The 111,848-nt window shown below is 68.9% G+C and carries 108 protein-coding genes, 2 tRNA genes and 2 pseudogenes (2 of these 112 cut by a window edge); 34 read left to right on the top strand and 78 right to left on the bottom strand.

The features are described 5' to 3' along the window. From cysD to ACQW02_RS26010, 4 genes and pseudogenes are all read right to left on the bottom strand, one after another. Positions 1-707 carry the 5' portion of a sulfate adenylyltransferase subunit CysD gene (gene cysD, locus ACQW02_RS26025; RefSeq protein ID WP_431285971.1) on the bottom strand. 88 nt of this gene lie to the left of the window's left edge, so the window shows 707 of its 795 coding nt (coding positions 1-707); its start codon is at positions 705-707; the stop codon falls past the left edge of the window. Between the two features lie 96 nt (positions 708-803). Then, positions 804-1,349, bottom strand: a pseudogene (locus ACQW02_RS26020) (phosphoadenylyl-sulfate reductase); the annotation flags it as partial. 56 nt (positions 1,350-1,405) lie between these two features. Next, positions 1,406-1,576: a hypothetical protein gene (locus ACQW02_RS26015; RefSeq protein ID WP_431282822.1), complete on the bottom strand. Its 171-nt coding sequence runs from the start codon at positions 1,574-1,576 to the stop codon at positions 1,406-1,408. Between the two features lie 342 nt (positions 1,577-1,918). Continuing rightward, positions 1,919-2,077: a hypothetical protein gene (locus tag ACQW02_RS26010; protein WP_431282821.1), complete on the bottom strand. Its 159-nt coding sequence runs from the start codon at positions 2,075-2,077 to the stop codon at positions 1,919-1,921. A 397-nt stretch (positions 2,078-2,474) separates the two neighbouring features. On the opposite strand from ACQW02_RS26010, the gene ACQW02_RS26005 reads away from it, so the two are divergent. Both ACQW02_RS26005 and ACQW02_RS26000 read left to right on the top strand, forming a co-directional pair. Continuing rightward, complete coding sequence (locus ACQW02_RS26005; RefSeq protein ID WP_431282820.1) at positions 2,475-2,690, top strand: hypothetical protein; 216 nt, start codon at positions 2,475-2,477, stop codon at positions 2,688-2,690. After that, positions 2,687-3,355, top strand: coding sequence for a lytic transglycosylase domain-containing protein (locus ACQW02_RS26000; protein WP_431282819.1), 669 nt, complete (start codon positions 2,687-2,689; stop codon positions 3,353-3,355). The genes ACQW02_RS26005 and ACQW02_RS26000 overlap by 4 nt, the downstream gene beginning before the upstream one ends. A gap of 71 nt (positions 3,356-3,426) precedes the next feature. Here the strand turns inward: ACQW02_RS26000 and ACQW02_RS25995 are convergent, their stop codons facing one another. The 7 genes from ACQW02_RS25995 to ACQW02_RS25965 form a co-directional block, all read right to left on the bottom strand. Continuing rightward, positions 3,427-4,146 (bottom strand): MlaA family lipoprotein, encoded by a 720-nt coding sequence (locus ACQW02_RS25995; protein ID WP_431282818.1) that lies wholly within the window; start codon positions 4,144-4,146, stop codon positions 3,427-3,429. A gap of 197 nt (positions 4,147-4,343) precedes the next feature. After that, entirely contained in the window at positions 4,344-6,398 is a 2,055-nt protein-coding gene (locus ACQW02_RS25990; RefSeq protein ID WP_431282817.1) for a hypothetical protein, read from the bottom strand. Next, positions 6,395-7,621 carry a glycosyltransferase family 4 protein gene (locus tag ACQW02_RS25985; RefSeq protein ID WP_431282816.1) on the bottom strand — a complete coding sequence of 409 codons (1,227 nt, stop codon included), beginning with the start codon at positions 7,619-7,621 and terminating at the stop codon, positions 6,395-6,397. The genes ACQW02_RS25990 and ACQW02_RS25985 overlap by 4 nt, the downstream gene beginning before the upstream one ends. 40 nt (positions 7,622-7,661) lie before the next feature. Continuing rightward, positions 7,662-10,499, bottom strand: a complete 2,838-nt coding sequence (gene prsT / locus ACQW02_RS25980; protein WP_431282815.1) for an XrtA/PEP-CTERM system TPR-repeat protein PrsT — start codon at positions 10,497-10,499, stop codon at positions 7,662-7,664. Between the two features lie 13 nt (positions 10,500-10,512). Next, positions 10,513-11,919 (bottom strand): PEP-CTERM-box response regulator transcription factor, encoded by a 1,407-nt coding sequence (gene prsR / locus ACQW02_RS25975; protein ID WP_431282814.1) that lies wholly within the window; start codon positions 11,917-11,919, stop codon positions 10,513-10,515. Continuing rightward, positions 11,916-13,967, bottom strand: a complete 2,052-nt coding sequence (prsK, locus tag ACQW02_RS25970; RefSeq protein WP_431282813.1) for an XrtA/PEP-CTERM system histidine kinase PrsK — start codon at positions 13,965-13,967, stop codon at positions 11,916-11,918. Before prsK ends, prsR begins: the two co-directional genes overlap by 4 nt. A 25-nt stretch (positions 13,968-13,992) precedes the next feature. Further along, positions 13,993-15,099: an exopolysaccharide biosynthesis polyprenyl glycosylphosphotransferase gene (locus ACQW02_RS25965; protein ID WP_431282812.1), complete on the bottom strand. Its 1,107-nt coding sequence runs from the start codon at positions 15,097-15,099 to the stop codon at positions 13,993-13,995. A 618-nt stretch (positions 15,100-15,717) separates the two neighbouring features. On the opposite strand from ACQW02_RS25965, the gene ACQW02_RS25960 reads away from it, so the two are divergent. The 9 genes from ACQW02_RS25960 to xrtA are packed head-to-tail and all read left to right on the top strand — an operon-like array spanning position 15,718 to position 26,128. Continuing rightward, positions 15,718-16,338 (top strand): XrtA/PEP-CTERM system exopolysaccharide export protein, encoded by a 621-nt coding sequence (locus ACQW02_RS25960; protein WP_431282811.1) that lies wholly within the window; start codon positions 15,718-15,720, stop codon positions 16,336-16,338. A 3-nt stretch (positions 16,339-16,341) separates the two neighbouring features. Continuing rightward, positions 16,342-17,853 carry an XrtA system polysaccharide chain length determinant gene (locus tag ACQW02_RS25955; protein ID WP_431282810.1) on the top strand — a complete coding sequence of 504 codons (1,512 nt, stop codon included), beginning with the start codon at positions 16,342-16,344 and terminating at the stop codon, positions 17,851-17,853. Continuing rightward, a complete protein-coding gene (locus ACQW02_RS25950; protein ID WP_431282809.1) occupies positions 17,850-18,767 on the top strand; it encodes a hypothetical protein in 918 nt (305 codons plus the stop codon). Before ACQW02_RS25955 ends, ACQW02_RS25950 begins: the two co-directional genes overlap by 4 nt. Next, positions 18,757-20,505 (top strand): TIGR03016 family PEP-CTERM system-associated outer membrane protein, encoded by a 1,749-nt coding sequence (locus tag ACQW02_RS25945; RefSeq protein WP_431282808.1) that lies wholly within the window; start codon positions 18,757-18,759, stop codon positions 20,503-20,505. Before ACQW02_RS25950 ends, ACQW02_RS25945 begins: the two co-directional genes overlap by 11 nt. Positions 20,506-20,507: 2 nt before the next feature. Further along, positions 20,508-21,464, top strand: coding sequence for an AAA family ATPase (locus ACQW02_RS25940; protein WP_431282807.1), 957 nt, complete (start codon positions 20,508-20,510; stop codon positions 21,462-21,464). Next, on the top strand, positions 21,464-22,345 hold the full coding sequence (locus tag ACQW02_RS25935; RefSeq protein ID WP_431282806.1) for an XrtA system polysaccharide deacetylase: 882 nt from the start codon (positions 21,464-21,466) through the stop codon (positions 22,343-22,345). Before ACQW02_RS25940 ends, ACQW02_RS25935 begins: the two co-directional genes overlap by 1 nt. Next, positions 22,346-23,380, top strand: a complete 1,035-nt coding sequence (locus tag ACQW02_RS25930) for a FemAB family XrtA/PEP-CTERM system-associated protein (RefSeq protein ID WP_431282805.1) — start codon at positions 22,346-22,348, stop codon at positions 23,378-23,380. A gap of 4 nt (positions 23,381-23,384) precedes the next feature. Continuing rightward, entirely contained in the window at positions 23,385-24,632 is a 1,248-nt protein-coding gene (locus ACQW02_RS25925; protein ID WP_431282804.1) for a TIGR03087 family PEP-CTERM/XrtA system glycosyltransferase, read from the top strand. After that, the gene (xrtA, locus tag ACQW02_RS25920) at positions 24,629-26,128 is read left to right on the top strand and encodes an exosortase A (protein ID WP_431282803.1); all 1,500 of its coding nucleotides are present in this window, start codon (positions 24,629-24,631) and stop codon (positions 26,126-26,128) included. The genes ACQW02_RS25925 and xrtA overlap by 4 nt, the downstream gene beginning before the upstream one ends. Positions 26,129-26,377: 249 nt before the next feature. On the opposite strand, the gene ACQW02_RS25915 is transcribed toward xrtA, so the two are convergent. Beyond that, entirely contained in the window at positions 26,378-27,049 is a 672-nt protein-coding gene (locus ACQW02_RS25915; protein WP_431282802.1) for a helix-turn-helix domain-containing protein, read from the bottom strand. Between the two features lie 12 nt (positions 27,050-27,061). On the opposite strand from ACQW02_RS25915, the gene ACQW02_RS25910 reads away from it, so the two are divergent. Next, positions 27,062-27,304 carry a hypothetical protein gene (locus ACQW02_RS25910; RefSeq protein WP_431282801.1) on the top strand — a complete coding sequence of 81 codons (243 nt, stop codon included), beginning with the start codon at positions 27,062-27,064 and terminating at the stop codon, positions 27,302-27,304. Positions 27,305-27,453: 149 nt separating this feature from the next. Here the strand turns inward: ACQW02_RS25910 and ACQW02_RS25905 are convergent, their stop codons facing one another. The 5 genes from ACQW02_RS25905 to ACQW02_RS25885 all read right to left on the bottom strand — a co-directional run bounded on the left by ACQW02_RS25905 (position 27,454) and on the right by ACQW02_RS25885 (position 39,130). Further along, on the bottom strand, positions 27,454-27,816 hold the full coding sequence (locus ACQW02_RS25905) for a response regulator (RefSeq protein ID WP_431282800.1): 363 nt from the start codon (positions 27,814-27,816) through the stop codon (positions 27,454-27,456). 29 nt (positions 27,817-27,845) lie between these two features. Beyond that, a complete protein-coding gene (locus ACQW02_RS25900; RefSeq protein ID WP_431282799.1) occupies positions 27,846-30,755 on the bottom strand; it encodes a sensor histidine kinase in 2,910 nt (969 codons plus the stop codon). 252 nt (positions 30,756-31,007) lie between these two features. Continuing rightward, positions 31,008-33,719: a carbohydrate-binding domain-containing protein gene (locus tag ACQW02_RS25895; RefSeq protein WP_431282798.1), complete on the bottom strand. Its 2,712-nt coding sequence runs from the start codon at positions 33,717-33,719 to the stop codon at positions 31,008-31,010. A gap of 904 nt (positions 33,720-34,623) precedes the next feature. Beyond that, positions 34,624-37,800 carry an efflux RND transporter permease subunit gene (locus tag ACQW02_RS25890; RefSeq protein ID WP_431282797.1) on the bottom strand — a complete coding sequence of 1,059 codons (3,177 nt, stop codon included), beginning with the start codon at positions 37,798-37,800 and terminating at the stop codon, positions 34,624-34,626. Between the two features lie 94 nt (positions 37,801-37,894). Next, positions 37,895-39,130 (bottom strand): efflux RND transporter periplasmic adaptor subunit, encoded by a 1,236-nt coding sequence (locus tag ACQW02_RS25885; protein WP_431282796.1) that lies wholly within the window; start codon positions 39,128-39,130, stop codon positions 37,895-37,897. 134 nt (positions 39,131-39,264) lie between these two features. On the opposite strand from ACQW02_RS25885, the gene ACQW02_RS25880 reads away from it, so the two are divergent. Next, complete coding sequence (locus ACQW02_RS25880) at positions 39,265-39,849, top strand: TetR/AcrR family transcriptional regulator (protein ID WP_431282795.1); 585 nt, start codon at positions 39,265-39,267, stop codon at positions 39,847-39,849. Positions 39,850-40,548: 699 nt separating this feature from the next. Here the strand turns inward: ACQW02_RS25880 and ACQW02_RS25875 are convergent. The 9 genes from ACQW02_RS25875 to ACQW02_RS25835 are packed head-to-tail and all read right to left on the bottom strand — an operon-like array spanning position 40,549 to position 49,918. Then, the gene (locus tag ACQW02_RS25875) at positions 40,549-41,526 is read right to left on the bottom strand and encodes a tripartite tricarboxylate transporter substrate binding protein (RefSeq protein WP_431282794.1); all 978 of its coding nucleotides are present in this window, start codon (positions 41,524-41,526) and stop codon (positions 40,549-40,551) included. A 30-nt stretch (positions 41,527-41,556) separates the two neighbouring features. Continuing rightward, positions 41,557-42,492 (bottom strand): tripartite tricarboxylate transporter substrate-binding protein, encoded by a 936-nt coding sequence (locus tag ACQW02_RS25870; protein ID WP_431282793.1) that lies wholly within the window; start codon positions 42,490-42,492, stop codon positions 41,557-41,559. A gap of 13 nt (positions 42,493-42,505) precedes the next feature. After that, positions 42,506-44,629 carry a molybdopterin cofactor-binding domain-containing protein gene (locus tag ACQW02_RS25865; protein WP_431282792.1) on the bottom strand — a complete coding sequence of 708 codons (2,124 nt, stop codon included), beginning with the start codon at positions 44,627-44,629 and terminating at the stop codon, positions 42,506-42,508. Positions 44,630-44,631: 2 nt separating this feature from the next. After that, positions 44,632-45,516, bottom strand: coding sequence for an amidohydrolase family protein (locus ACQW02_RS25860; RefSeq protein ID WP_431282791.1), 885 nt, complete (start codon positions 45,514-45,516; stop codon positions 44,632-44,634). Beyond that, entirely contained in the window at positions 45,513-46,487 is a 975-nt protein-coding gene (locus ACQW02_RS25855) for a Bug family tripartite tricarboxylate transporter substrate binding protein (protein ID WP_431282790.1), read from the bottom strand. The genes ACQW02_RS25860 and ACQW02_RS25855 overlap by 4 nt, the downstream gene beginning before the upstream one ends. An 11-nt stretch (positions 46,488-46,498) precedes the next feature. Further along, positions 46,499-47,665, bottom strand: a complete 1,167-nt coding sequence (locus ACQW02_RS25850) for an alpha/beta hydrolase family protein (protein WP_431282789.1) — start codon at positions 47,663-47,665, stop codon at positions 46,499-46,501. Positions 47,666-47,695: 30 nt separating this feature from the next. Continuing rightward, the gene (locus tag ACQW02_RS25845) at positions 47,696-48,025 is read right to left on the bottom strand and encodes a hypothetical protein (protein WP_431282788.1); all 330 of its coding nucleotides are present in this window, start codon (positions 48,023-48,025) and stop codon (positions 47,696-47,698) included. Positions 48,026-48,027: 2 nt separating this feature from the next. After that, positions 48,028-49,182 (bottom strand): LVIVD repeat-containing protein, encoded by a 1,155-nt coding sequence (locus ACQW02_RS25840; protein ID WP_431282787.1) that lies wholly within the window; start codon positions 49,180-49,182, stop codon positions 48,028-48,030. Continuing rightward, positions 49,175-49,918 (bottom strand): GntR family transcriptional regulator, encoded by a 744-nt coding sequence (locus ACQW02_RS25835; RefSeq protein WP_431282786.1) that lies wholly within the window; start codon positions 49,916-49,918, stop codon positions 49,175-49,177. Before ACQW02_RS25835 ends, ACQW02_RS25840 begins: the two co-directional genes overlap by 8 nt. A 175-nt stretch (positions 49,919-50,093) precedes the next feature. Between ACQW02_RS25835 and ACQW02_RS25830 the strand changes: the two genes are divergently transcribed. Both ACQW02_RS25830 and ACQW02_RS25825 read left to right on the top strand, forming a co-directional pair. Then, positions 50,094-51,092, top strand: a complete 999-nt coding sequence (locus tag ACQW02_RS25830; RefSeq protein WP_431282785.1) for a Bug family tripartite tricarboxylate transporter substrate binding protein — start codon at positions 50,094-50,096, stop codon at positions 51,090-51,092. A 512-nt stretch (positions 51,093-51,604) separates the two neighbouring features. Beyond that, complete coding sequence (locus tag ACQW02_RS25825; protein ID WP_431282784.1) at positions 51,605-52,135, top strand: hypothetical protein; 531 nt, start codon at positions 51,605-51,607, stop codon at positions 52,133-52,135. A 336-nt stretch (positions 52,136-52,471) separates the two neighbouring features. On the opposite strand, the gene ACQW02_RS25820 is transcribed toward ACQW02_RS25825, so the two are convergent. The 7 genes from ACQW02_RS25820 to gloB form a co-directional block, all read right to left on the bottom strand. Continuing rightward, positions 52,472-52,545: transfer RNA gene (locus ACQW02_RS25820), tRNA-Arg, on the bottom strand. A 43-nt stretch (positions 52,546-52,588) separates the two neighbouring features. Then, a complete protein-coding gene (locus ACQW02_RS25815; RefSeq protein WP_431282783.1) occupies positions 52,589-53,209 on the bottom strand; it encodes a Tat pathway signal protein in 621 nt (206 codons plus the stop codon). Between the two features lie 290 nt (positions 53,210-53,499). Continuing rightward, positions 53,500-54,678, bottom strand: coding sequence for an MFS transporter (locus tag ACQW02_RS25810; RefSeq protein ID WP_431282782.1), 1,179 nt, complete (start codon positions 54,676-54,678; stop codon positions 53,500-53,502). Positions 54,679-54,773: 95 nt separating this feature from the next. Then, a complete protein-coding gene (locus ACQW02_RS25805) occupies positions 54,774-55,382 on the bottom strand; it encodes a class I SAM-dependent methyltransferase (RefSeq protein ID WP_431282781.1) in 609 nt (202 codons plus the stop codon). Beyond that, positions 55,379-55,831, bottom strand: a complete 453-nt coding sequence (locus tag ACQW02_RS25800; RefSeq protein ID WP_431282780.1) for a cupin domain-containing protein — start codon at positions 55,829-55,831, stop codon at positions 55,379-55,381. Before ACQW02_RS25800 ends, ACQW02_RS25805 begins: the two co-directional genes overlap by 4 nt. A gap of 7 nt (positions 55,832-55,838) precedes the next feature. Continuing rightward, positions 55,839-56,441: a glutathione S-transferase N-terminal domain-containing protein gene (locus ACQW02_RS25795; RefSeq protein WP_431282779.1), complete on the bottom strand. Its 603-nt coding sequence runs from the start codon at positions 56,439-56,441 to the stop codon at positions 55,839-55,841. A 31-nt stretch (positions 56,442-56,472) separates the two neighbouring features. Continuing rightward, positions 56,473-57,201 carry a hydroxyacylglutathione hydrolase gene (gene gloB / locus ACQW02_RS25790; protein ID WP_431282778.1) on the bottom strand — a complete coding sequence of 243 codons (729 nt, stop codon included), beginning with the start codon at positions 57,199-57,201 and terminating at the stop codon, positions 56,473-56,475. Between the two features lie 62 nt (positions 57,202-57,263). Here gloB and ACQW02_RS25785 point away from each other — a divergent pair, with 62 nt between their 5' ends. Next, a complete protein-coding gene (locus ACQW02_RS25785) occupies positions 57,264-57,980 on the top strand; it encodes a class I SAM-dependent methyltransferase (protein ID WP_431282777.1) in 717 nt (238 codons plus the stop codon). Between the two features lie 6 nt (positions 57,981-57,986). Here the strand turns inward: ACQW02_RS25785 and ACQW02_RS25780 are convergent, their stop codons facing one another. From ACQW02_RS25780 to ACQW02_RS25770, 3 genes are all read right to left on the bottom strand, one after another. Then, positions 57,987-58,577, bottom strand: coding sequence for a LysE family translocator (locus ACQW02_RS25780; RefSeq protein WP_431282776.1), 591 nt, complete (start codon positions 58,575-58,577; stop codon positions 57,987-57,989). A 75-nt stretch (positions 58,578-58,652) separates the two neighbouring features. After that, positions 58,653-59,528 (bottom strand): dioxygenase, encoded by an 876-nt coding sequence (locus tag ACQW02_RS25775; RefSeq protein WP_431282775.1) that lies wholly within the window; start codon positions 59,526-59,528, stop codon positions 58,653-58,655. Positions 59,529-59,543: 15 nt separating this feature from the next. Further along, positions 59,544-60,506: a tripartite tricarboxylate transporter substrate binding protein gene (locus ACQW02_RS25770; RefSeq protein ID WP_431282774.1), complete on the bottom strand. Its 963-nt coding sequence runs from the start codon at positions 60,504-60,506 to the stop codon at positions 59,544-59,546. Between the two features lie 109 nt (positions 60,507-60,615). Here ACQW02_RS25770 and ACQW02_RS25765 point away from each other — a divergent pair, with 109 nt between their 5' ends. Both ACQW02_RS25765 and ACQW02_RS25760 read left to right on the top strand, forming a co-directional pair. Further along, complete coding sequence (locus ACQW02_RS25765) at positions 60,616-61,272, top strand: GntR family transcriptional regulator (RefSeq protein ID WP_431282773.1); 657 nt, start codon at positions 60,616-60,618, stop codon at positions 61,270-61,272. Between the two features lie 61 nt (positions 61,273-61,333). Continuing rightward, positions 61,334-63,055, top strand: a complete 1,722-nt coding sequence (locus tag ACQW02_RS25760) for a cation:proton antiporter (RefSeq protein WP_431282772.1) — start codon at positions 61,334-61,336, stop codon at positions 63,053-63,055. A 4-nt stretch (positions 63,056-63,059) separates the two neighbouring features. Here the strand turns inward: ACQW02_RS25760 and ACQW02_RS25755 are convergent, their stop codons facing one another. Continuing rightward, entirely contained in the window at positions 63,060-64,229 is a 1,170-nt protein-coding gene (locus ACQW02_RS25755; RefSeq protein WP_431282771.1) for a 3-hydroxybenzoate 6-monooxygenase, read from the bottom strand. Further along, positions 64,226-64,951 (bottom strand): class II aldolase/adducin family protein, encoded by a 726-nt coding sequence (locus ACQW02_RS25750; protein ID WP_431282770.1) that lies wholly within the window; start codon positions 64,949-64,951, stop codon positions 64,226-64,228. The genes ACQW02_RS25755 and ACQW02_RS25750 overlap by 4 nt, the downstream gene beginning before the upstream one ends. 91 nt (positions 64,952-65,042) lie before the next feature. Here ACQW02_RS25750 and ACQW02_RS25745 point away from each other — a divergent pair, with 91 nt between their 5' ends. Further along, positions 65,043-65,996 carry a Bug family tripartite tricarboxylate transporter substrate binding protein gene (locus tag ACQW02_RS25745; RefSeq protein WP_431282769.1) on the top strand — a complete coding sequence of 318 codons (954 nt, stop codon included), beginning with the start codon at positions 65,043-65,045 and terminating at the stop codon, positions 65,994-65,996. Between the two features lie 106 nt (positions 65,997-66,102). On the opposite strand, the gene ACQW02_RS25740 is transcribed toward ACQW02_RS25745, so the two are convergent. The 5 genes from ACQW02_RS25740 to ACQW02_RS25720 form a co-directional block, all read right to left on the bottom strand. Further along, complete coding sequence (locus ACQW02_RS25740) at positions 66,103-67,737, bottom strand: GMC family oxidoreductase (protein WP_431282768.1); 1,635 nt, start codon at positions 67,735-67,737, stop codon at positions 66,103-66,105. Positions 67,738-67,786: 49 nt separating this feature from the next. Next, positions 67,787-68,248 (bottom strand): RidA family protein, encoded by a 462-nt coding sequence (locus ACQW02_RS25735; protein ID WP_431282767.1) that lies wholly within the window; start codon positions 68,246-68,248, stop codon positions 67,787-67,789. 80 nt (positions 68,249-68,328) lie between these two features. Then, positions 68,329-69,171: an oxidoreductase gene (locus ACQW02_RS25730; RefSeq protein WP_431282766.1), complete on the bottom strand. Its 843-nt coding sequence runs from the start codon at positions 69,169-69,171 to the stop codon at positions 68,329-68,331. A gap of 19 nt (positions 69,172-69,190) precedes the next feature. Continuing rightward, positions 69,191-69,871 carry an SDR family oxidoreductase gene (locus ACQW02_RS25725; RefSeq protein WP_431282765.1) on the bottom strand — a complete coding sequence of 227 codons (681 nt, stop codon included), beginning with the start codon at positions 69,869-69,871 and terminating at the stop codon, positions 69,191-69,193. A gap of 31 nt (positions 69,872-69,902) precedes the next feature. After that, positions 69,903-70,364 (bottom strand): VOC family protein, encoded by a 462-nt coding sequence (locus tag ACQW02_RS25720; protein ID WP_431282764.1) that lies wholly within the window; start codon positions 70,362-70,364, stop codon positions 69,903-69,905. A 124-nt stretch (positions 70,365-70,488) separates the two neighbouring features. On the opposite strand from ACQW02_RS25720, the gene ACQW02_RS25715 reads away from it, so the two are divergent. Then, positions 70,489-71,373 (top strand): LysR family transcriptional regulator, encoded by an 885-nt coding sequence (locus ACQW02_RS25715; RefSeq protein ID WP_431282763.1) that lies wholly within the window; start codon positions 70,489-70,491, stop codon positions 71,371-71,373. A gap of 7 nt (positions 71,374-71,380) precedes the next feature. Here ACQW02_RS25715 and ACQW02_RS25710 read toward each other — a convergent pair whose 3' ends face one another. The 3 genes from ACQW02_RS25710 to kdsA are packed head-to-tail and all read right to left on the bottom strand — an operon-like array spanning position 71,381 to position 73,919. Then, positions 71,381-72,355, bottom strand: coding sequence for a KpsF/GutQ family sugar-phosphate isomerase (locus tag ACQW02_RS25710; RefSeq protein WP_431282762.1), 975 nt, complete (start codon positions 72,353-72,355; stop codon positions 71,381-71,383). Next, entirely contained in the window at positions 72,352-73,080 is a 729-nt protein-coding gene (locus ACQW02_RS25705; RefSeq protein WP_431282761.1) for a 3-deoxy-manno-octulosonate cytidylyltransferase, read from the bottom strand. Before ACQW02_RS25705 ends, ACQW02_RS25710 begins: the two co-directional genes overlap by 4 nt. Continuing rightward, the gene (kdsA, locus tag ACQW02_RS25700) at positions 73,077-73,919 is read right to left on the bottom strand and encodes a 3-deoxy-8-phosphooctulonate synthase (RefSeq protein ID WP_431282760.1); all 843 of its coding nucleotides are present in this window, start codon (positions 73,917-73,919) and stop codon (positions 73,077-73,079) included. Before kdsA ends, ACQW02_RS25705 begins: the two co-directional genes overlap by 4 nt. Before the next feature lie 207 nt (positions 73,920-74,126). Between kdsA and hemP the strand changes: the two genes are divergently transcribed. From hemP to ACQW02_RS25680, 4 genes are read left to right on the top strand one after another with little or no spacing between them, the layout of a single operon-like run. Next, the gene (hemP, locus tag ACQW02_RS25695) at positions 74,127-74,318 is read left to right on the top strand and encodes a hemin uptake protein HemP (RefSeq protein WP_431282759.1); all 192 of its coding nucleotides are present in this window, start codon (positions 74,127-74,129) and stop codon (positions 74,316-74,318) included. A gap of 39 nt (positions 74,319-74,357) precedes the next feature. Next, positions 74,358-74,549, top strand: coding sequence for a hypothetical protein (locus ACQW02_RS25690; protein WP_431282758.1), 192 nt, complete (start codon positions 74,358-74,360; stop codon positions 74,547-74,549). Between the two features lie 23 nt (positions 74,550-74,572). Further along, the gene (locus ACQW02_RS25685) at positions 74,573-75,595 is read left to right on the top strand and encodes a hemin-degrading factor (protein ID WP_431282757.1); all 1,023 of its coding nucleotides are present in this window, start codon (positions 74,573-74,575) and stop codon (positions 75,593-75,595) included. Between the two features lie 34 nt (positions 75,596-75,629). Continuing rightward, positions 75,630-75,944 carry a hypothetical protein gene (locus tag ACQW02_RS25680; protein WP_431282756.1) on the top strand — a complete coding sequence of 105 codons (315 nt, stop codon included), beginning with the start codon at positions 75,630-75,632 and terminating at the stop codon, positions 75,942-75,944. Positions 75,945-75,948: 4 nt separating this feature from the next. Here the strand turns inward: ACQW02_RS25680 and ACQW02_RS25675 are convergent, their stop codons facing one another. Beyond that, entirely contained in the window at positions 75,949-77,571 is a 1,623-nt protein-coding gene (locus ACQW02_RS25675) for an ABC-F family ATP-binding cassette domain-containing protein (protein ID WP_431282755.1), read from the bottom strand. Positions 77,572-77,886: 315 nt separating this feature from the next. Here ACQW02_RS25675 and ACQW02_RS25670 point away from each other — a divergent pair, with 315 nt between their 5' ends. The 3 genes from ACQW02_RS25670 to ACQW02_RS25660 all read left to right on the top strand — a co-directional run bounded on the left by ACQW02_RS25670 (position 77,887) and on the right by ACQW02_RS25660 (position 80,879). Continuing rightward, positions 77,887-80,067 carry a phage/plasmid primase, P4 family gene (locus ACQW02_RS25670; protein WP_431282754.1) on the top strand — a complete coding sequence of 727 codons (2,181 nt, stop codon included), beginning with the start codon at positions 77,887-77,889 and terminating at the stop codon, positions 80,065-80,067. After that, on the top strand, positions 80,064-80,279 hold the full coding sequence (locus tag ACQW02_RS25665; RefSeq protein ID WP_431282753.1) for a hypothetical protein: 216 nt from the start codon (positions 80,064-80,066) through the stop codon (positions 80,277-80,279). Before ACQW02_RS25670 ends, ACQW02_RS25665 begins: the two co-directional genes overlap by 4 nt. Before the next feature lie 114 nt (positions 80,280-80,393). Then, entirely contained in the window at positions 80,394-80,879 is a 486-nt protein-coding gene (locus ACQW02_RS25660) for a hypothetical protein (protein ID WP_431282752.1), read from the top strand. Between the two features lie 165 nt (positions 80,880-81,044). On the opposite strand, the gene ACQW02_RS25655 is transcribed toward ACQW02_RS25660, so the two are convergent. Together ACQW02_RS25655 and ACQW02_RS25650 are read right to left on the bottom strand one after the other, a co-directional pair. Then, on the bottom strand, positions 81,045-81,626 hold the full coding sequence (locus ACQW02_RS25655; protein ID WP_431282751.1) for a hypothetical protein: 582 nt from the start codon (positions 81,624-81,626) through the stop codon (positions 81,045-81,047). Positions 81,627-81,698: 72 nt separating this feature from the next. Beyond that, positions 81,699-81,959: an Arc family DNA-binding protein gene (locus ACQW02_RS25650; protein ID WP_431282750.1), complete on the bottom strand. Its 261-nt coding sequence runs from the start codon at positions 81,957-81,959 to the stop codon at positions 81,699-81,701. Positions 81,960-82,037: 78 nt separating this feature from the next. On the opposite strand from ACQW02_RS25650, the gene ACQW02_RS25645 reads away from it, so the two are divergent. The 7 genes and pseudogenes from ACQW02_RS25645 to ACQW02_RS25615 form a co-directional block, all read left to right on the top strand. Then, positions 82,038-82,232, top strand: coding sequence for an Arc family DNA-binding protein (locus tag ACQW02_RS25645; protein WP_431282749.1), 195 nt, complete (start codon positions 82,038-82,040; stop codon positions 82,230-82,232). A 77-nt stretch (positions 82,233-82,309) separates the two neighbouring features. Further along, the gene (locus ACQW02_RS25640; RefSeq protein WP_431282748.1) at positions 82,310-82,759 is read left to right on the top strand and encodes a hypothetical protein; all 450 of its coding nucleotides are present in this window, start codon (positions 82,310-82,312) and stop codon (positions 82,757-82,759) included. A gap of 222 nt (positions 82,760-82,981) precedes the next feature. Next, on the top strand, positions 82,982-83,632 hold the full coding sequence (locus ACQW02_RS25635) for a hypothetical protein (protein ID WP_431282747.1): 651 nt from the start codon (positions 82,982-82,984) through the stop codon (positions 83,630-83,632). Next, positions 83,625-83,927: a hypothetical protein gene (locus ACQW02_RS25630; protein WP_431282746.1), complete on the top strand. Its 303-nt coding sequence runs from the start codon at positions 83,625-83,627 to the stop codon at positions 83,925-83,927. The genes ACQW02_RS25635 and ACQW02_RS25630 overlap by 8 nt, the downstream gene beginning before the upstream one ends. Beyond that, positions 83,920-85,923, top strand: a complete 2,004-nt coding sequence (locus ACQW02_RS25625; protein ID WP_431282745.1) for a head maturation protease, ClpP-related — start codon at positions 83,920-83,922, stop codon at positions 85,921-85,923. The genes ACQW02_RS25630 and ACQW02_RS25625 overlap by 8 nt, the downstream gene beginning before the upstream one ends. 224 nt (positions 85,924-86,147) lie before the next feature. Next, positions 86,148-86,390 (top strand): helix-turn-helix transcriptional regulator, encoded by a 243-nt coding sequence (locus tag ACQW02_RS25620; protein WP_431282744.1) that lies wholly within the window; start codon positions 86,148-86,150, stop codon positions 86,388-86,390. Further along, positions 86,375-87,364: pseudogene (locus ACQW02_RS25615) on the top strand (site-specific integrase); the annotation flags it as partial. The gene ACQW02_RS25620 and the pseudogene ACQW02_RS25615, both read left to right, overlap by 16 nt. 199 nt (positions 87,365-87,563) lie before the next feature. Here ACQW02_RS25615 and ACQW02_RS25610 read toward each other — a convergent pair. The 29 genes from ACQW02_RS25610 to ACQW02_RS25470 all read right to left on the bottom strand — a co-directional run. Beyond that, positions 87,564-87,639: transfer RNA gene (locus tag ACQW02_RS25610), tRNA-Phe, on the bottom strand. An 88-nt stretch (positions 87,640-87,727) separates the two neighbouring features. After that, the gene (gene yacG, locus ACQW02_RS25605) at positions 87,728-87,910 is read right to left on the bottom strand and encodes a DNA gyrase inhibitor YacG (protein ID WP_431282743.1); all 183 of its coding nucleotides are present in this window, start codon (positions 87,908-87,910) and stop codon (positions 87,728-87,730) included. Further along, a complete protein-coding gene (locus ACQW02_RS25600; protein ID WP_431282742.1) occupies positions 87,903-89,009 on the bottom strand; it encodes a ribonuclease E/G in 1,107 nt (368 codons plus the stop codon). Before ACQW02_RS25600 ends, yacG begins: the two co-directional genes overlap by 8 nt. Beyond that, positions 89,006-89,572: a Maf family nucleotide pyrophosphatase gene (locus tag ACQW02_RS25595; RefSeq protein WP_431285970.1), complete on the bottom strand. Its 567-nt coding sequence runs from the start codon at positions 89,570-89,572 to the stop codon at positions 89,006-89,008. The genes ACQW02_RS25600 and ACQW02_RS25595 overlap by 4 nt, the downstream gene beginning before the upstream one ends. An 11-nt stretch (positions 89,573-89,583) precedes the next feature. Beyond that, entirely contained in the window at positions 89,584-89,802 is a 219-nt protein-coding gene (gene infA, locus ACQW02_RS25590; protein WP_431282741.1) for a translation initiation factor IF-1, read from the bottom strand. A gap of 139 nt (positions 89,803-89,941) precedes the next feature. Beyond that, positions 89,942-91,246 (bottom strand): histidinol dehydrogenase, encoded by a 1,305-nt coding sequence (gene hisD / locus ACQW02_RS25585; protein WP_431282740.1) that lies wholly within the window; start codon positions 91,244-91,246, stop codon positions 89,942-89,944. Next, positions 91,243-91,935, bottom strand: a complete 693-nt coding sequence (hisG, locus tag ACQW02_RS25580) for an ATP phosphoribosyltransferase (protein ID WP_431282739.1) — start codon at positions 91,933-91,935, stop codon at positions 91,243-91,245. Before hisG ends, hisD begins: the two co-directional genes overlap by 4 nt. A gap of 1 nt (position 91,936) precedes the next feature. Then, on the bottom strand, positions 91,937-93,196 hold the full coding sequence (gene murA / locus ACQW02_RS25575) for a UDP-N-acetylglucosamine 1-carboxyvinyltransferase (protein WP_431282738.1): 1,260 nt from the start codon (positions 93,194-93,196) through the stop codon (positions 91,937-91,939). Positions 93,197-93,199: 3 nt separating this feature from the next. Beyond that, positions 93,200-93,754: a dCTP deaminase gene (dcd, locus tag ACQW02_RS25570; RefSeq protein WP_431282737.1), complete on the bottom strand. Its 555-nt coding sequence runs from the start codon at positions 93,752-93,754 to the stop codon at positions 93,200-93,202. A gap of 82 nt (positions 93,755-93,836) precedes the next feature. After that, positions 93,837-94,154, bottom strand: a complete 318-nt coding sequence (locus ACQW02_RS25565) for a hypothetical protein (protein ID WP_431282736.1) — start codon at positions 94,152-94,154, stop codon at positions 93,837-93,839. Next, a complete protein-coding gene (locus ACQW02_RS25560; RefSeq protein ID WP_431282735.1) occupies positions 94,151-95,032 on the bottom strand; it encodes a DNA adenine methylase in 882 nt (293 codons plus the stop codon). The genes ACQW02_RS25565 and ACQW02_RS25560 overlap by 4 nt, the downstream gene beginning before the upstream one ends. A 141-nt stretch (positions 95,033-95,173) precedes the next feature. Further along, on the bottom strand, positions 95,174-95,920 hold the full coding sequence (locus ACQW02_RS25555; RefSeq protein ID WP_431282734.1) for a hypothetical protein: 747 nt from the start codon (positions 95,918-95,920) through the stop codon (positions 95,174-95,176). Between the two features lie 13 nt (positions 95,921-95,933). After that, positions 95,934-98,678 carry a hypothetical protein gene (locus ACQW02_RS25550; protein WP_431282733.1) on the bottom strand — a complete coding sequence of 915 codons (2,745 nt, stop codon included), beginning with the start codon at positions 98,676-98,678 and terminating at the stop codon, positions 95,934-95,936. Further along, positions 98,678-99,127, bottom strand: a complete 450-nt coding sequence (locus tag ACQW02_RS25545; RefSeq protein WP_431282732.1) for a hypothetical protein — start codon at positions 99,125-99,127, stop codon at positions 98,678-98,680. The genes ACQW02_RS25550 and ACQW02_RS25545 overlap by 1 nt, the downstream gene beginning before the upstream one ends. Before the next feature lie 2 nt (positions 99,128-99,129). Beyond that, positions 99,130-100,227, bottom strand: a complete 1,098-nt coding sequence (locus tag ACQW02_RS25540) for a hypothetical protein (protein WP_431282731.1) — start codon at positions 100,225-100,227, stop codon at positions 99,130-99,132. Between the two features lie 5 nt (positions 100,228-100,232). Further along, the gene (locus ACQW02_RS25535; RefSeq protein WP_431282730.1) at positions 100,233-100,829 is read right to left on the bottom strand and encodes a YmfQ family protein; all 597 of its coding nucleotides are present in this window, start codon (positions 100,827-100,829) and stop codon (positions 100,233-100,235) included. Next, complete coding sequence (locus tag ACQW02_RS25530) at positions 100,820-101,872, bottom strand: baseplate J/gp47 family protein (protein WP_431282729.1); 1,053 nt, start codon at positions 101,870-101,872, stop codon at positions 100,820-100,822. Before ACQW02_RS25530 ends, ACQW02_RS25535 begins: the two co-directional genes overlap by 10 nt. Further along, positions 101,872-102,309, bottom strand: a complete 438-nt coding sequence (locus ACQW02_RS25525; protein WP_431282728.1) for a phage GP46 family protein — start codon at positions 102,307-102,309, stop codon at positions 101,872-101,874. The genes ACQW02_RS25530 and ACQW02_RS25525 overlap by 1 nt, the downstream gene beginning before the upstream one ends. Further along, a complete protein-coding gene (locus ACQW02_RS25520; RefSeq protein WP_431282727.1) occupies positions 102,306-102,899 on the bottom strand; it encodes a phage baseplate assembly protein V in 594 nt (197 codons plus the stop codon). The genes ACQW02_RS25525 and ACQW02_RS25520 overlap by 4 nt, the downstream gene beginning before the upstream one ends. Then, positions 102,899-104,041, bottom strand: coding sequence for a phage baseplate assembly protein (locus ACQW02_RS25515; RefSeq protein ID WP_431282726.1), 1,143 nt, complete (start codon positions 104,039-104,041; stop codon positions 102,899-102,901). Before ACQW02_RS25515 ends, ACQW02_RS25520 begins: the two co-directional genes overlap by 1 nt. After that, complete coding sequence (locus ACQW02_RS25510; protein ID WP_431282725.1) at positions 104,031-105,368, bottom strand: DNA circularization N-terminal domain-containing protein; 1,338 nt, start codon at positions 105,366-105,368, stop codon at positions 104,031-104,033. Before ACQW02_RS25510 ends, ACQW02_RS25515 begins: the two co-directional genes overlap by 11 nt. Beyond that, positions 105,365-107,506, bottom strand: coding sequence for a hypothetical protein (locus ACQW02_RS25505; RefSeq protein ID WP_431282724.1), 2,142 nt, complete (start codon positions 107,504-107,506; stop codon positions 105,365-105,367). The genes ACQW02_RS25510 and ACQW02_RS25505 overlap by 4 nt, the downstream gene beginning before the upstream one ends. 114 nt (positions 107,507-107,620) lie before the next feature. Beyond that, complete coding sequence (locus tag ACQW02_RS25500) at positions 107,621-107,986, bottom strand: hypothetical protein (protein WP_431282723.1); 366 nt, start codon at positions 107,984-107,986, stop codon at positions 107,621-107,623. Further along, on the bottom strand, positions 107,983-108,348 hold the full coding sequence (locus ACQW02_RS25495; protein WP_431282722.1) for a phage tail tube protein: 366 nt from the start codon (positions 108,346-108,348) through the stop codon (positions 107,983-107,985). Before ACQW02_RS25495 ends, ACQW02_RS25500 begins: the two co-directional genes overlap by 4 nt. A 37-nt stretch (positions 108,349-108,385) precedes the next feature. After that, on the bottom strand, positions 108,386-109,858 hold the full coding sequence (locus ACQW02_RS25490; RefSeq protein ID WP_431282721.1) for a phage tail sheath subtilisin-like domain-containing protein: 1,473 nt from the start codon (positions 109,856-109,858) through the stop codon (positions 108,386-108,388). A gap of 7 nt (positions 109,859-109,865) precedes the next feature. Continuing rightward, positions 109,866-110,492, bottom strand: a complete 627-nt coding sequence (locus ACQW02_RS25485) for a hypothetical protein (RefSeq protein ID WP_431282720.1) — start codon at positions 110,490-110,492, stop codon at positions 109,866-109,868. Continuing rightward, the gene (locus ACQW02_RS25480; protein WP_431282719.1) at positions 110,489-110,986 is read right to left on the bottom strand and encodes an HK97 gp10 family phage protein; all 498 of its coding nucleotides are present in this window, start codon (positions 110,984-110,986) and stop codon (positions 110,489-110,491) included. The genes ACQW02_RS25485 and ACQW02_RS25480 overlap by 4 nt, the downstream gene beginning before the upstream one ends. Continuing rightward, positions 110,986-111,648, bottom strand: coding sequence for a hypothetical protein (locus tag ACQW02_RS25475; RefSeq protein ID WP_431282718.1), 663 nt, complete (start codon positions 111,646-111,648; stop codon positions 110,986-110,988). Before ACQW02_RS25475 ends, ACQW02_RS25480 begins: the two co-directional genes overlap by 1 nt. A 4-nt stretch (positions 111,649-111,652) precedes the next feature. Then, positions 111,653-111,848, bottom strand: partial view of a hypothetical protein gene (locus tag ACQW02_RS25470; RefSeq protein ID WP_431282717.1) — the end only. The gene runs 1,895 nt beyond the window's last position; the window shows 196 of its 2,091 coding nt (coding positions 1,896-2,091); the start codon falls outside the window, past its right edge — the gene reads right to left on this strand; it ends in the stop codon at positions 111,653-111,655.

The following is a 111,848-nucleotide window of genomic DNA, read 5'->3' as shown; positions in this document are numbered from 1 at the left end:
GCGCGCAATTCGGCGAGGATGGCGGTGATGTCGGCAGCGTCGCTCGCGATCGGATGGGTGATGCCGACTTCGCCAAGCGATCGGTAGCGCTGCCCGCCGCGCGCAAAATACAGCTCGCAGACGGGAATCTCCTCACGCGCGATGTAGCGCCAGACGTCCAGCTCGGTCCAACGCAGCAGCGGATGGATCCGCACATGCGACCCCGGCGGGCGGTCCAGGTTATACAGGTCCCAGAATTCCGGCGGCTGGTCGCGGAAATCCCAGGCGCCGTCATCGGCGCGTGGGCTGACGATGCGTTCCTTGGCACGGGTCGCCTGTTCGTCGCGGCGAATGCCGGCGATGACCCCGTTCAGCCCGTAGCGTAGCAGGGCGGCGCGCAGCCCCTCGGTCTTGCGCGCGGCGACGCGGCTGGAGGGCATCAGCGTCGGGTCCGTCGCCTCCAACGGCGGGCAGGCATCGGCGATGAGGTCGAGGCCCCATTCCGCCGCATAGCGGTCGCGGAACGCATAGGCCTCGGGGAACTCCAGCCCGGTATCCAGGTGCATGACCGGAAACGGCACGCGGCCCAGAAAGGCCTTTCGCGCCAGCCAGATCAGCACATTGCTGTCCTTGCCGAGCGACCAGAGCAGCGCCAGGGGGCGCACGCGGCTATAGGCCTCGCGCAGGATGTACAGGCTGTCGGCTTCCAACTGGTCGAGGTCGTCCATGGTACGGGTCTTGGCTTTCGGCAGAGGCGGTGGGGGGCGGTGGATTCCGCATTCGGTCTTGTCGGCGCCGCGCCAGCGCCCGGCGCGTGGCGCCTCGCCGGCTGCGACCGGGCTGGTACAGGGTTCGCATCCGATCGAGGCATAGCCCCGCGCGGCCAGCGGATGCGCCGGAAGGGCGTGGCGGCGGCGATAGGCCGCGACTTCCACCGCATCCCAGGCCACCAGGGGCGACACCCGCAGGCGCAGCCCGTCATGCCGGACCATGGCCAAGTCGCTGCGCGCCTGGCCATGATGCCGCTTACGGCCATCGACGATGACATCGAAGCCCGCCAGGGCGTGGTCCAGCGGCCGCACCTTGCGCAGCGCGCAGCAGGCGTCGGCGCCGGCGATCCACAGCGCGCCAAAGGGATCTTCGGCGGCGACCTCGGCCCCATCGGGGCGGATGTCGCGCACGCCGGTCAGCCCCAGGCGCCGCACCAGATCGTCGCGATGGGCCAGGGTTTCAGGAAAATGGCGCTGGGTGTCGAGGAACAGGACCGGAATCGCCGGATCCACCAGGGCCGCCAGATGCAGCAGGATCGCCGCCTCCGCCCCGAAGGAGGAGAGGATGGCCACGCGCCCGGGGTGCCGCGCCGCCAGCACCGCCAGGATGGCAGGCGGCGGCAAGGCGGCGATGTCACCAGAGAGGACCTGGGCCGTCACCACACGACCGCGACGACCAGCGCCACGTCCTGCTGCGTGCACGGCGCGGCCCCTTGCGTCGCGATCGCGGTGCCATCGCCGAGGGCGGAGGGTGGGGTCCGCTGCGGCTGTGCCGTCGTCACAGGCCGCGACGCATCCGGTGTGCGGATGCCCATCAAGGCTTTCATGCGGGTCCTCCGTCCGGCGCTGCGGCTTTCCGAGCCCCGGTCTGTCAGCGCCGTCGAATGTGCCTTTCTAAACTGTGAAACGTCAATATCACATTTTTCAGAGTCATATTTTTCGCAAAGGCGAAACGTTACGTGAAACCATGGGGCGGCGCGCCCCAGGAACGGCCCAGCAGATCGGTCCCGCTTTGCTGGCAAGCCTGCTGACCGCGTCCTGGCGGCGGCGCCACGCGCAGCGCTTGATGCACAGCTTCAGCCATCGACATTGGTCCGGCGACGCAGGAACGGCTTAACGCCAACGGGCGCCTGATCGTCGACCAGCGCCCAGTTGCTTGCGCCTGGCGACTAATGTGTCGCGCTGGCCGACTGCGCGAGCACCGCCAGCAATTCGACCAACGCGTCGCTGGCAAGCGTCAACCCATTCTGATGCGCATAGGATGCAAGCTCGTGGATGATCTCCACGGCGTCATTCGATGGGTGCAGGGGTGCCAGTCTTTGAGACATCGTCGTTCTCCGCGTTGGCTTGAGGTTCCTCTGAAGCTCTTTCGCCAACATGAAGAATGTAACCGTCGAGGGTGTCATTGAAAAATCCGGTCGCCTCTTTCATGTGCATTTAGCAAACCGGGATAACACCATGTTTTAAAAGGCTCCGCAGGACTCATCGGGCACACCGCCGGCCTCCCGATAGCTGCTTTGGAGAAGCCTTTCACGCTGCGGGTGGTGTTTTTCACGATTGGCGGGGTCGTCCGCCTATTCCAATGTGAGGATCGCCAAAGACCACGCGGAATGTTCCGATTTATTCGATGCAAAGCGCTCAATCTGCCAGTTCCAGCTTCGATGGAAGACGTGCACAAGTTCGCGGGTGGACCCCCGTTCCGCCGCATCAGACAGGGCACATCAGATGACAACCCGGGGAGGGGACACCGCGGTCCAAGAGGCCGTCCGCCGGTTGCTGGACCGCGCGCCCGCGGAGGAACGCGCCGCCCTGGCAGCGGCACTTCTCGCCTCGATCAAGCTGGTGCTCGAACGCGCACCGACGGGTGACAAGGCCGTGGAGGCGGTGCGCGTGCGGGCGATGCTGGCGGCCGCTTTCGCGCAAGCCCTGCAGCCCAGGTGAACGGGTTTGATGCGCGGCAATGGGGCCGCCTGCGATGCGCGCTCATTCTCCTGCTGCCACAGCTTCCGCTGGCGCCGCCGGCCATCGCCGCCGATCCCTGGACCGCCTGCGGCCGCGCCATTGCGGTGGCGGAGCGTGGCACCGGGGTGCCGCCCGGCCTGATGCTGGCCATCGCCCGCGTCGAAAGCGGCAGGCCCGCCCCCACGGGCGGCGTGGCGCCATGGCCCTTCGCCATCAACGCCGATGGCGGCAGCCACTTCCCCAACACCGCCGAGGCCGCGATCGCGCAGGTCACGGCGCTGCGGGCGCGCGACATCCGTTCCGTGGACGTCGGCTGCATGCAGGTGAACCTGCTGCACCACCCAGGCGCCTTCCCGGACCTGGACACGGCCTTCGATCCGACCGCCAACGTCGCCTATGCCGCGCACTTCCTGGGTGAACTGCGCGCGCGCACCGGCAATTGGGCCGAAGCCGTGGCGCAATACCATTCCGCGGTCCCCGGCCGAGGCCTGGCCTATCATTCCCGGGTCACGATCTCCCGTGTCGCCGGCGGGACTGCGTTGGGCACGCCCCGCACGCTGGCGGGGCTCTGCGCGCCCGGGCGGCAGGCGCGGGTGGTGGTGGCGCCGAATGGCCGCCCTCGCCTGCTATGCCGCGGACGTTAGCGCGTGATCGCCGAAGGGCTGAATCACGCGACAGAACAACAAGCAGGAGCGCCATGCGAACGCATCGCGGTCTATCGCGTGTCGGACTCATCCTCCTCGGCGCCGGCCATCAGCACCTGTCGATCCGTCTCGCACATCGCGGCGCGCTGCTGGCGATAGGCGCTGCGATAGACCGCGTAGGGATCGAGCGAGTCCGCCTCGACGCGCCTGACCTCGTCGTGGATCTGCGCGTAGCCGACAAACGCCTCGCTCCCCGCGAAGGCGAGAACGGGCTCCGATCCCAGCACCTCGGACAATGCCAGCGCGACACCGATCCGTGCACCGGCATCCCGCAGGCTGGACGGCCCGAGCAACGGCAGCACGAGGAACGGACCACTCGGCACACCCCAACTGCACAAGGTGTCCGCCGCGGTGAAGCGCTGGCGCGGATAGCCCATCTCGCTGGCGCGGTCATGAATACCCACGATGCCGATGGTCGAGTTGATGCCAAAGCGCGTCACCGCATTCGCAGCCAATTCAAACCGCCCGGCGAAAAGCCCGGTCACGGCGGTCATCGGCTCGGCCAGGTTGGTCATCGCATTGCCGATGCCCAGGCGCAGGCGTTCGGGCGCGACGGCGTGATAGGCCTCGACCAACGGGTTCAGGACCATGGTTTGCACGGCGCGATTGAACCCGTGGATCCAGCGGTTCGTGTCCTCGAACGGATCGTCGGCCGCCCAGGCCGGGGCGGCTTGTCCCGCGAAAAGCAACATGCCGCACAGGGCAAGGCCACGAATACGGCACGTCCACATCAGAATGACCTCGATCTACGCGCCTTGGTGCATTTTGCGGCTGGGTCGTCAGCGGACTACCCCACACAAAAAGCGCTGTCGCGCGACCGCGTCAATTATTTATTAACAACTCGGCCCGCGATCCGCATCAAGCCGAGCGATCCTGGCCGTCACCGCCCGCAGCCGGAGACGGGTGGACGACCGGGGCGGCGTCACGCCTATGCCCGGCAGCGCGCCGCGGATCCTGTGCGTGGCCGCCCACGTGGCACGATGTTCAGCAGCGGATCGCGCGCAAAATCCCGCGCGCCGATGAAGGGCGCGCCGGATGCCGCCAGCCAGGCATAGGCGCTGGCCGCATCCTGCGTGTCCAGCACGTCGGACAGCGCCGCCAGGCTCTGGATCGCCAGTTGCGCAAAATTGCCTTGCGCCTTGCTCCAGCCCGTCTCGTTCGACAGCCCTCGCGCGCGCGTGGCCGCGCCGATCTCCGCCCATTGCCGCAAGACCCGCCCGCCATCGCCGATGATCGCGATCTGGTAGGCGACCCCATCGTTGGGCGAAAAGCCGCGCGGACCCGCCTTGAAGCGCCCGACCAGGAAGCCAGACATCCATTCCAGCACCGCCCGCGCATCGGCATCGCCGCGCCGCGCCGCATTGGCCGCGGTCGAGGCGAAGTAATCCTGCTGCCACGGCACCAGCACCCCGGCTGTGCCGTATTCGCCGGGGATCCAGCCCTGCGCCTCACCCTGTTGCGAAGACCAGCCGGCCAGGTTGGCGCGCAGCCAGCCCCAGTTGCCGGCCGATGCGGCGCGCAGCCAGGGCAGCGCCGGGTCGTTGTCGGGGCTGGCCCAACCGGCATTGTCCAACTGGCGCAGCGACCAGGCACTGCCGCGCACCTGGTTGCCGCGCACCACATTCACACCCTCACCCACCCCGGTCGCGCCGGCGGCGCCGCGCGCGGTCGGGGCCGGCCACTGCGACAGCACGCACCAGCTCGCCTGGGCCTGCAGATTATCCAGCAGCGCGCGCCGCCCGGTCAGCAGGAAGGGCACGAAGCACAGGTCGGGCTGATGTGCGCAATCGGGCTCCCACCCCGTGTCCCCGGCGATGGGCTGCGCCAGCCCCCCGGGCGGGCGGCCGCCGCGCCCATCGGTCCACAGGGCCCGGAAACGGGTCGGGTCCATCCAGCCACCGCGCGCCCCGTCCCAGAAATGCCAGGGGATGCTGCCGGCGGCCTCGGCCTGGCCTTCGGCATAGGCAGCCGCCCGGGCATCGCCGGTCATCAGCCAGACCGCCTGCGCCAGGGTCGCGGGGCCGATGTCGGACCGTCCGCCCGCCTGGTACATGTTCTGCGTGATGTCGCGCGGCCCCAGCGGCGTGGCCCAGCCAGGGGCCAGCACCGTATCGCCCAGGCGACGCAGGATCGCCTCATCCACCCCGGCCGACAGGTCGTAGCGCGCGACCGCGCCGGTATCGGCCAGGTAGGTCGCATCGTGCCGTATCCGGGGCGGGGCGGGCGCCGTGCCACGCAGCCGCCCCCAGGCGGTGTACTGGTGCTGGCGGCCGATCTCGGCGCGCAGCGCATCGCCGCCATCCAGCACGAGATGCAGCGGGTAGGCGGCGGCACCGCCATTCGGCTGCATGGCGACATCATTGCGCAGCCAGGCATCCACCCACAGCGAGCCATCCGCCCGCAGCGACACATCAGCCACCAGCCGCACCGAGGCGACCCCGCCCACCGCCGCCGGCGGCAGCGCCGTGGCGATCCGTGCCTGCACCGCCAGCGGGCCGCGCTGCCACGGCCGCGCCGCCAGCGCCGCCTGGAACTGCGCCAGCAGGTCCATGCGCCAATTGCCGACCTGGATCTCCGCCCGGTGCGCCGCCAGCGCCGCGGCCACGTCCAGCACCGGCGCATCGGCTTGCGCCGCCGCTGCCAGGACCACGGTGGCGGTGGCGCGCGCGGGCAGGGCCGGGCAGGACAGCGCGATGACCGCCAGCCGTGCCGAGCCATCCGGGTGCCGGCTGTTGATGTCGACCTGCACCGGCAAGGCCGCACCACCATCGATCCGGGCCGCCAGCCCACGGCCCGACGGCAGGGCGCCAGGCCGGAACGCCTGGCCAAAGACCGCGATGCGCCCGGCCGGGGTGCCAAACCCCTCCAGCATCAGCCGCACGATGTCGCCGGGCCGTTCCACGCAGGCGATGGCCGGCGGCGATTGGGCGGCAGCCAGGCGCGGCAGGGCCAGGCCCGCCGCCAGCAGGACGCGGCGCTTCATCGCGATGCCTCGTTCAGGACCTTGCGGAACACCGCCAACTGCCCCTGCGTCGTCGCCTCCCAGCCAAACCCCTCGGCATAGGCGCGGGTCGCGGCGCGGTTCGGGGGGTTGGCCAGAAGCTGGCGCACGCCGGCGGCGATGGCCTCGGGGCTGGCATCCGGCAGCACCAGCCCGGCTTCGGGCGCACGCACCGCCTCACGGCTGCCCCAGGCGGGGCTGGCGATGGCCGGGGTGCCGCAGGCCATCGCCTCCAGCAACACATTGGCCCAGCCCTCACGGCTGGACGCCAGGATCAGCGCATCCGCCGCGCCATAATAGGTGGGCAGCGCGGCATGGGGCCTGGGACCCTCGAAGCGCACCCGGTCGGCCACCCCAAGCCGTTCGGCCAGGGCGCCCAGCGCCGCCCGGTCGGGGCCGTCGCCGACGATCAGCAGGCCATGGCCCGGCAGGGACGGCAGGGCTGCGATGATGCGGTCGTGGCCCTTGCGTTCGATCAGGTGGCCGACCGACAGCAGGGCCGGACCATCCCCCAGCCCAAGCGCCGCCCGCGTCGCGGCGCGGTCCCCGGGCGGGCGGAACGCGTCCAGGTCCACGCCGTTGCGCAGCACCGTCACCCTGGCCGCCGAAGCGCCCAGCGCCACCAGCCCGTCCTTCAGCCCCTGGCTGACCGCGATCAGCGCATCCGCATCCCGGATCGCCCGCAGGATGGCACCGCGTGCCGGCCAATGATCCGGCAACTGGCTGACATCCGACCCCCGCGCCGTCAGCACCACCGGCAGCCCGAACTCCCGGCCCAGGCGCAGCGCGACCACGCCATCCGGGTAGAGGTAATGCCCGTCGATCGCATCGAAGACGCAGCCCTCGGCCAGCAGCCGCGCCAGGGCGGGCCGCGCGGCGGCATACAGGCTGGTCGGCGTGGTCAGCAGCCCCAGGCCCGGCACCGCCAGGAAGGGCGGATGCAGCACGCGCAGCCCATGCCGGATTTCCTCGGCCGGGGTGGCGTTGCGGAAGCCGCGCCAGGGCATAGGAGTCCAGGGCACGGGCGCCAGGGTGATGCTTTCCGCCTCACCCCCGGCGACCAGGTGGCGCAGGCGGTTTTCGACGAAGACGCCGTGGTTGGGCCGCGCCGCATGGGGATACAGCGTGCTGAAGGTCAGCAGCCGGATCGGCCGCCGCACGCTGTCCCACGCCGGCGCGGCGCCGCTGTCCAGCAGCGCGCTCACGGACCGGCCCAAAAGAAGGCTGCGTCGCGCATCGGCCGGTTCAGCGGCCGGCGCGCAGGTCGGCCAGCAGCCGCTCCGCCCCCGCCCGTTCGGCGAAAGGCGTCGCGGGCGCCAGGGCCGCGCTGAGCACCGCCAGGGCCTCATCCCGCGCACCGCTGGCCTTCAGTGCGAAAGCCAGGTGATAGGCGGCATTCAGGTCGGGCTGGTTCGCCGGCTGCCCCGACACCGCCTGGCGCAGCAGCGGCACGGCCTGCTGCGCTTTGCCATCGCGCGCCAGGATCCAGCCCAGCGTATCGGCGGTGTCGGCGCTGGGGGCCAGGAAGTAGGCCCGCTCAGCCAGCGCCTGCGCCCGGCCCAGGTTCGGCGCATCGGCATTCTGGCCGACCAGCCAGGCCAGGTTGTTCAACGCCACGGCATTGTCCGGCCGGCGCGCCACGACATCGTTCAGCCGGGCCTCGGCATCCCCCATCCGCCCGGCCTCGATGTCGAGCTGCGAGAGCAGCACCTGCGCCGCGTCATCCGTCGGCTCGCGCGCCACCCAGGCGCGCAGCGCGGCGGTCGCCTCGTCCCGCTTGCCGGCGGCCATCAAGGCACGCGTCAGGCGCAGCGCGAGGATGCCCGATGGCGCTTCGGCCTGGGCCGCCGCGAAGGCACGCGCCGCTTCTTCGTGCCGGTTCACCGCCACCAGCAGGTCGCCGCGCAGCACCCGTGCCGCCGGCAGCGCCGCCTGCACCGCGGCCAGGCGGTCGGCCTGTTCAAGCCCCGCGTCCACGCCGCGCTGATCCGTCGCCAGCCGCACCAGGGCCTGTTGCAGCGATGCATCACCCGGCTGGTTCCGCAGGCCCTGCAGGATCAGCGCCTGGGCGCCGGCCATGTCGCCGGCGCGGAGCATCAACCCCGCCAGTTGCCGGCGCGCCTGGGTGGAATCGGGCATCTCGGCCAGGGCCAGGCGGGCCGCCGCCTCGGCCTCGGCCCATTCGCCGGCCGCCGCATGCGCCTCGGTACGGGCCATGCGCAGCATGGGGTTGGGGTTGTCGCGCAGCGGCGCGGTCGCCAGCAGCCGTGCGGCCGCGGCGGGGTCGCCGCTGCGCAGCAGCACGCTGGCCAGGGTCATGGCGAGCCCGACCTCACCCGGCGCGGCGGCCTGGGCCGCCTGCAGCACGGCGCGCGCCTCGGCCGCGCGGGGCGCACCCGGCTGGCTGACGTTGCCAAGCTGCGACGCGGCTTCGGCATTGGCCGGGTCCAGGCGCAGCACCTCGGCCAGCAGGCGCTCCATGTCCGGCTGGTCGCCCTCGATCCAGGCCACGCGGGCCAGGCCCAGCCGGGCCACGACCGAATTGGGATGATCGCGCAGGACGGCCTGGAAGATGGTCTTCGCCGACGCCAGCTCCATCCGCATGACCCGCAGCGTGCCATCGATCACGCCAGCGGCCTCACCCCGCCGTGCCGCCGGGTCCAGCCGGTCCAGTTCGGCAGCGGCGGTCGCCTGGTCGCCGCGGGCCATCGCGGTGAAGGCCAGCATCTCACGCGCACCGGTCCGCGCCGGGTCGCGCCGCAGCGCATCCGTGGCCGCAGCCGAGGTGCCGGCGACATCCCCCGCGGCCAGCCGTGCCGCGGCCAGGCGCGCCAGGATGGCGGCATCGTCCGGCGCCAGCGCGGCCGCCTGCTGCAGGGCCGACAGCGCCTCCGCCCGTCGCCCGGCGGCGGCATGCAGCCGGCCCAGCATGTCCAGTGCCTCGGCATCCGCGCCGCCGCGTTCGTACAGGCGGGTCAGGGCGACCAGCGCGTCGCCCGGGCGGTTCGCTTCCATCGCGAAGGTGGCGAGCATCTTCGCGCCGCGCGGATCGGCGGGAAAGCGGGCGAAATGCCGTTGCGCGGCATCCTCGGCCTGCGCTGCCTGCCCAAGCGCGCGCCGCGCCGCGGCCAGCAGCAGGTAGCCGTCGTTGAAGTTGCCGACGGCCGGCCCCATGCGTTGCAGGGCGGCATCGGCGCCGGCCCAGTCATCATTCCCAGCCAGCAGCCTGGCGCGCAGGTACAGCCCCGGTGCCATGTTCGGCACCGTGGCCAGCACGGCATCGATATCCGTCTTGGCGGCGGCGGTATCGCCCAGGGCCATCAGCGCCTCCGCCCGGCGCAGCCGCGCCGCCAGATGCCCGGGCACCAGGGCGATGGCGCGGTTGAACATCGCCACCGCCGCGGGAATGTCGCGCTGTTCATACAGGACGGCGCCCTTGCGCAGGATGGCGTCGACCGTGTCCGGCGCACGCGCCAGCACCCCGTCGATCAGGGCATCCGCCGTTGCGCGATCGCGCAGGGCGACAGCCACCTGGGCCGCCGCCAGGTCGGGTTCGGTGGCGCCAGGCGCCAGGCGCTGCGCGGTCGCCGCCGCCTCCCGCGCCGGCTCGACCTGGCCCAGGGCCAGCAGCGCGACGGCGCGGCCCGCCGCGGCCTGGCCGCCGGCGGGGGTTTCCGGCACGGGGGTCGGGAAAGCCTCCAGCAGCCCGTCGAAGCGGCCCGAGACCAGGAAGGCACGCACCAGCAGCGACGTGCCGGCAGCGGCGTCGTAGCCGCGTTCCATCGCCGCGCGCGCTTCGCGCTCCGCGGTTTCCCCGTCGCCGATCTCAAGGCTGGCGGCGGCCAGCGCCGCCCGCACCTCGGCCGAGGCCGGGTCTTCCCGCACGGCGTTGCGCCATTCGATCTGCGCCGCGCGCAGGTCACCGCGCGCCAGTGCCGCCCGCGCCCGGTCGGGGGCGGCCGCATGGGCATCGGCCATGCCAAGCCCGCCGATCAACCCCGCGAGCAACAGGGTGGTTCGCGCTGCGGGCAGCAGCCCAGTCGGCAAGGAAGGCCGCACAAAGGGCCGGCGTGTGCTGGTCATCTCGGGGCTCCCATCATTCGGGCTTCGATGGTGTCTGGTTCTGCGACCCGGCATCGGAACCGATGCGGCCAGCCGCCATGCCATGGGTATGCAGCAGCGCGTAGATCGTCGGACGGCTGATGCCGAGCAAGCGGGATGCGACCGAAAGGCTGCCATTGCTGCGCGCCAGGGCACGTTCGATGGCGGCGCGTTCGGCGCGCATGCGCGCGGATCGCAGGTCCAGGTCGGTGTCCGGCGTCGGCGACGACACGGCCAGCTCAAGATCGGCCGCGGTGATCAACGGACCGTCCGCCATCAGCGCCGCGCGCTGCATGCGGTTGCCGAGTTCACGCACATTGCCGGGCCAGGGATGGTTCATGATCGCCTGCGTCGCCGAAGGATCGAACCCACGCAACCGCCGGCCCAGATCCTGCGCATAGCGCGCGAGGAACCAGCGCGACAGCAGAAGACTGTCATCGCCGCGTTCGCGCAGCGGCGGCACGCGCACGGTCAGCGAGTTCAGCCGGTACAACAGGTCGGCACGGAACCGGCCCTCCTCGGCCTGGCTTTCCAGCGGCTGGTTGGTCGCCGAGACGACCCGCACATCGACGCGGATCGGCACCCGGCCGCCCACACGCTCGATCACCTGCTCCTGCAGGAAGCGCAGCAGCTTGGCCTGGAGCGACGGCGGCAAATCGCCGACCTCGTCGAGGAACAGCGTGCCGCCGCTGGCGGATTCGATCCGCCCCGCGACCTGTCGAACAGCCCCCGTGAAGGCGCCGCGTTCATGGCCGAACAACTCGCTTTCCAGCAAGGCTTCCGGAATGGCCGCGCAATTGATCGCGACAAAGGCCCCCTGCGAACGCGGACCCAGATCGTGCAGCGCGCGTGCCAGGGCTTCCTTGCCGGTGCCGCTTTCGCCCAGCAACAGGACGGGGACGGAGACCTGCGCCAGCCGCTCCACCGTGCGGCACAGCTTCAGCATCGTCTCGTCGGCGGTGATGATGTTGCGGATCGGACTGGCGCGCGGCATCGACGCCAGGCGCTGGTTCTCTTCCTCCAACTGGCGCAAGCGCAGCGCGCGGTCGATGATGGTGCGCAGCACCGCGACATCGACCGGCTTCTCGCAGAAATCATAGGCACCGAGGCTGATCGCCCGCAGCGTATGTTCGCGTTGACCTTGCCCGCTGACCACCACGACCGGCATGCCGGGGCACAGCACGCGCAGCGCTTCCAGGGTCGCGAAGCCCTCGCTCACGCCTTCTTCATCCGGTGGCAGGCCGAGGTCCAGCAACGTCGCCGCCGGTCGCTCCTTGGCCGCCAACAGGCGCGCCTGGGCGCTGTCGTTGGCGATCAGCACGCGGCATTCGGGAAAGGCCCAACGATACTGGGCGCAGAGCCCGGGATCGTCTTCCACGATCAACAGTTTTGGCTTGCTCATGGCTCCGCCCCCACGGCTCGGCGGCCCACGTCGTCCCGCGGGCGGATGGCCGGAAGTGTCAGTCGCATCGTCGTGCCGCGGCCTGGTGCACTGACCGCCGTCACCTCACCGCCCGCCGCGCGCAACAAGGCGCGCGCCTGCCAGGCGCCGATGCCATTGCCGTCCGGTCGCGTGGTGGCAAGCGGGCGGAACAAGGCATCGCGAATGAAATCGGCGGTCATGCCTTTGCCGCCGTCGCGTATGTCCACCACGACCTTCGGTCCATCATGGCGCAAGCAGACGTTGACCTGCTCTCCGGGGGCGGAGGCTTCCATGGCATTGTCCAGCAGATGCGTGACCGCGGCGTCAAAAGCGTCCGGCGCCATCGGGATCAGGCAGGGGGGCTGGCCGTCATCCTCGACCGCCACGGCCGGGTGGCGGCCGGCGGCCAGGCTGCGCAAGCGGGCCAGGGGTTCGATCGTGGGGGCATCGGCCGCACGATCCTCCGGGCCACGCAGGCGGGAGATCAGCGTGTCGATGCGTTCGCTGGCGGCGCCCAGCGTGATCAACATGTCGCGCTGGAAGTCGGGATCCGCGATATGCGCCGCGGCATTCGCGGAGAGCATCCGCAACTGGGCGGCCAAGGTCTTCACGTCATGCGCGACGAAGGCGAAGCGGCGGGCATAGGCTGCCAGCCGTTCCTGGTCGGTCAGCCGTTCGGCGTTACGCCGTTCGGCCAGGAACATGGCGACTTCGCGCCCCAGCGTCCGCAGCAGCGCGAAGACTTCGCCGTCCAGCACGAAGGGGGCGCGCGGGCGGGCCAGCAGCACCGCGCCCAAAAGCCCGTCCCGGTGATGCGTCAGCGGCACGATGATCCATAGTTCAGGGAAGGAGGCACGCAGATCCGCCAGCTCCCCCGGGCCAGGCTGGGCCACCCATTCGCCGGCGTGCAAGGCCGCGACCATCGCATGGTCCTCGGCCAGTTCCATCATGTCGGTCGGCCCGTTCCAGGCGCCGGCCCAGCGCAGCGCCGTGCCATCGGGGTCACGCATCAGCAGCAGCCCGGCCGGGCTGTCCGCCGCATCGGCGATGGCGCGGATGGCGCGGACATCGGCCGGCGTGTCGCTGCCATGGTCCGAAAGCGTGGCGACGCAGCGCAGCCATTCGCGGCGGTAGTCGTAGCGCGCGATGAAGAAGTGATCGACCAGCAGGCGCCGCAGCCACGACCGCGCCGAACGCGCCGTGCCGGCAACCGCGAGCGCCATGACGGCCCCCGCCGCCAGCCCGATCTGCAGCGCCTGCGCCCAGGGATCGTCGAGATGGCGCAACGCCTCGCCGACCGCCCCGACGCCGAGCAGGAAGGTCCCCGCCACCATCAAGGTGGTGCCGTGGAACACCAATTGCCGCGACACCGGCGGATCGCGCCGCGACCGCCGGTCGCGCACCGCGGCGATCGCCAGCAAGGGCGCGGCCACCGCCGTCACGATGGCGCGCGCATCGATCATCCCTGGCGAGAAGGCGCCCGACAGCGCGGCATCGGCGTAAAGCAGCAGGTCGAAGGCCGCGAGCCCGCCGAGCGCGATACAGGGCAGGATGATGTGCCAGCGCGCCGCCTCGGGCGCCACGCGGTACAGGTTCTCGGCCAGCAGCACGACCAGCAGCCCGATGCCGAGCCTGGCAAGCACGACCGGCGAACCCAGCGTCGGCAGCGTCAGCGCCGCCTCCATGCCCGGCTGGATGTTGGCCAGCGCAAGCGCGGTCACGGCGATCCCGGCCCAAGCGAAACGCCGCACCAATGGCGCGTTCGCCGCGCCCGCCACGCGCCGGTAGAGCACCAGCAGGGCCGCGAACCAGGCGGCGCTGCGCGTCACCTCCAACAGCCCCGCGACGCCATCCAGCGGCGCATCCGGCGCGAAGGCGACCGCCCCGGCCCAGACCGCCGTGATCGCCAGGGTGGCGGCCAGTAGCAGTGCCGTCCGGCTACGCCCGGCGCAGAGCACCAGCACCGCCCAGGTCGCGCAGATGGCGGCGCAGCCCGCGTGCAGGAAGGTGGAGGTGACGAAGGTCACGCGCGCCCGCCTGGCGAACGGCGGGTCACCGCGCGCCCTCCTGGAACAGCACGACCCGGACGGTGGCGACCAGGATCAGCAGGTCGAGGAAGAAGCTGCGGTTGCGAACATAATAGAGGTCATAGGCAAGCTTCATGCGCGCATCTTCGACCGAGGCGCCGTAGGGGTAGTTGACCTGCGCCCAGCCGGTGATGCCCGGCCGCACGCAGGCGCGGTCGTCGTAATGCGGGATGACGCGGCCGAGTTCGGCGACGAAGCCAGGCCGTTCCGGCCGTGGCCCGATGATCGACATGTCGCCGCGCAGCACATTCAGGATCTGCGGCAATTCGTCGATCCGCGTCAGGCGGATGAAACGGCCGACACGGGTCACGCGCGGATCCCTGCGCACCGCCCAGACCGGCACCCCGCCGCATTCCGCATCGACGGTCATGCTGCGGAACTTGAACAGGGTGAAGACGCGACCATCCTTCCCGCAGCGCTCCTGCCGGTAGAAGACGGGGCCCGGGTTGTCGAAGCGGATCGCCAGCGCCGCGACCATCGTGACCGGCAGCGTCAGCAGAATAAGCGCCAGGCCGACCGAGATATCGAAGGCCCGGCGCAGCACGGCCTGGGCCGCCCCCTCCTGCGTCCCGCGTGCCGTGCGCAGCCAGTCGCCAGGCAGCCGGTCGGTTGCCACGCGGCCAAGGCGGCATTCCAGCAGCTCGTCTTCCGTCAGCACGCGCACGCCCGCGTCCAGGCAATGCTGGCGCAGCGAGGGCGCCAGCGCCGACGGGTCGGCCGCAACCACGGCGCAGATCCGCCCGGCACGCAACCGGTCGGGTCGCAGCGCATCGGTCAGGGTCATCGCGCCGATCGGCAAATGCACGATCTCGAAGGGCTCCAGCCGCCCAGCCTCGGGTCCGGGGGGCCAGGCGTCGTCGCCGAACACCAGGATGCGTCGGCGCACCAGCCCGGCCCGCGTCGCCCCGACACAGGCAAATCGCGCGACAGTGATGGCACATAGCCAGCCCAGCAGGATCTGGCCGAGCTCGACAGTCGACGCACCCGGCGCGTCCGTCACGGGAAAGGCCCGCAGGATGACCCAGGCGATCAGTGTCAGCAGCACCGCCGCGACCGCGGCCCCCATGAACATGCGCGATGCCAGGGCGGTGCAGGACGGCTGGTACAATCCGCTCGCGGCCGAAACCAAGCCGGAGCATAATGCCAGGATCGCCGCGACCATGCCGGCCTGAACCAGATTTATTGACGTTCCCTGCGGCATCCCCCAGGCCATGATGCCGTATACTGCCAGGAAAACGGCGAATGCTTCACATATATACATGAGAAGCAGATCGGATCTTACGCTATGGCCGAACACATTTGTCATTCGACCCTCCCACGGTGTCCACCGACGCTCTCCATGGAGAGGCTTATAGAATCCGATCCGTCGAAAGAATAGGAATTATATTTATCATTCCACGAAAAAATGAAACAACGACGTTTATTAGACGACAAAATGTCGAGTATTCAAATTATCCTGCAAATTTTCATCAAAATTTGCATCACACGAGAGATCATCGCGTCGGATGTCAGATGTTTGCTTCATGATTTCGTTGATGTTTTTAGTCTGTCCGCTAATCTGACGATCAGTAGGACGCGGTAATGCTGGTGCGGTGGTGGGCAGACGAACACCAACGTGTTGGGCCGCAGAACGACATGAGGCACCCACATGGTCCGCTTCCCACAAGCAGCCGTTTCAATGATTTGTGCCGTGGCCCTGTCGGGGGCCCTGGCGGCATGCGCCGGCCCGGGCGCCACGCCTGTCGCCGCACCCGTCACGACGGCCGATCCGGTGGCGGTCGCCGACCCGGCGAATGGCGCCGCGCCGGACTATGTGTTGGGGCCTGGCGATACCGTCACCGTCTTCGTCTATCGCGCGCCGGAATTGAGCGCAGCCGACCTGCCCATCCGGCCGGATGGGCGCCTGACCCTGCCGCTGGCGCCGGATGTGGTCGCCGCGGGCGCCACGCCGACCGAACTCGCCAAGCGGATAGAGGAGCGACTGCGCGCCTATGTGATCGAACCGAACGTCACCGTCATGGTACGATCTTTCCAAGGGCCACCAGAGCGCCAGATTCGCGTCATCGGCGAAGCGGCGATGCCGATGGCCATGCCCTATCGGGAGGGGATGACCGTCATGGATGTCATGATCGGGGCACGGGGCATGACACGCTATGCAGCCGGCAACCGCGCGTCGATCATCCGGCGTGAGGGTGGGACCTCGGCCGCGATCCCCGTGCGCCTCGGCGACCTGATGCGCGGCGGTGATGTCACGCAGGATATCGCGCTGCGCCCCGGCGATACGCTCGTCATCCCGCAGGGCTGGTTCTGAGCCATGCAGCTGAATGCCCTGGTGCGGCGCTACGGCTCCGCCGGTTGGCGGCAGCGCTGGAAGGCGCTGCTGGCCGCCTGGGTCGTCTGCGTCATCGGCTGGATCGGCATCCAGTTGATTCCCAACAAATACGAATCCAGCGCGCGGATCTACGCTGACGCGGACGCCATCCTAGCCACCTTGCTGCGCGGCATCGCGGTCGAAAGCTCCCCCGCCGGCCAGGTGGAGGTGCTGCAGCGCACGCTGCTGAGCCGGCCGAACCTGGAAAAGGTCATCGACCGCACCGACCTCGAACAGCGGGTCTCGACCCCGGCGGAGCGCGACCTGCTGGTCACCCGGCTGACGCGGGACATCCGCATCACGCCGCAGACCCGCAACCTGTTCACCATCGACTACCGCGACACCCACCCCCGCGTCGCGCGCGACGTGGTGCAGACGATGCTGACGCTGTTCATGGAAGCCGCGGTCGCCACCGACCGGCAGCAGATGGCCAGCGCACGCACCTTCATCGGCCAGCAGATCGCCACCTACGAAGTCCAGTTGCGCCAGGCGGAACGTCGCCGCGCGGAATTCCAGGCACGCTACGTGGACCTGCTGCCATCCGACGCCCTGGGCGGAAATTCCAGGCTTGAACAGGCGCGGACGCGGCTCGCGCAGGTGCAGGGTGAATTGCAGGACGCCCGCATGCGCCGCGACCTGACCCAGCAGCAGATCGACGTGGCCTCGGCCCAGCCCGCGCCGGAGGTTGGCGGCGGGGGTGGCGGCGATCCACGCCTGGCCGATGCCGAACGCGCATTGCGCGATTTGCGCCTGCGCTACACCGACCAGCATCCGGAGGTCGTGGCCGCACGCGCCGCCATCGCCCGGATGCGCACCAGCGGCCCGGGCCCGGCGCCGCGCGCCGCGTCCGCCCCCCGCGCGGCCCGGCAAAACCCCGAACTTGAACAACTGCGGGTCCGGCTGGTGGATGTGCTGGCCCAGATCTCCTCGCTGGAGCGGCAGGATCGCGACGCACGCGCCGAGATCACCCGGCTCGACGCCGTCGCGCGCAGCGAGCCGGAGGTGCAGGCGCAATTCCTCAACCTGGACCGCGACTACACGGTGTTGCGCCGCAACTACGAAGAATTGCTCGCACGCCGGGAATCGATCCAGATCGCCGGGGCGGCACGGACGAATTCCGACCGGGTGAAGCTGGAAGTGATCGACCCGGCGACCATACCAAGCGCGCCCGTCGCCCCGAACCGTCCGCTGCTCGCGGCCGGCGTGCTGGTCGCGGGAATCGGTGCGGGCTTCGCGGTCGCCTTGCTGCTGGTGCGGCTGGATCGCACCTTCTACTCGGTGCATGACCTGCGCGCCCTGGGTCTGCCGGTCCTGGGCGCGGTTTCGGCGCCCAAGTCCCCGCCGCGCGTGGCACAGGGCTTTGGCTTCGCGGGCGGCGTCGCGATGCTGTTCGTGGGCTTTGGCGCGGTGCTGGCCGGCGTGCCCGGCATGCTGCTTCGACTGATGGTGGCATGAGCGCCCCGTTGAACCGCCGCACGCACCTGGTGGAGCGTGCCGCGGAGATGCTTGGCGGGCCGGGCACGCCGATGGCCGCGCCGCCGCCGGCAATCGCGCCCGAACGGGCGGCCGAACGCCCTGGCCCTGAACGCCCGGCCCCGGCCCCCGCCGCTGCGCCGGCGGCACCGCCCCCCCCGGTGATCAGCCGTGCCACGCTGGTGGAAGCCGGGCTGATCCACAGCCCGGATGGCCCGCAGCGCAGCCGCCGGTGGGAGGAGATGACGATCGTCCAGCACCAGGTCGTGCGGACGATCAAGGACGCGGCATCGGGGCTGGGCCCACGCGGGCGCATCGTCCTGGTCACCAGCGCCATGCCGAATGAAGGCAAGACCTTCACCTCGCTGAACCTGGCCGCCAGCATCGCGATCAGCAGCACGCGCCATGTCGTGCTGGTCGATGCCGACGGGCGCCTGGGCGGGATCAGCCACACCCTGGGGGTGCCCACGGAAATGGGGCTGCGGGCCCTGGCGCAGGATGTCGGCAACCGCCGGGCGGCAACGCCCTTGCCGACGGCGATCGAGCGCCTGCACATCCTGCCCTATGGCGCCTCCCTTCCGGGGCAGCCGGACCTGCCGTCGGGGGCCAGCATGGCCGCCGCGGTGCTGCGCCTGGCGGGGTCGCTGCCGGACCACATCGTGGTGCTGGACACCCCGCCCTGCCTTTCGACCAGCGAGCCGACCGCCTTGGCCGCCGTCGCCGGCCAGGTCGTGCTGGTCGTCGATGCCGAACGAACCCAGCGCAACGAGGTCGAGGCAGCCCTGGACATGATCGATGCCTGTCCCGTGCTGCAACTGCTGCTGAACCGCGTGCGGCTTACGGCGAACGACACCTTTGGCGCTTACGGCAACTATGAGGCCCCGCATGACACGTGATGCCCACGCCGTGCTGCGCATCGCGGGCCTGGGGGCGGCGCTGGGCGCAAGTTTACCGGTCATCAGTCCAACGGCCATGGCCCAGGTCCCGATGCCGACGCAGGCAACGGTGCCGGGCGGTAGCGCTGTCGCCGCACCCGCACCCGGGACGGGGACGGGGACGGGGACAGGTGGCGCGCAGGGCGGCACCGTGGGCGCCGAACCGACGATTGCGGGGGTGCGTCCCTCGGGGTTGCGGATCGGTGCGCTTGGCTTCCCCTACTCGACGGATACCCCCGCGGCGGATGACCTGGCGCGCGGCTGGCGCCTGACGCCCAGCCTCACCACCCAGGTGCTGGCCACCGACAACATCAACCTGACGGCGACGAACCGCCGCGCGGACATGGTCTTCAGCGTCACCCCCGGGCTACTGTTCGAGGTGGATACGGCGCGCCTGAAGGGCGTCGTGAACCTTTCCCCGACGTTCCAGGCCTATGGCTCCGACAGCAGCCAGAACGGCATCAACCAGAACGGCAACGGGCAGTTGCTGGCGACGGTGATCCCCGAGGCGGTGTTCGTCGACATACGCGGCGCCGCCGCCGTGCAGGCCGCGGGCGGTGGCTACGCACCCCAGGGCAATGCGGTGACGACCCGCAACGACCAGGTGCAGACAACGACCTTCCAGGTTTCGCCGTATTACGTGCATCGCTTCGGCAGCACCGCCACGGTGCAGGTTGGCTATGCATTCCAGTACGTGAAGCAGGATATCGGCGGCAACGGCTCTGGTGGGGTCACGCCGACCGGGCAGACCTTCTTCACCAACCAGGATTTCACCGGGAACGAATTCTATGCCGTCGCCCGCACGGGTGAGGATTTTGGCCGCTTCGCGATGGAAGGCCGGGTGGTCTCGACCGACTATGCGGGGACCGGGGTCTTCGACGGCGCCTATCGCCGCATCGCGACGGTCGAAACCCGCTATGCGATCACGCGTCAGGTCGCGGCCCTGGTGGAGGTCGGCTACCAATCGCTGAACTATGCCGGCACGCCGGGCTATACCATCGAGGAGCCGGTCTGGTCCGTCGGCACCCGGCTGAACCTGTCGCCGGACAGCCAGATCACCGTGAAATACGGCCATCGCGACGGTGTCGATTCGGCCTTCCTGCAGGCTGCTGTCGCCCTGGGCGGCCGCACGACGCTCTATGCGAATTATTCGGATACGCTGACGACAGCGGCGCAGACCGCGGTGGACCTGCTTTCGACGACGACACTGGATGAGCTGGGCAACCCGATCGACATCGCGACGGGCGCGCCGGTGGCGCAGCCCTTCGCCAATTCCTTCACCGCTGTGCAAAGCGGCCTGATGCGCGTGCGTTCGGGCGGCCTGACGATCAGCCAGGTCTGGCCGCGGGATACCTTCAGCTTCTCGCTGTACCGCCAGGAACTGACCCCGGTCTCTGCCGCCATCGGCACCACGGCCTTCCCGCAGAACAACAGCTACGGCACCCTGTCCTGGGCGCATGAGCTGACGGAGACGACGACCTCGATCATCCAGCTCCAGGCCGGCACCTTCGAATCACCGGGGCAGAGCAGCGGCAACCTGTTCTCCGCCAGCCTGTCACTGGTGCATCAACTGACGCCGAGCTTGAGCGGCCTGCTGCAATTCATCACCACCTTGAACGACCAGGACAACGGCATCGGACGGGCGACGCAGAACGTCGTGCTCGTTTCCCTGCGCAAGACATTCGAGGACGTGCAATGAACATGGACTTCTACGGATTCCGTGAACGCCCGTTCCAGATGACACCCGACGCGCGGCTGTTCTTCCCGAGCGAAGGCCATCGCCGCGCCTATGCCCACCTGACCTACGGCATCGCGCAATGCGAAGGCTTCGTCGTGGTGACGGGCGAAGTCGGGGCCGGCAAGACAACCTTGATCGAAAAGCTCTGCAACGAACTCGACCCGAACGGCTTTGCGATCGCCCGCGTGGCGACGACCCAGGTCTCCGGCGACGATGTGTTGCGCCTGGTCGCGGACGCCTTCGGCGCCCCGACCGAGGGGACGAAGGCCGCCGTGCTGATCGGCATCGCCGCCATGCTGCGCGGCGGCGGCCGCCGACATTTGCTGATCGTGGACGAGGCCCAGGGCCTGCCGCCCGTGGCCCTGGAAGAACTGCGGATGCTGTCCAACGTCACCGACCAGGGGCAGGCGCCATTGCAGACCATCCTGATGGGCCAACCACAATTGCGCCGCGTGCTGGCCAGCCCCGACCTCGACCAACTGCGCCAGCGGGTGCTCGCCTCCTACCACCTGGGCGGGTTGTCGCGTGAGGAGACCCACGCCTATGTCGAACACCGCATGCGCGGCGTCGGCTGGGAAGGCTGGCCGTCGTGGGAAGGCATGGCGCTGGATCGGGTCCATCGCTACAGCGGCGGCATCCCGCGGCGGATCAACCGCCTCTGCGCCCGCGTGCTGCTGGGCGGCGCGCTGGAACACGCCGACCAATTGACCGCCCCGATGGTCGAGGCGACGGCGCTGGAACTGGAGGACGACCTCGGCGGCCTGCCGGGCCAGGGCGATGAGCGGCATGAGGCGAACAACGCCGACCTGGTCGACCGGCTTTCCCTGCGCGTCGAATCCCTGGAACGCATCATGGCGCGACGGGAGCGGGTTTTTTCGCGCATGTCGGAACTCTTCTCCGAGCACCGGCGGGCACCCTGATGTCCACCCCCGTCCGGAATGCCCCCGTCCGGAATGCCATGAGCGTGGATGTGGAAGACTGGTTCCAGGTCCAGGCCTTCGCCAACCTGATCGACCGCGATGAATGGGACCGGCTGGCGCCGCGCGTCGGCACGAATACCCGCCACGTGCTCGATGCCTTCGGCCGGGCCGGCGTGAAGGCGACCTTCTTCACCCTGGGCTGGGTCGCCGAACGCGATCCGGCGCTGATCCGCCGCATCGTCGCCGATGGGCATGAACTGGCCAGCCACGGCTTCGGGCATCAACTGGTCAATGCCATCGGCCGCGATGCGTTCCGCGCCGATATCCGCCGGGCAAAACAGATCCTGGAAGATGCCTCCGGCACGCGCGTGATAGGCTATCGCGCGCCGACCTTTTCCGTCGGCGTCCGGACGACGCCCTGGGCCCATGCGGTGCTGGCCGAAGAAGGCTACGCCTACTCATCCTCGATCTTCCCGATCCGGCATGACCTGTACGGCGAATCCGATGCGCCGCGCGGCCCGCATCGCCCCTTCGCCGATGGCGTCATCGAACTGCCGATGACCACCGTGCGTGCGCTGGGCCGCAACCTGCCCTGTTCGGGCGGTGGTTGGTTCCGGCTGCTGCCCTATGGCTTGTTCCGCGCCGGGCTGCGGCGGGTCAATGCGGTCGATCCCTGGCCGGGCACTTTCTACTTCCACCCCTGGGAAGTGGATCCGGGCCAGCCGCGGGTCGCGGGCACGGCCTGGCGGTCGCGCTTCCGACATTATGCACGGCTGTCCAGCATGGCGCGAAGGATCGACCGGCTGCTGCGCGATTTCGCCTGGGGCCGCATGGATGATGTCCATGCCGCCGCCATCGGCAACCAACAAGGTGCCCATTAAATGGCGTTACGGATCCACGCTCTCGACGACAGCAGGCGCGGCGCCTGGGACGCCTTCGTCCAGGCCACGCCCGAAGCGAGTTTCTTCCACCTGTCCGGCTGGCGCCAGGTGATCGAGGACGCCTTTGGCCACGCGACGTATTTCGCCTGCGCCGAACAGGATGGCGCGATCGTCGGCGTGCTGCCGATGGCCCGCATGCGCACGCGGCTGTTTGGCGATGCGCTGATCTCCACGCCCTTTTGCGTCTATGGCGGGCCGGTCGCGGTCACGCCCGACGCCGCAGCCGCGCTGGAAACCCATGCCCGCGACGTGATGAAGGCGATCGACGCACCCTGTCTGGAATTCCGTCGCCTGGCGGCACCCGACCCCGGTTGGACGGAGCGCCCGGCCCTGTACAACACCTTCCGCCGCGCCATCACCGGCGATGCCGATACCGACATGAAGGCGATCCCGCGCAAGCAACGCGCAATGGTGCGCAAGGGCATCCAGAACGGCCTGACCTCGGTCAGCGATGGCGATACGGACACGCTGTTCTCGGTCTATGCGCAGAGCATGCTGAACCTCGGCACGCCGGTCTTTTCCAAGCGCTATTTCCGCCTGCTCGCGCAAGCCTTCCCCGATGCGCATGACGTGACGACCGTACTGCACGAGGGCACGCCCGTCGCCTCCGTCCTGAACTTCCATTTCCGGGAGGAGGTCCTGCCCTATTACGGCGGCGGCACCCGCGCGGCGCGCGCCCTGGCCGCGAATGACTTCATGTATTGGGAGGTTATGCGTCGTGCCGGCGCCGAACGCGGCGCGCGGCTGTTCGACTTCGGGCGCAGCAAATCCGGCACGGGTGCCTATGCCTTCAAGCAGAATTGGGGTTTTTCGGCCCAGCCACTGCATTATTGCTACCAGTTGCGCGAAGGCGCGACCTTGCCGGAACACAATCCGACGAACCCAAAATACCGTCTGCTGATCGCCGGCTGGCGCCGCCTGCCGCTGCGATTGGCCAACCTTCTGGGCCCGCCGATCGTGCGCGGGTTGGGCTGATCCGATGCGACGCCGCCTGCTGTTCCTGTGCCACCGGATTCCCTATCCGCCCGACAAGGGCGACAAGATTCGCGCCTGGCACATGCTGGAACGCCTGGCCCAGGGCTGGGATGTCGATCTGGGTTGCCTGGTGGATGATCCCGCCGACCTGGTGCACCTGCCAAAGCTGCGCGCGATCTGCGACGAGGTCGTCCACGCGACCACCGGCAACCGGGTTTTGGCCGCCACGCGCGCCCTGGCGCGCGTGCGGCCGGGCGATCCGCTGACACTGGGCTGGTTCCATTCGACCGAACTGCATAGCTGGGCCGGGCTCGGCCTCGCGGCCGGGCGCTACGATGCCGTCTTCGCCTATTCCGCGGCGATGGCGCCCTATGCGCTGCTGCCCACGGGCAATGCCGTCGCGCCAAAGCGGGTGCTCGACCTGGTCGATGTCGATTCCGAAAAATGGGCGGCCTATGCCGTCGGCGCGCGCGCGCCGATGCGCCAGATCTGGCAGCGCGAGGCACGGACGCTGCTGGCCTTCGAAACGCGCATGGCGGCCTGCTTCGACCACACCATCCTCGTCTCCCAGGAAGAACGCCGCCGCTTCGTGGACCTGGCACCCGCTTGCGCCGATCGCGTCGGCTGGGTGGACAATGGCGTCGACCTGGCGCGCTTCGACCCGAAACGGCATTTCGCCAATCCCTTCACCGGCGACGCGGCCCGGCTGGTCTTCACCGGCACCATGGACTACCGCCCGAATGTGGATGCCGTCACCTGGTTCGCGACCCAGGTGATGCCGGTGCTGCGGCAGTCTGGCGGACCGGCCCCGACCTTCCACATCGTCGGCGCCAACCCCGCCCCCGCCGTGCGCGCGCTGGCATCCCTGCCGGGCGTGCACGTGACCGGCAAGGTTGCCGACACGCGGCCCTATATCGCCCATGCCACGATTGCCGTCGCGCCGCTGCACATCGCCCGCGGCATCCAGAACAAGGTGCTGGAGGCGATGGCGATGGCCCGCCCGGTGATCGCCTCCCCCCAGGCGTTCGAGGGTGTTCGCGCCCAACGCGGGCGCGACATCCTGGTGGCCGATGGCGTCGATGAGACGGTGCAGGCGGTGATGCAGGTCCTGCGCGGCGCGCATCCGGGTCTGGGCCAGGCCGGGCGCGATGCGGTGCTGGCCGGGCACGACTGGTCCGTGACGCTGGCCCGGCTCGACGCGCTGCTGCCACCGCAGGATGCGCCCGCCCCGCGCCTCGACGCCGCGGCATGACCGCATCGGGGCTCCCGGCCGTCATAGCCGCACCAAAGCGCGACGCCGCTGTGCGCCAGCGCGCCTTGGTGGTGCTCGCCGTCGGCCTCGGAATCCTGGCGCTGCTGTTCCAAGCGGAGGCGCGGGCCGCGATCGAGACCTGGTCGCGTTCCACCGCGTTCAACCACTGCTGGCTGGTGTTGCCGGTAGCGGGGTGGCTCGCCTGGACGCGGCGCCACAGGGTGGCCGGGCTGCTGCCGGAACCGGCGCCCCTGCTGGGGCTGGCCGCGCTGCCCTTCGCGGCCGCCTGGCTGGTGGCCGAACGGCTCGGCATCATGGAGGGGCGGCAGCTCGCGGCGCTGGGCATGGTCGAGGTGCTGCTGCTGGCCGTGCTCGGCTGGCGCATTTGCCGCGCGATGGCCGCACCGCTGGCCTACCTCGTGTTCCTGGTGCCTTTCGGGGCATTCCTGGTGCCGCAACTGCAGGATCTGACCGCCGCGATCATCGTGATGGGATTGCGCCTGGCGGGCGTGACGCACTACGCCGATGGCCTGGTCATCGAAATCCCCGCCGGCATCTTCTACGTGGCCGAGGCCTGCGCCGGATTGCGCTTCGTGATCGCATCGCTCGCTTTCGGCGCGCTTTACGCTGCGGTGATGTTCAAGGGCATTGGCCGACGGCTGATCGTCCTGGTGCTGGCGGTGGTCGTGCCGGTCCTGGCCAATGGGCTGCGCGCGCTGGGGATCGTGCTGCTGGGCCATCACCTGGGCAGCGCAGAGGCTGCCGCGGCCGATCATGTGATCTACGGCTGGGGCTTCTTTTCGGTGGTCATGCTGCTGCTAGTCCTGGCGGGGTTGCCGTTCCGCCAGGATGGGGTGGCTGACCTCGACACGCCGGCGCCGCGCGGCGACGGCGGCTTTCGAACCACACGGTTGGCGGCGGCGGCGGCACTGCCCCTGATCGCCGGGGGCGCGGTGCTGGCCATGGCGAGTTGGGCCAATGCCGCCGGGGCCGGCGGGCCGGCGGCGACCGCCGCCGTGTTGGTCGCGCCGCCTGGTTGCGTGGCGGATCGCGGTCCCGACGGGCTGCGTTGCGCCGATGCGGTGGTGGCGGGGCGGTTGCTGGTGTTTCCCGCCCGGGTGACCTGGGCCGCGGTGGCGGCCGAACGCGGCCGCGTCGCCGGTGACGATGATGAAGCCGGCGTCTTCACCGTCGCGACGGAGGACGCCGTCTGGCATGTCCGGCACGGCAGCGGCGGTGCGGGGATGGTCGCGGTGGCGGTCTGGCTGGCTGGGCGGCCCGCGGGCGATGGGCTGCGGACCCGCGCGACGCAGGCCTGGAACGGCCTATGGGGTGGCCACGGGCGACCGGTCATGGCCGTCGTGTCGTGGCGCGGCGGGGCTGGCGCACAGAGCGCGGCGGCCGGGCAGCGCGAACGCGCGCTGATGCGGCGCCTGCTTGAAGCGCAGACACCGGGGCTGGTTCGCCAGGCATCCGCGCTGTCCCGCACTCCGTAATTATCGCAGGATGTTTTATAATGTCTTTGTTTCTATAAAAGACACATGAAGCATTATTTGAGATTGCCCGGATGCGACATCCGACTTTCCCCTAACGAAAAAACGCGCCCCGCGAGTCTCCGCGGGGGGAGGCTCGACGGAGGCGCGCTGGCAATTGCCGGCCACAAGGCCGCATTCGATTGCACGGAGGGGTTGTTGCCCCCGAAGGGCAAGACGGCACCGGCCGGCGCCATCCTGCCCCGATCGGCGTCAGTCCGGATCGCCGACCTTGCCGCGACGCTGGTAATGCGTCGCCATCATCCGGGCCACGGCGACCAGCGCACTGCGGTGGCGCGGATCGGCGATGGTCCCGAAGACCTGGATCAGTTCGACGATGTCATCATCTTCACTGGCCGGCCCCACAGGATGGCTCGGTTCGTTCGAGGAACCCGCGGAAATCAAGACATCAGCGCGGACGCCAAGAGCATCGGCGATGGCGATCAGGCGGCTGGCCGCAATGCGTGTCGCGCCGGTTTCGTAACGATGCAGTTGCGCGCCGGTCACGCCGACCTGTTCGGCCAAGTCCTTTTGGGTCTTGCCCTGGGCCCGGCGCAGGCGGCGCACCTCGGCGCCGACCGCCGTGTCGGAACCCATCGCCGTGCGGCGGCCTGGCGTGAAGGGCGCCATCCGGAAGCGCTGGTCGGTGGGCGCCGGTGCGGATTCGGCCCGGTCCATCATGGATTCAGGGGCGCGACCGATGTGCGAGATCGTTGCTGGCCTGGAATCGATCCCGGTCATCGCACGCAGACCAGACGCCAGACGAATTGTCCCGCCGTAGCCGTTTGGATTTGTTGACATCAGCTTCTCTCCAAGTGTGCCTCGGGCCCCGCCCGCTTCTCGTTTTGGGGACTTTCCAGCTAGCCCTGAGGCGTAAAAAACCATGACGCTGCCAGGGTGCAAAGCATCATGATTGTGAGCCTTGCGAAAATTGCCTGGATTCCTCCATCGCGTCCGTTACGCGCCGCGGCGTATTTCGGCCTTGCCGTATCCACCTGGCTGAACCCCACCCAGCAAGGGGCCAGGGAGAGGGCGGAAGCGAATGATGCCGGAACACCTGACGCCCTGTTCATTGATACATTTCTCGTGGCCAGGGAAAAAAATAATCGAATTTCGCGTTATGCGTGCATTGATCGTTAGGTCATGGTGTCGGTCCGATGACGAAATCGTGATCGAAGCCTTGCGAGAATCGGAGGGTTATGACGCCCCAAAAATAAAGCATTGTTCAATTCGAGAGACATTTCGCATGGCATTTGCATGACTGGCCCAGGGCCGGCTCCGTCGCGCCGTTACGCGGTCAATTCACGCAGGGCTTCGGCCAATCGGGCAACGGAGCAAGGTTTGCGCAGGTGCCGTTCGCGCCGGCCATGCGCCCGCCCCAGCAGCAGGTCATGCCGCCCTGTCAGGAAAATGACACCCAGCTCCGGGCGGATGCTCCTGGCGACCGAAACGAAATCGAAGCCACTCGGCGCATCCGGGCCAAAGGCCGCTTCCAGTACCAGGACGGCGATCTCCGGATGGGTCGCCAACTGATACAGCGCCTCGGCCGCGACGCTGGCCGTAAAGACGCGGAACCCCTCGTGGCGCAGCGCCAGCGCCATGATCGCGCGTTGCAGCGGTTCATTGTCGAACAGCAGGACGCCTGGGCCCAAGCTCGGCGGCCCCTGACCCGGGGCGCCCGTCAGGGCGGCGCGACCGCCGGCGGGAAGGCGATCAGCACGCGCGACCCGGCATCGCTGCGCACCACCGACAGCGCCGCCCCCTGTTCGAGCAGCAGCGCCGACACCATCCGCATGCCGACCCCCGCGCCCTGGCCGTCATCGCCGGTGAAGATACCCTCCTCATCCTCCAGCTCCAGCCGGGCCCCGCCAGGCTTGTCCTCGAAGCGGACGCGCAAGGCCCCCTCGCCCGAGCCGAGCGCATCGGCCAGCAGTTCGCCCAGGATAAGGCCCAGCATCTGGGCCCGTTGCGCCGGCCAGTAGGTGCCGGCCTCCGCGACCAGTGCCACGGATCGCCCGTTGCCGAAATTCGGCAGCCCGTCGCGCAGCATCTCGACCAGCCCGGCCAGATAGCCGCGCATCTCCACCGTATCGACGTGTTCCCCCTGGTAGAGCTGCTGGTGCACGGCCGCGAGGGTGATGACCCGCATCGCCCCCCGTTCCAGCATGGCCCGCGTCGATAGGCTGTCGGCTTCCTGCGCCTGCAGGCTCAGCACGCTATGGACCAGTTGCAGCCCGTTGCTGACCCGGTGGCGGATGTCCGACAGGAAGCTGCCCCGTTCGACCAGGATCTTCTCGTTCTCCGCGGCCTGGCGTTCGCGCTCCAACGCCAGGCCCAGGGTATTGGCCACTTCCTCCAGGTAGCGGACATCGGTCTCGCTGAAGGTGCCGGGCCGGGTATCGTCTACCTCCAGCACGCCGAAGGGCGATCCGCGCCCGCCGATCACCACGTTGATCTCCCGCTTGATGCCATGGTCCTGCAGCAGGCGCGGCGTGCTGAAGCGATCGTCGGCCGACAGGTCGTTGCTGATGGTCGGCTGCCCGGTCGAAAAGGCATGCCGGGCGGGCGATGAGCGTCCTGGCGGGAACAGGGTGTTGCCGACGACGCCCTCGCGCCAACCGACGCCCGCGCGCAGCAAGAGGGTGTCGGTCTCGCGCTGATACTCCAGAACCTTGGAAAACCGGGCCGACAGGCCTTCGGCCGCGACGCGGGATGCTTCCTGCATCAGCGCCGTCGTGTCGCTGTGTCGCAGCGCAAAGGCGCCGAACCCCGCGCTGAGGGCTTGCTGCTGCCGGCGGCGGCGCAGTTCGGCCAAGCCTTCGGCCAGCTCGATCTTTTGCGTCCGCTGGGGTGCCTGCGGCGGCGTCGAGGCGGTGGCCACCTGCAGGCTGCGCGCATAGCGGTTCGTTGCGGGGTCATGCGCTTCGGCGGGCAGCTTGTGGTTGATCGTGTCGCGGGCGGGCAGGCGCGCCTTGAACCGCGCCCAGCCCGCCAGCAAGGCCACCAGCTGGTCGTCCTGCGGCGCATGTTCGCGCCGCAGCCGCTGCAACTGTTCACGCAGCGCCAGGATGGGATGGCCCTCGGGCAGGTCGGCGCCGGTTTCGAGGCCCTTGAGGAAGACGGACGCCAGTTGCGGCTCATCCCGTTCGATGACGAAGGCGCCATAGCCCATGACCGAGGCGCGGCCGAAGGCCAGCATGCGCCGGGCAAAGCCGCGCAGGCTGAGCAGACGGGGGAACTCCACCAGGATCTGCCGGATTTCGGCGGCGGTGGCTTTCTTGCCCCGCATGCTGGGGGTCCGGCGTTCGCGCCGCCACAGCAGGTTCGCCATGGCGACCGCCAGCGCCTGGTCGCCGAAGGCCCCGGTGTCATCCTCGACCGGCGGGGCCCGCCGCGCATGGGTGTCATAGGTCGCGTAGGCGGCCTCCGGCAGGCCACGCACGACGGGCACGTCGATGGCGCCATGCGATGCGATCACCGCCAGCAGGCGGTGCTGGCCGTTGATCAGCCGGCCGCTCTTGGAAAAGCAGATCGGCTGGGCATTGCGCATCCAGCGCCCGGCCATGATGTCGCGCGCCATCGCGGCGACATGGGTCTTGATGAGTTCGCGCTTGGCGATCTTCATCGCCAGGTAGCGTGCGGCGGTGGCCTGGTCGATCACCTCGAACGTCGCCGTGCAGCCTGGCGGGACAAGGTCCTCGGCCAGGGCGATGTCCCGCGCTTCGGGGCCAGGTGTCGCCAGCCCGTTGTAGCCATGCAGCCGCGGGAAGGGCTCGGCGGGTTCGCCCGCGGCATGCCGAGCGGTCCAGCCGATGTGGCGCAGGCTTTCGTCACGCAACAACGCGTTCAGCGCCTTGATCGCCAGCGCGAACAGGACGTTCCGCCCGCCGCCCTGCGGATTGACCTCGGCCGCGCGGTCCAGTTCCAGTCGCAGCATCGCCCCCGGTTCGCCATGGGCGAAGCCTTCGGGATGCGCCACGGCCGCGAGCAGGCGATCGGTCTTCGCGCGGTCGACCTGGTAGCCCATGAACAGGATCGCCGTGCGCACCGGCTCGGGCAGCGGCGATCCCGCCATCGCCATGCTGGCCCCCACCGCCAGTTCCAGCCCGGGATTGGCCCGCAGCAGCCGTTCGACCTGGCCCCAGGACGGCGCCGGTGGCGCCGCGTCCTGCAAGGTCAGGTGGTCATAGGCGATCATGCGCGTGATCAGCGCCATCAAGGGATGCGCGTGGGGCACCCCGCGCGCGCTCAGGATGCTGGCGCAAGAGCGCCGGTGATGCTGGTCGATCGTGTGTTCGACATCATCGCCCACGTTGCGCGCGACGAAGGTCGGGAAGGACACGCCGCTATCCACGCAAGCGTGCAGGCGCTGCATGCCGTCCAGCAGCACGCCGCGGCGCGACAGCACGATGGGGATACCGTTCAGGATCCAATGCCGTGCCGCCATGTCCTCGGCATAGGCGCGCACGACAGCGTCCTGGCGTTCGGCGCCCCGGCGTCGCGCGGCAAGCAGGGACGCCGCCGCCGCGGGCGTCACGGTCTCGAACTGGAAGGTCATCGGTTCGACCATGTGCGGCGTCACGTGATCCATGCTGCGGGCACTCGTCGCAGAGAAGATTGCCCTGATGGCGGCCCGTTAGCCTGTCACGGCGGCAAGGTCGGCCGGACGCGGCGCGGAAATGCCGATAGGAAACGATACAAGCACATCCGTCTTAGTCGTGCCAAACAATAACAGCGCCTTTCGGGTGCGGCCAGGGCCGCCACCGAAAGGCGCTATCTCTTGAATGTTATTGACGGGGGACCGGTTTCGCTGGACCTCAGCGAAACCGGTCTTGTTGTCGTATCAGGTGTGGAAGACCGCGTCGCTCAACACGACGCGGAAGATGGCGTCGCCATTGCTGTAGAGTTCCGCCTCCTGCAACTGATCGACGCCGTTCGCAGCCACGGAGTCGACATAGAGGTTCTTGTCCTGGGTCCAATCGCCGCCGTAGTCATCGTCCAGGAAGCGAATGGCCAGGTCATGGGCGCCAGCGCCGAAGTTGCCCTTGATGTCCAACAGGGTCTCCTCGCCGGCCGCGTGGCTCGCGGTCGCCGTCTGTACGCCCCCGATCTGCTTGCCATCCACGAAGACCATGAAGTGCGGGCTGCCGTTGTAGGCATCGCCCGACACGGCGATGCGCAAGGTGTCCGCACCGGCACCGACCGTCGCCCCGGCCGGGGTCACGGGGAGAACGACGTCCGGCACTTCGCCTGGCGGGGTCACGACCGGCGGCGCAACCTCAGCCGGCACGACCTTGTCGGCGGACAATTCGAAGACCTTCCTGCTGTTGGAGTTCAGGTAGGCCTCCAGGTCGGTCGAGACACCGTCGATCAGGATGTCCTCGACATACAGGTTGCGATCCGTCGCCGAAGATCCGCCCCAGGCATCGTTGGTGTAGCGCACGATCACACTGTGATCGACGCCCGCCGCGACCTCGCCAAGGCTGACCTCGGCGCCGCCGCTGGCGTGCGATGCCGAGATCAGGCCACGGAACACTTCGACGCCATCGACCAGGACGATGGCCTTCGGATCGCCCTTCCAGGAGTCGGCCCCAAGGATGATCGACAGCGCGACCGACGTGGCCGGGTCGACAACGACCGGCGGGACGCCCACCACCGGCGGTTCCACGACCACCGGAGGGACCACCACCACCGGCGGCTCGACCACCACGGGCGGTTCCACGACGATCGGCGGGACGACCACCACCGGCGGCGTGGTGACCGGCACCTCGATCGGCGTCAGCACCTCACCCGGTGCCGCCAGCGAATAGGTCGGGTCCTCGCGGAAGATGGCATCGGAGGTGAAGGGCACGGACTCGGCCACCAGGGCGCGATACGCATCCGCCGCCTCGGTCGATCCGGTCAGCCGGGCGATGCCGGCCAGGGTCGCGAGTGCCAACTGCCCGTAGTTGCCATCGGTCATCGCCCAGCCATCGCCATTCGACAACCCGCGTGCCTCGGTCTGCGCGCCGATCTGCGCCCAGGTCGTGTACGGGGTCTCGCTACCCACGGGGCTGATCGCGATGAGGTAGGCCGCGCCGTCATGCTGGGCGAAGCCATCAGCCTCATGCGTGAACCGGCCCACCAGGAAGTTGGAGGCCCAGTTGAGGTAGGTCATCGCATCCGCATTGCCACGGCTGGCCGCGGCGATGGCGGTGGAGGCGAAGTAGTCCTGCTGCCAGGGCGGCATCGCACCGTCGGTGCCATAGACGCCAGGCAACCAGCCATGCGCCTCGCCCTGTTCCTGCGTCCACTTCGGGATCTGGGAGACGATCCAGGACCAGTTGGCATTCGCCGCCTCGGTGAAGGCGGCCTTCTCGGGGCTGCCGTCCGGGCTGGCCCAGGCGGCTTCGTCAAGCTGGCGCAGCGCCCAGGCGGCGCCGCGAACCTGGTTCTCCTGCACGACCAGGTCGCCGGCGTTGTCCCGCACGTCGGGCCACTGGAACATGATGTTCCAGCTGGCCTGGGCCTGCAGGTTGTCCAGCATCCAGCGCGACCCGGTCATCAGGTAGGGCACGTAGGACAGGTCGGGCTGGTGCGCCGAATCCAGGGCCCAGCCCGAGCTTTCGTCGAGCGGCTGCGTCAGCCCGGTGGAGTTCGCATTGCCGGCGGTCCCGGTGCCACCGCGCTCATCCGTCCAAAGCGCCGGATAGGCGTCGGTGCCGAGCCAGGTGTCGTTCTTGGCGTCCCACAGGTGCCAGGTCGTGGCGCTCGCGGTTTCGGCCTGGCCCAGCGCATAGGCGGCGGCGCGCGGATCCTGGCTGATCAGCCAGGCGACATTCGCCTCGGTCGTGAAGCCGATGTCGGAACGGCCGCCGACGCCGTACATGTCTTGCTGCACGCCATTGATCGCCAGCGGGGCATCCCAGCCCGCCGCCGAGGTCGCCGCGGCATACTTGTTCAGCAGCGTCTCGGAGATGCCATTGGCGAGGTCATAGGAGGCGACCGCACCGGCTTCCTGCAGATGCGCGATGTCGTGGACGATGTTGAGCCAACCCGTCGACGGGTCGCCGAGGCCCTGGCCGCCATCGCGGTCGTTGCTCGAGAAGGTCTCGTGCCAGTTCTGGTACTGGTCCTGGTTGACGCTGGCGCTCAGGGCCTGCTTGCCATCCATGGTGACGGCGACGGTGTAGGCGACCGGGCCGCCGGACGCGGCCATGGCGCCGTCATTGTTGAACTGCGCATCGACGACCATGCCGCCATCGGCGAAGGCGGTGACGTCGAAGACCATGCGCTGTGAGCCGCCGACCGGGATTTCGACCCGCGCCTGCGACGCGAGCGGTCCTTCCTGCCAGAAAGAGGCCGTGCCATTGGCCAGCGCGGTCTTCAGCGCCGCCAGTACGTCGACCTGGGTGACAGCGCCATTGGACGCGGTCAGGGCGACGGAGAAGCTGTGCCCGGCCAGGCTGTTGGCCAGGTTGAGGTCGGGCGCCTCGGGCGCCGAGGTCGCGGTCAGGACCGCCTGGACAGCCGCCCCGGCCGCAAGGTCGGGCCGGGCCGTGGTCAGCACGACCATTTTCGCAGAACCATCCGCATAGGTCGTTTTGACATCGACCTGCACTGCGACGGTCTGACCATTGATAACACCGGTCAGGGTCTGCCCTGCGGCCAGTTCCCCTTCCTTAAAGACGTGGCCGAGCGTGCTATACCCGGACAAAAGCTGTTGATTGCCTGCATTTTCGTAAAAAATACTGACAGTGTTGGATGATGCGTTGACTGAATTTGCTGAAATTATTGGCAAATTTTGTATCTCTTCGTTAGCCATGTGTTTCTTATACCCACCCAAGAAACGCGATCTCTGACGACCGCAGGGTTTTCTTGCACGGATGATCCGGGCTCTACATGAAAATCTCCTCATCTTATGCAATTTTTCGGGGTATTATTGCATGTGACGAAAATTCCCAGAGTCGGAATCCGGCGGAATACCTTGATGAACGGCCGATTTCGGCCCGTTGGGCGGCGGGTGACCGAAGCGATGCCGGGCAGGGGCCGATGGCGAGAAAATCGGTGGATGCGGGTCGCCAAGGTGGCCGGGGCGAAATTCGCACCCCGCGCCAGGGCGTTTTGCGCCACTTCGGACCGTCCGAGCGGCGCGTGCGCAAGGCACGGCATCACCCCATGGTACGACCCGGACGCGCGATCCTTCGTTTAAGTATCAGATGTTTTGAGCGCGATACCCGGGGTGGACCTGGAACCCACGCCCGAGAAACCATGCCGTGAAGCAGCGCCGCTCAAGCAGCCCCATCTCCTGATATGCACGGAGCCCTGCATGCGGCGAAGGGCACGAAAAAGGGCGGCACCCCGTCGGGATGCCGCCCTCGTTCAGGTCTCCGGGGCCGCCCGCCGGGACCGTGGTCTATCTTGTTCTTTTATCGCGTGATTCAGCCCTGCGGCGCATTCGCGCCTACGGCCATCACACTCTATTGCGGCGTGACCACCACCTGCGTGTCCGGCGCCACAGCCGCCTTCTTCGTCCCGCGTCCCGCGAATTTCTGCGCGATCACGTAGAAGACCGGCGTGAAGATCAGGCCGAAGATGGTCACGCCCAGCATCCCGTAGAACACCGCGACACCCAGGCTCTGTCGCATCTCCGCCCCCGCGCCGGTCGCCACGGTCAGCGGCAGTACGCCGAGGATGAAGGCCAGCGAGGTCATCAGGATCGGCCGCAGGCGCGTGCGGGCGGCGGCGGCGGCAGCCTCCCAGCGCGTCATGCCCTCATCCTCGGCGGCACGGGCGAATTCGACGATCAGGATCGCGTTCTTCGCCGCCAGGCCGACGAGGACCACCAGCCCCACCTGCACCAGCACGTTGTTGTCCAGCCCCGCATGCTGCACGCCCAGCAGCGCGGCCAGCACCGACATCGGCGCGATCAGCACGACCGCCAGCGGCAGCAGCCAGCTTTCATACATCGCCGCCAGCACGAGGAAGACGAAGACCACCGCCAGGCCGAAGGCGATGGGCGCGGTATTGCCCTGGGTCGTCTCCTGCAAGGCGATCTCGGTCCATTCGTAGCCAAAACCCTCCGGCAGCGCCGTGCGCATCACCTGTTCCATCGCCTGGATGGCCTGCCCGGTGGAGAAGCCCGGGATGGCCGCACCCTGCACCTCCGCCGCCGGGAACAGGTTGTAGCGCGGCACGCGATAGGGGCCCGCCGTCTCACGGAAGGTCGCGACGCTGCCCAGCGGCACCATGGCGCCGGAGTCCGTCCGTGCCCGCAGCGCCGAGATGTCCTCGATCGACCGGCGGTGCTGCTGGTCGGCCTGTGCCGTCACGCGCCAGGTGCGCCCCAGCAGGTTGAAGTCGTTCACGAAGGCCGAGCCGAGATAGATGCTCATCGCCTCATGTACCTGGGAAATCGGCAGCCCGATCATTTCCGCACGGGGCCGGTCGATATTCGCCTCGATCTGCGGCGTCGAGGTGTTGAACAGGCTGAAGGCGAAGGCGATGCCCGGTGCGCCATTCGCGGCACCCAATACCTGTTGCGTCGCGCGCTCCAGCGCCTGGGGGCCAAGGCCCGCGCGGTCCTGGATCATCAGCTTGAAGCCACCGCCCGTCCCGATGCCGGGCACCGGGGGTGGCGGAATGACCAGCACCAGCGCCGCATCCTCCCCCATCAGCCGGCGTTGCAGATCGGCCAGGATGCTATTGCCCGTGACGCCGAGATGCGCGCGCTCCTCGAAGGACTTCAGCCCGGCAAACACCACGCCCGTATTCGGCGCATTGGTGAAGGTCGCACCATCAAGACCGACGAAGGCGATCGAATTGGCGACACCCGGCACGGCCGCGATGGTGTCCGACGCGCGGCGGATCACCTCATCCGTCCGGCTGAGGCTGGAACCGGGCGGCAACTGGAACGCGGCGATGATGTAGCCACGGTCCAGCGGCGGAACCAGGCCGGTCGGCGTTACCAGCACCTGGCGCGCCGTGGCGCCCAGCAGGCCGGCGTAGAGGATCATCAGGATCACCGGTAGCCGCACCAACTTCCGCGTCAGCCCGCCATAGCCAAAGGACAGCTTGTCAAAAACCCAGTTGAAGCCGCGGAAGAACATGGTGATCGGCAGGAACACCCGCTTCGGCGTGCCATGCCCATGCGGCTTAAGCAGCAGCGCCGCCAGCGCCGGCGACAAGGTCAGCGACACGATAGCCGACAGCACCGTGGCGACCGAGATCGTCACCGCGAATTGCCGGTAGAAGGCGCCGGAAATGCCGTTGATGAAGGTCGTCGGCAGGAACACCGCGACCAGCACCAGGGCGATGGCGATCAGGGCAAAGCCCACCTCGTCCATCGTCTTGCGCGCGGCCTCCAGCGGCGACAGCCCGGCGGCCATGTGGCGTTCGGCGTTTTCCACCACCACGATCGCATCATCCACGACGATGCCGATCGCCAGGATCAGCCCGAACATGGTCAGCGAGTTGAGCGTGAAACCCAGCATAAGCAGAATAGCGAAGGTGCCGATGATGGAGACCGGGATCGCCAGCAGCGGGATCACCGCCGCGCGCCAGTTCTGCAGGAACAGGATGACGACCAGCACGACCAGCGCCACCGCCTCGATGAAGGTATGGAGTACGGCCTCCATGCTCTGCGCGATGAAGCGGGTCGGGTCGTAGACGATGTCGTAGGCGATGCCGGTCGGGAAGGCGCGCGCGGCCTCATCCATCGTGGCGCGGATCGCGGCGGCCGTGGCCAGCGCGTTGCTGCCCGGCCGCTGGAAGACGCCGATGCCGACCGCGACGCGGTTATCGAGCAGCGCGTTGATGGTATAGTCGTTCGCGCCGATCTCGGTCCGCGCCACGTCGCGCAGCCGGATCGGCGCGCCGCCCGCGCCGGTGCCGATCACCTGTTCGTCGAACTGTTCGGGCGTGGCCAGCCGGCCCTGCGCCCGCACCGCGACCTCGAAGGCGCCCGCACCATCGGCGCGCGGCGCCTGGCCGATCGCGCCCGCCGCGACCTGCACATTCGCGCGCTGCAACGCCGCCACCACATCGCCGGCCGACATGCCACGCGCCGCGACCCGGTCCGGATCCAGCCAGACGCGCATGGCATAGTCGCGTGCGCCAAAGACCTGCGCGTCGCCGACACCCTCCAATCGCGCGAGGCGGTCCTTGATGGTCAGGGTCGCGTAATTCGACACGAATTCCGGGCTGCGGCTGCCGTCGGGCGACAACATGTGCACGACCATGAGGAAGTCCGGCGAGGCCTTCTTCACGGTCACGCCCAGGCGCCGCACATCCTCGGGCAGGCGCGGTTCGGCGATGGCGACGCGGTTCTGCACCAACACCTGCGCCTGATCGACATCCACGCCCTGGCGAAAGACCACGCTGATCGCCACGCGCCCGTCGCCGGTGGATTGCGAGGACAGGTAGAGCATCCCGTCGACGCCATTGATCTCCTGCTCGATCGGGCCGGCGACGGTGGAGGCGATGGTTTCCGCCGAAGCGCCTGGATAGAAGGCCGTCACCTGCACGGTGGGCGGCGCGATTTCCGGGAATTCGCCGATCGGCAGGCGCGTGGCGGCGATCCCGCCGATCAGCGTGATCGCGATGGACAGGACCGCGGCGAAAACCGGTCGGTCGATGAAGAATCTGGCAAGGCGCATGGTCGTGTTCCCTCAGACGCCAGGCGCGCTTCGCGTCTGGCCCCGCGCCGCAAGGGCGCGCTGATTGTGATGTCGGTGAAGCCCGTGCTGCCGGCTATTCGGCCGAGGCCAGCGGCGCAGGCCCGATGTGGCCGGCCTGCGCCGTCACCGGCGCACCGGGGCGCGCGCGGTGCAACCCGCCGATGATCACCCGATCCTGCGGCGTCAGGCCGGATCGCACGACGCGCAGCCCATCCACCAAAGGACCCAACTGCACCGGCTTCGGCGCGACCGTGCCCTGTTCGTTCACCGTCAGCACCATGCGCCCGCCCTGGTCGGCCAGGATCGCCGAGTCCGGCACCAGCAGCGAGGCGCTGTCGCCGACAAACAGCCGCAACCGCGCGAAACTGCCCGGCGTCAGCAGGAAGTCGGGGTTTTGCACGACGGCACGGCCACGGATCGTGCCGCTGCGCGCGTCAAACACGCTGTCCACGAAGTCGAGCTGACCACGGTGGGAAAACTCCGCCTCATCCAGCAGGCGCAACTGCACGGGCGTGCCGTCCTGCGCGCCACCCGGCCGCATGCCGCCGGCCGCGGCCCGGGCGTAACGCAGGTACTGCGCCTCACTCGCGTCGAAGACCGCATAGACCTGGCCCAGCCCGACCAGCGTGGTCATCAAGGTCGTGCCCTGCTGCACCAGGTTGCCGGCATCCACGCGGCGATCGCTGACGCGGCCGTCGCGCGGGGCGCGGATTTCAGAAAATTCCAGGTCAAGCTCGGCCTGGCGCAGTGCCGCGCGGCTGGCGGCCAAGCCAGCCTGGGCTTCGCGCAGCACGCTGCGGCGGTTGTCCATGTCGGACTCGGAGGAGAAGCGCCGTTCGACCAGCGGGGCGTAGCGGTTGACCTGCTGCACCGCGACCGTCACCCGCGCCTCGTTGCGCGCAACCTCGGCCTCGGCACTGGCAACGGCGATCTGGAAGGGGCGCTGGTCCAGGGTGAACAGCAGGTCGCCGGCCCGGACCGGGGCGCCGTCCTGGAAATGCACCTGCATCACCTGGCCCGAGACGCGCGGCCGGATCTCGACACGGGCCGCCGGTTCGATCCGGGCGGTGTGTTCGTCCCATTGCTGGACCGAGCGGGAAAGCGGGTTCGCCACGGTGACCGGCGGCGCGGGCGGCGCGCCCTGGGCCAGGACGGGCTGCGTGGTGCTGACGCTGGCCAATAGGGCGAGGGCCGCGACCCCCTGGGTGGCGCGGCTGGGCAAGGTCTTCGAAAGCCAGGAGAACCAAGGGTTCTCGCCCCGAATATCGACCCGGGTTGCAGCAAGGGTCTTGCGTTGATGGATCGACATAGCCATTCTCCGATGGTCGATGTTACCGACCGGTCCGTCCGTATAGAAGTGACCGGTCAGTCTCATCAAGGGCTAATGTTTGTTGCACCGCAAAATTTTCAAGCGGGGCGATCGCAGGAAGGAGTCTGGTCACCATGTCCGAGGCCACGGCCGGCAAGCCGAAAGCCGCGCAGCGCATCCAGAGCGCTGCCAAGGACCTGTTCTATCGTCAGGGCATCCGCGCCACCGGCGTCGAAGAGGTCTGTCGCGTCGCCGAGGCGACGAAGATGAGCCTGTATCGCGCCTACCCCAGCAAGGATGCGCTGATCGCCGCCATCCTCCACGAAGACGCTGAGGAGTGGGAGGCCTGGTTCAAGGAGGTGACGGCCGAGGCGCCCACCGCCGCCGGCAAGCTCCGCGCCCTGATGGTCGCCGCCTCCAAGGAACTGGAGGATCCGGATTATCGCGGCTGCCCCATGCTCCTCGCCCAGGCCGAGTTTCCGGACCCCGCGCATCCGACGCATCGCCTGGTCGCGGAGTTCAAGGCACGCATGTGCAACGACCTGATCGACCTCGCGCGCGAAGCTGGTGCCGCGCAGCCGCAGCGGCTGGGTGAATTGCTGGCCATGCTGTTCGACGGTGCCTGGTCCAGCCTGCCCTACCTTGGCGGCCCGCGCGCCAGCGCGGTGCTGCGCGACGGCGCCGATCTCATTTTCCAGGCGCTTCTGCCGAAGGAGTAAGGGCGCGGGACGCGATCACTGTCCCCCACACCCGTCTGGGCGTTCGAGCCGGTGGGCGTGGCGAAACCCAGAAAGGGTATGTCCCCGGCGGGATTCGAACCCACGGCCCCCAGATTAGGAATTCAAGGATCACGCCCATTTCGTAAGTCGGAATTGGGTCGAATCGAGCCCTTTCAACACTTTTTCTCTTGTCTCATTCGTAGAGTGCTTGTTCGCTCGAGCCAATTCACCCCATTTCACCCTGAACCACACCGGGGGAAGAGCGAGGGAAACAAGGCTTGGCCAGTGCCCTGTCCCGGCTCGTGCCGCCATATGGATCCTCACTCAGCAGCACCGCGCGGAAGTGGCAGCCACGGGATGGGACACGATCCGACGCGGTGTCACCGCGCGGCGTTTCACCGCTCGCCCTGACAGCCAGGACGGCAGCGGTGGACGCGCTGCTTGCGCGCGACGATGCCACACTGGGCACGGACAGCCATTCGGCGATCGGGGTCGGTCCATGCCTGCACGAAGCAGATCTCGATCGATCGTTATCATGCGCTGATCCGCGGCTAGGCCGGCACCGCATGCCGCCGCCCATGACACTGCACGTCTGGAGGAAGCGCTCGACACCGGGAACACGGCCAGCGATCCACGGGCGCACACCGTGCGGGGATCATGGGCTGGGGCGGCGTGACACCGGACATGCCGTCCGGGGGGTCAGTCGGGCTTCGCGCCGGACAGTCGCACCGCCTCACGCCAGCGCGTGACCTCGGCGCCGATATAGGCGGTGAACTCGGCCGGCGTCGTGACCCTTGCGTCGGCACCCTGTTCCGTCAGCGCGCGACGCAGATCCGGATCCTGCAACATCCGGATAAGCACCCCGCTCAGCCGGTCGATGATCGGCGCCGGCGTGCCGGCAGGTGCCGCAAGCCCGTTGCCACCGACGCTTTCGAAGCCCGGCAGCCCGGCTTCGGCCGCCGTCGGCACGTCCGGCAGGGCCGCGATCCGTTGGGCCGAGGTCACGGCCAGCGCCCGTACTTGTCCGCCGCGCACCAGCGGCACGGCGGAGGGCGAGGTGGCGAAGGTCAACTGCACCTGCCCACTCACCACATCCGTCACGGCCTGGGGCGCACCACGATAGGGCACATGGACCATGCGGATGCCTGTGGCGGTGCTGAAAAGCTCCGCCGTCAGATGCGGCTGGCTACCATTGCCGGGGGAGCTGTAGTTCAACGCTCCGGGGTGCGCCTTCGCATAGGCGATCAGCTCGGCCAAGGTGTTGACCGGCAGGGATGGGTTGACCAGCACCACCTGCGACACGCCGGCGATCAGCCCGATCGGTGCGAAGTCCCGCAGCACGTCATAGGACAGCCGGCCGTCGAACAGCCCGGCATTGATGAAATGCACGCTGGAGATCAGCAACAGCGTGTAGCCGTCCGGCGCCGATTTGGCGACGAAATCGGCGCCGATATTGGCGGCCCCGCCAGCGCGATTGTCCACGACGAAGGGCTGCCCCAGCTCCGCGCTGAACCTCGCCGCCGCGAGCCGCGCCAGGATGTCGGAGGTGCCGCCGGGGGGGAATGGCACGACGATGCGGACCGGACGGTTGGGATAGGCAGGCTGCGCCAGGGCCGGCATCGCAACGGCGGCGGCGAGGGCGCCGAGGGCGGCGCGCCGCTTCAGATTGTTGTTCATTGTTTCCTCCTTCAAAAAACGCGGCAGTCGTCAGCCGGACGAAGCCTCCCGCAACAGGTCCAGGTCGCGCAGGGCCGCGACCATCGTGGCGTCCTCATCACGCAGGAACGCACGCAGGGCGTCACCCGCGAGGTAGGTGTCGGACCAATACTGGCGGGCCAGTTCGTCGCGCCAGGCGGGCGTTCGCGTGGCCGCCCGCAGCGCGTCTTCCCAGAAACCGATCTGCGCCCGCGTCAGCCCGGCCGGGCCGATCACGCCGCGCCAGGGGCCGGCGACGCAGTCCACGCCATGCTCCCGCCAGGTCGGCGCCCCGGCATAGATCCCGCCCAGGCGTTCGGGTGCCGAAACGGCGACGCAGCGGATCGTGCCCGCGGTCAGTTCGGGCACCGGGCTGGCCGCGGTGATGACGCCAAGCTCGGCCCGGCCGGCCAGCACATGGGCAATGGCGTCCCGCGCGCTGTCGAAGACGGCGATGTTCAGCGCCCCCACCGTGCCGCCCGCGTGGCGCGTGATGCCCGCCAGGGCGATGTGGTTGGCGTTGCCGATGGCCGTCGCCAGTGCGATCGGCAGGGCCGCAGTGTCGTTGCCAAGGCGAAGCAGCAGCGCGCCGGCGTCCCGGATGGGTGAATCGGGGCGCACCACGAAGGCGAGATATTCCGTATAAAGGTTGCACAGCGGCGTCAGCGAATCCCACGCCAGCGTGCTGACTCCGAGCGCCAGATTGCTGAGGATGGTGGGGGAGTTGATCGCCAGCCGATGCGCGTCGCCCGGATGCCGCGCCAGATCATCCCAGGCATTGCCGCCACCCCGGCCAGGGATGTTCGTCAGTGCCATCGGCACGGGGACGAGCCCCTGTTCGCCGAGGATGCCGAGCAGCGCGCGGGCCGGCCGGTCCTGGCCGCCGCCGGCCGGTGTGCCGGCCAGCAGCGCGACCTCCCTGTTGGGGTGCCAATGATCCTGATCCATGGAGATATCCCGTTCAGCCCATCGCCGCGGCAACAGCATCGGCGGTGAAGGGCAGGTTGCGGACCCTGACGCCCAGCGCGTCATGGATCGCATTCGCGATCGCGGCCACCGTCGGCCCCGTCGCGCATTCGCCGACGCCGAGCGGCGGTTGGTCCGGATGGTCCATCAGGCGCACGTCCACCGCCGGCACCTCGGAAAAGCGCAGGATGGGGTAGGTGTCCCAGGCATTGCTGGTGATGGCGCGCGCGTCGAAGGTCACGGCTTCCTTCAGCGCGATGCTGACGGCCTGGATTGCGCCACCCTCGATCTGATGCGCCGCGCCCTCGGGGTTCACAATCTCGCCGGCATCCACCGCCAGCCACAGCCGGCGCACCTTGACCTGGGCCTCCGCCTCGACCTCGGCGATGACGGCGCACCAGGCGCTGGTGCCCTTGTAGCGCGCATAGCCCAGGCCGCGGCCTGTCCCCTCGCCGCGCCCCTCCATTGGCTGCGGACCAGCCATGGCGACGACCGCTTCGATCACAGCGCGTGCGCGCGGGTCGGCCAGGTGGGCGAGCCGGTATGCGACCGGGTCGCGCCCGGCGGCGGCCGCGAGTTCATCCATCACGCTCTCGGTCGCCAGCACATTCGCCATGGCACCGAGCGCGCGGAAGGAGGAGGTGCGGAGCGGCATCTCCAGCCAGCGATGCACCTGCACCGAAAGCCCGCCCGTGTCATAGGGCGGCACGCCGTTGCGATCGGCCCCGCCGCCACCGGCATGGGGTGGGTTCAGCGCGGGCGGCACGTCGAAGGGGGCGGCAAGATGGCTCGCGGCCAGCAGCGATGGCGCCGCCGCCATGCCCGGGCGGCTGAGATGCCCATTGCCATAAATGTCCTGGCGCCAGGCCAGCAGCCTGCCATCCGCCGCCGTCTCGGCCTCGACCTCCACGAGCATCGCGGGGGCGAAGGGCGCCCAGCTCAGCTCGTCCGCACGGCTCCATCGCAGGCGCACCGGCGCGCCGGGCAGGGCGCGTGCGACCAGCGCCGCATCCAGCGCCACATCATCGGCACCGTTATGGCCGTAGCAGCCGGCGGCTTCGCGGTGGTGGACAGTGACCTGCTCCACCGGCAGGCCGAGGGTCATCGCCAGATCGCGACGCAGGCCAAAGATGTTCTGCGAATGCGACCAGACCTCCAGCATGCCATCGCCGGACCAGCGCGCGATGGCGCAACTGAGGCCGATGGAGCCATGGGCGAGGTAGGGCCGGAAGAAGGTCGCCCGCAGGGTCGTGCCTGGCGCGGCGGAAGGCGATCGCGGGCGGGAAATGATGGTGGTGCTCTCGACCGGGCCTGCGCGGAGGCGGTCGGGCAAGGCCGCGGCGGGGGGAAGGCTGTCCTGCTCCTCCCAGCGCGCGCGGGCGGCGAGGCGGGTGGCGGCGGCTTCGGCGGCGCCTTCGGTATCGCAGGCCAGTGCCAGGAAGCTGCCGTCCACGATCAGCGCAACGCCTTCCGGTGCATCGGGCACGCCGACCAGGCGCGCATTGCGCGATGGCGGCCGCAGCACACGGGCGAACCGCATGCCCGGCAGGCGCAGGTCATGGATGTAGCGCTGGGCGCCAAACACCTTGTCCGGCAGGTCCAGCCGCGGAGCGGCGGTTCCCGCGATGCGGCGCGCCCCGGGCGGCTTGGCGGCGACATCCGGGGGCGCGTCGCAATCGAGCAGCCCCGACCGGGCCTCGGACCAATAGGACCCGCCCGCCCGCCCGTCCGGCGCCAGGAAGGTGCCGTCCTGCACCCGCAGCGCTTCGACCGGCACGCCGCTGCGCTGCGCGACCACCGCCAGGTGGATCGCCCGCGCGGCGGCGCAGACGTGGCGCAGCGCCAGCCCGCTGTCCTGCACGGAACGGCTGCCGGAGGTCACACCCTCGTTCGGGCTGGTGGCGGTCGAGGCGGCGGTGACCGAGACGCGGCGGTAGGCGACGTCCAACTCATCCGCGGCGATCTGGGCGAGTGCGGTCAGGATGCCCTGGCCGATCTCCACCTTGCCGGGGGTGACGACGACGCGGCCATCGGGCGACAGGTGCAGCCATTGCGACAGGCGGCGGTTCGCCTCCAGGCTGCCCGGCAGTTTTGGCGGGACGGCGGCGTCGGCTCGCATGCTCAGGGCCCGAAGCCGTAGAGCGTCGCGGGGTTGTCCACCAGGATGCGGTGGCGCAGGGCCGCGTCCGGCACCCATTCGGCGAGCAGGTCGATCAGGTCGGCGTCGTTCGGCATCACGCCCTTCAGCATCACATGCGGCCAGTCGGTGCCCCAGACGATGCGGTCCGGCGCTGCTTCCATCACCGCGCGCGCCAGCGGCGCCACGTCCGCATAGGGGGCGCGGTCGCTCGCGGAGAGGCGGTTCGGCCCGGTCAGCTTGACCCAGACCAGCCCGTCCCGCAGCAGGGCGAGGAATTCCTGGTAACCGGGATGCGCCAGCGCCACGGCGGCCTTGGTGTAGCCGATGTGTCCGACGCTGACCGGGATCGGCAGGCGCCGGGCGATCTCCACGAATTCGGGACTCTCCTCCACATGCACCAGCAATTCGGCGTGCCACCCGAAGTCGCGCACGCGCGCGGCCACCTGTTCCAGCGATGCGAGCGAACGGAACGGCATGCCGCCCTTGTCCACCAGATTGACGCGGAAGCCGCGCACCCCGCCGGCGTGCAGCCGGGCGAGTTCCGCATCGGTCACATCCTCGGTGACGGCGGCCACGGCGCGGTAGCGCGTGGGGTCGGTCGCCACCGCATCGAGGATCGCGCGGTTGTCGGTGCCGTGGACGCTGGCCTGCACCAGCACGGCACGGCCGATGCCGAGTGCCTTGTGCAGGGCCTGCATCTCGGGCACCGGCGAGTCCGGCGGCGTGTAGCCGCGCGTGGGCTGATAAGGATAGCGCGCGGCCGGGCCGAAGACATGCAGATGGCTGTCGCAGGCAAGCGGTGGCACCGCCACGACGGGGCGACGCGGCGCGCGATCGGGTGCCGCGCAGGCGGGCGCCTCGCTCATCCGCCGCCATCCAGTTGCGCGCCGGAGATCCGCACCAGTTCGCGCCAGCGCGGGATCTCCTCCTCCACGAAGCGGCGCAATTCTTCGGGCGAGGACGCGGCCGGCTGCGCCCCGATGGAGCGGAGCCGTTCGATGGCGGCGGGCGTGGCAAGCGCGCGCGCCATCGTGGCACTCAATCGATGCACCGTCGCATCGGGCGTCGCGGCGGGGGCCACCAGGCCGAAATACTGGGAGGCGAGGTAGCCGGTCAGCCCGGCCTCGGACATCGTCGGCACATCGGGCAGGGCCGTGGCGCGTTCCCCGTCGGCGACGGCGAGTGGCACGATGGTGCCGCGGGCGATGTGCTCCAGCAGGGTCGCGGCGGGCTCGAACATCATGTCCAGGCCCTGGCCGCCGATGAAGTTGGTCACGGCCGGCGCGCTGCCGCGGAACGGGACGTGGGTGATCTCGGTGCCGGCCATCTGGTTGAACAGCACGCCCGCCAGATGCATGGCGGTGGCGGTGCCGGCCGAGCCGAAGTTCAGCGCCCCGGGGCGGCTGCGCGCCAGGACGATCAGTTCCGCGACGTTGCGCACGCCCAGTTCGCGGCGCACGGCCAGCAGGATCGGCACCGTAGCGACCTTGCCGACGAAAGCGAAGTCACGCAGCGGGTCGTAGCTCAGCCGGGGGTAGAGGCTGGGGTTGATCGCGAGCACGCTGGTGTTGGCCATCAGTAGGGTCTGCCCATCGGGCTCGGCGCGCACCAGGCGGTCCGCGGCCTCCAGCCCGCTGCCGCCGCCGCGGTTCTCGACGACCACCACGCCGCCCAATTCGCCGCGCAGCGCCTCGGCCAGGACGCGGCAGACGGCATCCGCCGTGCCGCCAGGTGGGGCGCCGACGATCAGCACGAGCGGGCGGCGGGGGGCCTGTGCCAGGGCCGGCAGGGCGAGCGAGGCGATGGAGGCACCCAGGGCGGTGCGGCGATACAGCATGTACGGTCTCCTCAACGCGCCGCTTGCTGCAGCGTCGTGGTAATCCAGTCGGCGGCGTGGTCGATGCCGATCTGGCGGTCGTCCACATGGGCGTGCTGAGCACCGCCCTCCTCGGCCGTGAAGATTCGCAGCGATTTGTTTGGCGTCACGAGGGCCGCGTGCAGCTTTCCGGCATTGGCGGCGGGGATCACGCGGTCGTCGGCGCCGTGGGTGACGAGAAAGGGGCAGGCGACGCGGGCCGCGGCGCCCGCGACGTCGAAGCGTTCGGCGATGGCGATGGCGGCGTCATCATCCGCGGCCCCCACCACCCAGCGGAACTGGAAGTTGGATTGCGCGATGGTCTGGCCCGCCGCGCGCGCCTTGTCGCGCACGCCGCGCTGGAAACCGGCCAGGTCCCAATGCGGCGCGGTCAGCGCGACGCCGGCAGCGTAGCGCGGCTCGAATGCCGCGACGCGCACGGCGTAGTAGCCGCCGAAGGAATAGCCCATCACCACCACCCGGGCCGGGTCCACATCCTGGCGACCGGCGAGGTAGTCGAAGGCGGCGCTGCCGGCGGCCTCGTAATCGTGCCGGGCGCTCATGCCGCGCATCCGCAGGGTTTCGCCCTGCCCCGGCCCGTCGATGGCCAGGGTGTGCATGCCGCGCCTGGCGAATTCCAGCCCGGCGAAGAGCACGCTCATCTCCTTGCAATTATCCATGCCGTCGAAGACCACGACGCAGGGGGCGCGGTCGGGCACGCCGGGGGCCTTCATGAACAGCGCCGGCAAGGTTGTGCCCTCATAGGGCACTTCGACGAATTCGATCTCGGGGTGGCGGGCGCGCAGGCCGGCGTGCAGGCTGCGGTAGGAGGCAGCGCCCATCGCGCGCTTTTCCGCGCCTGGGGGCACAAAACGCTCGCCGGTAAAACGGTACATGCCGGCGCGCAGCAGCAGATGGCCAGCCGTCTCGGCACCAGTCTCCGCCGCGCGGGCTTCCAGCACCTCGGCCTCGGCGGTCCATTCCTCGGCCCAGGCGGTGGCCTCGCCCTGGCGGGGCGCGAGGCGCGCGCCGATGCGGTCGATGTCGCGCATCGCCACGGCGCCATAGGGCGCCATGCCCTTGCAGACGAGCATCGCATTGGACCAGAGGAAATTGCCGGGGAAATGGTCGGTCCAGCTCGGGACGGGGGCGGCTGACATGATGATTTTTTATTTCCTCTTGGGACGATTCTAGGACCGGCCAGCCACGACGGTGGGGAGCGCGCCTGCACCGGTCAAGCGAGGCCAGGCCATGCGGCCTCGCGGCGCTGCTGCCGGGCTGGCAGCCGCGTCGTCACACCGCAGGGCGTAGCACTTGCGGCTGGCCGCCGCCGCCTCCAGGCAGCCGAGCATGCGCCGGTGATGCGCCCAGGCGACCGCGCCGCCCTGTGCACCTGCGAGGATGCGCCAGGCCTGGTCCGGCACCGGCTCACCAGGCAGGGCTGCCTCGATCGCGCGTGCGCGGGCCAGCAGTGCTGCGCCGATGCCGGCCTGATCGATCGCTGCGCAGGACTCGCACATGGTCAGCCCGTGTATTCGACGATGTGCATGCCCGCGCCCCAGCGGTCGATCAGATAGAGGCGACCGTGTTCGTCGGCGCCGATATCGTTGGACTGGATGGTCCGCGCACCCTCGGCCTGCGCGGGCACGAAGCAGCCGACCTCTTTCGGGCGTAGCACGTCGCTGACGTCCACGGCGCGTAGCCCCGCGTTGAAATAGGTGATGAAGACGGTGTTGGCCCAGGGACCGTCGCCGGGGATGTTCTCCAGGATGTTATGCGCGCCGAAGCGGCCGCCGCGATTGAAGTAGCGCTCGCGCTCCGGGAACCAGGTAGAGACGGGGACCGGGTTCTTCTCGTCGCGGATGTCCAGGATCCACATGAACTGGCTGTCCCAGTAGTTCTGCTTACCCCGCGCCTCGTCGGTCACGACCAGGTACGGCCGGTCCCCGATCGGCCAGGCCGTGTGGGTGGAACCGACGAAGGGCGGCGACCAGCAGATGTGCCCGGCAAGCTTCATGTCCGACAGGTTGGCGCAATCGATGACCGCGACGCCGCCGCCCCAGAAGGCCGCGAACATGCGGTCTCCGCGGATCATCGGCGGGCCGTGCAGGGTGCATTCCGTCTCGGCCGGCATGGGGTCATTGCCCAGGGCCGCGCCCTCCGCGCGTTGCCAGGGCAGGCCCCAGATGCTGATGACCTCCGGCTTCAGCGGATTGCGAATGTCCAGCGTCCAGATCACGCGTTTCTTCCAGCCCTCGGCATCATTCGGCAGGAAGGCGAGGCCGCGCGCATTGTCGATGCCGAAGCGATGCGGGCCGCTGCCGGGCATGTCGATGAAGGCGACCTCCCTCGGTTCCGCCGGGCGGCTGATGTCGAAGACATAAAGCCCGGCACGCGCGGTCGATCCGGGCAGGCGTTCCGAATTCACATAGAGCAACCCATCGCCGACCAGGCGCAGCTTGTGCATGCGGATGCCCGGCGGGGCGATAAACTGCCACACCTTGCGCGGCGCCCGGGGGTCGGTGACGTCGTGCACCGTAAAACCTTCGTGGCCGTCCCAGCCCGTGCTGCCGACATAGGCATGGCCGCGCCGCACCTCCACAAGGCTGCCGCCGCCGAACCCTGCCGAGGGGTCGTGGCCAAGCAGCCGGAAGTTTTTTGATTCCTGTTCATGCATCGGGGCGGATCTCGTGTTGGGTGGACGCCATGTGCTGGCGCACCAGTGTCTCGCTGCGTTCGAAATGCGTGCGCAGCAGGCGCGCGGCCGTTTCGCCATCGCGTGCGATGGCTGCCTCCATGATCGCGCGGTGTTCGTCCAAATGGTTCGGACGGGTCACGCGATTGAACGGCGTCAGGTTGCGGTAGCGTTCGAAGGCATCGAACAACTGGTCGCAGAAGCCGTCCATCCAATGACTGTCGCAGCCGGCGATCAGGCTGCGATGGAAGTCGCGGTGGGCGTCGTCCCAGGCGGGATTTCTCACGGCATCCGCATCGCCCAGGAAGCGTGGCTGCCGTGACAGGCGGAAGAAGGCCAGCGCCACCCGCTCCTCCCACGCCGCGTCGCCGCGGTGGATGGCTTCGCGCAACGCGGCCTCGTTCAGCCAGCAACGGGTGCGGGTGAGTTCGTCGAGATCGGCCAGGCTAAGCGGGGCAGCCGTAAAGCCGCGCTGGTCGGATTGGCGGACCAACCCCTCGGTGGACAAGCGGCTCAGCGCTTCCCGCACCGGACTGAGGCCGGTCGCGTAGCGCTTGCCGATGTCGCGGGTATGCAGTCGCGCGCCGGGTGGGATGGCGCCGTGGATCAGCGCCTCTCGCAAGGCCGCGTGGATGCGCGTGGCCATGGTCGCCGCCCCGCGCGTGGCGGCGCCCAGCGGCGGCACGTCCTGTCCATCGGCGGTCGGTCGGGGTGCCATCGCTGCCTCTCACCCAAGGGTTGTCGACGTGATGGTAACGCCGCTGGGCCCGCACACAATACCGATCATTCAAGCCGTGATAGAAAATGATCGATATTCCCCCTTGCCCCTTCGATGGGGCTGTGATGCGCTGTTGTCGTCCGGATCGCGGGCAGGGAAAAAAAGGAAGTACGCCATGACCACCGCGCGCCGAGGGCTGCTGGGCTATGGGTTGGCCTTGGGAAGCGGGCTGCTGCCTGGCCGGACCGCCCTGGCACAGGGCGCGGCGGGACAAGCCTTTCCCAGCCGCCCCCTTCGCCTGATCGTCGCCTTCACCCCCGGCGGGCCGAGCGACGTCATCGCGCGCATCCTGGGCAACCAGCTCGGCCATTTGCTCGGCCAGCCCGTGGTGATCGAGAATCGCCCCGGCGCCGGCGGCAATGTGGCCGGGGAGATGGTGGCCAAGGCAACGCCCGATGGCATCACCTTGCTCATGGCCAACAACAGTATCCTGGCCGCCAACAGCTTCCTCTACCGCAATACGCCCTTCGATCCGTTGCGGGATTTCGCGCCGATCGCGCTGATCGGCTCGCAGCCGAACGTCCTGGTGGTGAATCCTACCCTGCCCGTGCACTCGCTGGCCGAACTGACCGCGCTGGCGAAGGCGCGGCCCGGCGCGTTGAATTACGCATCATCCGGCAGCGGCACGGCGGCGCACCTGGCCGGCGAATTGTACCGGCTGCGGGCACAGGTGGACATCGTGCATGTCGCCTATCGCGGTGCCGCGCCGGCGCTGACGGATCTGGTGGATGGGCGCGTGCAGTTGATGTTCGCGACATCGGCCTCGGTGATCCCGTTGATCCAGGGCGGCGCGTTGCGGCCTCTCGCGGTCACGACGCCGGCGCGATCGGCCGCCCTGCCGAACCTGCCGACGGTCGCCGAAGCCGGCCTGCCAGGCTTCGATGCGACGACGTGGCACGGCATCGTGGCACCGGCGGGCACCCCGGTGGACATCGTGCTCACCCTGGCAACGGCGATCAGCGCGGCGCTACAGGATATTTCGGTGAAGCCGCGCCTGACCGAACTGGGCGTGGAGTTCATGCCAAGCACGCCGGAATCCTTCGCCGGCTATATCCGGGCGGAGTCAGCAAGCTGGGGCGAAGTGATCCGGACAGCCGGAATTCGCGTGGATTAGGCAGCGCCCGCGGCTGGGCTGCCGTTTCGATACAGGCGGTCGCCGAACGGTGGGGGCGGCGTGCCGCCGTGTCACGTCGGCCGTTTCCTCACCAAACTCGCCACGCGGGAAGGTTCAGCCGAGAAGCTGCGTCGCCGGCTTTTTCGCAGCCTTCTCCTTTTCTTCTGATTATGCTGAGGCAAGTAAGAAAATGTAAGATTATCAAAGCGTAAGTCGCCTCACCACGTCGCCAGCCCGACGAGGCCATCTGAGGCGCACCGCAAAATGCTCTCAATCTATATTTTCCCACACACGTATAGGAGCTTTTTCTCCGCAGGGCGCTTTCAGAACAGCACATCACGCCTGATCAGAGGAGGCCGACCATGGGGACGGACCGTCCGCGATCATAGCTCAGTGATGCTGATGTCCCGCAGAAAGCCCATCCCACTTCCTATCCCCCCCCGCCCTGACTTCTGTGGCCACTACGTGTTTGTCGCCGCCCGCGACGCGTGCCGGGATCGACGAACCCGAAAATGGTACTTCGTGCCGGCGCTGAAGCGGCTCTTCAGGATGTCGACGAGATCACTGAGTCGACAGAGAGCACATCGATCCTGACCGAGGCGGCAATGACCGGGACGAAGAAGACCCGCGCCATGGCCGCCTGGGCCGAGCGCCGCGGCTTTCGAGCGGCGATTCAAGAGCGGCTGTTCGCCGCCGATTTCAAGCGCCAGCCTCAGGAGCCGGCGATCGCCCTGTGCGGTCTCGACAATGCGGTCGGACGGCGCGCGCTCGACCAGATCGGGTTCGACATGATCGTCGAGGCGGGCTTGGGACGCGGCTATCGCGACTTTCGGACAATGCGGCTGCACACCCTGCCGGGCGCGCGCCCCACGGCCGAGATGTGGAAGCGTGTCGCCCAAGCGGAAACGTTCGAAGATCGTCCGGCCTATGAGAGACTTTTGGCGGATGGCGTGCTTGATCGCTGCGGTATGACGCTCTTGGCGGGCAAGGCCGTCGGGGCGCCTTTTGTCGGCGCCGTAGCGGGCGCGCTGGGCGCTCTCTGAGGTCTTGCGCCTGCTGCACGGCGGCCCAGTGCACCGTCTGATCGATCTCGACCTGCTGGGCATTGAGCACCGCACGGTGCGGGGAGCATGGGGATGCATTCGTCAAGTTCAATCCGGGCTTCTCGAGAGCGATTTAAACCGCGCGCAAAAGTCCTTGAGCTGCAGAGTGACGGGCTGACCCTTAAGGCTTGCCTCGTCCTCATTTATGAGGTGGTTGCCGGCGAAGAGGAGGTCGCGGTCAATTTGTGGGCATCCGGTGGGAAGGTAAGCAACCACCCGCCCCGCCAGGCCCCGCGCCAAACCCGAAACCCCTTGGCGCCCAACTCCAAAAAGGTATGTCCCCGGCGGGATTCGAACCCACGGCCCCCAGATTAGGAATCTGGTGCTCTATCCTGCTGAGCTACGGAGACGCCCCAGCCCAGTTATCACACCCCGCCGCGCGGAAAAACCCGATCAACGCCAACCGAACTCTGTCCGGCTACAGGTTTCGACACGGCGGCGTTCCTGGGCCGCGCCATTCATGAAGACCACCCGCATATCCACGTTGCAGTCCCGCCCGACCGGCAGGTTGATCGCAACGGATTGCCCCGGCGCCAGCGTATTGGCCCCCAGCCGATCGACCCCCCACACGCTTTCCGATGACAGCGAGACATAGACCTCGCGGATCACCGCCCCTGACTGATTGACGAAATTGAACGACGGGTTCCGGCTCTGGGTGACGACCCCCTTGCCCTGGGGTGCTACGGCCGCGCCCCCGCCACCACCAAAGGTGATGGTGGTCAGCGAACACGCATTCACCCCCATGCGCCGATCCTCGCCGCCACCCTGGTAGGTCACCCGCACATCGATCTGGCAGTCGCTGGTGTTCGGGGTCACCCAGACCCGCTGCCCCGGCGGCAGCACGCTGGCACCCAGAATGTCGGGCCCCCAATCGCTGATGCGGCTGGGCGAGACATAGGCGGACAGGATCGTCTGGCCCGTATTGTTCTGCAGCCAGAACCGGTTCTGCGCTTCGGCCGGCGCCGCTGCGCACAGGCCGAGGACGAGGGCGAGGGCGCCGAACCATGCACGCATTGAAACAATATCCTCTGGCGAGGTTGGAACTGAAACCCAAGCCTAACAAAGCCAACGTGGACGGCAAGTGAACGCCGCGTGAGCCAGGGCCACCCCCCGAGTCGCATCAAAAGAACGCGCTTGTGGCTCAACCTCCCCCGACCTACCACTGCTGGTATGCAACCCCGTCAGCGATTCGTTCGCACGACTCGGATCAACCCACTGATTCCGCGTTCTTCGTAATCGGCGAATCGACGCCCCTGGAATCACGGAACGTTCCCTGGGGGCGAATCGCGAACCCCGTCCGCCCCCTACCGCCGCGCCAGCAGCACACCCAGGACCAGGATCCCCGCCGCACAAACCGTCAGGGTGGCGAGCACCCCGACCCCGCCAGCCGCCAGTCCAAACGCCGCGGGCCCCAGGCTTTGCCCCAGGAAGAACCAGAAGGCGTGCATCGACACGGCACTGCCGCGGGCATGGGGTGCGACCTCGGTCACCCGTGTCTGGATCGACCCATGCACGGCAAAAAACCCAAGGCCCAGCGCCACCGCGGCCGCGATCACCACCACCGAGGCCTGCGCCAGGCCCACCGCCAGCAGCGCCCCGGCGATCAACCCGGCGCCCAGCAGCAGCAGCCCGCTTTGCCCGATCGCCCGCAGCCCGGGTGCCGCCAGCAACGTGTACAGGAACCCGCCGCAGCCGAAGGCCGCGATGGCGATGCCCGCCTCCACCGTGCCGCCGATGCCGCGTTCGACCATGATCGGCGCCAGGTAGGGGAACATGCCAAAGATCAGGCAGCCCTCGGCGAAGACCGCCCCGAACAGCAGCCTTGCCGCCGGATTACCCAGAATCTGACCGGTCTGGGCAAAGGCCTGGCCAAAGCGCAACGGCTGCGCCGCCACCCGCGGCCCCCCGCGCATCGCCGCCCAACCAATGACCGAGGCCACGGCGGCCACCATCATCACCCCACGCCAGCCAGCCAGCGGCCCCAGCGTCGCTGCCAGCAGGCCGCCCGAAATCTGCCCCAGGATCGCGAACATCAACAACCGGCTGATCGCCACCTGGCGCTGCCCCAGCGGCACGCGGTCCCCAAACACCGCAAGCGTCAGCGGAAACACGCCCCCCGCCGCCGCGCCGGCCAGGATGCGGGCCGCGAACAACGACCAAAACCCCGGCGCCAGGGCACAGAGCATCGTCGCCGCCGCCAGCGCCAACAGGCACCAGCCGATCACCCGCCGCTTGCCCAGCGCATCCCCGATCGGCCCCAGGATCGGCTGGATCAGCGCATAGGGCAGCGCGAAGGCGGTCGCGAGCAGCGCCGTCGTCCGCGGATCGGTCAGGAATTCGACGCCAACCTGCGGCATCAGCGGATCAAGCAGCCGCGTCCCGAGCGCCGAGGCAAAGCAGCCGACCCCGAAAGCCAGCAGCAACCGGCGCACTTCCGCCCGGTCGGCGACAGAGGGTGGCTGGTCGGGGGGTCTTGCTGCCATTGGCGCCATGCTGCGCCGCATCAACGCCCACCGTCCATCGTGCGGTATCGCGCGTCGGCCATGCATGCGCCGCCGCGCGGCGGCCATGCGCGCGGCTAGACGGGCCGGCGCAACAAGGCCCGGACCACCTCGGCCTGGCCTTGGTGCTTGGGGCCTTCGTCCAAAAGCACCGCGCCCTCGAAGAGTTCCAGCACCTCCAGCGCGGGGAACAGCCGCTCGACCTCGGCCCGGGTCCAAAGCAGCGATGCCTCGCGCGGCCCCCCGGCACGCCGGCCCTCCGGGGCCGGGGCGAAGGCCTCCAGCGCCAGCAGTCCACCGGGCACCAGGGCGGCGGCCGCACCGGCCGCCACCACAGCCCGGTCGGCCGGCGGCAGATGCACGAAAATCCAGGCGACCAGGTCGAAACCCGCCGCCGGCCAGGCCCAGGCGGTCAGGTCGGCCTGGATGAAGCGCGGCGCGACCCCGGCCCGCTGCGCCAGCGTCGCCGCCTTGGCCAGCCCCGCACCCGACCAGTCCACGGCCGTCACCTCCAGCCCCAACCCGGCCAGGAACACGCTGTTGCGGCCCTCGCCATCGCCCAGCGCCAGCGCCCGCATTCCCGGCCGCAGCCGATGCGCGATGGCGCGCAGATGCAGGTTCGGCGCCGTCCCGAACAGAAATTGTTGCTCCGCGTACTTCGAATCCCAGGCGGCGGCATCGCTCATCCGCGGGGGCGCCAGTCCGGCGGCGCCATCTCGAACCCCGCGAACTCGAAGGCCGGGCAGACGGTGCAGCCGACCAGGCTCCATCGCCCCAGCGACGCCGCCGCCTGCCAATGCCCCGCCGGCACCATGGCAAAGGGCACCTGCCCCCGGCCCAGGTCCAGCCCCAGGTGCAGCACCGTGGTGTCCTGCCCATCCGCCGACAGGCTCAGCGCCAAGGGGGCGCCGGCATGCCAGTGCCAGCCCTCTGCCGCATCCACCCGATGCCAATGGCTGGCCTCCCCGGCCGCGAGCAGGAACAGGATCGACGTCCCCACCCCACGCCCGCCACCGGCCGGCACGTCGCGCCAAGTTTCGCGGTAATGCCCGCCCTCGGGATGCGGCGTCAGCCCCAGCGCCGCGATGACGCTGCGGGCCTGCAGATCCGGATCCCCCAAATCGGGCAGGCGCATCGCCGGATCAGGCCGGCGGCTGGGTTTTTGCGATCGGCGGCAGGGCCGAGACCGAGGCGAACCAGGCCGCCAGGGCGGGATGCGCCTCACGCCAGGGCTCATGCGGGAAACGGAAGTCGAGGTAGCCCAGCGCGCAGGCGACGGCGATCGCGCCCAGGTCGGCCAATCCGGCCGGTGGGGCATGGTCCAACGCCGCCAACCCGCGCTGCACAACCGCCTTCTGGCGCGCGTCGGTGCGGGTGCGGACCTCATCCATCGGCTGGCCGACAAAGCCGCGACGCATCACCGCCGCATCCATGATCCCATCGGCCAGGGCTTCGCGCACCAGCACAGCCGTGCGCGGGGCGCCGGTGGCCGGGATCAGCGGGGGCGCATCGCCCATGCGGTCCAGCATGTCGCAGATCACCGCGCTGTCGAAGACGCCGGTACCATCCTCCAGCACCAGGCAGGGGATCTTGGACAGCGGGTTCACCGCAAGCAGTTCATCCGGGGAGACATGCGGATTGGTTGCCACCGGCGTGATCTGGCCGTCGATGCCACGCGCGATGGCGGCGGCCATGACCTTGCGGACGAAGGGGCTGGCGGGGGAGTGGTGCAGGATCATCGGCATGGGGCAGGCAGGGTCCTTCGCAGGCGGCGGATTAGCGGAAGTTATCCTTACCCGAGCGACGTGTCGCCAGGGTCGCGACATCCGCGGCACGGACAAAGGGGTTTGTCGCGCGTTCGTGCGCCATCGTCGTCGGCACCGTCGCGCGGTTTTCTCCGCGCAGGGCGGCGGCCTTGGTCGCCCAGGCACGCAGGGCGGTGTTGTCGGGCTCCACCGTCAGCGCGAAGCGGATGTTGCTCTCGGTATACTCATGGCCGCAGCAGACCAGCGTCTCGTCCGGCAGCGCCGCCAGGATCGCCAGGGCGTGGAACATATCGGCCGGCGTGCCCTCCAGCAGGCGGCCGCAGCCCGTGGCGAACAACGTGTCGCCGCAGAGCACGACGCCACCATCGGCGAAATGGAAGGCGATGTGCCCGATCGTATGCCCCGGGCTGTCCAGCACCACGGCCGGGGTCGCGCCCAGCATGACCGTGTCGCCCGGCTTCACCGCCACATCCAGGGGCGGCAGGCGATGCGCGTCGGCGGCGGCGCCGATGACCTTGGCCCCGGTCGCGGCCACCACCTCGGCCACGCCGGCGACATGGTCGCCGTGGTGATGCGTCAGCAGGATCATGTCCAGCCGCCCACCGGCCGCCTTGATCGCGGCCAAGGGGGGTCCCGCCTCACCCGGGTCGCATAGCGCCACGGTGCCGGTCGCCTCGTCGGTCAGCAGCCAGGCGTAATTGTCGCTCAGGCAGGGAATGGCTTCGGCGCGGACGGCCATGGGTCTCTCCTCGGGGAAGCGGGGCGATTGGGTCGCCGGCGGATCGGCCCTATATCGGCTGCATGCGCGAAGAGGTCCACGGTCTGCCAGCCTTCTACGCCACCCCGGCCGGGCGGGTGGCGGCGCGGCTGCTGCGCACGCGGTTGGCGGGCATGTGGCCGGCGGCGCCGGGGGAACGGGTGCTCGGCCTCGGCTGGCCGCAGCCCTACCTCGATCTATGGCGCGACGGCGCTGCCTGCTGCGTTGCCGCCGTGCCCACCCAATTGGGCGCCATGCCGCAGACGCGCAGCGCCACGCTGGTGGAGGAGATGCACCTGCCCTTCGCCGACCGTTCGTTCGACCGCGTCCTGCTGGTGCATGGGCTGGAAGCCGCCGACCACGCCCGCAAGATGCTGCGCGACGTCTGGCGCGTGCTGGCCGAGGATGGGCGCCTGATCGTGGTCGTCCCCAACCGGCGCGGCATGTGGGCGCATCTGGAACACACGCCCTTCGGCCACGGCCAACCCTATTCGGCCGGGCAATTGTCGCGCCTGCTGGACCGCCACCTGTTCCAGGTGGAACGCCGCGACACGGCCCTGTTCATCCCGCCCTTCGGCTGGCAGCCGCTGCTGCGCGGCGCCCGGATCTGGGAAGCGACCGGCCGCGCCATCGCCCCGCGCTACGCCGGTGTCGCGATCGTGGAGGCGCGCAAGGCCGTCTGGGGCGCGCTGCCGACCGGCGCCACGGTGCCCCGGCGCGTGGTGATGGAGGCCGGCGGGGTCAGCCAGCGCCTGCCATGATGCGCGCTACCAGCGCAGCATCGGCACCAGGCTCAGCACCAGCAAAAACGCCATCGTCCCGTTGAACACCCGCAGCCGGACGCCGCCACCCAACAACCGCCGCGCCGCCGTGCCGAACCAGGCCCACACAAACAAGGTCGGCAGCGACACCAGGGCAAACACCAGGGCGATCAGCGCCGCCTGCGGCAGGATCGGCTCCCCCGGCGTGGTGAAGGCGGGCAGCGCCGCCAGCGCGATCATCCAGGCCTTCGGGTTCACCCACTGGAACCCGGCAGCCCCCCAAAACCCGAGCGGCACCACCCCCCCGGCCTCACCCGGCGGCGGGGCGGAGGCGATCTTCCACGCCAGCCACAGCAACCAGGCAGCCCCTGCCACCTGCATCGCGACATGCAGCCAGGGAAAGGCCGCGAACGGCCACCCCAGCCCCAGGGCGATCGCCAGCAGCATCGCCGGAAAACCCAAGGTAATGCCCATCATATGCGGCACCACCCGCGCGACCCCGGCCTGCGCCGCGGCCGCCGCGACCATCAGCACGTTCGGGCCGGGCGTGGCGGAGGTCGCGATCGCGAAGCCGAACAGGGTAAGGGCGTACTCCATGGCCAGAGCGTCCGCGCCGGGGGCATTTATGTCAAAGTGACTGACGTAATTGCCGCCCCGCGCCCGACGCGGGGCTCAAGCCCGGCGCGCCATCCTGACGACAAATTCGGTCAGCAAAAACACCTCCGGCAGCGCGTCCCGTTTCGCCAGATGCGCCGGCAGCGCCGCGCGGTCGCTGCTTTCGACCAGCGGCACCACGATATCCGCCCGCACGCCAAACACCGCATCGCTGTCCAGGTACTGGTCGCCCTCCGGGAACAACTCGGTCACCAGCGGCACATAGCCCGGGGCCTCGGCGATCAGGTGCAGATGCGCCGGGCGCCAGGCGTCCCGCGCCAGCGCCCGCAACATGTCCCCCGCGGGACCGTCGTAGGGCACCGTGTAGGGTTTTGGCCGTGTCGTGGTGAAGCAGAATGACCCATCCGCCGCGCAGGTCAGCATGCCGTGGTAATTCTTCGCCGGCTGGTCCGCATCCTGGGCGGCGTAGAAGCCGTTGTCGGCGTTCTGCCACATGTCCAAGGTCGCGCCCGGCACGCCCTGGCCGGTGGCGCCATCGACGATGCGCCCCAGCACCACCAGGGGTTCGCCCGGTTGCCCCTTCCACATGTCGCCGCCATCGGCCAGCGGCGGCGCGCCATGCTGGTGGAAGGGGCCGAGGTTGCTGCACGACGTCGCACCCGCCGGCGTGTTCACCATGTCCACCAGCGAGGAAATCCCGAACAGGTCGCTGAACAGGATGAACTCATTGCGCTCGGGCGTGGTGATCTCGGCCGCCTTGGTCAGCGCCATCAGCCCCGTGCGCCATTCGTCATGCGTCAGCGCGGTTTCCTTGACGAAGGCATGCAGGTGCTTGGCCAGGCTGCACAGCACCGCCTTGGTGCGCGCATCCGGCGCCTTCGCGGCATAGGCGGCAAAGGCGTCGGTCAGAGTGTCGGGGGAAACGTTGCGCATGGGGCGAAAAAATCCTCAATCGGCCGTGGCGCCGGAGGTGCGGACCACCTCGGCCCAACGTGCGGCTTCGGCGCGGATAAAGGCGCTGGTTTCGGCGGATGGCATGGGCTGGGCGGAAAACGCCTGGGCGTTCAGCATCGTCGCCATCTCCGGGCTGGCCAGCGACTGCATCAGCGCCGCGTTGAAGGCCTCGACGATCTCGCCCGGCGTACGTGCCGGGGCCATGATCGCGAACCAGGTGCTGGCGGCAAAACCCGGAAATCCCTGTTCAGCGACGGTCGGCAGGTCGGGCAAGGCCGGGTGGCGTTCGGGCGCCGCCATCGCGATGCCGCGCACGGCGCCCGAGCGGATCAGTTGCAGCGCCGGCGGCAAGCTGGTCGATCCGATCGGCGCCTGGTTCGCCACCACCGCCGTCACCGCCTGGGCCGGGCCGAAGGCGACATGCAGGATATCGACACCCGCCAATGCGCGGAACAACTGCTCCGCCCCCAGGTGCGGCGTCGTGCCGGTGCCCGACGATCCGTATTCCATCCGCCGCGTCCGCGCCAAGGCCAGCAGTTCGGCCAGGTTGGTCGCCGGCACCGACGGGTGCACGAACAACACGTTCGGCGTGATCGCCAGCAGCCCGACGGCGACGAAATCCCGTTCGGCATCATAGCCCGCGCGTTCCTTGAACAGCGCCGGGTTCACCGCAAAGGCGGTGGAATGCACCAGGTAATTGTAGCCATCCGCCGGCCCGCGCAGCACCGCCGCCGTGGCGATATTGCCGCCGGCACCGGGCCGGTTCTCGACAACAAAAGGCTGCCCCAGCCTTTCGCTTAAGCGCTGCGCCAGGGCGCGGGTCAGCACGTCGGTGCTGCTGCCCGGCGCGAAGGCCACGGTCAGCCGCACCGGCCGTTCCGGCCAGGCCGCCGCCGCCGGGGCGGCCAGCCCGGCAAGCACAAGCAGGCCGGCGATGAATCGCAGGGGATTTGCCATTGGGACGTCCTCAGCCCGGCGTGAGCCGCCGGTTGATGTCAGTTTTTATCGATAAAACCGAAAACGCAAGAGGCTTGTCGTTCGGATCGCCGCTTGGCACCCTGGCCGCATGGTTGAACCCCCGCCCGACACCCTCGCCACCCAGATCCACCGCCGGCTACGGCAGGATCTGCTGGACGGCGTGCTGGCCCCCGGCGTGAAATTGAAGGTGCACGACTTGGCCGCGCGCTACGGCGCCGGCCCCTCGCCCGTGCGGGAAGCCCTGGCGAGCCTGTCATCGGAAGGGCTCGTCGAACGGCTAGACCAACGCGGCTTCCGCGCCGCCCCCGCCAGTGTCGAGGCTTTCGACGAATTGGTCCGCGCCCGCTGCTGGGTCGAGGAGGTGGCCCTGCGCGAAAGCATCCTGGCAGGGGATGCCGCTTGGGAGGAAGCCATCGTCGTCGCGCGCTTCCGGCTGGATCGCGCCGCGCGCGACGGGCCGGAATGGGAGGCACTGCACAGCGCCTTCCACGCTTCCCTGCTGGCCGCCTGCCCGTCGCCGACCCTGCTGGGGTTTTGCGACACCTTGCGGGACCGCGCCGCACGGTATCGCGCGCTGGCCCGCGCCGCGGCCTATCCGGGCCGCGATGTCGCGGCGGAACACGCGGCCATCGCCGAAGCCGCGCTCGCCCGCCGCCCGCGCGACGCGGGCGCGCTTCTGGCGGAGCATTACCGCGCGACGGCGGGCTGGTTGCGCGCGGCGCTGGCACGCCGGAAAGCGGCCTGAACACGGGGTTTTCAGCAAGGCACGGCGGTGACGGTTCGGCCGGGCAGGGCTAGCCTGCCCCATGCTTCATGCGCCACCGCTTCTGGCTTCGCTCGTCATCGCCCTTTCCATGGCATTCGCCCTGGGCCTGGTCGCCCGGCTGCTTCGGCTGCCGCCGCTGCTCGGCTATCTGGCGGCGGGTTTGGTGGTCGGCCCCTATACGCCGGGTTTCGTCGCCGATGCCGGCTTCACCACCGCGATGGCGGAGGTCGGCGTCGCCTTGCTGCTCTTCGCCATCGGGCTGCATTTCCGGCTGCGCGACCTGCTCAGCGTCTGGCGGGTCGCGCTGCCGGGCGCCGTCATGCAGATCGCCGCGGGCACCACGCTGGGCGCTGTGCTGGGCCACCTCGCCTTCGGACTGGCGCCGCTGCCCGCAGCGGTCTTCGGGCTGACGCTCGGCATCTCCTCCACCGCCGTCGCGACCCGCACGCTGGAGGAAAAGGGCCGCCTGGGCGGTGAGGCCGGGCGGATCGCCCTGGGTTGGCTTGTCGTCCAGGACCTGGTCGTGGTGCTGGCGCTGGTGATCCTGCCGGTGGCCGCGGCCCCCGGCGCGGGCGATGACATCAGTGGTGCGATGATGCGCACGGGTGCGGAACTCGTCGCCTTCGTCCTGGCCATGGTGGCGGTCGGGCGCGTCCTCCTGCCGCGCCTGCTCAGGCTGGTCGCCGGCACCGGATCGCGCGAACTCTTCACGCTGGCCGTCATCGTCACCGCACTCGGGACCGCCTTCGGATCCTCCGCGCTGTTCGGCGTCTCACCGGCGCTTGGCGCCTTCTTCGCCGGAGTCCTGCTGGCCGAAAGCCCGCTGGGCCATCAGGCCGCCGCCGAGACGGCGCCATTGCAACGCGTCTTCGTCGCGCTGTTCTTCGTGTCGGTCGGCATGCTGGTCGATCCGGCGGAGGTGCTGGGCGCGCCCGGGCTGACCGTGGCGACCTTCGTCTGTGTCCTGCTCGCGACCGGGGTCGCGATCTTCCTGCTGCTGGCGGCGATGGGCGTGGCCCTGCCCACCGCCGCGGTCGTGGCGGGCAGCATGGCGCAGATCGGCGAATTCTCCTTCATCCTGCAGGAACTCGCCATCCGGCGCGATATCCTGCCCGAAGCGGCGCGGGGGCCGATCCTGGCCGCGGCGACGCTTGCGATCGTGCTCACGCCCGTCTCCGTCCTGCTGGCCGAACGCCTGGCCATGCGCATCGTGGGCGCGCGGCGTTATCGGGCGTGGCAGGCGCGTCGCGCGCCGCCGCGCGCCTTTCCGCTGCCGCCAAGCGGCCTGTCCGGGCATGCGATCATCGCGGGCTACGGGCGTGTCGGCCGGGTGGTGGCGCGCGCGCTGGCAACGCATGGCATTTCCCATGTCGCCATCGAATCCGACCACGCCCTTGCCGAAATATTGCGTGCCCAGGCCGTTCCGGTGGTCTGGGGCGACGCGACCCGGCCCGAGGTGCTGCGCGCCGCGCGCCCCGATACCGCCCGCCTGATCATCCTGGCCATGCCCGATGCCGCCAGTTGCCGCCGCGTGATGGACATGGCCCGCGCCGCCAATCCCGCGATCATCGCCGGCGCCCGCGCGCATGACGAGGATGAAGCGACCTTCCTCAGCGCGCAGGAGGGCATCGGCCTGGTCATCATGGGCGAACGCGAAATCGCCCTCGGCATGGCCGGCTTCTCGCTGCGCCAATTCGGCATCGAGGCAGAGGGCGCGCAACGCACGATGGATACATTGCGCGCAGCCCCCGCGGGGGTTTGAAGGGCTAAGCTCGCGGCCAGTCCGGCGGATCATACAGCCAAGCCATCCCCGCCCAGGCCGCCTGCGCGCCGCGCCCGGCCAGCATCATGTCGCGCAGCTCCGCCTTGACCCCACCCGCGTGGTAGATCTCGCCATAGAAGCGCGCCGTCAGTTGCACGCGCCCCGTCCGCAGCACCCGCAGCGATTCATATTCCGCCAGCGCGCGCGGCAGGTCGAAGCGGCCGAGTTGATCGGCCAGGCACACCGCATCCTCCAGCGCCATGTTGGCACCCTGCGCCAGGTATTGCAGCATCGGATGCGCCGCATCGCCCAGCAGGGCCACGCGCCCCCGCACCCAGCCGCGCACCGGTTCACGGTCGCACAGCACCCAGTATTTCCAGGTCTCGATCTTCTCCAGCATGCTGCGGACCTCCGGGCGGGCCCCGGCGAAGTGTTTCCACAGCAGGTCCGTGTCGCCGGAAGAATCCCAGCCCTCGCTGTATTCATCGGAGTGGAAGACGGCGACCAGGTTCATCAATTCGCCGCGCCGCAGCGGGTAATGCACCAGATGCATCTTGGGGCCGCCCCACAACAGAACCTCGTCGCGCGGCACGCCCGCCGGGACCTGGTCCATCGGCAACACGGCGCGATAGGCGATGTGGCCGGACACGACAGGCTTGCCATCGCCGATCACCTGCTGGCGGATGCGCGACCACAATCCGTCGCAGCCCAGCAACGCGTCCCCGCGCGCCGTGCCGCCGTCCTCGAACCGCAGGGTCACGCCATCGGCATCCTGCGCGAATCCGGCGGCGGCGCGGCCGGTATGCAGCCTGATCCCCGGCATCGCCGCACAAGCCGCCAGCAGCACACCATGCATGTCGCCGCGATGGATCACCGCATAGGGATTGCCGAAGTGGGCAGCGAACGCGTCGCCCAGCGGCACGCGCGTCACCTCATGCCCCTGCACGGCGCAGCGCATCACCAGTGCCTGCGGCCGCGCGCAGATGTCCAGCATCGCCTGTTTTACGCCCAGGCGGTCGAACATGTGGAACACATTGGGGCCGAGTTGAATGCCCGCGCCGATTTCCCCGAATTTCTCCGTGCGTTCGAACACATCCACGCTGTGCCCGGCGCGTGCCAGGGCCAGGGCGGCGCCCAGGCCGCCGATGCCACCCCCGGCGACCAGGATGCTCATAGCGGCCCGAACCCCGCGCGCGCCCGGCGATAGGCCCAGGCGCGGTTCAGCGGGCGTTCGCCGAACTGCATCTTGCGGGTCTTCTCGATCTCGCCCGGGGTCAGGAACATCGGCGCGCCGCGGGCTTCCGCCGCGATCTGCACGGCGGCGTTTTCCTGCATATAGATGGCGCAGAAACAGACCTCCGGGATCGATGCGCCGACACAGATCGCGCCATGCCGCGCCAGCAGCGCGGTCGGATGCGGACCCAGGGCGGCCGCCAGGCTATCGGCCACCTCCCTGGTGTCGATGATCATGGCGGTGTCGCCAAATTCATCCTGGCTGTCCCAGAAGGGCACCGTGGGGCCGATCACCGACCCCAGGTGGAACACCGGCCGCAGCGGCCGCGACGGGTCCAGCGTAAAGGGCAGCACCGGGCGGCTGTGGTGATGCACCGTCGCCATCACATCGGGCCGGGCGGCAAACAACCGTGCGTGCAGGATGGTTTCCAGATAGGGGCGCAGGTGGCCGGGGTTCTCCGGGTTCGCGTCCAGGTCGAAGCGGATCATGTCCTCGCGCGACACGATCTCCGGACTGCGCGACCGCGACAGCCAGAAACGCGTCGGGTCGTGCGGATCGCGGGCGGCGACATGGCCGAAATCATCCACCACACCCTCGCGTGCCAAAACCCGGTTGGCGATGACGAGTTCGGACAGCAGCGCCTCGGTGACAGGATCTGGCATCGTTCATTTCCCCCTTGCGTTGATCGTCACCATACTGATGATCACGTCCGGATCAACACGGGGCGGCAGACCCCGAATGGAGAAGCGCCCGATGTCCCTGGCCCGCCGCGCCTTTCCCCTGCTTGCCCTGCTTCCAGGCATCGCGGCCGCCCAGGACACCACGGTGCGCGTGATCGTGCCCTACGCCCCCGGCGGTGCGATCGATGCCATCGGCCGGCTCTTCGCCGGGCGCATGGGGGCGCTGCTGAACGAGACCTGGGTGGTCGAAAACCGCTCCGGCGGCAACGGCCGCATCGGCGCGGAGGCGGTGGCGCGCGCCGCCGGCGATGGCCGCACCCTGATGTTCTCGGCCGACATCCACCTGGTCGCGCGCCAGGTGATGCGCGACGTGCCCTATGATTCCATCGCCGACTTCGCCCCGGTGGCACGCGTCGCACAGGGGCCGCTGGTGCTGGTCGGCGGGCCAAAAGTCCGGGCGGAGACACTGCCCGCGTTGATCGCGGCGATGCGCGAGGCCCCCCAAAGCTTCGAATTCGCCAATAGCGCGCTGGGGGCGATGGGGCACCTCGCCACCGAATCCTTCAAGGCCCGCATCGGCACGCCATCGGTCGAAACCGTCACCTACCGCGGCACCGCGCCGGCGCTGAACGATGTGCTGGGCGGCAATGTCGCGTTGATGATGGCCCCGCTGCTGTCGGTGTTGCAGCATGTGCAGACCGGCCGCCTGCGCGCCTTCGGCATCACCGCCGCGACGCGCAGCAGCGTCGCACCCACGATCCCGACCTTGATCGAGGCCGGGTTGCCGGATTTCGTCTTCATCGTCTGGTACGGGTTCTGGGGGCCTCGCGCGCTGCCGGAGACGGTCGTGGCGCGGCTGAACGCAACCGCCCAACGCATCGCGGCCGAACCCGATGTTGCGCGGCGCCTGCTGGATTTCGGCACGGAACCCGTCGCCGAAAGCCCGGGCGATTTCATCGCGCATATCGCGCTGGAATTCGCGCGCAGCAGCGGCATCATCCGGGCGGCGAATATCCAGCCGGAATAAGGCTAGACCGCGATGCGTTCGCATTCGCTCACTCATCGCGGTCTAGCTTGTTGTTTTGTCGCGTGATTCAGCCCTGCGGCGCATTCGCGCCTACGGCCATCACGCTCTAAGCCGCCGCCTCGCGCCCCCGGATGAAGTCGGCACCCTTTTCCGCGATCATCAGCGTGGTCGCGTAGGTATTGGCCGATGGCATGCTCGGCATGATCGACGCATCCACCACGCGCAGCCCCTGCATGCCGTGGACCAGCAGGCGGTCGTTGACCACCGTGGTCGGGTCCGTCGCCGGCCCCATCCGCGCGGTGCCGATCAGGTGGTAGGTCGTGCTGCCGTTCTTCTTGGCGAAATCCAGCAATTCATCGTCGCTCTGGGCCTGGGGGCCGGGCAGGGTCTCCGCCTCCAGGAAGGCGCCGAGTTCCGGGGTCGCCAGCATCCGCCGCAACAGGCGCATGCCGCCCAGATGGACGCGGATATCCATCGGGTCCGACAGATAGTTCGGGTTGATCTCCGGATCCTCGAACACATTGGTGCTGCGGGCGCGGACCCAGCCCAGGCTTTCCGGGCGATGCTGCCAGGCGCCGGCGGTGACACCGGGGTAGTCGTCCAGCACATAGACCTTGCCCTCGGCATAGGAGCCGGGGGTGAAGACGCATTGCAGGTCCGGCTGGTCCAGCCCGGCGAAACTTTTCCAGAAGACATGCACATGCGATGGCGAGGTTGCCAGGATGCTCGGCCGGCGCAGCGCCCAGCGCGTGATCTGCCCGGCCAGTTTCAGCCCCTGCCCGAGTTGGTTCAGGGTTTCGACGCCCGGCTTCGCGCGCATGACCAGGCGGGAGGCGTAGTGGTCGCGGAAATTCGCGCCGACACCGCGCAATTCATGCACCACCGGCACGCCGAGTGTCGCCAGCAGATCGGCCGGGCCGACACCCGAAACCTGCAGCAGTCGCGCCGTGTTCACCGTGCCGGACGACAGGATCACCTCCCGCCGCGCACGCACCTGGCGCGGCGGGGCGGCGGGTGCCGACACATAGCTGATGCCGATGGCGCGCTTGCCGTCGAACAGGATGCGGCTGGCGCGGGCGTTGGTGCGAACCTCCAGGTTCGGCCGCTTCATCGCGGGCTTGAGGAAGGCCACGGCGGCCGAGACGCGGCGGCCGTTGCGGATGGTGCGCTGGTAGTAGCCGACCCCGGCCTGGTCCCCGGAATTGTAGTCCCGCGTGCGTGGGATGCCGAGGCCGACGCACCCCTTGATGAAGGCCTCCGACACCGGGTTGATCCAGTCCATGTCGGTGACCGGGATCGCATTCTCGTTCGTGCCGCGCGTGTCATCCGCGACGCCGATGCGGTTTTCGCTGCGGCGGTAGTAGGGCAGGCAATCGGCATAGCCCCAGCCGCGATTGCCGCGCTGCGCCCAGGTGTCGAGGTCGGCCGGCTGGCCGCGATTGTAGATCATCCCGTTGACCGAGGAGGAGCCACCCAGGGTGCGGCCCTGGGTCGTGGCGATGCGCCGCCCGCCGGTCATGGGCAGGGGTTCGGTCTTGAACTGCCAGGTGACCCCGGGATCGGCCAGGGTTTTTATGAAGCCCGCGGGGATATGGATGAAGGGGTTGCGATCGGGCGGCCCCGCCTCCAGCACGCAGACGGTGACCGAGGGGTCGGCGGTCAGCCGGTTGGCCAGGACCGACCCGGCCGCGCCGGATCCGACGATGACGTAGTCGAAGGTATCGGGTTCAGCCGTGGTCATCGGATGCGTATCCCCTTTGGCCCAAGGCTGCGCCGGTCCGGGCCCGCGATCAATCGCGCAGCGACACCACCGCTTCGACCTCCACCGCGATGCCGCGCGGCAGGCTGCCCATGCCGACCGCCGATCGGGCCGGGCGCCCGGCATCGCCAAACACCTCCACCAGCAGGTCGGTGCAGCCGTCGATCACCTCCGGGTGCTCGCCAAAGCCCGGGGCGGCCCGGACCATGCCGAGGACCTTCAGGATGGTGTCCACCCGGTCCAGGCTGCCGAGGGCGCCGCGCATATTGGCCAGCAGGTTCAACCCGCAGAGCCTGGCCGCCGCATAGCCCTCCGGCACGCCCAGCCCGTCGCCCAGCACGCCTGTGATCGCGGTGCCATCCTCCCGCCGCGGGCCGACGCCCGACAGGAACAGCAACCCCCCGCCGATCCGCCAGGGCACGTAGTTGGCCAGCGGGTTGGGGGGTTTGGGCAGGACGATCCCGAGTTCGGTCAGGCGGCGTTCAGCGGACATGATGTCACTCCCCAGGTGGCGCTTGTCGGCGCGCCGGCGCCATTGTGCAGGCGCCGGCGGGATGATCCAGCCCCAGGTGGTTAGCCGGCCGGAAAGTCGGTCGAGACCGACACCGCCCGCCACTGGGCCAGCAGGGCGGCGGTCGCTGCGTTCTTCTCCTCGATCTTGGCCACCGTGTCGCTGCCGAGCGGCAGGCGGACCGGCGGATCCGAAGCCTCGGCGAAATCGACGACGACCTGGGCGAGCCTGGCGGGGTCGCCGGGCTGTGCGTGGTTGGCCTGGGCCGCGAAGCCGCGCATGGCACCGGCCGTCGCGTGATAATCGGCGATCTGCGCCTGGCTCACCTTCAGCGAGGCGCCGTCAAGGAAATCGGTGCGGAAATAGCCCGGCTCGATGGCAGTGACATGGATGCCGAGCGGCTTCAGTTCGATTGCCAGGGCTTCGCTGAGACCCTCTACGGCGAATTTGGTGGAGCAATAGACGCCCCAGCCGGGGGACGCGGCGTAGCCCCCGATCGAGGAGAAATTCAGGATGCGGCCCGCCTTCTGCCGCCGCATATGCGGCAGCACGGCGCGGGTGACGGCGAGGAGGCCGAAGACATTGGTGCGGTAGACGGCTTCGATCTCCTGTGCGCTCGCTTCCTCGACCGCGCCGAGCAGGCCGAAGCCGGCGTTGTTCACCAGCACGTCGATCCGGCCGAAGCGGGCGATGGCGGCATCCGCGGCGGCGATCGCCTGTGCGTCGTCGGCAACGTCCAGCGCCAGCGCGAGCAGGTTGGGCGACAGGTCGCCGAAGCGCTCGGTGATCGATGCCGGCGAACGCGCCGTGGCGACGACCTTGTGCCCCTGTGCGAGCGCCTGTTCGGCGATCAGGGCGCCGAGGCCACGGGATGCGCCGGTGATGAAGAAGACGAGTTGGGTCACGGTGATCTCCAATTGGTTGTCAGGCGGTGGGGTAGGTGATTTCCCAGGGCGCGGCCCCAGGCGCGGCCTCGGCCGTGGCCAGCGACCAGATCGCTTCGGCCGCGCCCAAGGCTTCCGGTGAACCGGCCGCGACGAGGGTTGCGATGGTGGCGATTCCGATGCGGATGTCCTGGGCGGCAAGCGGCGCCGCGAGGCCCTGGACCAGGTTGCGCAGCGCGGCCTTGCCAAGGCCCAGGCTGGCGTAGGAGGCATGCGGGGTCACCGCGAGGCCACCGCCCGTCACCAGGATCGTGCCGCCGCTTGCGGCGAACAGCGCCTGGGCTGCGCGGATGGCGTGAAGCGCACCGGTGATGTTGACGGCGACATCGCCCTCGACCTCGGCATCCGTCATGGCCGACAGGTCCTGCTGGCGGACATTGGCGGCGTTGTAGAGCACCGCCGTCAGCCCGCCCGTCATGCGATCCGCATTGCGCATGGCGGTGCGCAGGGCCGCGGCATCCGTGGCATCGAGGACGAGGCCATGGGCGTCGATGCCCTTGCCCACGAGCGCCGCCACCAGCGGATCAAGTCGCTTGGGGTTGCGGCTGGAAAGGACGATCTTCGAGCCTTCGCGACCGAACCGCTCGGCGACCGCCAGGCCGATGCCGGGCCCCGCCCCGATGATGAACAGGGCGCCGTGTGTCTGCTTTGCTTGCGACATGCTGCTGTCTCCGCGAATGGAAGCGCTGCGATCAGGGCAGGACTTCGGCCAGTTCGATCAGGTTGCCGACCGGGTCGCAGAAGAAGGCCAGCTTGCGGCTGATGGCGGGCAGCACGAAGGGCTCGGTGACGATGGTCACGCCACGGCCGCGCAGTTTTTCGACCGTAGCGTCGACGTTCGACACGTTGAGGCAGAAGTGATGCAGGCCGCGATACTTCAGGCTGTCGCCGAGGTCGGTATAGGGCCTGGCTTCCACCGGGGCCGGTTCGCCGCCGCCCAGGATCTCGATGTAGAAATTGTCGTCGGCCGCCGGTGCCAGGTAGGCCAGTTGCTCATCGGCGTAGGGCCATTCGGCGACCACGCGGAAATCCAGCTTTTCGACATACCAGTCCTTGGCCGTCGCATAATCGGGCGTGCGGATCGCGACGTGGTGGCCGCGCATGTCGGCGAAGATCGAGCCCGTATTCCTGGCGGGAGGGATGAAGTCGGCCATGGGAATTCTCCTGTGTCGGCCGGCGTCGGCGGGATTGCCGAGCGGCGATGACGGGAGAATTGCGCCAGCAGATTGAAAACATTAGACTGATAATCATCATGGGACTGCTGATTCAGATTCAACAATGAAAGCCATGGACCTCGCCGAACTCGCCGCCTTCGAGGCGGTGGCGCGCCACAAGAGTTTCCGCCGCGCGAGCGAGGAACGTGGCGTCACCGCATCGGCCGTCAGCCATGCGGTCAGCGGCCTGGAAGCGCGGATGGGCATCCGGCTGCTGAACCGGACCACGCGCAGCGTGTCCGTGACCGATGCGGGGGCGATGCTGCTGTCGCGGCTGTCCCTGGCCCTGGGCGACATCGGCGCGGCGCTGGATGGGCTCAATCAGTTCAGGGACACGCCCTTCGGCAAGGTGCGGATCAACGTGCCGAGTTCCATCGCGCCCTTCGTGCTCGGCCCGGTGCTGGGTGGGCTGATCGCGGCGAACCCGCATCTGGCGCTGGAGGTGATCGCGACGGACCAGTTGGTGGATATTGTGGCCGAGGGGTTCGATGCCGGCATCCGCCTGGGCGAGAGCCTGCGGGACGGCATGACCGCCTTGAAGATCGCGCCACGGCTACGCTTCGCCGTGGTGGGATCGCCCGGGTACTTCCAGAAGAACCCGATGCCGCGGACGCCGGACGATCTCGGCGGCCATGTCTGCATCCAGAATCTCTATCCGACCGGCACGCGCTACCCTTGGGACTTTGCCAAGGGCGGCCGCGCGATCGCGTTCCAGCCGACGGGGCCGCTGTCCACCGACAATCACGAATTGATGGTGCAGGCGGCGATCGCGGGGGTGGGCCTGGCCTATGTCTGGGAAGACAGGGCGGCGCAGGGCATCCGGGACGGGCAGTTGCTCCGCTGCCTGGACGGCTGGTGCCAGCCGGAGGACTGGCTTTACCTCTACTACCCGACCCGGAAATACATGTCGGCCGGGTTGCGGGCGGTCATACAGGCGATGCGGGCGTAACGCGGGCCTACATCACCCCGGCGCGCAACAGATCATGCAGGTGCAGAATGCCGATCGGCCGCGCCTGGCCATCGACGACGAAGACGCTGGTGATGCGCCTGTCGTTCAACAGGGCCAGCAGGTCGGCGGCCAGCACTTCCTCGGTCACCGTCTGCGGCGCGCGGGTCATCGCCTCATGCACCGGCCGGTCGCGGAAGCCCTGCGTGAACGACCGCCGCAAATCGCCGTCGGTCAGGATGCCCGACAGGGCGCCGGCGGCGTTCAGCACGCCGGTGACGCCAAAACGCTTGCCGGTCATTTCCACGATGGCTTCGGCCAGGGTGGCGTTTTCCCGCACCAGGGGCAGTTCCTCGACCCCATGCATAAGGTCGCGCGCGCGCTTGAGCCGCGCGCCCAACTTGCCGCCCGGATGGACGTCGCGGAAGTCGAGCGGCGAAAAGCCCCGTGCCTCCAGCAGGCACATCGCCAGCGCGTCGCTAAGCGCGAGTTGCATGGTGGTGGAGGTCGTCGGCGCCAGCCCGTTCGGGCAGGCTTCCGGCATGCGCGGCAAGGTCAGGCACAGATCGGCGGCCGACCCCAGCGCGCTGTCCGACTGCGACGTGATCGCCACCAGCGGCACGCCAAACCGCCGCGTATAGGCGATGATATCGGCCAGTTCCGGCGCCTCACCCGACCAGGACAATGCGATCACCGTGTCGTCGGATCGGATCATGCCAAGGTCGCCATGCGAAGCCTCGGCCGGATGCACGAAATGCGCCGCGGTGCCGGTGGAGGCCAGGGTCGCGGTCAGCTTGCGCCCGATATGCCCGGACTTGCCCATGCCGGTGACGATGACCCGCCCACTCCGCGCCAGCATCAACTCGACCGCGCGCAGCACCAGCGCGCCGAGTTCGCCATCCAGCGCCAGGGTCAGCGCGTTCAGCCCATCGGCCTCAAGTGCGACGGTCCGCGTCAGGGTCAGCCTGCGTGCGTCATCGGTCATGCGCCAAGCATCCTGCGTGCACGGTCCAGGTCATGCGGCGTGTCCACGCCAAGCGGCACGTCATCCACCTCGATCGCATCGATCCGCATCCCGGCTTCGAGCGCGCGCAACTGTTCCAGTTTCTCCCGCCGTTCCAGCGGCGATGGCGGCAGCGCGACAAACCGCGCCAGCGCCGCGCGGCGCCAGGCATAGAGGCCGATGTGGTGCCACAACGGCCCGTCGCCCCAGGGCGCCTGGGCGCGGGTAAAATACAGGCAGCGGAAGCGACCGGGGGCGATCTCGCTGCCGACCATCTTGACGACCGAGGTGGCTTCGCGCTCCTCCTCGTTGCGGATCAGCGCGACCAGCGTCGCGATATCGACGCCCGGACTATCGAGCGGGACGAGCGAGGACCGGATGGCCCCCGGCGCGATCGTCGGCAGGTCGCCCTGCACATTCACGATCACATCGTAGCGGCCATCGGGGTCGAGGGCGGTCAGTGCCTCATGCACGCGATCGGACCCCGACTGATGGTCGTCGCGCGTCATCTGCACCAGGCCGCCGGCATCGCGCACCACGGCGGCGATATCCGTGCTGTCGGTCGCGACGACGACAGGCCCGATGTCGGCCTCCCGCGCGCGGCGCATCACATGCACGATCATCGGCACGCCGCCGATATCGGCCATCGGCTTGCCGGGCAGGCGAGAGGCCGCCATGCGCGCCGGCACCAGCACGATGGGGTTCACGCGGCAAAACCCTTGACCAGCGCATCGATCGCCATGAGGCGCTTCAGCAGCGCCTCGAACTGCGCCAGCGGCACCATGTTCGGCCCGTCGGAGGGCGCGCGGTCGGGATCGGGATGGGTTTCGATGAACAGCCCGGCCACGCCGACGGCCACGGCGGCGCGGGACAGGGTCTCGACAAACTCGCGCTGGCCGCCGGAGGAGGTGCCCTGCCCACCTGGCTGCTGTACCGAATGGGTGGCGTCGAAAATCACCGGCAGCCCGGTGTCGCGCGCCATGATCGGCAGCGCCCGCATGTCGGACACCAGCGTGTTGTAGCCGAAGGACACGCCGCGTTCGGTCAGCAGCACGCGGTCATTGCCGGCGCCGGTCAGTTTCGCCGCGACATTCTTCATGTCCCAGGGCGCCAGGAACTGGCCCTTCTTCACATTCACCGCGCGACCCGTGGCGGCCGCGGCCAGCAGCAGGTCGGTCTGGCGGCACAGGAAGGCCGGGATCTGCAACACGTCCACCACCTCGGCCACCGCGGCGCATTGACCGGCATCATGCACGTCGGTCAGCACCGGCAGGCCGAAGCGTTCCCGCACTTCCGCAAAAACCGGCAGCGCGGCCTCCAGCCCCAGGCCCCGGGCGGCGGTCGCGGAGGTGCGGTTCGCCTTGTCGAAACTGGATTTGTAGATCAGCCCGATGCCGAGCCGGGTGGCGATGTCCTTCAGCGCCCCGGCCACTTCCATCGTGTGTTCGCGGCTCTCCATCTGGCAGGGGCCGGCGATGACGGCGATCGGCAGGGTATTGGCAAGCGCCACGGGCCCGATCGTGACGGTCTTCGTGTCGTGCGGCATGTATCAGGCGACCTTCCAGAAAGCGGCGGCGTCAGAAGGTCCGGACCCCCGGTCCGCTCGCGCGGGGAATGCCACAGCGGCGGGCCGGCCGACAAGTCGGTGCCCTGGACGACGTGCAATTGCGAGTCACTTGCAATAACTCACCTGCTCGGGTAATGCACGGTCATGTCAGCCCCCCCAGGCGCCGACCATCAGAAGGACCGCGATGTGACACAAGCCGCAGGAATGCCCACGGCGACATCCACCGCCACGACACCGTCCGACGCCCCCCATCCGCCGTTGCCGGTCCTCGAAGCCTCGACCCTGTTCGCGGAGTCGCGCGAGGTGCTGATTCGTCATCGCGAGGAGAGTTATCGCCTTCGCCTGACCAGTTCGAACAAACTCATCCTGACCAAGTAACGCGTTTTCGACGCGGGCCGGCCAGGCACCCCTTCCGGCTTGGCTTGGCGTTTCCCGCGCATGCGGCAATGGCGCCCGCCCGCGACGGTGGAAAGCCTGCCCCGGCCGCGCCGGGGTGCGGCACGCGATGGCACGGCCGCCGTACACCGCCAGGCCTGCGAACCCACCGCCATCGCCCAGCGCCGCCTCGAGACCCGGGCCGAGGTGCCGGCGCAAACCCGCCCGCGATGACCGCCCCACGAGAGGAAACCACAATGACCTTGTCCGACCGCTACGCGGCGTTGCACGCGACCAGCCCCTCCACCCGCATCCGCGATGCCGCCGTCATCCTCGGCACGACCGAGGCAGCCCTGGTCGCCCTTGGCGGCGCCACCCCGCTGCGCCCCGACTGGGGCGCGATCTTCGAGGCTCTGCCCGAGGTCGGCCCCATCATGGCGCTGACCCGCAATGACCATGCCGTGCACGAACGGCGCGGCAGCTTCGTCGATGTCACCACCGGGCCCGGGCACATCCTGGTGCTGGGGCCGGACATCGACCTGCGGCTTTTCCCGCGCGCCTGGGCGCATGGCTATGCCCTGGGCGGCGAACGCCCCTCGATCCAGATTTTTGATCGCGATGGGGAGGCCGTGCACAAGATTTTCGCTGACCCCGCGAGCACGGACATGGCGGCCTGGACTGCCCTGGTCGCCGCCTTCGCGACCGACCAGCCCGCCCCGCCGCCCGAGGCCGCGGTGCCCCGCCCGGCCCCCGTCGCCGAGGGGCTGGTCGATGCCAATGCCCTGCGCGCCGACTGGCTGGCGCTGCGCGACACGCATGACTTCTTCGCCCTGCTGCGCAAGCACAAGGCCAGCCGCCGCCAGGCGCTGTCGCTGGCAGGGACGGACCTAGCCGCGCGGCTGGAAACCGGCGCCGCGCGGGCCGCGCTGACCGCGGCGTCGACCGCCGGCACGCCGATCATGATCTTCGTCGGCAACCGGCACGCCATCCAGATCCATACCGGGCCGGTGCAGCGGCTGATGCCCTCGCCGGGCGGCTGGTTCAACGTGCTCGACCCCGCGTTCAACCTGCATCTGCGTGAATCGGGCGTGGCCGAGGCCTGGCGCGTGGTGAAGCCGACCACGGACGGCCCCGTCACCAGCATCGAACTGATGGACAGCGACGGCGGCATCATCGCGCAGATGTTTGGCGCACGGAAACCGGGCAAGCCGGAACTGGCGGATTGGCGTGGCATCGCCGACGCCGTCGCCGATGCGCACGCGTTGCGCGCCGCCGCCTGAAACAGCGTCACCCCCGGAAGAAGGAGCTCCACGCATGATCCGCCCTATGTCGCTTTTCGCCGCCCTGTGCCTCGCCGCCTGCACCACGCCCTCGCAGATGCTGGTGCAAGGCCAGGATGCCGGCGTGCAAACCGCCCTGCGCCGTGGCCAGTTCGAACTGAACTGCCCCGCCGCCACGGGCACCGTCCTGACCAGCGAGACGATCGAGCCCGCCGTCTGGCGCGGCATCGAACGGGCCGAATACACCGTCGGCGTCGAGGGCTGCGGCCGGCGGGCGGTCTATATCGTCGTCTGCCCGCTGGGCGAGTCCAACTGCATGGCCGTCCGGCAGGATCGCGGGACCAGCTAAACGGTTAGCTGTGCAGGCCGGGTGCCTCGTGCCCGGTCCGCGCGACGTATTCGGTGTAGCCGCCACCGTATTGGTGGATGCCCTCCGGCGTCAGTTCCAGCACCCGGTTGGACAGTGCGGCGAGGAAGTGCCGGTCGTGCGAGACGAAGAGCATGGTGCCCTCGTATTGCGAGAGTGCCGTGATCAGCATCTCCTTCGTCGCCATGTCCAGGTGGTTCGTGGGCTCGTCCAGCACCAGGAAGTTCGGCGGGTCGTAGAGCATCTTGGCCATGACCAGCCGCGCCTTTTCACCGCCCGACAGCACGCGGCAACGCTTTTCCACCTCGTCGCCGGAAAAGCCGAAGCAGCCGGCCAGCGCACGCAAAGATCCTTGCGCCGCCTGGGGGAATGAATCCTCCAGCGCCTGGAAGACGGTGTGGTCGCCGTCCAGCAATTCCATGGCGTGCTGCGCGAAATAGCCCATCTTCACGCTGCCGCCGAGGGCGACGGTGCCCTGGTCCGGCTCGGTCGATCCCGTCACCAGTTTCAACAAGGTGGATTTGCCGGCGCCATTGGTGCCCAGCACGCAGCAGCGTTCTTTGCGGCGCACCAGGAAATCCAGCCCTTCGTAGATCACCCGGCTGCCGTAGCGCTTATGGACGTTCTTCAGGTTGACCACGTCTTCGCCGGACCGTGGCGCGGGCAAAAAATCGAAGGACACGGTCTGGCGGCGCTTTGGCGGTTCGACCCTTTCGATCTTGTCGAGTTTCTTCACCCGGCTCTGCACCTGCGCGGCGTGGGAGGCGCGGGCCTTGAAGCGTTCGATGAACTTGATTTCCTTGGACAGCATCGCCTGCTGCCGCTCGAACTGGGCCTGCTGCTGCTTCTCGTTCAGCAGGCGCTGTTGTTCGTAGAATTCGTAGTCGCCGGAATAGGCGGTCAGCGAACCGCCATCGATCTCGATCACCTTGTTGATGATGCGGTTCATGAACTCGCGGTCGTGCGAGGTCATCAGCAGCGCGCCCTCATAGCCCGTCAGGAACTGCTCCAGCCAAATGAGGCTTTCGAGGTCGAGGTGGTTGCTCGGTTCGTCCAGCAGCATGACGTCGGGGCGCATCAGCAGGATGCGGGCCAGGGCCACGCGCATCTTCCAGCCGCCCGACAGGGCGCCGACGTCGTGGTCCATCATCTCCTGGCTGAAGCTGAGGCCGGCCAGGACCTCGCGCGCCTGGCCCTCCAGCGCGTAGCCGCCCAGGGCTTCGAAGCGGCCCTGCACTTCGCCGAAGCGTTCGATGATCTCGTCCAGCTTGTCGAACTGGTCCGGGTCGGCCATGGCGGCCTCAAGCGCCTGCAATTCAGCGGCGACGCTGCTCACGTCGCCGGCGCCGTCCATCACCTCCGACACGGCGCTGCGGCCGGACATCTCGCCCACGTCCTGGCTGAAGAAGCCGATGGTGATGCCGCGTTCGGCGAACACCTGGCCTTCGTCGGGCTGCTCCTGGCCGGTGATCATCCGGAACAGCGTCGTCTTGCCAGCGCCGTTCGGGCCGACGAGGCCGATTTTCTCGCCTTTCTGAAGCGCCGCGGAAGCCTCGATGAAGAGGAGCTGAAGGCCATTCTGCTTGCTGATATTATCTAGACGAATCATGTCGGCTCGGGGCTTGGAACGGTTGCGGCGCGCTTATGGCATGGGCCGCGGCCAAGGACATGTCCGGGCCTTCGCGGGGGAGGCAAGCGTCAGGCGGCCATGGCTGCCCATGGTCCACATGGCAGCGAGACTGAAAATTTCCCGCAAGAGCTTGGGAACAAACGCAAAAAACAAAGGGATGGTGCCCAGGAGTGGAGCGCGAAAGCGCAAGTAAATCAAGGTTCTAAGGGCGAGTGGGACGTTTCACAAGGCCAAGGTTTCTCTAGGGCCACAAATCAGAGTGTCCCACTTTTGGGCGCCGATCAACGCCCGGAAATGACGCTCGCCGACCTCGCCGACGCCCCCCGCTGGGTGGCCTGGCAGGTCGAAGGCCGCGGGCCGAAAGGCAAGCCGACTAAAGTCCCCTACGCGCCGGACGGCCGGAAGGGGAAGGCCGATGACCCCGCCACCTGGGGCACGCGCGAGGCCGCGAAGTCCTGTGCTGACCGTCTGCCGAAGCCGTTTGGCGATGGTGGGGTCGGGATCGAGCTCGGCGACCACGATGGCCTGGCCGTCGGCGGCATCGACCTAGACACCTGCCGGGCAGAGACCGGCGATTGGGCACCCTGGGCGCTGGCCGTGATCGACCGGTTCCAGACCTATGCCGAGGTGTCGCCGTCTGGCACCGGCGCGAAGCTGTTCTTCACTTATGACCCAGAGGACCTGCCCCCCCTGCGCCGAATCATGGGCAGCGAGACGGGGCGCCAGTTTAAGCGGGCCGGCGCCAGCGAGCATCCGCCCGGGATCGAGATGTATATCGCCGGACGGTATTTCGCGGTCACTGATGACCGCCTGCCGGGTTCGCCCGAAGCGCTGCGGCAGGTGCCCATGGCCGACCTGCGATGGCTGATCGAGGAAGCCGGGCCGGCGATGGCAGCAAAGCCGGCGAAGGCCTCCAGCATCTTCCCCAAGGGTGCGCGGTCGCAATCGGCGGACCAGAGCCGATCGGCACTGGCAATGTCCATGGGTGCAGCGGTGAAGCGGGACGGCGGCACGTATGAGGATCTGAAGCAGGCGCTCGACGGCGACCCCCGCACCGCTGATTGGCTGGCCGAGAAGGGCACCGCCAGCGGAGAGCGGGAGTTGCGGCGCATCTGGGACCGGGCCGGGACGAAGCCGGCGAACGATGACATCGAGCTAACCGAGGATGGCGTCGCCCGCGTGTTTGAGGCCCAGCACCGCGACGTGTTCCGCTTCTGCGAAGACACTGGGCAGTGGCACCAGTGGGCCGGCACGCATTGGGCCATCGCCATGCGCGGCGTCGCCTTCACCTGGGCACGGCAACTGGTTCACCAGATGAACCGAAACGCCGACTTCAAGGGCAAGGCCATCACCGGCAAGGCCAGCTTCGCGGGCGCCGTGGAAACCTTCGCCAAGCGGGGAGATATGGCGATCAAGGCCGATGTCCTGGACCGCGACCCGTTCCTGCTCGGCACGCCTGGCGGCACCGTGGATCTGAAGACCGGCATCCTCCGGCCCGCGTCGCCCGCTGAGTTCATAACCAAGACCACGGCCGTGGCGCCCGGCGATGGCCCGCCCCCGGCGACCTGGCTGAAGTTCCTGGAGGATGCCACCAGCAAGGATACCGACCTAATCGAGTTCCTGCGCCGCTGGTGTGGCTATGCCCTGACCGGCGACATCCGCGAGCATGCCTTGCTCTTCGGCTACGGACCGGGCGGCAACGGTAAATCCGTCTTCCTCAACACCGTGTCGGGCATCATGGGCGACTACGCCACGACCGCCACCATGGACGCCTTCACGGCCTCGCAGAACGATAAGCACACGACTGACATGGCGATGCTGCGAGGCGCACGGCTAGTGACGGCATCGGAGACCGAGGAAGGCCGGGCCTGGGCAGAGACGCGGATCAAACAGCTAACCGGCGGCGATCCCGTCACGGCGCGGTTCATGCGCCAGGACAATTTCACCTTCAGGCCGCAATTCAAGCTGACCATCGTCGGCAACCATAAGCCCGTTTTGAAGAATGTGGACGAGGCCGCGCGCCGGCGGTTCAACATCGTCCCGTTCATCCACAAGCCGGCCGCGCCCGATCGCCAGCTGGAGGAGAAGCTGAAGGCGGAATGGCCCGCCATCCTGCGGTGGATGATCGGGGGATGCCTCGCCTGGCAGCGCGACGGGCTGACGAAGCCTGCGGTGGTGGCAGATGCGACGGCGGAATACTTCGAGGCGCAAGATGCCTTCGGGCAATGGCTGGCCGATCGCTGCATCTGCGACCCGTCCCTTCAGGAACGACCGGGCAAGCTGCTTTCGGACTTCAACGCATGGGCAACGCGCAATGGCGAGCCTGAGGCCAGCCGCAGCCGCTTCAGGGGGTGGGCCGAACGCCAGCCCAAGGTGAAATACAAGCGGGTGAACGGCTCCGACCACATCCAGGGCATCGGCCTGAAGCCCGATGAGGGGCGCAGGGGGCGCATGGGGGCGGAGGAAAACCCATGATGCACACACGCGCGCGCACACGCATGGCGGGGAATGGAAACTATGCGCCCCCCTGCGCCCCCATGCGCCCCTTGGCCGAACTGATCGACGCCATCACCGAACAGGCAACCCGGCTGCGCCCGCCATCATCGGGCCAGCCCCATGCCTTCCACGAAGACAAGAGCGAGCTTGTCGGCGCCTTGCGTCGCCTGGCGAGGGAGGCACGGCGATGACGCTCAGCCTGCGCGGGTCCCTCCTGGCAACCGCCGTATACGGGTCACAACAGCACGTGATCTCGCTAGCCATCGGATTTTCCAAAGGGGGTTCCGCCGCCACCTGGGCGCCCCATGGCCACTGACGATCTGGTTTCCGCCGCGGTGCTGGCCGCCGATTGGGACGTGACACCCCGGCTGGTCCGACGCTTGGCGCAGGAAGGGGTGATCCCCCGCGAGCCCGGCGGGCGCTACGGACGCGGCGCGGCGACGCGGGCCTATTGCCGGCGGCTGAGGGAGCAGGCGGCGGGCCGGGCCGGTCGGGATGGCAGCGGGCTGGACCTGGTCGAGCAGCGGGCGCGGTTGGCTCGGGCGCAGGCTGATGGACAGGCCATGAAGAACGCCCTGACCCGTGGCGACCTGGTGCCGGCGCGCGACGTGGTGGCTGGGATGCAGGGTGCCTTCGCCAACGCCCGCGCCAAGCTGCTGGGGATACCGTCCAAGGCCGCGCCGCTGCTGGTCGGGGTGGAGACGCCTACGGAGGTGCGGGAGGTGCTGACGGGGCTGGTGTATGAGGCACTGGCCGAACTGGGGGCTACGCGGGCGGTGTCGGGTGGGTGATGGCTCTGCGTCGCGTCTCTGATTTTCCGCCCTGGCGCTAGCGAACTGTCGTGCTGTTGTGACCCGTATACGCCAGACCCCAGAAGGGACCCGCGCCGCGATGGATGAGGCTAAGAAGGCAGGGGGTCGTTAGTAACGCGTTCGGCGCCCATGATGACGGGGGCGTCACCTCGTGCGGCGGTAAGCGCTCAGGCATTCCTGCATCGCCTGGTTGCCATTCAACGCAGCCTCCAGATTCAGCAACGACCGGCGGTCATAATAGGCGGCTTCGATTGCCTGACCTCTGGCGCGACAATTGGCCTCGGCCTGGATGTCGCGACGGGTCTGGTCGATGTTCGCCTGCGTTTGCATCCGCTGGCGCCGGCGAACCTCGATCGCATCGGATAACCGGGATTCCTCGGCGGTGATGCGTTGCTCGCGTGGCACACGACGGCCAGGCTGCGGCGGTTCCGCATCGACGTTCGCAATGGCCGCGCGGCGGATAGCTGCGGCATAGTCGGGGGAGTTGGTCAGGGCACGTTCTAGAAGTTCGTTTTCGCGGGCGGTTTTCGCGGCTGCGTTGTCGCGGGCTGTGCGTTCAGCGGGGGTTAGGGCTCGCTCTGCGGCTGCTGCTTGCTCAGTTACTTGACGTAACCGCTCCAAACTCTCGCTCTCCCATTGGGCCAGTTGTTCGGCGGAATATGGGCCGGTCTGCGGCGCACAACCGGCCAGCGCAACGGTCAGGACCGCCAAGAGCGTGTGTTTCATGGTGTCACTCTATCGGCGGTTGTGGCGGGGGGGCGCAACAATGAACCAGTGGGCTGAGGGCAATGGTTCAAGTTAGCGGCGGCTTCGGGATAGCGTTTCAACTTCGCGCTCCAGTTCGCGGACGCGCCCGGCAAGATCTTCGTTCCCGCGCTCGCCGTGAAAGACCTCGCTCTCCAACCGATCTAAACGCTCGGCCGTATCGGAAAAGGACATCTCCAAACGCCCGAGTATTTCGGCGGTGAGGCTTCGGCGGTTGTTCGCGGCTTCCTTCTCCAGCTTCTCGCGGAGGAAGTCTGGGAGGCGGAGTTTGAAAAGGGGGTCGGTCCGGTTCATGGGCACATCGTGGCCCACTTTCTGCCTTGACGGTATGCCCACGTTATGGCCCATAATGTGGGCACGAAAGGAGGCCGCATGGAAACCGAGCCACAGATGATGCGGGTCCGAATCTCACCGACGCTCAAGGCGTGGCTGCGAGAGCAGGCGAAGCAGAATTGCCGGACGATGAATTCGGAGATCACGTTTCGGCTGGAGATGGCCCGGATGGGCATCCAGCAGAAGGGCCGGGAAACCGGCGCCCCGGCGGCGGGGGAAGCTTTGCAGGCCTGACTCCGCCGCCGGTTCAATGCCGTTCTGCCCCTGCCAGGGGGCGAGCGGTCCTCACAACCTGAACAGGACTTCAGATCATGACCGACAAACTCAATAATCCATCGGCATCCGCATTCCAACCGGAACCAATCCGGAGGCCCGGTATCGCCGCGACGCGTCGCGGCGCACTTGCCGCCCTCGGGGTTTGTGCCGCCGCGTCACGAACCGTCGTCGCGGCGCCGAACCCGGACGCGGACTTGATCCGCATCTGTGCCGAACACGTCGCCAACATCGCCGCTTATAACCGCGACGGCGGGCGCCTGAATTGTGAAGACGACCCGCTATGGGCGGCATGCGAACGCACCCTCTATGCCATCGATGATGCCGACCCGCAGACGATGGAGGGCATCCTCGCCATCGCCCGCGCCGCGAAGTCCGAAGCGCAGATGCCGAACGGTGTCGAGGACCCGGCCAACTGTCCAGCCGCCGATTGGGCCTGGTGCATCGTGAACGATCTGCTGCGCCTCTACGGCGGGCAGGCGGCGTGACTTCCTCCCGCTGCCGGATACCGCCACCGATCAGCACGTGGCGCCCGTTACCGTCCGCTCCATTGCCGCCGAAGCCCCAGACTGTGGCCGCGGCGTAGGGCGCTGCCTGAAGACGGAGGGGCGCCAGACGGCGCCCTTCTCATATCCCTGACCTGTCGCGCCATAAAGATTGCGCACACCCACATGAGATGGTATATACTCTCTTATAAAGGAGTTTCTGCCATGCCCAACCCGAGCGCTCTGCAACATCTGGCCAGCCGCACCTTCGAGATCGGGGTGGTCGCCGCGGCCACCGGCCTGCCGGCTGCGCGGATCACCGAATGGGTGAAGCGCGGGGTGTTCACGACGCTCGAGCCAGCGCACCCAGGCACGGGGTCGCGGCGGACCTTCCACGTCGTTGATGCGATCTATCTCAAGTTGCTGGGCGAGTTGACGGACACGGAAAAGGGCCTCGGCCTGCCGTTGAAGATCGGGACCGCGATCCTCGACAGCGCGATTCTGCACCGCGACTTCGGCCTCGATGCTCTCAAGGATGAACGCGGCAATGCCTGGCTTCGGGAAGAAGCCGTTCGCCAGCTCCGCAGCGGTCATTTCCTCGCGCCTCTCGACGATCTGGCCCAGCCCTGCCGGTTGATCGCGGGGCCGGTGAATTACGTTTCCCCCGAGGTGCGCTTCTGGCGTGGCGACCTTTGCCCTGTGGGCGAGGGTGCAGCGTTCAATCACAAGGTCTTGCCCAATCGGAAGAAGCTGCCCTTCGCCGGCATCATGCTCGACGTGACGCCGCACGTTCGCAGCGTGATCCGGGCGTTGCTGGATGCGCTGGGGGTCCTCCCCCTGTTCCCCGATTACGCCGAGGCCCCCGACCATGAATGACGACACCCCCGCCCTCCCGCCGGTGGGCGGCGCCCTGGTGCTGCCCGTCCCCGTCTTCGCCGCTGTGCGCGGTTCCCGCATCCACACCGGCCTCCTCGTCTCGCACACCGGACGGGTCGCCATCTGCGCCTCCGGGGAAGGCATGGGCGTGGAGCTTGAGCCGTCCGAGTTGGTGGGCCTGGGGCGGCTCCTGGTGGCCGTAGGCGAGGCGCGCGAGCGTGCGGCCGACGCCGCCGCCGCGGACGCATCTTTCGCGCTCGATCGCATCTTTGCGGGGGCGGGTGGCAATGCCTGACGCGCTCCCTTTCGTGTCGCCGGTGCAGCACCTTCTGACGCAGGCGGCGGCGCTTGCGGCCGAGATTCCCGAAGTCGCTGCGAAGTCGCCCGCGAGCGCTGCGAAGCGGGCCAGCGGGTATGAGATCGTCATCGAAGGCGCCATCGGATTCGATGTCACCGCCGCCGATGTTCGCGCCGCGCTCAAAGGCATCCCCGCCGGCGCGCCCCTGACCGTGCTGGTCAACAGCCCCGGCGGCTCGGCGCTGGACGGTTTCGCCATCTTCAACATGCTGGCGCAGCACGGCGGCCCCGTGACCGCCCGCGTCAACGCGCTGGCGGCCAGCGCCGCCAGTTACATCGTCATGGCCGCGTCGCGGATCGAGATGCACGACGCATCCATGATGATGATCCACAACGCCAGCCTGGTGACCATGGGCACGAAGGCGGATCACGCCGCGTCGGCCGAAATCCTGGGCAAGATCGACGCCATCATGGTCCGCATCTACGCCGCGCGCACCGGCCTGGAGCCCGCCGCCATCACGGCGATGATGGATGCCGAAACCTACATGGACGGCCCCGAGGCCTTGGCCAAGGGGTTTGCGACCCACCTGCTCGGCGCGGCCGCGCCCCCGGCCAGCCCAACCAGTCTTGCTGCTCAGGCTATCATCGCCTGCTTCAGGATGCCCCCCGCTCAGATCGCGGCCATGGGGCAGAAACAGTCACACACGAAGGAACACACACACATGTCGGTAACGCTTTCCGAACCGGGCGGCGCTGCCGTTCCCGTCGCAACACATGCTGAGCTCGCGGGCATCGCCCGGCGGGCAAACCTGGACACTTCCTGGGTCACCGCCCAGGCCGCGGCCAGCGCCACCAAGGCGGACGCCGTGTCTGCCGCGCTGGATGCGATGGCCACGGCGCATGCCGCCGCGGTCACGCCGTCCACCGTGCGCGCGCTGCCCGAGGGGGGGGAGACCACCCACGATGCCGAGAGCGAATACATCGCCGCGCGCATCCTGGGCCGCGCCCCAACCGGCGCCGCCGCCAGCCTGCGCGGATACACCATCGCGGACGTCATGGCGCACCGGCTGCAGCAGCGTGGCCAGCACGTCGGGCGCGGCATGGCGGCGGAACAGATCTTCGCCCGTCTGACCACGTCGGATCTTCCGAGCCTGCTGAGCTCGGGCGCCAGCCGCGCGATGGCTGAGCTTTACCCGACGCTGCGGACCCGCTTGGTTGAGCTGGCGCAGATCCGCGATCTTCCCGACTTCCGCCCCACGACACTGATCCGACTGGCCCAGCACAAGCCGCTCGACCTGGTGAACGAAGGCGGCGAGGTGACGGCGGCGTTCCCGATGGAGAACGGCGAACAGATCAAGCTGGCCACCTTCGCCAACATCTTCCCGGTGTCTCGTGAGGCCCTGGTGAACGACGACCTGGGCGGGCTGGCCGAGTGGATGATGGCCAGCGCGCAGGGTGCAGCGGCACGTGAACGCTTGCTGGCGGCGGGGCTGCTGACCGCCGGCGCGGGGCTCGGACCGACGCTGAGCGATGCACTGCCCTGGTTCGACGCGACACGCGGCAACATCGGAACGAGCGGCGTGTTGTCGGCGACCAGCCTGGCCGATGCCGTGGCGCTGATGCGGTCTCAGAAAGATGGCAAGGGCAACATCGTGTTCGCCCTGGAACCCTACGCCATCGTCGTCTCGCCGGCCCGCGAATACCTGGCGCGGCAACTCGTCGCGGCGCTCACCACCACCACGACGCGCGCCGAGGTTCAGCCCTACGACCTGACGGTGATCGTGGAGCCGGCCCTCACCGGCAACCGTTGGTGGCTGGCGCCCCGCCCCGTCACCCGCCGCTGCATCACCATGGGCTATCTCCATGGTCAGCAGACGCCGACCGTCGAGACCTTCACCTCGCCCGAGGTGCTGGGCGCGACGCTGCGTATCCACTTCGATGTGGCGGCGGCGGTGCAGGACCCGATCGGCTGGGTCACCAACGCCGGCGTGTGACGCTACGGCCGCGGCGCGCGGCCTCAGGGTTCTCCGGCCCTCGCGCTCGGACCAGTCGGCGGTGTCCGAGATAACACCGACAGCAGGCGGCAGGGGTGGTTCCCTGCGCGGCCAGCAAGGACTAACGCCCCCGCCGTTCCTTCATGGCGGGGGCGACTACCCGCAACAGCTTCGGAACGGAGGCGCGTCATGGCACATCACGAACACCTCCCCCCTGGGACCTGATGCGCGACGGCGGCACCTTGCCGGGCTGGCCCCTCATGCTGCGCCGGGAGTTGGCGGCGCAGTATGTTGGCATGTCGCCCAGCACGTTTGACGCCGAAGCGAAGGCCGGCCGGCTGCCCAAGCCAATTGCCACCACGGGCAGCCTGAAGGCATGGCACCGAGGCGACCTCGAAGCCTGGGCCGAAGACATGCGTGCCGCCGCCAGCGGTGAAACGGAAGCGAACGAATGGGACGCCCCGTGATCGACCTCGTGCGGCGCTACAGATTTGTTGTGTGCGACACCGACCGCCACGGCAACGTGCGTCGTTACCTGCGCCGGCCGGGCATGCCCAAGGTCCGCCTGCATGAGAATCCGAACGACCCCAAGGACCCCACGGGCACGGCCTTCGATGCCGAGTATCGCCGCGCCATGGAAACGGCACCGGCGGCTCCGCAGCGGACGGTCGGGGCCGTCGTCCCCGGCACGATGACGGCGCTCGTGGTCGCCTATTACCGCAGCGCCGACTTCAAGCGGCTTGACCCCCGGTCGGGGCACGTCCGCCGGCTGATCCTCGAAAAATTCCTCGCCACCAAGGCCCAAAAGAATCCGACCATGGGCGACAACCGCGCCGCGATGATGGAACCGCGGAACGTGCTGAAGTTCCGGGACGACAAAGCCGAAACCCCGGAGGCCGCCAACAGCCTGGTGAAGGCGCTGAGGGCCGTCTTCAAGCATGGCATCGCTGCTGGCCTGGTGAAGGACAACCCGGCCAAGGCTGTCCCCTACCTCGCGGCGACGGGCGACGGGTTCCATTCCTGGACCCGGGAGGAAGTGGAGCAGTTCGAGGCGTATTGGCCGATCGGGTCCAAGCCGCGCCTCGCCATGGCACTCTTGCTGTTCACCGGGCAACGCCGGAGCGACGTGGTGGTGTTTGGCCGCCAGCACGTCCGCGACGGGGTGCTGACGTTCACCCAGCAGAAGAACCGCAACCGCAAGCCTGTCACGCTGTCCCTGCCCATCATTCCCGCGCTGGCCGACATCATCGCCGCGACGCCGACCACGGGCCTGCACTTCCTCACCAGCGAACGCGGCACGCCCTACACGGTGGATAGCTTCGGCAACCGCTTCCGGGCCTGGTGCAAGGCTGCCGGGCTGCCGCAGTGCTCGCCCCACGGCCTGCGGAAGGCCGCCGCGAGCCGCCTGGCCGAGCTTGGCTGTTCGGCAAACGAAATCGCCGCCGTGACAGGGCATCGGACCCTGAAAGAGGTGGCGCGATACACCGCCGGGGCAGCCCAGCGCGTGATGGCAGCGGGCGCTCTTGCTCGCGTGGCGGCGGAAGAAGCTGCCAAAATAAAAGTCCCACCCAGCGCGCCAACGCCGGAGTGGGACGAAAACGCTACACAACCGATTGAAAAGAAAGGCTATTCAAAGTGGATGGTGCCCAGGAGTGGAATCGAACCACCGACACTGCGATTTTCAGTCGCATGCTCTACCAACTGAGCTACCTGGGCCCAAGCTGTCCCGGCAGCAGCGCTGCCGAAAAGCGGTAGAGGACGCGGCAAATACCGAAACCCCGCCCGCCTGTCCACCCGCGCGACGTCAGTCTTCCGCGGACGGTTCCTGATCATCGGGATCGAGCGGCGTTCCCGGCACCACATAGGCGCCGGTCAGCCACCGCCCCAGGTCCACCTGGCGGCACCGATCCGAGCAAAACGGCCGATGCGGCGCCACCGGGGCCCGTCCGCAAATCGGGCAGGGCCGCGGCTTCGGGGCGCTAGCCATGGACGTCCTCCAGCATGGGCCTGTGCGCGTCCGGATCGGGGCGCAGCACGAGCGGATGCCCCGCGCCGGCGGCAAATGCCTCCAGCGCCCCTGGCAGACCCTGCAGCGCGCCGATGACCGCCGGGGTCGCCCTCAGCGCCAGGGTGGCCTGCGGCATCGCCCGGGCCTCGCGCATGGCCTCCCGCAGCGTGGCCAGGCCCTGGCCGAGCGGGCCGGTCATCAATTCATGCAGCGGCGGATACAGGCGCGCGCGGCGCACTTCGATGAAGCCTAAGCCCGACAGCCCGACCACCGACGCCAGCGGGTCGGGCTTCAGGGCGGCGGCGAAGGGGGCCAGCAGGGCGGCACGGGCCTTGGCCGGCATCCCCGCCGCATCCAGCAGGATGCCGCCGGCCAGGTGACGCAGGCGGATCTGCCGCGCCGCCTCGACCAGCGCCGCCTGGTTCAGTGCCCGCGCGGCATTGGCGTCGCGGGCGGCATGGGGGCCGGCGTCAACGTCGATCGCCGTCAGCGCGCGCGTCACCTGGATGGTCAATTGCCCGCCGTTTGGCAGCGGCACCTCGGGCTCGGCCAGGGCGGCAAAAGCCTCCTCGGCCTCGGCGTCGAAGGCGGTGGCGACCAGGCCGACTCGCCCCAAACCCAAAATGGCGCGCAGGCGGCCGGCCTCGGCCGCATCGTCGGTCACGACGGCCAGACCGGGAAACGCCTCGGCCATGCGCACCGCCGCATCCGGGCCGCGGGCGATCAGGCACGGGGCTTGGCCGGACACGTCGGTGCCCTTCGGCACCTTCGCGGTCAGGCGCGGCCCCTTGCCGCCCTGGGCCGCGCGGGTGACGCGGACGGGCAGGATGCTGCCCTCGGACAGGTCGATCCCCTTGGCCTCGGATTCCGGCAGGAAGCCGGTCTCGGCGTCGGGCATCGCGACGAAGACGCCGGCCATGGCCGGAGCCACCGCCGCGACGCGGCCAAGCACCAGGTCGCCCACGCCATCGGGGCGGGCGGGGCGTTCGATCCAGGCGCCCTCAAACACCCCCTGGCGCCATAGTGCGATGCGGCGTTCGCCCGGGGATACGGAGACAAAGATCGCGCTGCGCGTCATGGCACCAGCCACCCCAACCCGCGCAACATCTGCGCCGTTTCAAACAGTGGCAGCCCCACCACATTGGAATGGCTGCCCGACAGGAAGCGCACAAAGCCCTCGGCGGCGCCCTGGATGGCATAGCCCCCGGCCTTGCCGCGCCATTCCCCGCCGGCCAGGTAGGCGTCGCGCTGCTGGGCGGTCAGGCGTTGAAAGGCGACCACGCTGCACACCAGGCGGCGGGATCGCCGGCCGCCGGGATGGATCGCCTCCACCCCCGTATAGACCCGGTGCCGCCGGCCGGAGAGCAGGTCGAGGCAGGCCAGGGCCTGCGCTTCCGTCTCGGCCTTGGGCAGGATGCGGCGGCCGACGCCGACCACCGTGTCGGCACCCAGGACCAGCGCATCGGGGTTCAGGGCAAAGGCGGCCTCGGCCTTGGCCCGCGCCAGGCGGGCGGCCAGCAGGCGCGGCAACTCCGCCTTCAGCGGGGTCTCGTCGACATCGGCGGGGGCAATGCGGTCGGGCGTGATGCCGAGGCGTGCCAGCAGATCAAGCCGCCGCGGGCTGGCAGAGGCCAGCAGCAGCGGCGGGCGCGTTACTTGAACCGAAACGTGATCCGCCCCTTGGTCAAGTCATACGGCGTCATTTCCACGTTCACCCGGTCGCCCGCCAAGACGCGGATGCGGTTCTTGCGCATCTTCCCGCTGGTATGGGCCAAGACCATGTGTTCGTTGTCGAGTTTCACTCGGAACATCGCGTTGGGCAGCAGCTCCATCACGTGGCCACTGAACTCGATCATGTCTTCCTTTGACATGCCTATCCTTTTCTTTCTACGCCGCGACGCGGCTGGGCTTCTCTCCGCCGTATCGTGGCCGAGGACCGGTCGCGCGTGGGCGCGGCCCCGCTCGGGGGCCGTTCTTGCGGGCGGAACATGTGCGCGGGGGGCGGGCGGGTCAAGCGCATTCGCCTATGGGCAGCCGCGCGGCGACGGACCGGGCATGCGCGGTCAGCCCCTCGGCCTCCGCCAGCCGCACCGCGGCGGGGCCGATCGCCGCCAGCCCAGCGGGCGTCGCCTCGATCCAGGTCGTGCGCTTCATGAATTCATAGACCGACAGGCCGGACGCGAAGCGCGAGGTGCGCCCGGTCGGCAGCACGTGGTTCGGGCCGGCGACGTAATCCCCCAGCGCCTCCGGGCAATGCGCGCCCAGGAACGCCGCGCCCGCGTGGCGGATGCGGGCGAAGAGGGCGCGGGGGTCGGGCACCATGATCTGAAGGTGTTCCGGGGCCAGGCGGTCGGTCAGTGCCGCGGCCTCCGCCCAGTCGCGCACCAGCAGGATGGCGCCATGGGCGGCCCAGGACGCGCCGGCGATGTTTGCGCGCGGCAGGGTGGGGATGATCTCCGCCACCGCGGCCGCCACCGCGTCGGCGAAGCCGGCGTCGTCGGTCAGAAGAATGGCCTGCGCGGCTTCGTCATGCTCGGCCTGGGCCAGCAGGTCGATGGCGACGTGGCGGGGGTTCTGGGCCGCGTCAGCCAGGATGACCACTTCGGAAGGCCCGGCGATGCTGTCGATGCCGACGCGGCCAAAAACCTGGCGCTTGGCCTCGGCGACATAGGCATTGCCGGGGCCGACGATGCGATCGACCGGGGCGATGGTGGCGGTGCCATAGGCCATGGCGGCCACGGCCTGGGCGCCGCCGATGCGGAAAATCTCCGACACGCCGGCGCGGCGGGCGGCGGCCAGGACCAGCGGGTTCAACACCCCATCGGGGGTCGGCACGCACATCGCGATCCGCGCCACCCCGGCAACCTTGGCCGGCAGCGCGTTCATCAGCACAGAGGACGGGTAGGCCGCCTTGCCGCCGGGGACATAGAGCCCGACCGCATCCAGCGCATTCCACCGCAGCCCCAGGGTCAGCCCGGCCGGGTCCGGGAGTTCCAGGTCGGCCGGTTTTTGGGCGGTGTGGAAGGCCTCGATCCGGGTTGCCGCGAGGTCGAGTGCCGCGAGATCGCCCGGGTCGCAGGCGGCGATGGCGGCGTCGATCTCGGCCGCCGTCACCAGCAGGGCGGCGGCATCGGCCGGGCGCCAGCGGTCGAAGCGGGCGGTCAGGTCGATCAGCGCGGCATCCCCGCCGGCGCGCAGTTCGGCGATGATGCCGGCGACGGCGCCATCGACGCGGTTGGTCGTCTCCCGCGCCTCATCCAGCAGGGCGGCGAACTCCGTCTCGAATTTTTGGCCGCGGGTGTCGAGGCGCTTCATGCCGCCAGCGCCGCGCGGAAGCGGGCGATGAGCGCGCCGATCGCCTCGGGTCGCGTCTTCAAGGCGGTGCGGTTGACGATGAGGCGGGAGGTGACCTGGGCGATGACCTCGGTTTCCACCAGGCCGTTCGCCACCAGCGTCGATCCGGTCTGCACCAGGTCCACGATCAGCCGCGCCAGCCCCAGCCCCGGGGCCAGTTCCATCGCGCCGTTCAGGTGCACGACCTCTGCCTGCACACCCCGGGCGGCAAAATGGCGCTGGGCGATGTTGGGGTATTTGGTCGCGACGGTGACGCGGGACCAGCGGCTGGGATCGTCGCGCCCGGCCGTCTCGGCCGGTTCCGCGACCGACACCCGGCACCGGCCGATGCCGAGGTCGAGCGGCGCATAGATCTCGGCAGAATCGCTTTCCATCAGCACGTCCGCGCCGGCGACGCCGATCTGCGCGCCGCCATGGGCCACGAAGGTCGCCACGTCGAAGGGCCTGACCCGGACCACATCCAGCCCGGGGTCGTTGGTTTCGAAGCGCAGGCGGCGGCTGTCTTCATCGGCAAAATCCGCGGCGGGCAGGATGCCGACGCGGGCGAGCAGCGGGCCGAGTTCCTTGAGGATCCGGCCCTTGGGCAAAGCAAAGACCAGCGCCGGTTCGACGCTGGCGCCGGTGCCGAGGCTGGGCATGGGCAGGTCCATGTCAGCCACGCTGCCGTTCGATCGCCGCACCGACCGCCGCCAGCTTGCGCTCCACATGCTCGTAGCCGCGATCCAGGTGGTAGACCCGGCTGACCACGGTTTCCCCGCGCGCCGCCAGGCCCGCCAGGATCAGCGAGACCGAGGCCCTGAGGTCGGTCGCCATGACCGGCGCGCCGGACAGCATCGGCACGCCGCGCACGATGGCGGAGGCGCCGTGGATGGTGATGCGGGCCCCCATGCGGGTCAGTTCGGGCACGTGCATGAAGCGGTTTTCAAAGATGGTCTCGGTGACCATCGAGGCACCCTCGGCCACCGCCATCAGCGACATGAACTGGGCCTGCATGTCCGTGGCAAAACCCGGGAAGGGTTCGGTCATGACATCGGCGCCGTGCAATCCGTTCAGGCGGGAGACGCGCAACCCGCCGCCCTCCTCGGCCACTTCCACGCCGGCTTCGCGCAGGATGCGGGCGACGGCGCCGAGGTGCTCGAGGCGGGCGCCCTCAAGCAGGACCGTGCCGCCGGTGATGGCGGCGGCGATGGCATAGGTCCCTGTCTCGATCCTGTCGGGCACGATGGCATGGGTCGCGGCGTGCAGCGGGGCGCCGCCTTCGACGGTGATACGGTCGGTGCCGGCACCGCTGATGACCGCGCCCATGGCCGATAGGCAGGCGCAGAGGTCAGCGATCTCAGGCTCCCGCGCCGCATTCACCAGGGTGGTGGTGCCCTTGGCGAGACAGGCCGCCATCAGCAGGTTTTCCGTGGCCCCGACGCTGACCTGGGGGAAGATGATCTTTGCCCCGACCAGCCCCTTCGGGGCGGTCGCGGTGATGTAGCCGCCGTCGAGGGAGATGGTGGCACCCAGCGCCTCCAGCCCCTTCAGGTGCAGGTCCACCGGGCGGGTGCCGATGGCGCAGCCGCCGGGCAGCGAGACCCGTGCCTGGCCGAAGCGCGCGACCAGCGGCCCCAGCACCAGGACGGAGGCGCGCATCTTCCGCACCAGGTCATAGGGCGCTTCCAGGCTGGTGGCGGCGCCGGACATGGTGATGGTGCGCGCGGTCTTGTCGTGGTCCACCGCCAGCCCGTGCTGGCGCAGCAGCGCGCCCATGGTGGCGATGTCGGCCAGGTCGGGTGCGTTGGTCAGGACCAGCGGCCCGTCCATCAGCAGCGACGCCGCCATCAGCGGCAGGGCCGCGTTCTTCGCGCCGGAGATCGGGATATTGCCCGAGAGCGGGCGGCCGCCCTGGATGTGGATGCGGTCCATTGTCTAAAGCCTCGGCAGCGCGACGCCGCGCTGGCCCATGTATTTGCCTTTGCGGTCGGCATAGGAAACTTCCGGCGGCTCTTCACCGCGCAGGAAGAGGAATTGGCAGATGCCCTCGTTCGCATAGATGCGGGCGGGCAGCGGGGTCGTGTTGCTGATTTCGATGGTGACCTGGCCTTCCCATTCGGGTTCCAGCGGCGTGACATTCACGATCAGGCCGCAGCGGGCGTAGGTGGATTTACCCAGGCAAATCACCAGGACATCCCGCGGAATGCGGAAATATTCGATGGTGTGGCCCAGCACGAAGGAATTGGGCGGGATGATGCAGGTTTCGCCCTTGCGGGAGACGAAGCCCGTGTCGTCGAACCGCTTGGGATCGACCAGAGCGTTGTCCACATTGGTAAAAACCTTGAACTCATCGGCCACGCGCGCGTCATAGCCGTAGGACGACAAGCCGTAGGAGATGATCCCCTCTCGATGCTGACGGTCGGCGAAGGGCGTGATCATGCCGTTTTCGGTCGCCATGCGGCGGATCCAGGTGTCGGGCAGGATCGGCAAGGGGGTCGCCTCCGGGCGTGAACGGATCGGGGGCGATTACCCCCTGGGCCGGGTGGCGGCAACCTTGCGGGCTGGCGCGGGGTCACGGCCAAGCCATGCGCACACTGCGTGGGATCGATTTCTTGCCGGCGAGGGTGCGGAGAACACGCCGGAGCAGGCGGATGACGGTGATGTCGCGGCGCTCAATCGCAGGCCAGCAGTGGCGCATGACGCTTTCGGACAAATCGGGATCGGGCAGCAGCCAGGGTGGGCCGTTCAGCGCCGAACGCAGCCCGAGACGCCGGATCAGCACCAGGAAGCCAAGGCCGAGAATGTGTAGCGCGCCGGCCGATTTGGTAGTGATTGGCGCGCGGTTTGGTAGCGGCTGAACCCGCAATAACGCCCGTTTCAACCCGCTCAACGGCGATTCTCTCCCCTCTTCACGGCCGTTCTTCGCGTCCCGCCTGGCGACGCGGCGCTGCTGATAATCACCTCGCCAACCTTTTCGCCCTGCCGCTTCCCGCCGGCGATCGAATAGGAAGTCTCCACCCGCTCGAACTCAAAGCCGGCGAAGCACTCTCGAACGCCCGGCGTATCGTTCAGGCTTAGCAACCAGCTGCCCTTCAGCCCGGCCAGAACCTCCGCCATCCGGGCGAAATCGGCCTTGCCGAACAGCCCGTCGCCATAGTCGTTTTCGGACCCCCAATAGGGCGGGTCCATATAGATAAGGGCGTCCGGCCGGTCGTAGCGGGTCAGCAGCTCCTCCCATCCCAGGCATTCGATGGTGACGCCGGCCAGGCGATCGTGGACGGCCTCCAGGATCGGGGCGAGTTTGGTCACGTCGAATCGGGCCGGACCGCTGGGATTGATGCCGAAACTCTGCCCCCGGACCTTGCCGCCCCAGGCGTTGCGCTGGAGGTAGAGGAACCGGACGGCGCGCTCCAGATCGGTCAGGGTGCCGGGCATGGCCAGGCGCAGCCGCTCGAATTCGGTCCGGCTGGTTACCTGCCAGCGCAGCATATCCATCATCGGGACGAAGTGCCGCTGGAGCACCCTGAACAGGTTCGCCACCTCGCCGCTCGCGTCGTTGATGACCTCGGCCGGCGCGCGCCAGGGACGGCGGAAGAAAATCCCCCCCATGCCCACGAATGGTTCCAGGTAGCTGCGATGGGGCACGGCTTGTAGGCGCGTGATGAGGCGGGCGGCCAGGTTCCGCTTTCCGCCGATCCAGGCGGCGGGCGGGGCGGTAGGGGCGATTGCTTCGTGGGGTAGACTCGACAGCGACACGGTTGTCTCCATGATCCCCAAGCCTCGGCCGAGGTGGGGTGGGGCGGTTGATCCGTGCCGGTGTCGCCCGGCGGTGAGGGGGTTGGCGCCCCCGAACCCCCGCCCTTTCGGGGCGGGAAACAGGGTCACGTCAGCGCGCGGCGCTGCTGGGGTTCACACCACGATGCTTCGACGGGCCAACGTGACCTTCGCGGCGGCGTACACGCTCGCCCGCTCGGTTGGCGTCAGGACGCGGTTGTAAATGGCCACGAACGCCAGATCGACCCCGCCAGCGAAAGTTGAGTTGTGCGAACTACCGATGCGGAACGTGCGCGGCGGGACGAGAATTTTCCGAGCCAGGGCGCTGGTGGCACCGGCCGTGAGGTTGTCGGTCTGGTCATAGACATTGACCCCAACCCCATCGTCCACCGTGAGGGAGGCGAACTTCCAAGTGGACAGGTTTGTCTCCGTGACGCTCGCGGCAACCTGCAAATACGCACCCGCATTATCGACGAACGCGTGAGCACGAAGGACGCCGATGGGGCCGACCGACGCGCCGGATTTTGCCAACCAGAAGCCCAGGCCGCCGCTCGGGCCGTAGCTGCTGACGGGCATGGTTTCATTCGCGGAGGTGGCGAAGGTCGCCATCGATCGCATGCCGACGAGGATTGTTGCCTCGGGCGGCTCGGCGATGCTGGTATTGAGATAGGCCGAGTTGCCGACGCAACTGATATAGCCTGCACTCACGGCCGGTGCCCCAACGACTGTCGCATCCACGCCGCCCGGGGCCAGGTTGCGGATCGACTGCGCGAGCGTGCCGCCGAAATACCACCAGCCGAGGAGCCCGGCAGCGACCGGCGGTAGGAACCCCAGCGCGTTTGCCGCAAAATCTGCGGGGCGGCACCGAATGAGCGTTGTCATCGTTGGACTGTCCTTATTCAGCAGCCACGGCGACGTCGAACGCGACGCACCAGTTGTGCAGGGGGTAGGGTTGGTCGATGAGCGCGGCGATATTCTCGTCCGCGCCCTGGCCGGTGCCGGCGTTGTACTCGTACCTTTCTGACGCCACGGTGGCATCGCTGTCGCGCAGGCATCCCTGCCCGGCATAGGTGGCAGAGCCCGCATAGCGGACACGCAGATCGCCAACCACATCGCGGGCGAGCGACAGCAGGACGATGGCGTCGCCCGCGATCTCGGCGGCGGCGATCGCCACTGCCCCGCTGTCATCGTAGGCGTAGAAGCCCTTCCCCGCGTGGTCCGTCGCGGTGCGGCCGACATACGGCAGGTCGAAAACCAGCGGCGGCTCGGGCACGTGAAACGACACGAGACACTGCCGCCCACGCCAGGTCGCGCTCAAGGGCGCGAGCGGGCGCCAATCCTGCCCGCGCACCAGAACCCGGTGCATCACTTTCCCGACCTGCTGGCCCAACCAGCGATAGCCGTTGCTGGTGAGGTGCCCCGCCTTGTCTGTCACCGGGTAGTCGGGGCCGACGCAAAAGACGTTGCTTCGCTCCTCGGCCAACTCCAGCGCGCCCATTCCAATGGAGAGTTGCAGCACATCCTGGGTCCAAATGCCGCCGGGCTGGACCATGAAGATGCTGGGCGGCCGGGACTGGCCGGCCACACCAGCACAGACGTGCTGGGCGAAGTCGTCAAAGAGTTGGCCCGTCATCGCCTTCCAGGCCGCCTTGGTCGTGCCGTCCCCGTAGTCCTGCTGCCCTTGGTCGTAGAGCATCGCCGGCACGGCGTAGGTCTGCCCCGCCGCGTCCGCCACGGCCTTGGCGGCGGCGGCGCAGGTCACCAGGCGATTGAACAGTTCAGGGCTCGCGCCGCGCGACAATTCCGCGATGCTGCGCCCGCCGACGCCGCAGGATGACGCGAGGAACTTGCGGGCGGGGTCGGCCGTGACGGCGAGGTGATCCAGCCACGCGCGCCGCAGAAATGAGAGGGCGCCTTCCAGGATCGTCTCGCCCAGGTTGGTAGCGCCCGGCGCCAAGGCCGCGACCTCCACATCGGAGAGTACCCCGGTGGTCACCGTGCTGCGCACAGTGGCGATGAGTGGCTGGAATGCCGCGCTGCCGCCAACCGGCGCCCAGGTCGTGGCCACGCCGCTTGTCGGGTGCACGCTGGCACCCACCATCAGCAGCCCGGCGTCCCGCGCAACCTTTGTCAACGCAGACCACCCCTCGGTGCCATTCGACAGCGACTGGCCGTAGGCGAGGATATGGTTGATCGCGGCCACCAGCCGCTGCACATCGGCCACGTAGCCGCGTGCCGCCTGTGCGGATAGCGCGAGGGCACGAGAGTTGCGCGCCTCGATCTCGGCCACGGAATATTCGTCGGCTGACGTACCACTGCCGCCCAAACCGGTGCCGACCTGGGTGCCATCCATTTTCAGCCCGGCGCCAATGAAACCGTATTCATCGACGTAGATGACGGCGAAGTCTCCGAACTCGACTTCGGCCCACTCCAGCCCGCCAAGACCCACGCCCGCGCCGTTCAGCAGGCCCCTCAGAAGCACAGACCCGTCAGGTCCTTCCAACACCGGTTCGCGGGCTTCATTCAGCCGCAGGGTGAAGCCGCCAATGTCGGCGCCCGATCCGTCCTCCAGGAGGCCAAAGGCCGCGTAACCATCCTCGTCACTGATGACGAGGGAGTAGCGTCCCGGCGCGATGACGCCGACCGACATCCCGGGCAAGGTGACACCCAGGGGCGTCAGGTCGATCGCCGCCGCGCCATCGCTACGCGCCAGCCGCGTGTCGCCGTCAACGTCGCGGATTGCCGCGTTGCCGACCGCGAACGTCTTGCCGTCGTCCGACAAGGACATGCCGATGTCGCCGTACTCGTTGACGACCGCGAGTGCTAAGCCTGTGACGAGTGGCGCGTCCTCGACAAAGCTGGCCGCGATCTCAACCTCAGCCACACGAGCCTGAATCTGCGGCACAGTATCGCTCTCACGGACCAGCGACCCGGCGGTTTTTCGGTAATTCCCCGCATCAGCGCCCGCGAATACAACGCCGAGCGTGTCGTCCGGCGACGCCGCCATGGCGGCAGTCAATTCGGGCAGGGTGGCTCGCTGGACAGCCGCGTTGGCAACCGTGCTGGCGGTGGTGTCGGCCGCCGCATTCGCCCGCAGCAGCGCCGCCTCGGCGGCAGCGCGCTCGCTGGCTGCGGCACCGGCGCTGGCAGCGGCTGCGTCAGCGGCGGGTGCGGCGGCAGCCAGTCCGGCGGCGGCGCCGGCAGCCGCCCCCGCCGCCGCACCGTCCTCTGCCGCCCGTTCGGCGCTCGCCTTTGCCTCCGCCGCGCTCCGCGCCGCCGCGATCCAGCCATCCCATGGCTCACCCGTCCCGATCGACCCCTTGAGGGTGATCGTGTCGGACGTGCCCGCAAGCATGGGGCCTTCGACATAGGCGTCCACGCGCCAGGTGCCGGGCTGGTCGAGCACGACAGTCACCCACCACTCATCGCCATGGGCGGCAATCGCGCCAGGCCCAACCGTGAGCTTGGTCTGCCGATCAGGCCGCTCGCACGTGATGCTGGGGCCAGTGGTCGGGACGCGCTGTCCGGCCGTGTCATAACCGCAGAACCGCAGCACGACCTCATAGGGCGCGATCAGCTGCGCTTTTGCTGCCGCCTCAATCCAGAGGCTCAGCAGCAGCTGTGCTGGGACATCCGCCATCAGTCCGGCAACTCGTCCGACGTGCCATCGGCGAGGAGCGCGCTGGCCTCGCCCTCGGTGATGTGGCCGCGCGCGGCGAGCAGCGCGACACCGGCCGCAAGATCAGGATCGTCGAGGTTGATCAGGCGCGACGCTGCGACGTCATCAATCATCACCTGTATCGTCGGATCGCCCGCTTCGAGGTCGGCCGACGCCGCCAGGGTGATTGCCCGCCGCTTGCTGCCCAGCCGCCGGCGCCACGCCAGCGGGGCAATGACGCGTATCGCCGGCGGTGGCGCCGGCGGCGGGGGTTCGGCAAAGACGCTCCCGGTGTAGCTCCAGCCAGGTGCGACGCCGGCCGCCGCCGCGACCAATGTCGCCACAACATCGGCGTGGAACCGATCGGCGATCGGCGTGTCGGTGGCGGGGATGATCTCGGCCACGAGGCCGTCAACGATGCGGGCGTACATGCTCACCACTCCACGATCAGGTAGCCAGGGGCACCGTTGCCGCCGTAGTTGTTGGCCGAGGACCCCGACCCACCACCGCCCGGAAAACGCCCGCTCAGACCCTGCCCACTGATGTTCGGTCCCGCCGGAGCACCGCAAAACGTCGTGCCGCCGTAGCCGCCGATGTAGGACCCGCCCACCGGTGAGGCCGTGCCGCCCTGATCGCCCGAGATGTTGATCTGGCCACCAACGCCGACGCCGCCGATGCCGCCGGACGCGTTGTCGTATCGCCCACCCTGACCCCCGGTGGCGCTCATGAACGAGCCGAACGATGTGATGCCACCGGGCGTTCCGTTGGCGCCGACGGTGTTGGCGCCGCCGATACCCGCCGCACCAATGCTGATGGGCACCACCTGGCCCGGGACCACATCGACGATGCCCTCGAAATAGCCGCCACCGCCGCCGCCCGACGTGCCAGACGAGGTGTTGATATTGCCTGCGCCGCCGCCGCCGCCGCCCCAGCCCCGCCCTTTGACGCGCCGAACTCCGGCCGGCACGACGAACGAGCCGCCGGCGATATACACGCCCATACCGCCGAGTAGCGGTTGCCCACCCTGAAGCCGCCACGCCAGGTTGCCGTCCGAGACCAGCGTCATCCGACTGCCAACCGGCACGCCGATGGTGGTCAGCCCCTCGATAATGTCCGTCCCGGCGCGGGCCAGTGCGACGACGGCGGTGGTGGTGTCTGTCCGCACGAACGTGTAGCGGATCGGCCGGCCGCCGGCGGCCGAGGCCAGCGGCAGCGTCAATGTCATGTCGCCCGCTGCGGCAATGGCGACGACGCCGGCGTCATCCGCCGTCAGTGTTCCACTGGCCGCGCGGACCGACGAATTGCCGCCGGCAGCGCGCCGTACCGCCTTCAGCAGCTGCGCCAGATCGGCGCCCGAAGGCACCAGCCCATAGCCTTCGAGGGTGCGCACCAGCTCTTCCTGCACCCCGTCGAACCAGGCCGCATTCAGATAGGTCACGCCGATGCCGGCGAGAGGATCGCCGTCCGTGAACCCCGGCTTCCCGGCGCCCCATTTATCCACGACGGCAGAGGGATCAGTGATCCGCAGCATTCAATTCACCCGTATCGAAAAAGGACGTGGCTGTGCGCCGGCTTCACGCGGCGCACGGTGCATTCCAGCGCGCTATCACCCCAGGAGCGCAGCGGCTCATTGACCGCACTGCGCGCAGTGAAGCGGCGGATGTTGAACGCGCCTGGCAGGTTCAGACGCCAGGTCCACCACCAGCGGGGGCCGTGAACCGGCGCGTTGCAGGCGCTGCGCGTGGTGAAGGGCCGAAATTCGGTGACGGTGGCGCCTGGATATCCAAGCGCCTCGGCCAGGGCGATGAAGAAAGCCCGGCTCTGTCCACCGCGTGCTGTCAGCCGTGCCACGACCAGGCTGCGCCGCTGCCCCACCGACATGACGGTCAGTGGCGTGCAGGGATCGGGCAGGCCAACCTCCGCCTCCCAATCAGGCAGTAGCTCCACTGCCTGACGCGGATCGGCCTCGCGCAGCACGTCCATGCGGCGGCGATCAACATAGGCAAACGTCTGGCCTGACCACAGCAGCAGCGTTCCCATCGTCGGATCGGCGCCGCGCTGCCACATGTCGCCGGGCGGCAGATGGTCCGCGAGCTGTGCGGCATACGCCTCGGCGCTGCGGGCTACAGCCATGAGATGGCACCGAGGCGCGCGATGTGCCCGGCGGCGGAGACGATGGAGCCGGCCGGTGACGACACGACGTGGCTATACTCGCCGGTCGCGGCGGAGATGGCAGCGCCGATCCGGCTGGCGGGTGTTGTTCCGCCGGGCTCGGCCTCGCGCAGCAGCAGGTCCGCCAGCTCCCCCGCGACTGCCTGCCGGTTGGCCAGCGTGTCCGGCGAAAGCGCGATGGTGAAGGGCACCAGGTCGGCGACTGGCGCCAGGACCGTGACCGAGCTGGCAGTGACCGGGCGGTTGGTTTCGACCATGGCTTGCACCAGGGCGACCGTGGGCGCATCCGGGATGCTCCCGTCTGGCATCACGAAGAACACAGTCACGCTGCCCACGCTTGGCATCAGCGGCTTGACCCAAACCTTGGTGCGGCCAACCACCTCCTGCACCCACGCCTCGTAGTCGTGCGCCGCGCCGCCGTGCGGCGGTTCCTGCACGCGCTTTGCGGCGCGGGCGCGGACACTCTCCAGCTCCTCGATATCCGCGCCGCCGCCAATCCCGAAGACACCGACCGAGGCCGCATTCTGGACGTTCGCGACAGGCTCGATCAGGGACAGGATCGTGCTGAAAACGGCGTTGCCGGCACTGCCCGCCACGACTGCGACCACGTCGGCCGGCCCGGTGCCGCCGGCATCTATGGTGCAGCCGGCGGTGGTGCGGTAGCGCATGCCGTCAGCGCGGCGCAGCTCCGTACCCATGAGCACCACCGCGCCAGGATTGCCCAGGAAGACGACCTGGCCGCTCGCCACCGTCGCAGGGTTGGCGGTGATCCCCCAGAACGCCGCGCGGGCCGGAAGCTCTTCCTTGCCGGCGGTCGCGATATGCACCTGCTTCGATGCCCATTCGATGGCGCCGAGCATCTCGTGGCTGACCAGCGCCAGCACGCGCGCGAGGACGCCCTCGGCCGATCGGCGCTGGCGCGGATCGGCGCCGTTGAACAGCACGTCAAACTCGGCCTCGATGCGCGCGCGCAGCTGCTGGGGGGTTGGTCGAACCATCGGCATCAGGCTTGCCCCACCCGCAGCGGCACAACGAATGGCGGCACCTCGCCCAGCGTCGGTGCGACCACGGTGATACGCATGCCAAGCACATCGCCCGTCAGCCATTCGGCCGCGACCTCGACGGCCGCCGCCAGATTGCCTTCAACGATCCAGGCGAGCGCTTCGGCCGCGTAATCCTCGGCTCGTTGGCGCACGTCCTCGCTGGCGATCTCCCGCTTCAACAGCCACAGTCGGCTGCCGATCCGGTCATCATCCATCGCGAGCACATCGCCCACCCAGCCCCGGCGGTCGCCCTCCGGCATCTCATCAACGGTCGCGCGACGGTCGGTAAACAGACTGATGTAGATGGCGGTGCCGAGGCCGGCATCCGTGGCGAGCCCGCCCGGCTGCCACACCAGCGCACCGGCCTGCGTGTTGTTGTCCCAGGCCATGGCGATCATGACATCAGGGGCACGGGCGGAGCGCTGTGCGCGGGGTGCCCATGTCCATTATAGAAGTCGCGCATCTGGTCCATCGACACGCCGCCGCTATCGGCCCGGTCGCGGATGATGCCTGTCACCTCCAGCAGCGGGGTTTCCAGACGGACCGACACTGCGGCCTTCAGCACGACCTGCTCGCACTCGACGGTCACGACGTTCTCCGGACTGACCTCAATCCGCGTGCCGGTGGCGGTGGTGATCTCAAGGCCCTGGTCCTCGCGCAGCAGGACCAACTGGCCGGCGGCGCTGTAGAGCGCGACCTCGCCGGGCTTGATCCCGGTCGGGCGATGGCGTGGATCGTCGGCCGCGATGATCACGGGGTGGTCGCGGTTGCCGCCCATGCAGGCAACGACGACGCGGGCGCCCGGCATGGGGTGTGCGCTCAACCCGTACTGCTGGACGCGATCGACCGCGTCGCGCAGCTCGCCATCCAACAGCCCCACCTGCATGCGCTGCTGGCCGTCACCGTCGCTGGTCAAATTGAGCGTGCCACGCCCCATCATCAGCATGATGCGGCGGTGCAGCGGCAGCAGGGCGCGGTGGTCGCTCATCACCCCGGTCTATCGAAAATCCTAAACGGATCATGAGCGGAAGAACTTCCGCTCAGGTCGCCCTCGGGGATCAATCGGTAGGCATCAGGGAGTGCGATCTCCAGCTCGGTCAGCGTGCCGGCTTCGGTCAACCGCATCTTGGTGGCGGCGATCAGCATCTCGGCATTGTCCAGGCCGCAGAGGCGATCGGTGACGCGCACCAGGGTGTTTGGATGCCACAGCTTGCCATCAGCGCGCCAGTCCTGAACGAGGCGGGTGCCGCGAACCGATTTGCCAACCGCGACGGCGCGCTGCCATTCGGCGCGCTGCTGGAATGTCACGCTGCTGCCCTCGCTCTCCGCCAGCACGACGGTGGGGCGATAGCGCGTCACCGATGGATCGCGCACGCGGGCGGACGGACCGAGGCTGGCAGACGCCTCGGGTGCGTTTGGGTTTGGGCCAAACACGGTGAACGCGTTGGTGCTGCTGGCCTGCCCCATCACGATGTAGTCGCTGAACAGCTCTTTGGCGGAGAGGGTCAACTTGCCGCTGATGATATTGCCGTCGTCACCGCCGAGCTTGAGGGCCGCCGCCGCCGGACCGCCAAGACCGGCGCGGGTCAGCAGCAGCCCGCCCTTGCCATCGGGCATGGGGAGGACGGCGCGTTGGCGGCATCCGCGTTCGATCGCATCAAAGACGGTTTCGCCAGGCTGGACCGCAAAGCGCGGAATCGGCCGCCCCATGTCCACCTGGGCGATAACCGGGATGTTAAAGGGGGCGCAAAGGCGGCGCGCGATCTCATCCAGCTTGAGGCCGCCCATTTCGAAAGGCCGCTGATATGCCGCGCAGTCCAGGATATCGCCGGTCTTGTCGCGGCCGCGAACCACCAGCTGGTGACTGGTCGCGTCGTAGGCATATTCGACATCATCGATCCAGCCAGACACGAGCACGTCGCCGTCGATGGCCACGGTGCATGCCATGCCCTGCTTGATCGGCCGAGGCTCGGGCTGGCCCACCCAACGCTCGGTCAGCCCCAGGGCGAATGCGCCGGCGGTGCGCTCCATGGACCGGCTAACCTCCAGCTCGGTCCAACCGGCCCATTCGGTGCCATCCACGGTCAGCGCGACGCGGGTGGTGCCCTGGCGGCCGGTGTCAGCCGGCATCGGTCAGCACCTCCAGCGGCTCGCCCGCCGGGAGGAAGCCAGGGTGCGAAGCGGCGTTTCGGGTGGCGATGTCGCCGGCACGGCCGATCAGCGTGGCCAGGGCGTCACCGTCCAGCTGATAGGCCAGCCGCACTGAGGAGCGGGGTGCGGCCAGCATCACCGACGTCACGCGCGGCAGGGGCGCCGCGACGCTGTTGATATGCCCCACCCATGCGGCGCGCAGGTCCAGCAGCCCACGCCAGGACGCATCCCAGCCGAGGCCGCCGGCGCGATCGGCGGCATCGTCCAGGGCGTCGGCAATGCGGTCGCGATAGGATGCCGCCTCATCCCGGCTGTCCCATGCCACGACGGCTCCGGCGCGCACCGCCTCGGCCGCCGCTGTCGCCCGCACCAGCAGGTCCAATGCCGCCAAGTTGGATGCCGCCGCGCGGCGGCTGTCCGTGGCGCTGACGCCGGCGGGAGCGGTGATGCCGGCACCAGCCGCCGAGAGGGCGATAAGGGCGTCTGGGCGCGGCGCGCTGGCCGTCAACGTGTTGGGCAGGGTGCCGGCCGCGCGCCATGCCTCGACGGCGCCGACAACGGCGCCCGTGGCATCAGCGACCTGGTCCGCGCGGCCGAGGGCGGCGATGCTGGTGACCACCGCGCCGGCCGAGACGGACATGCCGCTAGGGCTGGGCGATACCTCGGCCGAGGCGGTCCAGCTTTCCAGCAGGCCCCACACGCCAAGCGCCTGGCCGGCCAGCCCATAGACCGACGCCAGGTCCGACATGCTCAGGCCCAGCGCGCCCAGCTGCTCGCCCAGCTGCTCGGCCACGAAGTCCTGCAACCCGTCGATCGTCAGCAGGCTGGCATACTCATCCACAAACGCGGACACCGCACCGAGGCCGAGGCGGTCCAGCAGTGACGTGCCATTGGTAACGCCACGCGGCTGGGCGCTGGCCTCATCATCCACCTCGAATGTGATGCTGACCCGGACCAGGCCCTGCTCAAGCCCTGTCATGGTCTTGGCGGCCGTGACCACCACCTGCAACTCGCCGTAGGTGGGATGCACCAGGCGCCCGGCGCCGGCCTGTTCGAGCGCCCTCTCCAGGCGCGCGAGACGGCCCGCCGCATCATCACCGACAAGGAACGCCTCAATCGTGATGCTGCGCTCGCGCCGGCCCATGTCCTCGTGCTGGACCGTGTCGCGGAGCGGGAATTTGTGAGTGACCACGCGGCGGCCGAGGTCGGTGCCCGAACCGACGACGACGAAGGCCACGCCACGGAAACTGGCCGGGCGCAGGCGGCGCAGCAAGCCGGTCGCGCTGGAAAGGAGGGAGCCGCTCATGGCGTGGCCATGTAGCGGCCGGTGTCGGTGCCGGCCTGGATGCGGATGCGCGGATCGTTGCTCTCCACGCGTGTCACCGCGACCCGATCATCGGTCACCGTCACCTCGATCTGCCCGCCGGCATCGACGCGCTGTGCGCCACCGCCCTGCACGGGTGGCACGGGCGGGCCGTCCACGTCGGGGGCGTAGAAGCCGCTGGCGCGCGATCGGCCGCCGAGCGTGCCGCGACGCGGACCATCGGCCGGCGGATCGCCAGGGCCGCCGGGCGTGCGGGGATTGCGCTGGAACAAGGCATCCAACCGATTGAGGCCGGCAAGGATTGGCCCCCATACGGCGTCAAAGGTCGCCTGGATGCCGGCCCACAGATCCACGAGGAAGGCGCCGAGGGCGCGCCATGCGTCCATGATGCGGGCAACGGCGGCCGTCGCCGCACCTCCCGTCCAGCCGTCCAGCCAGGTGATGAAGGCTGCGAAGTTGGCCTGGATACCGGGCCACAGGTCCCCGAAGAAGCCGCCGAGGGCGCGCCATGCGTCCATGATGCGGGCAACGGCGGCCGTCGCCGCACCTCCCGTCCAGCCGTCCAGCCAGGTGATGAAGGCTGCGAAGTTGGCCTGGATACCGGGCCACAAGTCCCCGAAGAAGCCGCCGAGGGCGCGCCACGCATCCGTGATGCGCCCGACTGCCGCGGTCACCGCGCCGCCGGTCCAACCGTCCAGCCAAGTGATGAAGGCGTTGAACGGCTCGCGAACCCAGAAATTCCACAGCGTGTTGAACCAGGTGCGCAGCACCCCCCAGACGGTGGTGATGATCGTGACAGCGGTCTCCATGATCGCTGGGAAGGCTCCGCCCACCCAGTCCCCGAACCCACTGAACAGCTCGCGCACCCTGCCCCACATGGCGCGAAACAGGCCGGGAATGTCCTTCCAGTAGCGCCAGAGCAGATAGGCCGCGGCGCCGATCAGCACGATGCCGGCGATCACCAGCCCGACCGGGTTGGCCAGGAGCACGGCGTTGAATGCGGCCATGACGCCGGTCCCTGTGCGGAGCACGGAGATGAACGTGCCGATCGCGCCGATCGCCGGCCCCGCGATCGAGGCGGTGAGACGCACAACCGAGGCCAGCAGGCCGCCGCCGAGGTAGAGGCCGAGCGCCACGGCGGCGCTGTTCAGCGGGCCGAACCAGGACACCCAATCCCCGAATGTCGCCACGATGGGGCGCAGCACACCCCAGAGCGTGCTGGCCTGGTCGCTCAGCGATTGCAGCACGTCAGGGATGGCGCGGATGTATTCCTCGATACGCGTCGCGATCAGTTCGCGATTGGCCGCAATCCAGTTGGTCCAGGCGGTGACCAGCGGCGTGATGACCGGCGCCAGGCGCACGGCAATGGCGTTTTGCACCCCGTCCAGCGCACCCCGCAGTCGGCGCAGACTGGTGCCGAAATCGGTCAAGGCGCCGGCCTCGGCATCGGTCATCACCAGCCCGAGGAAGCGGGCGTCCTCGGCGGCGCGGCGCAGCCCCGCCGAGCCTTGCGCGAGCATGGGGATCAGCCCCACGCCGGCCTCGCCAAACAGGGCGACGGCGGCGGCGGTGCGGCGGGCGCTGTCCGGCACGCGGGCGAAGGCATCGGCCACGTCGGCCATGAGCGCCTCGGTCGGGCGCAGCTGCCCACGGCTATCCACCAGGGCCACGCCCATGCGGCGGAACGCCACACGCAGCTCGCTATTGCCGCGCGCCGCGTCCAATGCCCGATCGCGCAGCGAGCCGAGGGCGGAGCCCATCTGCTCGGCGCTGCTACCGACCAGCGTGGCGGCGTGGCCGAAGCGCTGCCAGCCCTGGAGTGTCACGTTGACGCTGCGGGCGGAGGTGATGGCGGCCTGTGTCGTCTCGGCGACGCCGCGCGTGATCGCCATCAAGGCCGCGCCGATGGCGGTGGAGCTGGCGACGATCTTGGCGGCCATCAGGGCGGCCGCCTTGGTCACTTCGGTGAAACCAGTGACGACGCGGCCGATCTGCTCACGTGTCGCGTCCAGGTTGAGGCTGCGGACCATCGCGGAAATGCCGGCGCCGATCCGGCGCACCGGCGCTGTGACGCGATCGACCACTTCGATGACCGCGCGGATGCCGTTCTTATCCGCCACGATCCCGCTCCCTCCGCCGGCGCAACTCAGTGTGCCAGGCCAGTGCCTCGCGCACCGTCAGGGCCATCAATTCGGAGGGCTGCCAGTGCCAGCCCTCCGCCAGGTCCGCCAGCGCTACACGCCAGTTGCGCGGGCGGTATCCGTAAAAGCCGCGAGGACTTGTCCCGCCTTGGTCAGGTCGCGCAGGCCGATCGCGCCGGCCTCTTTCTCGGTCAGGCCGCAGACCTGCACGAGCAGGCGGCGCGTCTTGCCGATTTCGCCGGGGATCGCGTCCAGCTTCTGCAGCTGATCAAGCGTCGGCTCCGTGAAGCCAATGCGTCCCTGCTGTTCGCCGTCGATCATCAGCTGTTTCCACAGCGTGATCCAGATCTTGCCATCCTCGAAAGCAATGCGCTCATCGGTCGCCAGGGAGGCGAAGGGCTCGCCCCATTCCGCGACGATGGCCTTCACCGCGTCGTCGTGATCAATCTCTTTGCTCACGTGGCCGTTCCCTTCATTTCGATCGCTTCCAGCCCCTCGTAGCGCACGGCGATTTCGCCTTGCTCCGTGGTGATGTTGCCTTCGCCCGCATAGGATGCGGTGCGCAGGATGATGGTCTTGCCGTTGGCCAGGTCGAGCGTGACCGTGCCGTCGCGCAGGCTCAGCAGCGACGCCACATCCAAATCACTGCTGTCCGTGATCATCCCTTCGATGAAGGGCACCTGCACGGCGCTGGAGAAGCCGTGCACCCGGTCCGCGCCGACAATGGCTGTCAGTTTCGGCTTGCCGAGGTTGTAGGTGAACACCCCCTTGGCATCCTGTTGGGCACCGTTCACCTTGAAGGTGATGGTGCCGGCGCGCATTGAGCTGGGCATGGTGGTAGCGGCTCCCTCTCGTGGGTTAGGTGCGGAACTGGAACAGCGCCGCCAACACGCGGAACTGGTTCATGCAGGTGGGCGGGATCAGCGCATCCAGGCGGTCGCGATCGGTCAACGAGCGTTCCACGAGCAGGTTGGCGATGAAATCCGCGCGGTTCTGGACGAGCCCCATCTCCTCCCAGAGCGCAAAGCGCGCGATCAATTCGGCCTTGGCGAGCTTCGGCGTCATCACCGGCAGCCCCAGGCCAAACTGCGTGCCGTCTTCCGCGAGCATGTGGCGCGGGTACTTGGTGGCAAACAGCGCGCGCGTGTCGTAGCGCAGGTAGGTGACCGTCTTGAGCGTCTCCACATTGAGGTAGCTCGTATCGGCGATGCCGGTGGTGGTCTCGCGATACTCGGTCACCACCCGGTCGATGCTGACCGTCCCGCCGCTGTCCACCACGAGCGTGGAGATGCCACGGTGCAACAGCAGATCACGCTCCGCCCGCTTGAAGCGGTCCTTGAGCGGGGGCGGCAGGATGCCCGGCAATACCAGCGTCTGCACCGGACGGGAGGGGCTGTTGGTCAGCGAGCGGCAGGAGACGGCCGCCAGCGTCGCAGCCACCACCGGCGGCGGTGAGGGCGAACCAAACCAGCCGGGCACGCTGATATGGGGGCAGTTGCGGTTGCCGCCCGCTGTCAGCAGGTTGTTCAGCGTGTCGCTCAGCGCACGCCAGGCGTGGCAGTCCTGCTGGCGCATCGGCCCGAAGCGAGCCACCAGCTCATCCTGCAACAGCAGCAGGTTCGCGGTATCGTTCCACGGCACGACGAAATCGGTGAACCACATATCGCCCAGCGCGGTGAACACCGTGCTGATGACAGGGTTGGTGGCGCCGGCCGCCATGGGCGTGACCGTGACCGTGATCCCCGGCGGCTGCGCATCGTCATCGTAATAGACGCCGCGGATATCGAAGTCGTTGCCGTTGACGCCCTTGTTCCGGGCGGTGATGTCCACGCGGGCCGGCACCGTGACATTGGCCGCCGTGAACGGGGCATCCAGGTCCGCGTTAATGGCGGCCACCAGCCCGGCCGCGATGCTGGCGGCGGTCGCACCGGCAGCGGCCGCGAACCGGTAGCGTCGCCCTGCCACCATCAGGTTGGCCGGGGCGGCGGCGGTCGCGGTGCCCGCAACCAGCGCCTGGCCCGCAGCGGCGACCGATGCGCCGGCGTCAACCACGCCAATCCCCCATACCTCGACCGTGTCGCTGCCGCGCTTGAACGCTTCCAGCATCAGCGCGAGCTGCGACCCACGGCCGTAGCGCGCGGCGGCCTGGACGGCCGAGGTGCAGACCTGCGGCGTCAGGGGGGTAGCGGTTCCGCCGGCCAGCATCTGGCCCATCACCAGCACCCGCGTCGGGATGATGTTGGCGCCGTTTGCGGCTCGGCTGTTGTCGGCCTCGATGTAGACGCCAGGGGTGCGGGTGTCGATCGGGATCAGGTTGAACGGCACGGTCATGGGGGTTTTACTCCGGGATCAACACGTGATCGGTGGCGTCGGCGGTGGCGTCGGCGGGAAGCGGCGGCTGGACATTGCCGTGCGGCGGGATGTCCCAATTCGCGTGAAAAATGCGGAAGTCGCCGGCGGCCGACAGGTCATCGCGCAGGTCGCGCTGATAGGACGTGGTCCAGTCCAGCCGCACGCCGTGGCACAGAACGCCGGCAAACATATAAGGACCGCTCTCCACCAGCTGGGCGCCCAGCGGGGCGTCCTGCGGCAGCGGCACGTCCAGCAGGCCGCCAAGCGTCACATCGGCCAGGATGGCGAAGCGCAGCTGCTCCACCAGGTTGTCCATGGTTATCTCGGATTGCAGCGCATCCTGGATCGCCATGTAGCCGCGCAGCTGCCAGTCGATCGACAGCTCGTTCGCCGTGCTTCGATACGCGGTTTCGCGATGCCCCACGCGGCGGATGAACCAGCCGCGCAGCTCCGGCTTCCTGTCATACTCGGGCGGCTGCCACATATAGAGTGAGGCGAACCGGGGTTCGGTGGCGGCGTAGCGCTCATATGGATGCACGATGCCGATGCCGGGCACCGCCTGCATGATGGCGCCGATGGCCGCGCGGACCGTCTCCAGCGTCGCGGTGCTCATGCGCCCGCCCTCGCGGCGGCGCGGGCGACGGCGGCGGCGAGGATGCCGCGTGCCGGGGCCTCCACGAAGGCCATGCCGTCGCGGAAGAAGAAATGGCCCTTGGAGCCGTGGCGCGCGATCTTGAAGCGGATCGCGGAAGCCATGCCTTCCGCCTCCTCTCCCGACTTGCCCAGCTTGCGCTGCACCCAATCCAACAGCGGCGCGATCGGTGCCCAATGCGGTTTGCTCCCCAGCTCCAGCGGTGCGGCATATGCGAGCGCGGTGCCCACACCTGCGGTGATGCGGCCACCACCAAGGGTGACGGGCAGCGCGCCGATACTGTCGCGCAGCGTGCCGGCGCCGGAGGTGGGCGTGCGTTCCTTGATTTCGCGTTCGGCGAATAGGCTGATCTCGGCCAGGCCGGCCGACAGCTCCTCGGTCATGACGACGGGGATGCTGGCCATCAGGCCGCGCAGGGCGGCGTCGTCGAGGCGCAGGGAGACTGGCGAGGCCATCAGCGGCGCCGCCGGAAATGGGTCAGGCGGCGGCCGCCGTCACTGGCGGCAAGCGGCTGGGTCGCCATGGCACTGGCCGGCTGCGTGCGGCGCACGTCGATGCCGAGCAGGTCGTAGTAGCGCTGGCGCAGCCGCTCCGCCCGCCTGGCGAAGCTCTCGGGCTTGCTGGCGTGGTTGACCGCATCGGCGGGAATGGTCGGGTTGCCGTCTCCGCTCGTGGTCGCCGCGATCTGGTCGAACAGCACGGCGGCGGCATAGCTTGCCAGCGCTTCGCGGTCGCCATGGGGCACGGTGTCCTCGAATGCGGACAGGACGTGCGAGCGCAGCAGCGTGAGGCGCACCGAATCGCCGGCGGCCAGCGGGCGGGTCAGGATCAGGCAGACGCCGGTGGGCGTGTGATAGTGGCCCCAGGTGGAGGCCGGCAGGAGCGCGGGCGGGATCTGACCCACCGGCACCTCGACGGCGGCGACACGGATGCCGCCGTCCGGGATGGCGAGCTGGGAGCCGCCCTCCGCCACCACGTCCTCGACGCAGCGGCGGGGGCGATCCTTGGTGTATTGGGCGAGCGCCGCGATGATGGCGCGTTCCCGCTGGGCCGGGGTGACGCGTGCCACGTCATCCCGCACCAGGTCATCGGCCAGCAGCTGGAGGTCGGCCAGCATGGTATTAGGGCACCACGGCCTTGGACACGCCGCGCCAGTCGAGCGCGGTGCCGCCGTAGATGTGGCGGATTTTGTAGGTGATGGTGTCGTTCGTGAAGAGCGACCCGACCGAGGGGTTGTCCTGCACCAGCAGCGCCGGCTCTTCCTCGCCATCAAGGAAGCCCACCTCCACCGTGGGGATGTCCAGCGGATCGACCGAC

It is taken from the genome of Humitalea sp. 24SJ18S-53, assembly GCF_050632385.1.
Lineage (GTDB): Bacteria > Pseudomonadota > Alphaproteobacteria > Acetobacterales > Acetobacteraceae > Humitalea.
Note: the sequence above shows the minus strand (reverse complement) of the source record. Positions and strands in the feature narration are given on the sequence as shown.

Excerpts from the sequence above, each read along its gene's own strand:
- ACQW02_RS25785 (WP_431282777.1), top strand. The coding sequence starts at position 57,264 with ATGCGCGAAGAGGTCCACGGTCTGCCAGCCTTCTACGCCACCCCGGCC.
- ACQW02_RS25600 (WP_431282742.1), bottom strand. The coding sequence starts at position 89,009 with ATGACGCGCAGCGCGATCTTTGTCTCCGTATCCCCGGGCGAACGCCGC.
- ACQW02_RS25475 (WP_431282718.1), bottom strand. The coding sequence starts at position 111,648 with ATGCTGGCCGACCTCCAGCTGCTGGCCGATGACCTGGTGCGGGATGAC.
- ACQW02_RS25720 (WP_431282764.1), bottom strand. The coding sequence starts at position 70,364 with ATGGCCGACTTCATCCCTCCCGCCAGGAATACGGGCTCGATCTTCGCC.
- ACQW02_RS25545 (WP_431282732.1), bottom strand. The coding sequence starts at position 99,127 with ATGTACGCCCGCATCGTTGACGGCCTCGTGGCCGAGATCATCCCCGCC.
- ACQW02_RS25860 (WP_431282791.1), bottom strand. The coding sequence starts at position 45,516 with ATGAGCGAGGCGCCCGCCTGCGCGGCACCCGATCGCGCGCCGCGTCGC.
- ACQW02_RS25770 (WP_431282774.1), bottom strand. The coding sequence starts at position 60,506 with ATGGCAAATCCCCTGCGATTCATCGCCGGCCTGCTTGTGCTTGCCGGG.
- ACQW02_RS25735 (WP_431282767.1), bottom strand. The coding sequence starts at position 68,248 with ATGTCCGCTGAACGCCGCCTGACCGAACTCGGGATCGTCCTGCCCAAA.
- ACQW02_RS25740 (WP_431282768.1), bottom strand. The coding sequence starts at position 67,737 with ATGACCACGGCTGAACCCGATACCTTCGACTACGTCATCGTCGGATCC.
- ACQW02_RS25550 (WP_431282733.1), bottom strand. The coding sequence starts at position 98,678 with ATGGCGGATGTCCCAGCACAGCTGCTGCTGAGCCTCTGGATTGAGGCG.
- ACQW02_RS25645 (WP_431282749.1), top strand. The coding sequence starts at position 82,038 with ATGGAAACCGAGCCACAGATGATGCGGGTCCGAATCTCACCGACGCTC.
- ACQW02_RS25835 (WP_431282786.1), bottom strand. The coding sequence starts at position 49,918 with ATGGCACCCCGACCGACCGCCGATGGACAGGACGTGCCGCCGCTGGGC.
- ACQW02_RS25995 (WP_431282818.1), bottom strand. The coding sequence starts at position 4,146 with ATGTGGACGTGCCGTATTCGTGGCCTTGCCCTGTGCGGCATGTTGCTT.
- ACQW02_RS25625 (WP_431282745.1), top strand. The coding sequence starts at position 83,920 with ATGCCTGACGCGCTCCCTTTCGTGTCGCCGGTGCAGCACCTTCTGACG.
- ACQW02_RS25555 (WP_431282734.1), bottom strand. The coding sequence starts at position 95,920 with ATGACAACGCTCATTCGGTGCCGCCCCGCAGATTTTGCGGCAAACGCG.
- ACQW02_RS25710 (WP_431282762.1), bottom strand. The coding sequence starts at position 72,355 with ATGACCGATGACGCACGCAGGCTGACCCTGACGCGGACCGTCGCACTT.
- ACQW02_RS25685 (WP_431282757.1), top strand. The coding sequence starts at position 74,573 with ATGACCTTGTCCGACCGCTACGCGGCGTTGCACGCGACCAGCCCCTCC.
- ACQW02_RS25510 (WP_431282725.1), bottom strand. The coding sequence starts at position 105,368 with ATGAGCGGCTCCCTCCTTTCCAGCGCGACCGGCTTGCTGCGCCGCCTG.
- ACQW02_RS25520 (WP_431282727.1), bottom strand. The coding sequence starts at position 102,899 with ATGAGCGACCACCGCGCCCTGCTGCCGCTGCACCGCCGCATCATGCTG.
- ACQW02_RS25880 (WP_431282795.1), top strand. The coding sequence starts at position 39,265 with ATGTCCGAGGCCACGGCCGGCAAGCCGAAAGCCGCGCAGCGCATCCAG.
- ACQW02_RS25830 (WP_431282785.1), top strand. The coding sequence starts at position 50,094 with ATGACCACCGCGCGCCGAGGGCTGCTGGGCTATGGGTTGGCCTTGGGA.
- ACQW02_RS25940 (WP_431282807.1), top strand. The coding sequence starts at position 20,508 with ATGGACTTCTACGGATTCCGTGAACGCCCGTTCCAGATGACACCCGAC.
- xrtA (WP_431282803.1), top strand. The coding sequence starts at position 24,629 with ATGACCGCATCGGGGCTCCCGGCCGTCATAGCCGCACCAAAGCGCGAC.
- ACQW02_RS25755 (WP_431282771.1), bottom strand. The coding sequence starts at position 64,229 with ATGAGCATCCTGGTCGCCGGGGGTGGCATCGGCGGCCTGGGCGCCGCC.
- ACQW02_RS25955 (WP_431282810.1), top strand. The coding sequence starts at position 16,342 with ATGCAGCTGAATGCCCTGGTGCGGCGCTACGGCTCCGCCGGTTGGCGG.
- ACQW02_RS25965 (WP_431282812.1), bottom strand. The coding sequence starts at position 15,099 with ATGTTCATGGGGGCCGCGGTCGCGGCGGTGCTGCTGACACTGATCGCC.
- ACQW02_RS25890 (WP_431282797.1), bottom strand. The coding sequence starts at position 37,800 with ATGCGCCTTGCCAGATTCTTCATCGACCGACCGGTTTTCGCCGCGGTC.
- ACQW02_RS26005 (WP_431282820.1), top strand. The coding sequence starts at position 2,475 with ATGACAACCCGGGGAGGGGACACCGCGGTCCAAGAGGCCGTCCGCCGG.
- ACQW02_RS25640 (WP_431282748.1), top strand. The coding sequence starts at position 82,310 with ATGACCGACAAACTCAATAATCCATCGGCATCCGCATTCCAACCGGAA.
- ACQW02_RS25670 (WP_431282754.1), top strand. The coding sequence starts at position 77,887 with ATGACGCTCGCCGACCTCGCCGACGCCCCCCGCTGGGTGGCCTGGCAG.
- ACQW02_RS25635 (WP_431282747.1), top strand. The coding sequence starts at position 82,982 with ATGCCCAACCCGAGCGCTCTGCAACATCTGGCCAGCCGCACCTTCGAG.
- ACQW02_RS25810 (WP_431282782.1), bottom strand. The coding sequence starts at position 54,678 with ATGGCAGCAAGACCCCCCGACCAGCCACCCTCTGTCGCCGACCGGGCG.
- ACQW02_RS25780 (WP_431282776.1), bottom strand. The coding sequence starts at position 58,577 with ATGGAGTACGCCCTTACCCTGTTCGGCTTCGCGATCGCGACCTCCGCC.
- ACQW02_RS25490 (WP_431282721.1), bottom strand. The coding sequence starts at position 109,858 with ATGACCGTGCCGTTCAACCTGATCCCGATCGACACCCGCACCCCTGGC.
- gloB (WP_431282778.1), bottom strand. The coding sequence starts at position 57,201 with ATGGCCGTCCGCGCCGAAGCCATTCCCTGCCTGAGCGACAATTACGCC.
- ACQW02_RS25850 (WP_431282789.1), bottom strand. The coding sequence starts at position 47,665 with ATGTCAGCCGCCCCCGTCCCGAGCTGGACCGACCATTTCCCCGGCAAT.
- ACQW02_RS26010 (WP_431282821.1), bottom strand. The coding sequence starts at position 2,077 with ATGTCTCAAAGACTGGCACCCCTGCACCCATCGAATGACGCCGTGGAG.
- ACQW02_RS25620 (WP_431282744.1), top strand. The coding sequence starts at position 86,148 with ATGCGCGACGGCGGCACCTTGCCGGGCTGGCCCCTCATGCTGCGCCGG.
- ACQW02_RS25840 (WP_431282787.1), bottom strand. The coding sequence starts at position 49,182 with ATGCATGAACAGGAATCAAAAAACTTCCGGCTGCTTGGCCACGACCCC.
- ACQW02_RS25900 (WP_431282799.1), bottom strand. The coding sequence starts at position 30,755 with ATGGATCACGTGACGCCGCACATGGTCGAACCGATGACCTTCCAGTTC.
- ACQW02_RS25680 (WP_431282756.1), top strand. The coding sequence starts at position 75,630 with ATGATCCGCCCTATGTCGCTTTTCGCCGCCCTGTGCCTCGCCGCCTGC.
- ACQW02_RS25805 (WP_431282781.1), bottom strand. The coding sequence starts at position 55,382 with ATGAGCGATGCCGCCGCCTGGGATTCGAAGTACGCGGAGCAACAATTT.
- ACQW02_RS25895 (WP_431282798.1), bottom strand. The coding sequence starts at position 33,719 with ATGGTCGTGCTGACCACGGCCCGGCCCGACCTTGCGGCCGGGGCGGCT.
- ACQW02_RS25775 (WP_431282775.1), bottom strand. The coding sequence starts at position 59,528 with ATGCGCAACGTTTCCCCCGACACTCTGACCGACGCCTTTGCCGCCTAT.
- ACQW02_RS25530 (WP_431282729.1), bottom strand. The coding sequence starts at position 101,872 with ATGCCGATGGTTCGACCAACCCCCCAGCAGCTGCGCGCGCGCATCGAG.
- ACQW02_RS25990 (WP_431282817.1), bottom strand. The coding sequence starts at position 6,398 with ATGAAGCGCCGCGTCCTGCTGGCGGCGGGCCTGGCCCTGCCGCGCCTG.
- ACQW02_RS25675 (WP_431282755.1), bottom strand. The coding sequence starts at position 77,571 with ATGATTCGTCTAGATAATATCAGCAAGCAGAATGGCCTTCAGCTCCTC.
- ACQW02_RS25885 (WP_431282796.1), bottom strand. The coding sequence starts at position 39,130 with ATGTCGATCCATCAACGCAAGACCCTTGCTGCAACCCGGGTCGATATT.
- ACQW02_RS25485 (WP_431282720.1), bottom strand. The coding sequence starts at position 110,492 with ATGAGCACCGCGACGCTGGAGACGGTCCGCGCGGCCATCGGCGCCATC.
- murA (WP_431282738.1), bottom strand. The coding sequence starts at position 93,196 with ATGGACCGCATCCACATCCAGGGCGGCCGCCCGCTCTCGGGCAATATC.
- infA (WP_431282741.1), bottom strand. The coding sequence starts at position 89,802 with ATGTCAAAGGAAGACATGATCGAGTTCAGTGGCCACGTGATGGAGCTG.
- ACQW02_RS25875 (WP_431282794.1), bottom strand. The coding sequence starts at position 41,526 with ATGAACAACAATCTGAAGCGGCGCGCCGCCCTCGGCGCCCTCGCCGCC.
- ACQW02_RS26015 (WP_431282822.1), bottom strand. The coding sequence starts at position 1,576 with ATGAAAGCCTTGATGGGCATCCGCACACCGGATGCGTCGCGGCCTGTG.
- ACQW02_RS25650 (WP_431282750.1), bottom strand. The coding sequence starts at position 81,959 with ATGAACCGGACCGACCCCCTTTTCAAACTCCGCCTCCCAGACTTCCTC.
- ACQW02_RS25515 (WP_431282726.1), bottom strand. The coding sequence starts at position 104,041 with ATGCCGGCTGACACCGGCCGCCAGGGCACCACCCGCGTCGCGCTGACC.
- ACQW02_RS25825 (WP_431282784.1), top strand. The coding sequence starts at position 51,605 with ATGGTACTTCGTGCCGGCGCTGAAGCGGCTCTTCAGGATGTCGACGAG.
- ACQW02_RS25525 (WP_431282728.1), bottom strand. The coding sequence starts at position 102,309 with ATGATCGCCATGGCCTGGGACAACAACACGCAGGCCGGTGCGCTGGTG.
- ACQW02_RS25865 (WP_431282792.1), bottom strand. The coding sequence starts at position 44,629 with ATGCGAGCCGACGCCGCCGTCCCGCCAAAACTGCCGGGCAGCCTGGAG.
- ACQW02_RS25725 (WP_431282765.1), bottom strand. The coding sequence starts at position 69,871 with ATGTCGCAAGCAAAGCAGACACACGGCGCCCTGTTCATCATCGGGGCG.
- ACQW02_RS25665 (WP_431282753.1), top strand. The coding sequence starts at position 80,064 with ATGATGCACACACGCGCGCGCACACGCATGGCGGGGAATGGAAACTAT.
- ACQW02_RS25630 (WP_431282746.1), top strand. The coding sequence starts at position 83,625 with ATGAATGACGACACCCCCGCCCTCCCGCCGGTGGGCGGCGCCCTGGTG.
- ACQW02_RS25760 (WP_431282772.1), top strand. The coding sequence starts at position 61,334 with ATGCTTCATGCGCCACCGCTTCTGGCTTCGCTCGTCATCGCCCTTTCC.
- kdsA (WP_431282760.1), bottom strand. The coding sequence starts at position 73,919 with ATGCCGCACGACACGAAGACCGTCACGATCGGGCCCGTGGCGCTTGCC.
- ACQW02_RS25655 (WP_431282751.1), bottom strand. The coding sequence starts at position 81,626 with ATGAAACACACGCTCTTGGCGGTCCTGACCGTTGCGCTGGCCGGTTGT.
- ACQW02_RS25795 (WP_431282779.1), bottom strand. The coding sequence starts at position 56,441 with ATGCCGATGATCCTGCACCACTCCCCCGCCAGCCCCTTCGTCCGCAAG.
- ACQW02_RS25845 (WP_431282788.1), bottom strand. The coding sequence starts at position 48,025 with ATGTGCGAGTCCTGCGCAGCGATCGATCAGGCCGGCATCGGCGCAGCA.
- ACQW02_RS25815 (WP_431282783.1), bottom strand. The coding sequence starts at position 53,209 with ATGCGTGCATGGTTCGGCGCCCTCGCCCTCGTCCTCGGCCTGTGCGCA.
- prsR (WP_431282814.1), bottom strand. The coding sequence starts at position 11,919 with ATGAGCAAGCCAAAACTGTTGATCGTGGAAGACGATCCCGGGCTCTGC.
- ACQW02_RS25480 (WP_431282719.1), bottom strand. The coding sequence starts at position 110,986 with ATGGCCTCGCCAGTCTCCCTGCGCCTCGACGACGCCGCCCTGCGCGGC.
- ACQW02_RS25925 (WP_431282804.1), top strand. The coding sequence starts at position 23,385 with ATGCGACGCCGCCTGCTGTTCCTGTGCCACCGGATTCCCTATCCGCCC.
- ACQW02_RS25560 (WP_431282735.1), bottom strand. The coding sequence starts at position 95,032 with ATGGAGACAACCGTGTCGCTGTCGAGTCTACCCCACGAAGCAATCGCC.
- ACQW02_RS25800 (WP_431282780.1), bottom strand. The coding sequence starts at position 55,831 with ATGCGCCTGCCCGATTTGGGGGATCCGGATCTGCAGGCCCGCAGCGTC.
- hisD (WP_431282740.1), bottom strand. The coding sequence starts at position 91,246 with ATGAAGCGCCTCGACACCCGCGGCCAAAAATTCGAGACGGAGTTCGCC.
- ACQW02_RS25495 (WP_431282722.1), bottom strand. The coding sequence starts at position 108,348 with ATGCGCGCCGGCACCATCACCTTCAAGGTGAACGGTGCCCAACAGGAT.
- ACQW02_RS25945 (WP_431282808.1), top strand. The coding sequence starts at position 18,757 with ATGACACGTGATGCCCACGCCGTGCTGCGCATCGCGGGCCTGGGGGCG.
- prsT (WP_431282815.1), bottom strand. The coding sequence starts at position 10,499 with ATGACCAGCACACGCCGGCCCTTTGTGCGGCCTTCCTTGCCGACTGGG.
- ACQW02_RS25870 (WP_431282793.1), bottom strand. The coding sequence starts at position 42,492 with ATGGATCAGGATCATTGGCACCCCAACAGGGAGGTCGCGCTGCTGGCC.
- yacG (WP_431282743.1), bottom strand. The coding sequence starts at position 87,910 with ATGGCTAGCGCCCCGAAGCCGCGGCCCTGCCCGATTTGCGGACGGGCC.
- ACQW02_RS25660 (WP_431282752.1), top strand. The coding sequence starts at position 80,394 with ATGGCCACTGACGATCTGGTTTCCGCCGCGGTGCTGGCCGCCGATTGG.
- ACQW02_RS25765 (WP_431282773.1), top strand. The coding sequence starts at position 60,616 with ATGGTTGAACCCCCGCCCGACACCCTCGCCACCCAGATCCACCGCCGG.
- ACQW02_RS25930 (WP_431282805.1), top strand. The coding sequence starts at position 22,346 with ATGGCGTTACGGATCCACGCTCTCGACGACAGCAGGCGCGGCGCCTGG.
- ACQW02_RS25540 (WP_431282731.1), bottom strand. The coding sequence starts at position 100,227 with ATGCTGCGGATCACTGATCCCTCTGCCGTCGTGGATAAATGGGGCGCC.
- hisG (WP_431282739.1), bottom strand. The coding sequence starts at position 91,935 with ATGGACCTGCCCATGCCCAGCCTCGGCACCGGCGCCAGCGTCGAACCG.
- ACQW02_RS25950 (WP_431282809.1), top strand. The coding sequence starts at position 17,850 with ATGAGCGCCCCGTTGAACCGCCGCACGCACCTGGTGGAGCGTGCCGCG.
- ACQW02_RS25855 (WP_431282790.1), bottom strand. The coding sequence starts at position 46,487 with ATGCTGTATCGCCGCACCGCCCTGGGTGCCTCCATCGCCTCGCTCGCC.
- ACQW02_RS25915 (WP_431282802.1), bottom strand. The coding sequence starts at position 27,049 with ATGGTTTTTTACGCCTCAGGGCTAGCTGGAAAGTCCCCAAAACGAGAA.
- ACQW02_RS25745 (WP_431282769.1), top strand. The coding sequence starts at position 65,043 with ATGTCCCTGGCCCGCCGCGCCTTTCCCCTGCTTGCCCTGCTTCCAGGC.
- ACQW02_RS25935 (WP_431282806.1), top strand. The coding sequence starts at position 21,464 with ATGTCCACCCCCGTCCGGAATGCCCCCGTCCGGAATGCCATGAGCGTG.
- ACQW02_RS25535 (WP_431282730.1), bottom strand. The coding sequence starts at position 100,829 with ATGGCTGTAGCCCGCAGCGCCGAGGCGTATGCCGCACAGCTCGCGGAC.
- ACQW02_RS25715 (WP_431282763.1), top strand. The coding sequence starts at position 70,489 with ATGAAAGCCATGGACCTCGCCGAACTCGCCGCCTTCGAGGCGGTGGCG.
- ACQW02_RS25750 (WP_431282770.1), bottom strand. The coding sequence starts at position 64,951 with ATGCCAGATCCTGTCACCGAGGCGCTGCTGTCCGAACTCGTCATCGCC.